Consider the following 111,035-nt stretch of genomic DNA (forward strand, 5'->3'; position numbering starts at 1 on the left):
GAGTGTACCTCAATAGAAAACGTGCACCTGTCAGTCGTATCCGCAATAACCTCCAGCTCGCGCCAAAGGCCAAAACACTTCCCGCAGTCCACGTTTCCCTTTCCAACATAACCAACAATGTCAAATAGCAACGCTCTTGGCGTTCTCAGACCTTAAGGAACGATAAGGTGCATCCGGAGCGATCCGGCAGCACAATCCGCCTTGTTCTGAAGTCGCAACGCTAGGCGGCGAGAGCGCCACCGCGTCTGCAGTTCCGGCGTTATATGGGACAGTCCCCGCCCGTGTCAACACACCAGATGTGCAAAAATGACTCTTTTTTGACACCCGGTCTTTTACGGACTGAATCCCTACACAGGCTTCCAAGTTTGGCCTTATTTCCGGTTCATCCCCATATGAAGCAATGGCCTGATGGCCCATTGCGCCTCGATTGCTTGACATAACATGTTTGTGCGTCCATCCCTTTGACGCGCAGACCGGACAGGATCGACCCAACGGTCGGGGGATAAGAGTTGAATGCAGCGCAGCGCAGCCGCCATGTCGCCCTTCTAAAGGCGACGGGCTTTGAGGATTCGCCGGCTTTGACGGTGAAATCCTCCGAGGGTGCCCTGCCGCAGGGACGCGAGCTCAACTTCGCCTGGTTGACCGGAACGGTGCTAACGGGCGTTACCTCCTTTCTACTTATGGCCGCCGCGCTTCAGGTGTCCTTTAAAGGTCAGGATACGTTTTCCACACCTTACGAAGCGCTGGCGATTCAGCGACCGGCTCATGTCTCCACGACATCCGCTGATTCGCTCGTGGCAAAGACGCGACGCGCCAAGCCCGTAACCCAGACGCATTCGGACCGCCAGGTGATCGTGGCTTCGATCCGCGAGGAAATCGACGGCGTGGCGCGTATCCGCAATCAGCCGTTCACCCGTATCGAGTCGACGCTCGCCACCGCCGCGACCGCTCTTTCGGACAATATTCCCGAATACGATCCTGTAGCCCTTCTCGCACGCAACGAACCCCTGCGCACGAACGCTGCCGCCGATCTAGTGAGCACCGATATTTACGGCGCCGACGTGGAAGGGGAAGTAACGGTCCGTACGGCCTCGCTTCCGCTCGACCTGAACCCGCCACGCGCCATTTCCGACATGAGCGCCGCCCAGTTCGTTCGCATGTCCGTCGAGGGTGCCTATACGGAGGCAGACCCGACGCTTCTCGCCTATGCGGGCTTCAATGTGGGCAGCCTGCGGGAACTGGCTACGAGTGCAGCCTCCGGGCCCATTGTCGGGTTTGCCGAAAATGTGACCTTGCTTCCCAAAACGCGGTCCAGCGAGGATGTCAGCCAGTCGAGAACAGAGCGCGTTCTCACGATTCGCGAGGACACCCCACTGACCGATGCGCTGATCCGGAACGGCTTTACGCCCCAGATGGTGGCCGCGGTGACCAGGGCGATGGGCAATGTCTATCCCGCCACGGTCCTTCCGCAAGGGTACCGCCTGCGTATTCTGCTGGGCCCCACACGGGGCAGCAACACCCTCATCCCCTATCGCGTCAGCATCTATTCGGGAACCAGCCACAGGGTGACCGTGGCGCTCACGGACCGCGGACAATACGTGCTGGCGCTCGAGCCGCCCGCCATCGCCTTTACTGAGGAAGACACCGAGGAAGTCAATCTCGCCAATCTGCCATCGATATACCGTTCGCTGTGGGAGACCGGCCGCAAACATGACCTTCCCGATGCGGTCATCGACCGGATAGCGGCCATGTATGCCTACGATCTCGACCTCACCCGCCGCATCGCGCCAGGCGATTCGATCGACATGCTGCTTTCCGGGTCCCCGGAGACGGGCGATCAGGAGTTGCTCTATGTGAGCCTAAAGCTGGGCAACACCGTGCGCGAGCTTTTCCGTTTCCGTACCGATGACGGAGTGATCGATTTCTACAATCCTGATGGTGAGACCGGCAAGCAGTTCCTCCTGCGCCGTCCGCTCGAAGGTGGGGGCACGCTGCGCTCGCGCTACGGATATCGCCGCCATCCGGTCTTCGGCGACTATCGTCTTCACACCGGGGTCGATCTTTCCGCCCGCACCGGGACGCCGATCTATGCCGGCGGCGACGGCGTCGTCGAGCGCGCACAATGGTTCTCGGGCTACGGCCGCTATGTCGAAATCCGGCACGCCAATGGCTACAACACCGCATACGGGCACATGTCTGCCATTGCCGATGGCATCACACCGGGCACCAGGGTGAGCCAGGGCCAGGTGATCGGCTATGTCGGCTCCACCGGCGTTTCGACCGGCCCGCACCTGCATTATGAAATCAAGATCAACGGCCATACGGTCGATCCGCTCGCGGTAAAGCTCCCGCGCGCCAATTCATTACCCCCGCAATACCGGACGAGCTTCGACAACACCGTCGCCCAAATCCGTGCCCTGATGGTTCATGAGGCGACCCCCAACGTGACTGTGGCCTCGAACTAACGCTACGCCTTGGGCTCGCTCCATATCGCCAATTCGTTGCCGCCAGGCTCGCGGAAGTGGAACCGCCGGCCGCCGGGAAAATCGAACTGCGGACGAACGACAATGCCGCCAGCCGCTCGCACCGCTGCCTCGGCAGCATCGAGATCGGGGGCATAGAGCACTGCAAGCGGAGCTTTGGGCTCCCCCTCCGCTTGTTCGACCCCGCCATCAAGGCCAGCATTCTCGAATGCGGCATAATCCGGCCCGTAATCGGTGAATCCCCAGCCAAAGGCAGCCGAAAAGAACGCCTTGCTGGCGACGATATCGCTGCTTGCAAGTTCGAGATAATTGATGGTCACCTGCATGATCGGCCTCCATGTTTGTTCTCTCTATGTTCTTGCATAACGGAGCTCGGTCTGCAAGAGGCATCCGAAACCCTTTGGGCTTTGGGTAAAAGCGTGTTATGGGGCGCGCCAACGGCTTTTGCGGCGGATGGTCCAGCGCGAAATGCCATTTTGTCCCCAATCAGCACCTGTGCCGGTCTCCGCATAAAAATATGCGCCCGCCGTCCGATTTTCCTGTCTGCATCTGGTGCAGCGCAAAAATAGAAAAGCGAAGACACCCATGCAGCCCCTTCCCGAAACCATTGCCGCCGCCCTTCTCGCGCGCGGCTATGCCGAACTGACTGACGTCCAATCTGCCGTGCTCGCCCCGGAAGCCGAAGGCCGTGACATGATCGTCTCGGCACAGACCGGCTCGGGTAAGACTGTTGCCTTTGGCCTCGCGATGGCGACGCGACTTCTTGAAGGCGGAGAAACGCTGCCCGAACACAGCGCGCCCCTGGCTTTGGTCGTTGCCCCGACCCGGGAGCTCGCGCTGCAGGTCGCACAGGAACTGAGTTGGCTCTACAAGCAGGCCAACGTCCGCATCGCCACCTGCGTCGGGGGCATGGACCCAGCGAAAGAGCGCCGGGCACTCTCGCGCGGCGCCCATATCGTCGTCGGCACGCCTGGCCGGCTTTGCGACCATATCAGGCGCGGCGCGCTTGACCTTTCTTCCATCTCTTATGTCGTGCTTGACGAGGCCGACGAGATGCTCGACATGGGGTTTCGCGAAGATCTCGAAGCGATCCTTGAAGCGACGCCGGAAACGCGCAACACGCTGCTCTTTTCGGCCACCATGCCAAAGCCGATCCTCGCGCTCGCCAAGCGCTATCAGCGCGACATGCTGCGCATCTCGACCGTTGAATCGGGCACGGCCCATGCCGATATCGATTATCGCGCCGTAACGATTGCGCCGGCTGACACCGAGCGCGCCGTCATCAACATCCTGCGCTTCCATGAAGCCCAGACCGCGATGCTCTTTTGCGCCACCCGCGAAAATGTCCGCCAGCTTTATGAAGCGCTGACTGCGCGCGGCTTTACCGCCGTTGCGCTTTCGGGCGAGCACACCCAGAAGGAGCGCAATCAGGCAATCTCGGCCCTGCGCGATGGCCGCGCCCGTATCTGCGTTGCGACCGATGTGGCGGCGCGCGGCATCGATATCGCCTCGCTCAGCCTTGTCGTTCACGTCGAAATCCCCCGCGATGCCGAGGTGCTCCAGCACCGCTCGGGCCGCACGGGCCGCGCCGGTAACAAGGGCACCGCGATCCTCGTCGTCCCCCATACCCGCCGCAAGCGCGTCGAAGCGATGCTGCGCGAGGCCAAGATCAAGGCGTGGTGGGAAGATGTCCCGACCGCCGAAATGATCCGCACCAAGGATCGCGAACGTGTGCTCGCAACGCTCGGCGCACCCGTTGCCGCCGCCAGCGCGCATGAAGCCCAGCTTGTTGCCGAACTCCTGAAGCAGAAATCGCCCGAGGATATCGCGCTGACCCTGCTGCGCACCCACGCCCGCGATATGCCGGCGGCTGAAGATTTCATCCCCGCCGCATGGACGCCCGCGCCGTTCAAGAAGGACAAAAAGCCCTTCAAGCACCGCGCCGAAGGGGCCCGCGATTTCAAGAAGCCGGGCAAGCCCCATTTCGCCAAATCGTTCAAGCCCAAATACAAGGGCAAGAAGGCGAGCTGACGCAAACGCTGTTTTGCATCCCGGCGGGCGCTGCTAGTCTGCCGGGATGACACCACCTGTCCCCAACGAAATCTCCACAGCGCTTGAGCGCCACCCCGAAGCGATCCGGACCCAGCTCCTCGCCATCCGGGATGGTGATCTTCGCCGTTGCGCGCGCAACCGATGGCGTTGGGCAATTGACCGAAACGCTCAAATGGGGCGAGCCGTCCTATCTCACCGAAAAGACCAAATCGGGCACGACAATAAGGCTCGGCGTCTCGAAACACGCCCCGGACAAACCGGCGATTTTCGTCAATTGCCAGACCAGCCTGATCGGCGATTTCCGCGATCATTTCCGTGACGAATTCGCCTTTGAAGGCACCCGCGGGCTGATCGTCAGCGATGCCGCCGCGATCCCCCAGGCCCCGCTCAGCCAGTGCATCAAATCGGCGCTGACCTACCACAGGCGCAAATAAAAGCCTCACCTCCGACGCTTTTTACCCGCCGCCAAGCTGCGGCCAAACGCGGCTGCCCCACTGTCGCGTGACTTTGCCGATCACGTTTTTGACTTTCGGGCAACCATACCGGGGAACGGGCGTTGGGGATGCACGGGGCATAACTTTAACCGCGCTTGCTGATCGAAAATCCATGCGCGGCGTATGGAGAAAACAAAATGCTAAAGCCCTTGCTCGCCAGCCTCACCATGGCCGCCGCCCTCCTCGCAGCACCGGTCTTCGCTCAGGATCTGACACCCAACGGAACCTGGGTCGACCAGTGGGGCACCACCTTCACCTTCGAGCTGTGTGGTGACGGCACCCAACTCTGCGGGGTGCTCAACGACATCCAGGGCGAGTCGCGCACCGAGGAAAACCTTGCCTTTGTCGACGAACAGGTCGTCGCGGCCGATCAGGTTGCCCCCAACCAATGGGAAGGCCAGATCGCTCTCAACGGCGGCACTGCCACGGCAAAGGTGGAGATGATCGACGAAAACACGCTCACCATCACCGGATGCCAGTTCATCATCTGCAACTCGATCGAGTATGTTCGCGCCTGATCGTTTGGTGAACCTGGGGACGGAACAGAGAAAGGCCGCAGCACACGCTGCGGCTTTTTTGCGTGCATGAAGCATTTCATCGATTGGCGGAATCGACCTCTCTCCCCTCTCGCTTCCCCGGCCTTGAGCCGGGGTCCAGGCTTGCTTGTTTTGTCTCACGGGCCGCACCGTGAAATCCATGACGGGCTAAAGCCGCCCTATGGATTTCACTGGCCCTCCGACGGGGCGGCGCAAACGTGCGCCGGGGTCCTCACTTCGTTCGTCCTTCCCGTACTGAGGCATCGCTGTCCTTTCCGTCCTCATTATCGAGTCATCGGGGGGCCTCTCATGCGCGCACGCCCAGGCGCCCGATGGCTTTGGGCCTCGGGGGATGCTGGCCGTCGAACAGGCATGGGGCGATGAACGCTCCGCACTCTTTTAGTCTGTATGAAGCGATCATCGCCCCAGGCATCCGGGATTTTAGGCTTATGGCGGCGTTCTCGGGCTGGGGTTTGTTGGGAGCACACCGTTTCCAATGGCTCCCGCTGCCCCTCCGGGTTTCCCCGGTGCGACGTGGGAGAGTCACACGGGCCGTTATTCTGACCCGCACCCCTCACATGTTATCCACATCCGGCCATCCGTCCGCTTTGGACCTCCGCTGGGACGACTCCCATCGGACCCGGACCGACGCGGTTTTCAGGTCCGGTCCAGGGGGTAATCCGCCCTGAACCCTTCCATCCAACCTCCCGCCACACGTTCGTTGCGCATGCGTTCGGCGCGGGGTCGTGAGGGCAGTATGGCGCGGGTGGAGGCGGCGGGGATAAGATTTGTGTGAGTGGCTGTTTCCGACCCCATTTCGGTCGTTCAACGCCAGCCGATCAACACCCGAAAGATGACGGTCCTAGTCGGAGACACCGTCCTCCATACCTGCCATGATTTCCTGCAATCGGGAAAAGCCGACGCCCGTGCCGCTCTCTCGTACGTCACCGTCGGCCGGGTTCCCGAAGACGGCTTGTTCGGTGAATGTCATGGTGGTCTTGCCACCTTTGCTCGCGAACTCAACGGTGACGAGCGAGGAGGAAATGGGCGCGCCGTTGGTTCGCATGGTATAGGCGTACACAATGCGCTGGCGGGGATGAACCTCTAGGAAATGGGCCAGCATGGCTTGCTCAGTGCCATCGGGCATGCGCCAGATCATGCTCTCATGTCCGTCGACACGGAAATCGAAGCGATCCTCGATCACCCGCCAGTCGGGATGGCAAGCGTTCCAGCGGCGCTTGAGGTCGTGTTCCGACCAGAAGCGGAAAGCATGCGCGGGGCTGCCGGGCAGTTCCCGCTCGATTACAAACGACCTGTGATCGACGGCGACACCCATCAGTGATCCTTCCCTTCAGGAATTTCGAGCATCAACTCGGCCAGACGGTCGAAAGCTGCATTAAGTTCGCGCTGTCGCTGATCGACCCAGTCGGCCAGTATGACAAGGGCTTCCCTGCGCATGCGGTAGGTACGGGTGCGGCCCGTCTTTTTGCTGACGACAATGCCTCCTTCTTCGAGCACCTTGAGATGCTTGAGGACAGCTGGCAGTTGAACTGCGGCAGGTGAGGCCAGTTCCTTCACCGATGCCGGACCCCGGCAAAGGCGTTCCACAAAGCCGCGGCGATGAGGGTCCGCCATCACTTGGAAAAGGCGGTCCAGATTGTCTTGGCCCGTCATACCAGTGGCTCCAGGAAGCGGGCCGGCATGGCCTCGCGATAAGGGAAGAACTTGAAATAGGGTTGCGCCTCGGAGAGCACGCGCCTCACGGACGGTCGCGCGAGCAGGCGTTCGAAATAACCGTGCAGTTGTGGCCGATCGTCTCCGCCCGGATGCACGATAAGGGCGAAGAACAAAGCCGGCAGTGCCGAACAATCGGCCATGGTAAAGGTTTCCCCGGTGATCCATGGCCCCGTATAAAGCTGCCCTTCTATCATGCCATAGGCCATGTCGAGCGTGGCATGCGCTTCCGCCAAGCCGTGAGGGTCTGTCGCTCCTTCCGGCCTGATACGGTCCGCGACGATCTTTTGCATGGGCACGCTGACATAGAGGTCAAAGAAGCGATCCCACAGACGCACATCCAACTGAAGGCCCGCATCGTCCGGAATGAGCGGCACGGGGCCTGGGTAATGCTGCTGCAGATATTCGATCATGATGCTGGTTTCGGGCACGACCCGGTTGCACGCACTATCGTGGAGGACTGGGATCTTGCCGACAGGCCAGCGCTCGATATGCGCCGTTGCAGAACCCGGGTTGGAGAAGTCGACGAGACTGGGCTCAAACGGCGTTTCGTTCTCGTAAAGCGCGATGAGCACCTTGTGGCAAAATGAAGCGAGGGGATGAAGGTGGAGGGTCAGACTCATGACATATCCCTAAAGTTTCTGTTGTCGGAAACTATTAGCTGGATGATGCCGCGATGGCAAGAAACTTTCCATTCGTGGAAACTTCTGGTCCCGCCGCTTGACGGCAGCTGTCGATCGGCTCGCCTCCAAGAGCCGCCTGTCCGCTTCCCACCCTCCGGGCGGCTTCTGTGAACCAAGAGCATCATATCGTGAGTATCCCATCTCAGGTCTCCCTGGCCATGATTGGCCGAAGGAGAAACGATCAAGGCGGGCAACCCTGGGGCCGATTCCGGTCAGTCCGGTTCTAGCAGAGAATTGGAGGAAGCCGACGTTCGGCATCCCACTCCAATACCGCCATACCCACAAAAAACCCGTCTCCGGGGCCTTTCTCATTTCTCACACTACGCTTGGCAGCCGCTATTCCGCCAGCGCGTCCACCACTTCGCCCTCGGCGGGTGGCGCGATGGATCCAGGCTTTAGCCGGGATAGCGAAGGAAGCGTGACGCCGCTTCGATCGAAATCCGGCATGCTCTAGGTTGGCGCTGCACGCGAGGTTGGAACCTTCAACGCACTCTCCTGTTGGGTCTTGAGTTCAACCTTGATCAGGAGAGTGCCGATGACCCTAATCGCGCGCGCAGCCATTGCTTCGCCTCTTGTGCTTTTCACCGCTGTCCCAGCCTTGGGCCAGGAGGAAACGGCCCGGACAGAGCATTACGATCTTTCAATCCAGACAGTCCTTAGCGGCGTCGAGCACCCCTGGGCCCTGGCCTTCGTTTCCGAAGACCGGTTTCTCGTGACCGAGCGCAACAGTGGCACGCTCTCGCTCGCCAGTCTCGACGGGTCGCATCTGCATCCACTCTGGCAAGCCGAAGATCTGTTCCGATACGAAGGCGAGACCGGCCGCAGCCAGGCGGGCATGTTCGACGTCAAGCTCCATCCCGGGTTCGAGGACAACGGCTGGGTCTATGTCAGCTATTCGCGCCAGACCGAGCGCGGCGCGGCTGTCGTTATCGTCCGCGGCACGCTCGAAGCCGGTGAGAACGGTGAGATGGCCCTTTCGGAAATCGAAGACATATTCGTGATGAAAGAGGACGATCAGGATTCGAGCGGCCTGCATTTTGGCGGCCGGATGGCTTTCGATCCCGCCGACGCCTCTCTCTTTCTTTCCATCGGCGAGCGCCGCAACATTGAGCGTGCCCAGGACGCAACCGATCAGGCCGGTTCGGTCTTGCGTATGACCGACCAAGGTGAGCCACATCCGGACAACGTACCGTTCGAAGTCGAAGATCCCGAGGACGGCGAGCCTGACGCCTACCTCTTCTCGATCGGCAATCGCAATATCCAGGCATTGACGGTCCACCCCACCACCAACGAGCTCTGGGCAGCCGACCACGGCCCCGAGGGCGGCGACGAAATCCAGTTGATCGAAGCAGGCAACAATTACGGTTGGCCGTTCATCACGGGAGGGGAGGATTATTCAGGCGCTCCGATCGGTGTGGGCCTTGCCATGGAAGGCATGATCTCGCCCGTTCACGTCTTTGAGGAGACGGTCGCCCCATCCGGCCTCACTTTCGTTCCCGAGGGCACAAGCTTTGCCGAATGGACCGGCGACTTGCTGGTGGGCGGGCTGGTGACCGAAGGACTCGTGCGCATCACGCTCCAAGACGGGCAGGTCGCCAATGAGGAAGTTATCGAGATCGGCCAACGCGTCCGGGACGTCCAGATCGGCCCCGATGGCGATATCTGGCTCGTGACCGACCACGCCGACGGCACCGTCCTGCGCGTAACGCCGCAGGGATAAACGAACGGCTTTTGCACTAAAAGGCCCCGTCTCCGGGGCCTTTTTCATTCTTCGCTTGCAAAGGACCTCATTCCGCCGCTGCGTCCACCACTTCGCCTTCGATCATCGGCAGGATCACCAGCCCGTCCTCTCCGGCATCCACCTTGACGCTGCCGCCATCGACGATCTCGCCAGCGAGCAGCTTCTCGGCCATTTCGTCCTGAACGGCGCGCTGGATGACGCGCTTGAGGGGCCTTGCGCCATAAACCGGATCATAGCCCTCGTTCGCCAGCCAGTCGCGGGCGGCGGGTGTGACCTCAAGGGCAATTTCGCGGGTGTCGAGCAGCCTTTGCAGGCGCCCAAGCTGGATATCGACAATCGCGCCCATCTGCCCGCGTTCGAGCCGGTGGAAGAGGAGGATTTCGTCCACGCGGTTCAGGAACTCGGGCCGGAACGCGGCCTTGACTGCATCGAGCACTTTGCCCCGCACAAGCTCTACCGGTTCGCCCTCGGGCTGGGCCGAAAGATATTCGGAGCCAAGGTTCGAGGTCATGATGATGAGCGTGTTGCGGAAATCGACAGTGTGCCCCTGCCCGTCGGTCAGCCGCCCGTCATCGAGCACCTGCAACAGCACGTTGAAGACATCCGGGTGCGCCTTTTCGATCTCATCGAACAGGATCACCTGATAGGGCCGGCGGCGCACCGCTTCGGTCAAAATGCCGCCCTCCTCATAGCCGACATAACCCGGAGGCGCGCCGATCAACCGGGCCACCGCGTGCTTTTCCATGAATTCCGACATGTCGAGCCGGACCATCGCCGTCTCGTCGTCGAAAAGGAATTGCGCGAGTGCCTTGGTCAGCTCGGTCTTGCCCACGCCCGTGGGGCCGAGGAACATGAACGAACCAATGGGGCGGTTGGGATCCTGCAATCCTGCGCGTGAGCGCCTGACGGCGCGGGACACGGCCTCGACGGCCTCTGCCTGCCCGATGACGCGCTTGCCCAACTCCTCTTCCATGCGCAACAGCTTGTCGCGCTCGCCCTCGAGCATCTTGTCGACTGGTACCCCCGTCCAGCGCGAGACGACCTGCGCGATATGGTTGGGGGTCACGACCTCCTCGACCATCTCGGTGCCGGTCGCTTCGAGTGACTCGGCATCCTTCAGTCGCTTTTCGAGGTCGGGGATGACGCCATAGGCAAGTTCGCCTGCACGTGCGAGGTCGCCCTTGCGCTGCGCCAGCTCGAGCTCGGTCCGTGCCTGGTCGAGCTGCTCCTTGAGCTTGGTTCCGCCCGCGAGCCGTTCCTTTTCAGCCAGCCAGCGCTGGGTCAGCGCATCGGATTCTTCCTCGAGCCCAGCAAGCTCGGCTTCCAGGCGGGTAAGCCTGGTCTTGGACGCGTCGTCATCTTCCTTCTTTAGGGCCTCGCGCTCGATCTTCAACTGGATGATGCGACGGTCGAGCTCATCGAGCGCCTCGGGCTTGGAGTCTACCGCCATGCGGAGCCTTGCCGCAGCCTCGTCCATCAGATCGATGGCCTTGTCGGGCAGGAACCGGTCGGTGATGTAGCGGTTGGACAAGGTCGCCGCCGAAACCAGCGCCGAGTCCGAAATCCGCACCCCATGGTGCAGCTCGTATTTTTCCTTGAGGCCGCGAAGAATCGAAATCGTATCCTCGACAGTCGGTTCATCGACAAACACCGGCTGGAAACGGCGGGCCAGCGCGGCGTCCTTTTCGACGTGCTTTTTGTATTCATCGAGCGTTGTCGCGCCCACGCAATGGAGTTCACCGCGCGCCAGGGCGGGCTTTAAAAGGTTCGAGGCATCCATCGCGCCATCGGCCTTGCCGGCGCCCACCAGGGTATGCATCTCGTCGATGAAAAGGACGATCTTGCCTTCGGCGGCCTGCACTTCGGAAAGCACCGATTTCAGCCGCTCCTCAAACTCGCCGCGATATTTGGCCCCCGCGATCAGCGCACCCATATCGAGCGCGAGCAGCGACTTGTTCTTGAGGCTCTCCGGTACGTCGCCATTGACGATCCTGAGCGCCAACCCTTCGGCAATCGCAGTCTTGCCTACGCCCGGCTCACCGATCAGCACGGGGTTGTTCTTGGTCCGGCGCGAAAGCACCTGGATGGCGCGGCGTATTTCCTCGTCGCGTCCGATCACCGGATCGAGCTTGCCTAAGCGGGCCTCTTCGGTAAGGTCGCGTGCGTATTTCTTCAGGGCATCATAGGTGTTTTCAGCCGATGCCGAATCGGCTGTCCGCCCCTTGCGGATCGCTTCGATGGCTGCATTGAGCCCATTGGGCGTTACCCCGCTCGAAGCGAGAATCTTGCCCGCATCGGTATCCTTTTCGATCGTCAGCGCAAGGAGCATTCGCTCGACGGTTACGAAGCTGTCTCCGGCCTTGTTCGCCGCCTCCTCGGCCGTCGCAAAGACTCGCGCCAACTCGCGCGAGAGATAAACCTGCCCGCTATCGCCGGAAACCGAGGGAAGTTTCTTGAGCCCGTCCTCGACCCCGGCACGTACGGCCTGCGCATTGCCGCCTGCACGCTCGATCAGCCCGGCGGCCATGCCTTCGGGATCGTCGACGAGGACCTTGAGGATGTGAATTGGCAGAAACTGCTGTTGGCCGCGCGAGAGGGCCAGTTGCTGCGCGCTCTGGAGAAAACCGCGTGCGCGCTCGGTGTATTTTTCGATATTCATCGCTTCAACTCTCCTTGTCCTGGCGCGGTTTCCCTGCCCGGTTCCGGCACAAAGGGAAAACGCCCGAAGCGTTGCATTTGACTATGGGGGACAGCCCGCTTGGCGGCACTGACCTCGATCAAGAAGAGATATAGGTACGCCGCAGCCAAGAAAAAGGGCCGGACGTTCAGGTCCGGCCCATAATCTTTCAGGTTCGGTAAAGACCCTCTTCGCCAGGGAAGGGCCTGGCTTCGCGCGGCTAGGCCGGCCGAGGGGCGCGCTCGCTGCGCTACTCGGCCGCTGCTTCCCGGCCTGCAGTAAGGAACGCGGGAAGTTCGGGCTGCGGCGCATCGGCCAGGTCGCCCTGCCCCTCACGCGGAGCCCGGCGCGGGCGGCGTGCCCGGCGCGGCTTTTCTTCGCTCTCGCCGGCGGCGTCGGCAGCCTCGGGAGCGGCGCGGGCCGCTTCGGTTTCATCCTCGTTGCCGTCAGCGGTCTCGCGATCCTCGCGGCGCGGGCGGCGCTGCCGCGGGTTACGGCGGGTTTCGCGACCGCCTTCGCCCTGCCCAGCCTCGGCTTCCACCTCTTCACCCGCCTCGGCAGGCATGGCCTGGTTCCCGGATTCGTCCTCGTCGTCCTCGTTGCCGGCATCGGCAAACTGGTCCTGGCGCGGCTGATACTGCGCCTGCGCGGCCAGAATGATACGGAAATAATGTTCGGCATGCTGGAGATAGTTCTCCGCCATCACCGAGTCGCCCGAGGCGGTCGCATCGCGCGCCAACTGGACATACTTCTCTGCGATGTGAGCCGCATTTCCACGGATTTTGACGTCCGGGCCGTTGCTCTCGTAGTTGCGCGACAAGGGATTGCCGCCGCCACCGCCACGCCGCTGGTTGTTGTTCCGGCCACGCGATCGCTGCTTGTTGTTCTGCTGGTTAGGTCTCATCTGCTCGCTTCAACACGCTTCCTGAAGGTGTGCGCTTTACTCAAAGGGGATATGGCCAATGGCGGAATGCAATCCACCACGCAATGGAAGCCACGCGGCACCCGGCCCTTCAACAAGGCCCCCTCGTCGGCCGCTCTCTGGAATCCCCAAAAAGGCTGTATGGCCCGGCCACTCCCGAAATCGCGCGACTCACGCTAAAATCCGTTCCGCATCTGCGGCAGCCTTGAGCGACTTCGATTTCCGGGTGGTGCCATCGAGGCGCATCAACGCCTCATCAGCGGATGCAACCTAACCGCATCGGCCCCATATTCCAAGAGAAATATTCGTGCCCCCCCAAAATGCCGCACGCCGAAAGTCAGGGCGCGTAACCGGCAACCATTCTATGGTGTCCCGCAAGGTCCTTTTCAACCTCGACGCCCGTTAATCCCGACGCTCGGAAAAGATTCGCAACCGCCTCACCCTGGTCAAACCCGATCTCGACAGCCACTGCTCCACCCGGCCGCAGATGGGAAAGAACTTTGGCCGTGATGATCCGGTAGGGGTCCAGCCCGCTCAGCCCTCCATCAAGCGCCAGCGCCGGGTCGAACCGCGCAACCTCGGGCGCCAACCCCTCGATTTCATCTCGGGCGATATAGGGCGGATTGGAGAGGATGAGATCGAATTTACGCCCTGCGACCGGAGCAAACCAATCGCCCTCCAGCGCCTCGAACCGCGCCCCGAGCCCCAGCGCCTCTGCATTGGCCCGTGCTTGTAAAACCGCCTCCGCGGCAAGATCGACGCCCACTCCCTTGGCGTCCTGCAAATTGGCGAGCAGCGCAAGAACGATGCAGCCTGTACCCGACCCGAGATCGAGGATTGCCGCATCCTCGTGCCCCTTGAGATGCCCGATCCCAAAATCGACGAGCATTTCGGTTTCCGGCCGCGGCACCAGTGTTGCCGGGTTAAGTCCAAAATCGAGCCCGTAGAACTCCTGCCGACCCACAATCCGCGCTACCGGCTCGCGCGCCAGGCGGCGCGCGACGAGCACTTCATATCCGGCGCGCTCGTCCGCGCCCACCGGCTCTCCCTCGGATGCGATGAGTTCCGTCGCGCCGATCCTGAGGCTATGGCAAATCAAAACCCGCGCATCGAGCCCCGCGGTCTCGATTCCCGCCGCCGCGAACGCATCCCGCACCGCCCGCCAGAGCTGGCCTCGGGTCAGCAAGAGCGTCTCTCAGCCATTGCCTTCGAGCGCCGCCAGTTGTGCTGCCTGGTTTTCCGTCACGAGGGCATCGATGATTTCGCCCAGACTCTCTCCGGCAATCACCTGCGGGAGTTTATAGAGCGTGAGGTTGATCCGATGGTCCGTCACCCGCCCTTGCGGAAAATTATAGGTCCGGATGCGTTCCGACCGGTCTCCCGATCCCACCTGGTCGCGACGGCTTTCGCTACGTTCGGCGTCGCGCTTTTGCCGCTGCTCCTCATAAAGCCGCGCACGCAGCACCTTCATGGCGTTGGCCCTGTTCTGGTGCTGGGATTTTTCCGCGCTCGTCACGACGATTCCCGTTGGAATATGCGTGATGCGCACCGCAGAGTCGGTGGTATTGACGTGCTGCCCACCCGCGCCCGAGGCGCGCATGGTATCGATCCTGATGTCTTCGTTGCGGATTTCGATGTCGATATCCTCGACCTCGGGCAGCACGGCAACCGTCGCCGCCGAAGTGTGGATGCGCCCCGACGCCTCCGTCTCCGGTACGCGCTGCACCCGGTGCACCCCGGATTCGTATTTTAGCTTTGCGAACACCCCCGCCCCTGAAATCGAGGCGATGATTTCCTTAAAGCCCCCCGCATCGCCCTCTGAGGTTTCCATCACGGAGACGCGCCACCCCTGGTTTTCGGCATAGCGCTGATACATCCGGAAGAGATCGCCAGCAAAAAGCGCCGCCTCGTCTCCACCCGTCCCCGCGCGCACTTCGAGGATGGCGCTCTTCTCGTCCGCCGCGTCCTTGGGGAGCAGCAGGATGCGGATTTCCTGCGTAAGGGCTTCGATCCGCTCTTCGAGCTCGCCGATTTCGGCTTCTGCCAGTTCTGCCATTTCGGCATCGCCCGCTTTCGCCAGTTCCTCAGCGCCGGCGAGATCCGACCGTGCGCCCTTGTAGGCCCTGATCTTTGCGACCATAGGCGAGAGTTCGGAGTACTCCTTGGAGAGCTTCACGTAGCTTTCCGGATCGGGACTGGCCGACATGGCATGCTCGATCGATTCAAAGCGCCGCTCAAGGGCGTCCAGCTTGTCATGTGGCAATCCGGCCATCTCGGGACCCAATTCAGAAAAAACTAAAGGGAAAGGCGCTGGCGCTCGGCCCATTCGGAAAGCAGCTCGCGCGGCGTATCCTCGCGCGTGCCGTTCTCGAGCAGATCCGCCATTGCCCGACGCACTGGACCCAATTCGAGGCCAAGGATCAGCTCCTTGATCGGTCCGACAGAGGACGCCCCCATCGAAAGACGGTCCATACCGATAGCGAGCAGGGCAAGCGCCTCCATTGGCCGGCCGGCCAATTCCCCACACATGGTAAGGGGCCGATTATAGGCGCCCGCCGCATCGACGATCATCTTGAGCGCCTTGAGCCGCGGGCGAGCGATCGGGTCGTAATTGCCCGCCACCCGCGGATTGGCCCGGTCGGCGGCGGTGAGGAACATTATGAGATCGTTGGAGCCGATGGAAACGAAATCGGTTTCGGGCAGCAGCCGGTCGAGTTCGAAAATCAGCGAGGGGACCTCGATCATGGCCCCCACCTCGATTTCGGAAGGCTTGGGGAAACCGAGCCGCGGGAGGCGGTCGCACTCCTTGAGGATGAAGCGCTTTACCTTCAAAAACTCGGCAGTCTCGGTGACCATCGGCACCAAAATCTTCAGCGGACCACCTTTGGCCGCCTGCAGGAGCGCGCGTACCTGCGTGCGCAGGAGGGCCGGCCTGTCGAGCGCGAGCCGTACGCTGCGCCAGCCCATTGCCGGATTTTCCTCGGCCATCGAGCGCATATAGGGCACGACCTTGTCCCCACCGATGTCGAGAAGACGGAAAACGACCGGCCGCCCCCCAGCCAACCGCATGGCTTCCGAATAGAGCTCGACCTGGTCGCTGACCCGGGGCATTTTCGAGGCGATCATGAACTGCAGCTCGGTCCGGAACAGTCCGATTCCCACGGCCCCCGTTTCTTCGAGCGTGCCCATATCCGCAAGCAGGCCGGAATTTTGCAGGAGCGTGATTTCGATTCCGTCGCGGGTGACGGCGCGCTTGTCCTTGAGCGCGGCATAATGCGCGCGCCGCTTGGCCGAAAGCCGCACCTTGTCGACATAGGTCGCCTCGATATCGGGCGAAGGTCGCAGGTGGACCGCGCCCGTATAACCATCGACGATGATGTCGTCGCCGTCCTCGCTCATCGAAACGATGTTTTCCGCCTGCCCGACGGCAACCAGCCCCACCGAGCGCGCGACGATCGCCACATGGGCGGTCGCTGCACCATCTTCGAGAACGACCGCACGCAATTTGGTTCGGTCGTATTCGAGGAGTTCAGCGGGACCCATGTTGCGCGCAACGAGAATTGCGTTTTCAGGCAAATCCTTGCCTGCAGCCGTACCGTCGCCCGTCAGGATACGCAGCAGACGGTTGGCCAGATCGTCGAGATCGTGCAGCCGATCGCGGATATAGGGATCGGTCTGGCGCAACATGCGCGCGCGCGTATCGTTCTGCACGCGCTCCACCGCTGCTTCCGCCGTCAACCCAGAATCGATGGCCTCCTCGAGCCGCCGCGCCCACCCCCGGTCGTGAGCGAACATGCGATAGCTTTCGAGAATTTCGCGGTGGTCGGATGGGATTTGCATATCGCCCGAATTGAGCATGTCGTCGATCGAGACCCGCATCGTCTTAAGCGCGGCCTCGAGCCTGACTTTTTCCGCATCCGTATCGTCGGCAACGAAGTTGGTAACTTCAACGCGCGGATCGTGCAGCACCACCTGGCCTAGCGCGATACCCTCCGAGAAGCCCACGCCGTTGAACATACGGGTGCGCCGCAGGTCGATGTCCGAGCCCGGCTTGACGAGGGAATCGAAATCCGCCGTTGAAACCATCTCGGCAAGAATCGTTGCGGTAGTCAGCAGCGCCTCGGTTTCGTCCTCGCCGTAAGCGCGCCGTTCCTGATTCTGGACGACCAGCACACCCAGCGTCTGACCGGCCCGGAGAACGGGCACGCCGAGGAACGAGAAATAGGGGTCCTCGCCCGTCTCGGGGCGATAGGCAAAACTCGGATGTTCGGGCGCATTCTGAAGCGAAAGCGGCTCGGCTTCAGCCGCGATGAGCCCGACAAGTCCCTCCCCCAGCCGCAGCGTGGTGAGGTGCACCGCCTCACGCTTCAGCCCATGGGTCGCGAAAAGCTCGAGCGCTCCGTCGTCGCGCAGTACATAGAACGAGCAGACATCGGCCCGCATGTTCTCGGCGATGAGATCGACGATCTTGTCGAGCCTGTCCTGGCTGGCCAGCGGCTCGGCCATCGTCTCTCGCAACTGGCGCAACAGAATGCGCGGACCGCCAATTGCTGTGACCATGCGTTTTCCCCGCCGGCGGCGCCGCGCCGCCTTTCTCTTAGGCTTTGTCCAAACCGTAATAGGTATGGAGGGCGCGGACTGCAAGCTCCGCATATTCCTCGTCGATCAGAACCGAGGTCTTGATTTCCGACGTTGTGATGAGCTGGATGTTGATTCCCTTCTCGGCCAACGCCTTGAACATCGAGGCGGCAACGCCCGCGTGACTGCGCATGCCGACGCCGACCACCGAAATCTTCGCCCCGCCCTTGGAGCCCGAGATCGACTCGTATTCGACGCCTGGAGCATTTTTGAGAACGCCCATCGCCTTGTCGAATTCACTGTCGGGGACGGTGAATGTGATGTCAGTGATCTGCCCGTCGTCGGAAATATTCTGGACGATCATGTCGACCACTATCCGCGCGTCGGCCAGAGGGCCGAACACCGACGCTGCAATTCCAGGCTTGTCCTTGACCTTGCGCAACGTGATCTTGGCCTCGGCCCGCGCAAGGGTTACGCCCGAAACGATCTGCTTTTCCATGATCTCATCCTCATCGCATACAAGCGTGCCCGTCAGGCCCCATTCCGAGCCCGGTGCATTGCCGGCATCGGCATCCTCGAAGGTCGAACGCACGACCAGCCGCACGCCCTGCGCCATCGCCAGTTCTACCGAGCGCGTCTGGAGAACTTTCGCGCCGAGCGAGGCCATCTCCAGCATTTCTTCAAAACTCACGCGCTCGAGCCGCCGCGCCTTGGGCGCTATGCGCGGATCGGTCGTATAGACGCCGTCGACGTCGGTATAGATGTCACATCGGTCAGCCTTGACCGCAGCTGCAATCGCCACCGCGCTCGTATCGGACCCGCCGCGCCCCAGCGTCGTGATCCGGCCCCGCTCGGAAATCCCCTGGAACCCCGTGATGACCGGCACCCAGCCGGAGGTGAGCCGTTCGTTGAGATTGGCCGGATCGATATCGGTGATGCGCGCCGAACCGTGCGCCTCGTCGGTTTTGACCGGCACCTGCCAGCCCGCATAGGAGCGCGACTGGATGCCCATTTCGTCAAGCACAATGGCCATCAGCCCCGCCGTCACCTGCTCGCCCGAAGCAACGACCGCATCATATTCGCGCGCATCATGAAGCGGGGAGGCTTCGGCGCACCAGGCGACCAGTTCGTTGGTCTTTCCGGCCATCGCGGAAACAACCACTGCCACCTCATGGCCGGCGTCCACCTCGCGTTTGACGTGCCGGGCCGCCTGTCGGATGCGCTCGACATTGGCGACCGAAGTGCCGCCAAACTTCATCACTATTCGCGCCATTCTCGGGCCCGCCCCAGTCTTTTTATAGAGGAGTTGCCGCGGTGAGTGCCACAAAGCCTTGGGGCTTGCAACACCTTGGTTGGACGCTGCGACTTTGCCGCGCTTGACTCACACGGCACAAGCCGCCACCTGTGGGGACAACAGCATCAATCGGGACCCGTCGAAATGGCAAACACCACGATCAATCCCGACGAGATCGGCAAATTCCACAAGATGGCGGAGGAATGGTGGAATCCCACCGGCAAGTTCAAGCCGCTCCACAAGTTCAACCCCGTGCGCCTCGCCTATATCCGCGAAAAGGCGATCTCCCATTTTGACCGCGACACAAATTCGCTTCGCCCCTTCGAGGGCCTGACCATCCTGGATATCGGCTGCGGCGGCGGGCTGCTCTGCGAACCGATGGCGCGCCTCGGCGCAACGGTGGTCGGCGCCGACGCGGGAGAGAAAAATATCGCCGTCGCCAGAATCCACGCCGAGCAGTCGGGCCTCGACATCGACTATCGCGCCACCACCGCCGAGGCGCTGGCTGAAGCCGGCGCGCGGTTCGATATCGTCCTCAATATGGAGGTCGTTGAGCACGTCGCGGACGTGCCGCTCTACCTCGAAAGCTGCGCCAATCTGGTCAAACCCGGCGGGTTGATGTTCCTCGCCACTATAAACCGTACCGCCCGCGCCTACGCGTTGGCTATCCTGGGCGCCGAATATGTCCTCGGCTGGCTGCCGAAGGGTACGCACCAATACGAAAAATTCCTCACCCCCGACGAGATCGTCTCGATCACCAGACGGCATGGGCTGAAGAAAATCGATGAAACCGGCGTGAGTTTCAGTCCGCTGCGCAATGAGTGGGGCAGAAGCCGGGACATGGCTGTCAATTATATGCTGCTGTTTGCAAGGGCCTGATTGAACTCGAGCTTTACGCCCGCAAATCGATCAACCCCGCACCTGTCGGCCTGAACCCGCATCGGCGATAGAACGCCTCCAGATGCGGCTCGAAATCCACATGCAGCCAATGCGCGCCGCGCTCGCGTGCCAGCTTGGTCGCCTGCCGCACCAATTGCGTGGCTATCCCCCGCCGCCGGAAAGCGGGGTCAACGCAGGTGTCGAGGATGAAGGCGTGGACGCCTCCGTCCCATGCGACATTGACGAACCCCACTAGCCGGTCGTCGGCATATGCGCAGATATGGCCCAGAGAGCGCTTGAGAACGTTCTCCATGCCGCTTGATGGCGGCGCACCCCAGGCGCAGCGCCAAAGCGCATCAAGTTCGGCATTGGTGGGAAATGGATCGGCGCGGAATGCGACCGTCAATTGTGCTCGTCCGGCAGATGTGGCATCGGCATGAAGTCGATGCCTTCCTCAATGAGCCCAGCAACCTCATCCTTGGTCGCCTCGCCGTAAATCCCGCGTGCTTCGGCTTCCTCGTAGTGTATCTTGCGTGCTTCCTCTGCGAACTTGTCCCCGACGTAATCGGCGTTCGCCGTCATCTTGCTGCGTAACTCGCGCATGGCTTCGATGAATTTGGCGTGCTCGGGATGGTTCGCGGAAAGTGATACGGTTTCCCTGGTGCTGGCAACAGCCGGCGCCATCAACGCCTTTTCGATCCGCTTGGATTCGCATACCGGGCACGTCAATATCCCGCGCGTCGCCTGATCGTCGAACGCCTCGGCGTTCCTGAACCAGGCGTCGAACCGATGTCCGGCTTCACAATTGAGCGCGTACTGGATCACGAAACGACAATCCTCATACGGTTTCGAGTGTAAAATCCCGCCCGTTGACGAGCGCGGGCACCCTTTGCCGCGCCGCGCCGATGGCGTCAAGATCGAGATCGGCAAAGACAACCTGCTCGGCATCATCGCCAGCCGCTGCGATCACCTCCCCCCATGGCGCGACGACCAGCGAATGCCCATAAGTGGCTCGCCCGTTCTGGTGCGCGCCCCCTTGCGCGGCGGCAAGGACAAAGCATCCCGTCTCGATGGCGCGCGCGCGCAGCAATACCTCCCAATGCGCCTGGCCCGTGGGTACCGTGAAGGCCGCCGGCACCGCGATCACCTGCGCGCCGCCCTGCGCCAGCACGCGATAGAGCGCGCCAAAGCGCATATCGTAGCAGATCGAAAAGCCGAGCTTGAAATCTCCGGTGTCAGCGATGACGGCGCGGCTTCCACTCGCATAGGTCGCACTTTCCCGGTAGGCATTTAGGCCCGGTATATCGGCGTCGAAAAGATGAATCTTGTCGTAGGTGGCCCTGATCGTCCCCTCCGGCGCAAAAAGCACCGAGCGGTTGGCGAATTTCCCGTTCTCGACTGCAATGGCGATTGAACCGACATGCAACCATATCCCGGCGTCCCGCGCGATGTCCGATAGCCGGGCGACATCGGCGTTACCCTCCCATGCACCGGCGCGCCCCTTCAGCGCCTCGCTGTTTTCGGCAAAGCAGAGGCTCATCTCCGGCGTCAGCACATAGCACGCGCCACCGGCCTTCGCCTCGGAAACGGCCTGTGCCAAGGCTTCGATATTGGATCGAGGATCGATGCCGCTGCACATCTGAACGAGCGCGATGCGAACCGGGTTGCTCATGGTTCAGTTCCCGATCAGCGGATCGAGCTTTCCCTGCCGGTCCAGCGCAGCCATATCGTCGTAACCGCCCACATGAGTGTCCCCTACAAATATCTGCGGTACGGTACGGCGGCCGTTGGCGCGCTGCGTCATCGCTGCACGCGCATCGGGATCGATAACCGTAATTTCCGTAAAGACGGCGCCCTTATCCGCGAGCAACGCCTTGGCCGCATGGCAATAGGGACAGGTGGGCGTCGTATAGATTTCGATCTTGGGCATTTCCTGGATTCTTCACTCCTGTGTATGGCAATTATACTGTCATATCGGCATCGAAGACAACGCGCGCAAAGGTCAGCACGTCGACACAAGCGATCCCCTTGCGCTTGAGCAATTTGGCTATCGCATTTGCCGTGGCACCGGTGGTCAGTACATCGTCGATGAGAACGACCCGCCGTCCGGCCAGCCGTCCCTCGGCACCGGGTCTTAACCGGAATGCGCCATCGACATTGCGTTCGCGCTGCCGCGCATTGAGTCCAACCTGCTGCTTGGTCGGCCGATGCCTTTCGATAACATTGGTATCGAGACCGCAGTTTACAATGCGAGCTAGCGCCCGGGCCAGTTCGCTCGACTGGTTGTAACGTCGCGAAAATTGCCGCCGGCGATGCAACGGCACAGGCACAAGAACTGCATCCTCCCTCAGGAGTTCGCGCCCCGCGCCGGCCATCGCCCGCGCGCAAAAGAGCGCCAGCTCCGGCCGGTCGCCATATTTGAGCTTGGCGACGATTCCGCGTGCGAGATCGGTATAGGCCACAGCCGAGCGGGCCCTGTCGAAATGCGGCGGGTTGGCGATTGCCTGTGGCGAAATCGCGCCGCTTCCCATGTCGGCCTCGAAAGGGATTCCGAGCACCGGGCAGAGCGGAGAAGAGATCGGGACGAGCGTGCCCCAGCACGCCGCACACAACCCGTCCGCGGTGCCCACCGCCCGGTTGCACGAAAGACAGACGGGGGGAAACAGCCCATCGAGCAAGGCATGGCCCAGCCCGAAAAGCCCCCTTCGGACATGATCGCCTATCGACGCTTTGACAAGCCGGCTTTCGTTTCCCATAAGGGCGCATCCTGACATGGCCTTGCCCTATTGGACCAGCCTCCATGACCCCGGTTCCTACCGTTTTCGACCGTTCTCTCATCGCAAAAAGGCTTGCGCGGCGCAGCCCGGACGACGATTGGGTCACCCGCCACGTTCTCGATGAACTCCACGAGCGCCTCGCCCTGATAACCCGCTCTGTCGAAAAGGCCGCGATCCTGGGACCCGACGCGTCCATCCTGCCCGATGCAAGCAGCACCGCTAATGGTCGCTTCACGTTCCAGAAATTTTCGACCCTCGCCCTCACCGTCGGCCCGTCCTTCATCGATGCCGAAAACCTCGAACTCCCTGCCAACGATTACCAATTGATCGCTTCGGTTCTCGACCTGCAGGCGGTCAACAACGTTCCCGGCCACCTCGAAGCCCTGCGCCGTCATCTCGCCCCGGACGGGCTGATGATTGCCGCCGCCCTAGGTGGACGATCGCTGACCGAATTGCGCGACGCGTGGCTCGCTGCCGATGTGGAATTGAGCGGCGGCACCGTTCCCCGCGTTGCACCAATGATCGATGTGCGCGATGCGGGAAACCTGCTCAGTCGTGCCGGATTCGGCCTGCCAGTCACCGATGTGGACAGCCACACCGTGCTCTACTCCAATCCGCTCGCTCTGATGAACGATCTGCGCAAACTTGGCGCCACTAACCCGCTCGCCGACCGCGATCCGCGTCTGACCCCGCCTAGCCACCTGATGCGCGCCGCCCAGATCTATGCGGAAAAATTCACCGCCCCCGACGGTCGCGCCCGCGCCACGCTCGAAATCCTCTGGCTCTCGGGCTGGGCCCCTCACGAAAGCCAACAAAAGGCGCTAAAGCCGGGCTCGGCAAAGATCAGCCTCAAGGACGTATTGGGCGACAAAGGATCGGGCTAAAGGAGATCGCATAACGGCGCGATGAGCGGCAGATCGGCAGGAGGCATGGGGTAATCTCGCAGCTTCTGCGGCCTGACCCATTTGAGCGCCGAATGCTCATGCGCCACTGGCGTCCCTTGCCACTTCCTGCACACATAGAGCGGCATCAGGAGGTGAAAGTTCTCATAAGTATGGCTGGCGAAAGTCAGCGGGGCGAGACACGCCTCTTTCGTTTCAACACCCAGTTCCTCGCGCAGTTCGCGGATCAGCGCCGCCTCCGGCGTTTCACCCGGATCGACCTTGCCGCCGGGAAATTCCCACAGCCCTGCAAGCTGCTTGCCGTCCGGGCGCTGCGCGATCAATACCCGCCGGTCCGCATCGACCAAAGCGCAGGCAACGACAAGCGTGATGTTCATTTGGCTTCACCCGGGATGCGGTAGACATAATCATATTGGCGCGCGTAGCCGAGGCTCTCGTAAAGCGCGATCCCGGGTACATTGTCCCTGGCCACATTGAGGGCGGCGATGCTGGCGCCGGCCTGCCGCGCCCAGGCAAGCCCCGTCCGCATCATTGCCTTGGCGTATCCCTTCTGCCGCTCGGTAACGTCGGTGATCACATTGCCCGTGATGACGATGCCATCGGCGACCGCCATCAGCGCCGAGGAAACAGGTCGGCCATCTGGCGCATAGACAACGGTCCCGGCCGCCGGCACATCGAGCACCGCGAGAATCGCGCGCAGCTTGGCGAGCTTCCCCTCGTCATAGCCGCGCAATTGCTGCTGTGCTCTCAAAAAGGATGGATCGTCCACCGACAGCGCGATGCCGTTCGGATCGGGATCCACCGTGTCCAGTTCCATCGCCATCAGGCTACTGTGGTCGACCGGGCTCCATCCTTGCCGGTCGAGTTCGGCCGCAAGGCGTGGTCCGGTAAGCAGATTGGTGCGGAAGATTGCCGGCAGCCCCCGCGCCGCGAACCATTCCCGAGCCGCGACAACGCGGGCTTCAGCATCGCCGTCGTCTGCCGGGTCCATGCACTGTATCGAATTCGCGCGCTTGGTGTAGCCGTTCGACGCCCGGCGTACCCAAGTCCCGTCCCATTCGACATCGATACCCGGCCAGGCCTTGAGACCCGCTCGCTCAATCGCCGACGCACCCAGCATCCACCGCTAGCTCCGGTAACTGCCATTGATGTCGATGTAGCCGTGGGTCAGATCGCAAGTGTAAACGGTACTCTTGCCGCCCCCCAGACCGATATCGACCGAGATTTCGATCTCCTCGCCCTTCATATAGGCGCTGGCCGCCGCCTCTGAATAGTCCGGCACGCGTTCGCCTTCACGGGCCAGAACGTTTTCCCCGAAGGCGATCATGAGCCGGTCACGGTCCGCAGGTTCCCCGGCCTTGCCCACAGCCATCACCAAGCGTCCCCAATTGGCGTCCTCTCCGGCAATCGCGGTCTTGACCAGTGGCGAATCGGCGATCGCCTTGGCAATCCGCCGAGCGCTCTCGTCGGAGACCGCGCCGGTCACATTGACCTTGACGAACTTGGTCGCGCCTTCCCCGTCCCGGACCACCTGCATGGCAAGCTCGAACAGCACCGCGCGGAGCGCATCGCCAAAAACGTCGGCGCGGGGATCCTCGAGCGAAACGATGGGCGCAATACCCGCCTTGCCGGTGGCAAAGGCAAGCAGCGTATCGGAAGTCGAAGTGTCGCTGTCCACCGTGATCGCGTTGAAGCTCGTTTGCGTGTGCCGGGCCACGAGCGCCTGCAAGACCGGAGCGGCCACCGGTGCATCGGTAAAGACAAAGCTCAGCATGGTCGCCATGTCGGGGGCGATCATCCCCGACCCCTTCGCGATCCCTGCAATCACGATTTCTACACCGTCGATCGCGACCGATTTCCCCACAAGCTTGGGAAAGGTGTCGGTGGTCATGATGGCTTTCGCCGGCCCCATCCACGGCGCGTCGGCAAGCTCTCCCGCAAGGCGCTCCAAAACGCCCTCGAATTTCGAGGCATCGAGCGGCTCGCCGATAACGCCTGTCGAGGCGAGAAAAATCTCGCTTTCCGCACACCCCACGGCCCGCGCAGCGATCTCGGCTGTCAGCTTCACCGACTCCCTGCCCTTGGTCCCGGTAAAGGCGTTCGCATTGCCTGAATTGACCACCAGGGCCCGCGCGGCACCCCCTGAAAGATTAGCCCGGCACCAGTCGACTGCCGCCGACGGGCAGAGCGAGCGGGTCAATACGCCCGCTACTGTGGTTCCGGGATCGAAAACGGCAAGCAGCACGTCGGTCCGCCCCTTGTATCGAATTCCGGCTTCAGCGGTCGCAAAGCGGACCCCTTCGACAGGGGCAATTTCGGGATATGTTTTCGGGGCAAGGGGAGAAACCGGAAGGGCCATTCAAATCTGGCTTTCGACAATCGGAGCGGGATTTTTGCGAGCAAACGCATTTACTCATGCCGTCCGGTTTGCCCTATTCACGGGGGTGGCGCAAGTGGCCGTTTGATGCAAGGGAATGTCCACTCGAACAGCATTCACGAACGGCGCAAGAACGATTGCTGCCGGAGCTGATCCGGCAGCACCAATGGATTAAGGTGGAGAGCTAAAGCCCGCCCTGTTCTTCGACCGCGGCAGCAAGCTCGGGATCGGAAACCTCGATCTCGGCATCGGCCTTGAGCTCGCCCACGATGCGCGAGAACGTATCGTAGAGCACCTGCTGGGCCACCTGCGTGCGTACGTCCTGTAGCGAAGGGGCCGATGTGACGCGCCGGTCCTCGAGCTGGATCAGATGCCAACCGAACTGGGTCTGCACCGGCTGGGAAAGTTCGCCCACCTCAAGCGCGAAAGCCGCCTGCTCGAACGGCGCGACCATCATGCCGGTCGAGAAATATCCAAGATCGCCACCCGTCGCACGCGTGCCGTCCGTTCCGTGTTCGGCTGCGGCATCGGCAAAGCTGCGTCCGCCTTCGATCTCGGCCCGGATCGCCTGCGCTTCCTCAAGCGTCGGCACGAGGATATGACGCGCCCGCACTTCGGGCTGCGCCTCGAAATCTGCGACCATCTCTTCATAGGCGGCCTGGACGGCCTCGTCGGTCACCCCAGCCTCGATCACTTCGGCAAAGAATGCGCGGCGCAGCGAACGCTCTTCGAGATAGGCGAGCCGACGTGCGAATATATCGGTCTGGTCAAGGCCCGCCTCGCGGGCAGCGTTCGCCATCACCTTCATGTCGATCATCACGGTCAAGAGGAACGCGCGGCGTTCTGCGGCCGGGATCGACTGGAGTTCGGCGGCAAGATCTTCCGCTGCAAAGACAAGATCGCCTTCCGTGATCGCCTCTCCACCCACCGTGGCAAGGACAGTATCGGGCGAGGTTGCGCCTTGCGCGAGAACTGCCGGGGCGCCGAACGCGATGCAAAGCGTGAGCGAGGCGGCAAGCCCGCGAACTGCCGCGATGGTGCGCGCGGCCCATGACAATGACATGAAAGCTATCTCCTTAAGACCGTTCCGGTCCCCCAATGGGGCTGGTTTGGCCGATTTTGCCGGCGTTGACAACCCTCACGGGCACTCTTACATGTCCCCAAACATGAATTCCCGCGCCCCTGGTGGCCGCGCCCGACGACTTGCCGCCCATCTTTCTTGCGCGCCGGGATCGCTGTTCCCAGGGACGTGAGTTCTGAACAAGTCCAAAGGACGACTAAGTCATGGCTTTTGCTGCGCTCGCGCGAAAGATTTTCGGTTCGGCCAATGACCGGCGCATTCGGAAATACCATCCCCTCGTAGAAGCAATCAACGCGCTTGAGCCGGAACTTGAAAGGCTCACGGACGACGAACTTCGCGATCGCACTGCCCAGTTCAAGGCGGAAGTCCAGAATGGCAAGAAGCTCGACGACCTGATTGTTCCCGCCTTTGCCACCGTCCGCGAGGCTTCAAAACGCGCACTCGGGATGCGACATTTCGACGTCCAGCTCATCGGCGGCATGGTCCTCAACGAACGCGCCATCACCGAAATGCGCACGGGCGAAGGCAAGACGCTCGTCGCCACCCTCGCGGCTTATCTCAACGCGCTTTCGGGCAAGGGCGTCCACGTCGTCACGGTCAACGATTACCTCGCCCGCCGCGACGCCGAATGGATGGGCAAACTCTATCGCTTCCTCGGACTCGAGGTGGGTACCATCGTCCACGGCCTTTCCGACGTCGAACGCAAGGCCGCCTACGACGCCGACATCACCTACGGCACCAACAACGAGTTCGGCTTCGACTATCTGCGCGACAACATGAAATACGCGCGCACCCAGATGGTTCAGCGCGGGCACAACTACGCCATCGTTGACGAGGTGGATTCGATCCTGATCGATGAGGCGCGCACGCCTTTGATCATTTCCGGCCCCTCCCAGGACCGCTCCGAACTCTACAAGACTATCGACAAATACATTCCGTTGCTTGCCGAAGAGGATTATACCATCGACGAGAAGCACCGCTCGGCGAGCTTTACCGACGAGGGCATCGAAAAGCTCGAGGACATTCTTACCCGCGATGGGATCATCAAGTCCGGCTCGCTCTATGACATCGACAACGTTTCGATCGTCCATCACCTCAACTCGGCCCTGCGCGCGCACAAGATCTTCACCCGCGACAAGGATTACATCGTCCGCAACGACGAGGTGGTCATCATCGACGAGTTCACCGGGCGCATGATGCCCGGTCGCCGCTATTCCGAAGGGCTGCATCAAGCGCTGGAAGCAAAGGAAAACGCAAAAATCCAGCCTGAGAACCAGACGCTGGCCTCCATCACCTTCCAGAACTATTTCCGGCTCTACGACAAGCTGGCCGGCATGACCGGCACCGCCGACACCGAAGCGGCTGAATTTGCCGACATCTACAAGCTCGACGTCGTCACCATCCCCACCAACGTCCCCATTGCTCGGGTCGACGAGAATGATGCGATCTACCGCACGATCGAGGAAAAGTTCGACGCCATAACCGACCTCGTTGTCGAATGCCGCAACCGGCGCCAGCCGGTTCTCGTGGGCACGACCTCGATCGAGCGTTCCGAAATGCTCGCCGAGCATTTGAAGAAAAAGGGCGTCAAGAACATCCAGATCCTCAATGCCCGCCACCACGAGCAGGAAGCCCAGATCATCGGCCTTGCTGGGGTGCCGGGTGCCGTCACCATCGCCACCAACATGGCCGGTCGCGGCACCGACATTCAGCTCGGCGGCAATCTCGACATGCGCATTGCCGCCGAAACCGAAGGGCTTGAAGGCGAAGCGCGAGAGAAAAAGGTCGCCGCCATCAAGGGCGAAGTCGCAAAGCTCAAGGCCGAGGCGCTGGACGCCGGCGGGCTGATGGTCGTCGGCACCGAGCGCCACGAATCCCGCCGCATCGACAACCAGCTCCGCGGCCGTTCGGGTCGCCAGGGCGACCCTGGGCATTCGAAATTCTTCGTGTCTCTCCAGGACGATCTGATGCGCCGTTTCTTCCCCGAGCGCATGGAAAAGATCCTGACATCGCTTGGTCTCAAGGACGGCGAGTCCATCCAGGACGGCCTGGTGACAAAGGCGATCGAGCGCGCGCAGACGCGCGTCGAGGCGCACAACTTCGACATCCGCAAGAACATACTGAAATACGACGACGTGATGAACGATCAGCGCAAGGTGATCTTCGAACAGCGTCTTGAGTTGATGGATGCCGAAACGGTAACCGACACCGTCACCGACATGCGCCACGATGTCGTGGATTCGGTCATCGCCAAATCCTGCCCCGACCGCTCCTATCCCGAACAGTGGGATATCGAACAGCTTGGCGCGGGCCTCAAGACATATCTCGGCATCACCCCCCCGCTGGCCGCATGGGTGGACGAGGAAGGCATGGACATCGAGGAGCTTCGCGAGCGGCTGACCCGGCTGGCCGACGAGTTCGCCGCGGCAAAGACCGCGCGTATCGGTGTTGAAACCATGCGCCAGATCGAGCGCTCCATCCTGCTGCAGTCGATCGACGGGCTGTGGCGCGAGCATCTCATTACTCTCGACCACCTGTCCAAGGTGATCGGCTGGCGCGGCCTCGCGCAGCGTGATCCCCTGAACGAGTATAAACAGGAAGCTTTCGAGCTGTTCTCCCAGCTGCTGACCAATCTGCGTGAACTGGTGACGACGCAGATGACACACTTCGAATTCCAGACGCGCCCGCCGCAGCCCCAGGCGCCCGATCCCAGCCAGCTGCAGGAAACCCATATCGACCCGGCGACGGGCGAGAACGAGGCCGCAGGAACTTCACTTGGCCAATTGACCCCCGAACAGATGGCCCGCACCCGCCGCAACGATCCCTGCCCCTGTGGGTCGGGCAAGAAATTCAAGCACTGCCACGGCGCCTACCAGTAGACCCGCCGCTCTGCCGGACCCATTAGCCCCGCCTGCGCAAGTTGGCGGGGTTTCGCATTCGTTAATGGCGATATAGTTTTAATTAAACATTCGCACCAATTCTAATCGTCGGTTCAATTTCCCGTGTGATATTCTTCCGCTTGAGCTATCGGAGGCCTGCGTGCCACCGGGCGGCATATACCAATGGACGTACATCTATTGTGTCCGAAGGAGGCACAATATGACGATTGGTCAGATTACCATTAGTGCAGCGGACTGGCTCGCTTCGCGGGTCAGTGACCGCATCGCGCTTGTTGTTGCGGGCCAGAAAACCGACCTGTCCCAGCAGGCGGGTGGTAAAGCCGTTGCGCCCGTTGAAGAAAATATCGGCGCCCAACTCGACCGCCGGGAACGGGAACGCTCTCTGCTCGCCGCCCAGGAGAGCTACAAGCGCGTCGCTCAGCGTATAAAGTCCCGGCTGACAAATCCGCTGCCTCCCGCCCAGGAGCAACCAGCCCAGCCCAAGACCGCCGCTGAACGTGCCATATTCGTTGAAAGCCTGCGCAAGAGCCCCAAGCTCGCTGCCACCGTTATCGCGGCGGAACAAAAAGCTGAAACCTCCAGCGGCACCAATGCGCGTCCCGATGCCCTGTTCGGGCTGACCGAACCAGACTTAAAAAAAGCAGGAGACCGGCAGGCCGCGTCGGTCGACGAAAAAGAAAAAGAGGCCAACGAGGACGGGACGAGGAAGCCTCGTGAGCGCGGCCTCACCGGATTGACGGACGAAGCCGCCGTGTTCCGAAGCGGAATTTGGGATGACCTTTTCTTCGATCGAGGCCGGCCCGACGATTCTTGATCCGACGCTCCTGACTTGACTCCCACCCCGGAACCCACTCGTCTCGGCCGGCGTTTGTCGCTTGCTCCGTGGGTGCCGAGGGATTGCTTTGACCTATGAACAGATTGCCCTTTTTGTCCTCCTCGCCTTGGTGCTGGGCGCGCTCTTATGGGGCCGTTGGCGCTTCGACCTCGTGGCTTTCGCCGCCCTGATCGGCGGCGTCGTTATCGGCGCGGTTCCCGCTGAAACCGCCTTTTCCGGTTTCGGGCATGATGCGACCCTGGCTGTCGCGCTGGTTCTCGTGGTCACTGCCGGAATGACGCGCTCGGGCGCCGTCGATCTCGTCACCCGGCACCTCATCGACTCGGCCCGTAGCCTGCCGGCCCATATCGCGATCCTGGGCGGTACCGGTGCAGCACTTTCCGGGTTCATGAACAATGTCGCGGCGCTCGCCTTCCTGATGCCCGTCGATGTCCAGGCGGCTCGCAAGGCGAACCGTTCGCCTTCCGCGTCCCTCATGCCCCTCGCCTATGCCACGATCCTCGGGGGCATGATCACCATGATCGGCACGCCGCCCAACATCATAATTGCCGCCTATCGGCAATCGGCCACCGGCTCGGGCTTCACGATGTTCGATTTTGCCCCGGTCGGCCTGGCCTGCGCAATCGCTGGGCTCGCCTTTGTGGCGACCGTAGGCTGGCGCCTCATCCCGCAGCGCAACGACAGGGCCGGCGCCATGGCCGATCTCGTCCAGACCTCGAGCTATACGACCGAACTGGTGGTCGCGGAAAAATCCCCCATCATCGGACGCCGTGTCCGCACCCTCGACGCTGAAGCTGAAGAACACGACTGCGTCATCAGCGGACTTGTGCGCCGCCGCAAGCGCCTTCCCGGCCGGGCTCGTTGGGAAGAGATCAAGAAAGGCGACCTGCTGGTCGTCCACGGCACCCCGGAGGCGCTCACCGCCCTTTCGGGTGCATTAGGCCTGAGCCTGCAGGGCCGCTCGGGCGAGCGCGCCGAGTTGTCGTCCGATCTCAAAATGGTGGAGGCGGTGGTTGGGTCCGACAGCCGGATCGTCGGTCGCACCGCCAACGAAACCCAGCTGCTGCGCGATCGCGGCCTTTCTCTGGTCGGCCTTTCGCGCAGCGGGACGACAATTACCGAACGCGTGCGCCGCACCTCGCTCCAGGTTGGAGATGTCCTGCTTGTCCTGGGCAATGCCGACACGATCGACGCGGCCGTGTTGAGCCTGGGCTGCCTACCTATAGGCTCGACGCTTCCGGTGGTCCGGCACGAAAAGGCTGCCCTCGCAATCGGGCTTTTCGCCGGTGCCGTGCTCGTCGGCGCTTTCGGGCTTCTGCCACTTGTCATTGCGCTCGGCGCGGTGTCGGTCCTTTACGTCCTGTTCGACATCCTGCCCGTGCGCGACGTTTACACGTCTATCGAATGGCCGGTGGTCGTCCTGCTGGGCTCCTTGATTCCCGTCGGAATGGCACTCGAAACCAGCGGCGGCACTGCACTCATCGCACAAGCGCTCGCCGATATCGGCCAGATGGTTCCGGCGTGGATGGCCTTGGCTTTTGTGCTGGTGGTGACCATGACGCTTTCCGACGTACTCAACAATGCCGCCACCGCCGTCATCGCAGCCCCTGTCGCTTTTGGCCTCGCCCAGCTTCTCGACGTCAACCCCGACTCATTCCTCATGGCGGTCGCCATCGGCGCGAGTTGCGCCTTTCTCACGCCCATCGGACATAACAACAACGCCCTGGTCATGGGGCCGGGAGGATACCGGTTTTCCGATTACTGGCGCATGGGCCTGCCACTCGAGATCATCATCGTCGCGGTCGCGGTTCCGGCCATTCTCGTTTTCTGGCCGCTTTAACCTCTCGGCTCAGGCTTCCGGCTCGGACTCGGCCACCTTGGTACCACCGCCGAAGGGCGAAAGCAGGCCGTTGAAAAACCCGTCTACCGCCGAGTTGATCGCCTTGCCGCGCGCAGCCGCTTCTGCCGCTGCGCGTTCGCGCTGTTCAGCCGCCGCGATCCTTGCCGCCTCGGCATTGGCAAGCCGGGCAATTTCCGCTGAAAGCGCCGATGCATCGGCGTCCTGCTTGGCGAGAAACGCCGAGACGATGGTCTGGTCTGCCCTCACCGCAGGGCAGGACCCAGCCATCGAGAGCGCCGCGTTGGCTGCGGTCGGCTGGTTGAAGACGTAGCGCCCATTGCACACATCCCAGCTCGGGGGATGGTTGGCGACCTCGAAATAATCGTAGCCTTCCTTCAGATTCTTCCAGAAATTGATGTGCGGGCTCGACTGGTGCTTGGCAAGGTTCTGCGGTGTCATCCGGAAGGGGAATATCTGCACCTCGAAGGCGCGGTTTCCGCCCTTGAAGCTCTCACGCGCCAGAGCATAAATCTCGGCGATCTGCTCGTCCTCCATGGCATAGCACCCGGCCGACGAGCATGCGCCATGCACCATCAGATGGCTCCCGGTGCGCCCGTAAGCGCGGTCGAACTTGTTGGGAAAGCCCAGATTGAAGGCAAGATAATAGCTCGAGTTGGGGTTCAAGGACGCCGGGGTGATCGTATAGAAGCCCTCGGGCGCCTGCCGGTCCCCTTCGCGAACCTTTGGCCCGAGCTCGCCCGACCAGGTGCAGATCTCGTAGGCTTTGAAAAGCTTATACGACCCGTCGCGTGTCTGCTTCCAGACCTCGAGCGTGTCTTCTTCCTTGAAAATCCGGACCATCATGGCCGCTTCCGGGGTGGATCCCATCGAGGCAAGCCGAGACTTCACGGCGCCTGAAAGCGGGATGAGGTGGCGTCCATCGCCTTCAATCGGCGAGCATGCGGCAAGCGCCACCAAAGTCAGAACGGCAATCAGCCAGCCTGCAAGATTGCGGATCATTTACGCCCTTAGCCCATACGGCGAGTACAAAATCGATTGTTCTCGCTTATCCCCCAAAGGGGTTAACGCCCGGTAAGACTTTCGCCCTTTGCGGATCAAAATCCATGCAATTTGCGAAAAAACCCACTCACTTTCAGGTGAGATTGTTTCCTATGGCAAGGAATTTCTCGCGCCGGTGCTCCCGGATGTCTAGCGAACCGCGCCCGTCGTCGAAATCGGCAAGGAAGGTTTTGATCGCCACACGGGCATCCGCAATCACTTTTTCCGGTTGCCTGTGGGCTCCGCCGACCGGCTCCTCGATGATCCCATCGATCACCCCGAGCGCAAGAAGGTCCTGCGCGGTAATCTTTTGCGCCGCTGCCATATCCTGCGCGCGCGCCGCATCGCGGAACAGAATCGACGCCCCTGCCTCAGGCGAAATCACCGAATAGACAGCATGCTCGAGCATCAGCACCCGGTTGGCCGTCGCAATGGCGATCGCCCCGCCCGAACCGCCTTCCCCGATGACGATCGCGAGATTGGGCACACCCAGTTCGAGGCATTTTTCCGTCGACCGCGCAATGGCCTCCGCCTGCCCGCGCTCTTCGGCCCCAATCCCCGGATAGGCACCGGCGGTATCGACGAACGAGATGACCGGCAACCCAAAACGGTCGGCCATGTCCATGAGGCGCACCGCCTTGCGGTAACCCTCGGGCCGCGCCATGCCGAAATTGTGCTTCAGCCGGCTTTCGGTATCGCTGCCTTTTTCCTGCCCGAGGATAGCAACCGGGATCCCGTCGATGCGGCCGAACCCGGCTTGAATCGCCGGATCTTCGGAAAACTTTCGGTCGCCCGCGAGCGGCGTCCACTCGGTGATAAGGGATTTGGCGTAATCGGAAAAATGCGGGCGCTGCGGATGGCGCGCGACCTGCGTTTTCTGCCAGGGAGAGAGGCGCTTGTAGACGTCGCGCAACGCCTCGTCGGCGCGCTGCTGGAGCCGGGTAACCTCATCGCCGATGGAAACGGCCTCATCGGTCTGGGCAAGCGATTTGAGTTCGGCGATCTTGCCTTCGAGTTCGGCGACAGGCTTTTCAAAGTCGAGGTATGACTGCATGGACTCCGCCCGTTTTCGGGCAACCTTCTCATTTTCGCGCTGCGCTGCCAAGACTTTGGCAGGCGCTCGGCGTGCTGGCTAGGGTCACAAAGTGGCGGGAAAGTGTCGATTAGCCGCCTCGATGTCAAGAACCCCCTTCGCTCAAGGGATGGCTCGTTTCGAGAAGCTGGCGCAAATGCTCGTCGAGCACATGGGTATAGATCTGCGTCGTCGAGATATCGGAATGCCCCAGGAGCATCTGCACCACGCGCAAATCGGCCCCGTTCTGGAGCAGATGGCTGGCAAAGGCGTGCCGCAGGACGTGCGGGGACACCATGTCCGCGGATAGTCCGACCCGCCGGGCCAGCGCCTTGAGATCCCTTGCAAAGACCTGCCGGCTCAGATGACCCTCGGCGCCCTTGGCTGGAAAGAGGTATTTGTGCTTCTCGGTTTTTGCCGCCCAGGACTTGAGCGCGTCCCGCGCCCGGTCGTTGAGCGGCACCACGCGCTCCTTGCCGCCCTTGCCGGTGATGGTGAGGAAACTCGCATCTCCCGTCAGCGCCTTGCGCTCGAGCGCGACCAGTTCAGAAACCCGCATCCCGGTAGCGTAAAGCAATTCGACCAGCACATAGAGGCGGACCGTCTTTTCCTCTCCGTCCCCCGCTTCCGCCTCGGCCAGCGACAGGAGCCGGTCCACCTGCGCAACGCTCATCACCTTGGGCAACGCCCGCCGTGCCTTGGGGGTCGCAAGGATACGGGTTGGATCGTCGGGCTTGATCGCATCAGCAACGAGAAACCTGTGGAACTGCCTCACCGCACTCAGGCGTCGCGCAACCGAACTCGCGGCCAGCCCTTCCGCTTCGAGACCCGCGATATAGCGCGAGACCTCCTCCTTGCCCGCATCGGCAACCCGCTTGCCCCTGCGTGCGAGAAATCCGAGATAATCGGCAAGGTCTCGCCCATAGGCGGCAATCGTATTGGGGGCGGCCCCACGCTCGGCGCTCATCATTTCGAGGAACGCTTCGACCAGATGGAAGTCGCGCCCGCTCACTGGGACTCCGAAAGCAGGACGCGCGCCGGCACGCGCACCGTCACCTCGCGCTCGCGCGGCTCGACCAGAACCGCGAGCGAGAACATCCCGGCGTAAACGAGCCCTATGATGATGGCGATAACGGTTAGGAGGCGGAAAAGCGTGGGCATCAGTCCATTCTACCTGCTGATATCCCGGATACCGTCGCTAAAAAGCGCGCCACCGAGAGCACCGAACATTAGCCCGAATATTGCCTCTGCTGCCCGCGCGAACCGCGCATAGACCCGGCGCGCCATCCCCGAGGAAAACAGCACCCCGTAAGCGCCGTAGACTAAGAGAGCGGTCAAAAAGCCAAGCGGCGCGAAACCGAGCACTTCCAGGCCCGAAAGCCCCGAGCCGAACATATAGCCCGCTATGGCTCCCCACATCAGCCCGGATTTGGGATTGGTGATGTTGACGAAAAATCCACGCCGCCACGCGGCGCGAGAGCTGAGCGCAACGCCGCCCGCCACGATTGCAGGCCGCCCCCCACGCCAGACCCCGTAAAGCGCCCGGGCCGAAAGATAGCAAAGATATCCGCCCCCGATCAGCTTCAAAGCCGTCAGGAGCGCTGGATAAACAGTAAGCAGCACTGCCAGCCCCATCGCAGCCGCCGTGACCCAGAGAAAAATCGCGGACGCCACGCCGAGCGTGACGTACAAAGCCGCCCGTCGCCCCTGCGCCAACGCCGCCCCGGCCACGGCGAGAAGATTCGGCCCCGGCGTAATCTGCGCGAGAACAACCGCGACAAGCGCAATGGCGTAAACCTCGATCATCTCGGTCCATCCTTTTCCGGCACCTGCGGGGCGAGTCTAGCGGCGCAGCCTCGCCCCCGCAACTACACGCCCAGGCCTCGAATGTCAGAGTGCGCGCACGCTATTATTTGCCGCCACCGCGCCCATACCGGCGGCGATGATCGGCAGCATCCAGTATCTGAGCCCGATATCGGCATACCAGTCCCCGATCGTTGCTCCCGACATCGGCACCAGAACCACCATATCCAACACGAGATTAATGACCATCCATACCAGTCCGATGACCAGTGCCGCGACGAGGTCGGGCCTGTGGCGCCGGAACATCCAGACGAGCAAAACGACGCCGCTGAGTCCTCCGACGATCACCATGATCGATTTGAACAAGGGCTGAGCGATTGCCAGTTCCCCGGTCGCTGTAAAGAACGGGATCGCGGCTGCGAACGGGATAAGCCAGCTTAGAACGCCGGCCAGCCAGAACCGCCAGTCTTTTACAATATCTGTCATTGAAACCCCCACATGAAACGAGCATCCCCGAGGACACCACCGCCAATATAATCCAAACCCGCACCGATTGCTTCACCGGCGATAAAGGCCGGCGCTTGACAATGTCCCCCTGGAACGGTTGAACCACGAACTGCCGGGGAGATTTGCCAGCACGATGGGACAGGACGCCACCAAGGCCGCCGAGGCGGAAACGACAGCCGGGCTGGTTCGCCGCCTTGCTGGGCGCCCCATTGTAATCGTAGGGATGATGGGCTCTGGCAAAACGACGGTAGGTCGCCGCCTTGCCACCCGTCTCGGCCTCGATTTCGTCGACAGCGATGCCGAGATCGAAACCGCTGCCGCCATGACCATTCCCGAGATTTTCGCGGCCCATGGCGAGGATGAGTTCCGCGCCGGCGAGGCGCGCGTCATCGCGCGGCTCCTGCGCGAGCACTCCGGCATCATCGCCACCGGGGGCGGCGCGTTCATCAACGAGGAAACGCGCGCCCTCGTTAAAGCGAACGCGGTCTCGATATGGCTCAAGGCCGATTTCGAACTCCTGTTTGCGCGGGTCTCCAAGCGCTCCAACCGCCCCCTCCTCCAAACCCCCGACCCACGCGGCACCCTCAAAAACCTGATCGACGCGCGTTATCCCACCTATGCGCTTGCCGACATCACCGTGACCTCCCGCGACGTCCCGCACGATTCCGTGGTCGACAGCATCATGTCCGCTCTCGCCGCCCACCTTGCCAACGAGTCCGAAAATGCCGACACCCGATAGCACTGCCCGCACCGTCCACGTGCCCTTGGGAGACCGCGCCTACGACATCGTCATTGCTCCTGACGCCATCGAAAAGGCCGGTGCATTCTTGAAGGCGCTTTCCCCCGGTGCACGCTTCGGCGTCATCACCGACGAACATGTAGCCAAGGCCCAGTTGCCCCGCCTTGCGGCCGGCCTCGACGGCTCCGGTCTCGACCATGAAAGCCTTGTCCTGCCAGCCGGGGAAGCCACCAAATCCTGGCCCTATCTGCAGCAGTCCGTCGATTTCCTGCTCGAAAACCGTTTCGAGCGCGGCGACGTCCTCATTGCACTTGGCGGCGGCGTCATCGGTGATCTTGCGGGCTTCGCCGCAGCCATTGCCAGGCGCGGGATGGATTTTGTCCAGATACCGACCTCCCTGCTCGCTCAGGTCGATTCCTCGGTGGGCGGCAAGACGGGCATCAATTCGGCCCACGGCAAGAACCTCATCGGCGCCTTCCACCAGCCCAAACTTGTCCTGGCCGATCTCGCCGCTCTCGATACGCTCCCTGAGCGCCAGTTCCGCGCCGGCTATGCCGAGATCGCCAAATACGGGCTGATCGATGACGCAGAGTTCTTCTTCTGGCTTGAAGCGAACCACCGCGAGATATTTGCCGGCGGCCCGGCGCGCGCGCAAGCCATCGCCCGCGCCTGTTCCGCCAAAGCCCGCGTTGTCGTCGAGGACGAAACCGAAAGAGGAAATCGCGCGCTGTTGAATCTTGGGCACACCTTTGGCCACGCGCTCGAAAAGGCCACCGGTTTCTCGGACAGGCTCCTGCACGGCGAGGGCGTTGCCATCGGTATGGTTCTGGCGCACCAGTTTTCCGCCCGCCTTGGCCTCTGCCCCTCCCAGGATGCAGGGCGCGTCGAGGCGCATTTGCAATCGGTGGGCCTGCCCACCACATTGGCAGCAATTCCCGGTGACCTGCCTGCCGCCGACACGCTCATGGACGCCATCGCCCAGGACAAGAAAGTCTCCCGCGGCACGCTCACCTTCATCCTGACCCGCGGCATCGGGCAATCCTATATCGAAAAGAACGTCGATCCCGCGGCCGTCAGGACCTTTCTTGAGGACATGTTATGATGGATACCGCCCTCTGGCTTTCCGTTCTGGCCATTCTTGGCCTTCTGGGGCTGAGCTTTTTCTTTTCCGGCTCGGAAACGGCCCTGACCGCCGCCTCGCGTGCCCGGATGCACCAGCTTGCAAAGAATGGGTCGAAACGTGCCGGGCTTGTGGAGAGGCTGACGGCCGAGCGCGAGCGCCTGATCGGCGCGATCCTTCTGGGCAACAACATCGTCAACATTCTCGCTTCGACCCTGGCCGCAAGCGTGCTGATCTCGATATTCGGGGAGGCGGGCATCGCCTATGCCACCATCGTCATGACTGCGCTAGTCGTCGTATTCTCCGAGGTTCTGCCCAAGACACTGGCGCTGATGCGCCCCGATGGGTTTGCGATGATCGTCGCACCCGTCATCCGCGTCGTCGTCATGGTCTTTGCGCCGGTCACCGGAGCGGTGCAGCTTCTGGTCAATTCCATATTGAAGCTCTTCGGGCTCGATGCAGACAAGGCGTCGGCCATATCCGGCCATGAAGAATTGCGCGGCACCGTTGATTTCCTTCATTCCGAGGGGGAGGTGGTCAAGGGTGACCGCGACATGCTCGGCGGCGTGCTCGATCTCTCCGAACTCGAGGTTTCGGACGTCATGGTCCACCGTACGCGCATGCTGACGCTGGATGCGGACATGCCGCCCGAGGAGCTTGTCGGCGCCATTCTCGACAGCCCCTTCACCCGTGTTCCGCTCTACAAGGACACGCAGGACAACATCATCGGCGTCGTCCACGCCAAGGATCTCCTGCGCGCCATCCAGAAGGCCGACGGTGACATCGCCAAGGTCAACCCGGCCCGCATCGCCTATAAACCCTGGTTCGTGCCCGACACGACCTCTGTCCAGGCTCAACTCAACGCCTTCTTGAAACGCAAGAGCCATTTCGCCCTCGTCGTGGACGAATATGGTGAAGTTCAGGGACTGGTAACGCTCGAGGACATTCTCGAGGAGATCGTGGGCGATATCGCCGACGAGCACGACATCGGAATGCAGGGCCTTACAAAACAGGCGGATGGCTCCTACATCGTCGATGGCACCCTGCCGATCCGCGATCTCAACCGCGCGCTCGACTGGAACCTTCCCGATGAGGAAGCTACGACCATCGCGGGCCTCATCATCCACGAAGCCAAGCTGATCCCCGAACAGGGCCAGCAATTCACCTTCCACAACCTGCGCTTCAAGGTTCTGCGCAAGACCCATAACAGGGTCACCCAGCTCAGGGTGTTTCCGGTGGACACGAAGGCGGGTTAGGTTTTTCCGACCTCGATCGCCAGGGCATGCAGCCCGGCATCGAACTGGGGCTTGAGCACGGCGTTGATCGCACGATGCTGCTCCACCCGGCTTAACGCGTCGAGCGCGGATGAAGAAATACGGATGCGGAAATGGGTATTGCCACCTTCCCGCCATCCCGCATGGCCACGATGGCGATCGGATTCGTCGATGACTTCGAGATGGCTCGGCGCGAATTTTTCGCGCAGCGCCGTCTCAATTTCCCCGGCTACATTCATTGGTGTCAACATCCCTTATCGTCGCTTTGTGCGGATTTGTGACGGACGAAGGCGCCCGAACAGGTATATGATACCCGGCTCGAATTTAAAGTGCCCGGCACTGGCCCCGGCAACAACGTGTATATGGATCGATGACGATAAATACCAAGTCCAGACTCTTTGATTCCATCCGTATCAAGCCCCGGCGCGGCGCCGAGGACGAAGTGCCAGCCCATCCAGGCTGCGATTGGGAGGGGTGCGATAGCGCCGGCATCTACAAGGCGCCCAAAGGCGCGCGCGCGGATGGGCAATTCCACAATTTCTGCCTGGAGCACGTCCGCCACTACAACAAGGCCTATAATTATTTTGCCGGCATGAACGATGAGGAAATCTCCGATCACGCCATAAAGACGAACGCACCGGGCAGCCGCGAGACCTGGGCGTTCGGCTCCAACCGGTTCGGCAAATCGAACCCCGAGCCGAAAAAGTTCAAGACCCGCGACTACTCGGGCCGTCAGTTCCATGACCCCAACAACCTCTTCGCGCGCCTAAAGCGCAACCAGGCCCGCACCGACGGCGTCTCCGGCCGCTCGCAGCGCGACGTGACGCTCACCGGCCAGGATCGTGTAGCGCTGGAAACCCTGGGCCTTGAAGGCCGCCGTCCCGCTCCCGAGATCAAGTCCGCCTATAAGGCGCTGGTCAAGCTCCATCACCCCGACGCCAATGGTGGCGACCGGAGCTCGGAGGACCGCCTGCGCGCCATCATCACCGCCTATAACCATCTCAAGGGCCGGGGACTGGTTTAGAAGGCTCTTCCCCCTTGCGGCGGCGCCCCGTATGGGCTTATGGCAATATCGCTGTTATAAGCGCACCCGCATTTCATTCCCGCGACGCGAACACACGCGCCTGCAACGCATTCCGGTGGCACGGCCAGTGCCGCAACGAGGCAAATTATGACTGAGTATTCCAACCTGCCCGACACCGATTACAAGGTCCGCGACCTTTTCGGCATCGACAGTGACATGGTGGTCAAGGGCTACGGCACCCGCACCGACCACGTGCCTGAGATCGACCCCGATTACCTGTTTGACCGCAATACGACCCTCGCCATTCTTGCGGGCTTCGCCTTCAACCGCCGCGTTATGGTGCAGGGCTATCACGGCACGGGTAAGTCCACCCACATCGAGCAGGTGGCCGCGCGCCTCAACTGGCCCCTCGTCCGCGTCAACCTCGACAGCCATGTCAGCCGTATCGACCTTGTCGGCAAGGACGCCATTGTCTTGAAGGACGGCAAGCAGGTCACCGAATTCCGGGACGGCATCCTCCCCTGGGCCGTCCAGAACAATGTCGCGCTGGTTTTCGACGAATACGATGCAGGCCGGCCTGACGTGATGTTCGTCATCCAGCGCGTGCTGGAGGTTTCGGGCCGGCTGACGCTGCTCGACCAGAACCGGGTCATCCGCCCGCACCCCGCTTTCCGGCTCTTTTCGACCACCAACACCATCGGGCTGGGCGATACGTCGGGCCTCTATCACGGCACCCAGCAGATCAACCAGGGCCAGATGGATCGCTGGTCGATCGTTGTGACCCTCAATTACCTCCCGCACGAAAAGGAAGTCGGCATCGTTCTGGCCAAGAACAAATCCTATGCCGCAACCGAAGAGGGCCAGAAGCTCGTTTCCAACATGGTGCGCGTGGCCGATCTCACCCGCTCCGCCTTCATCAACGGCGATCTTTCGACCGTCATGAGCCCGCGCGCCGTGATCACCTGGGCCGAGAACGCCCAGATTTTCGGCGATATCGGCTTTGCCTTCCGCCTCACCTTCCTCAACAAATGCGACGAGCTCGAACGCCCGGTGGTCGCCGAGTTCTATCAGCGCGTCTTTGGCGAGGATCTTCCGGAATCGGCAGCCAACCTGGCAATTTCCGCTTAGGCCGGTCCAAAGAGCCGGAGGAAGGGTCTCCCTCTCCAGCGTAACAATGAACGAAGTCCGCAATGGCCCAGCCACCGCGCAACAGCAAGGCGAACAAGCCCGACCCGACGATGGCGTTCAAATCCGCCGTCGGCGCGGTTGTGCGCACGGTTGCCAATAAGCCCGGACTCGAGGTGAACTTTACCGCCGACCGCCCCATCCTGACCGCCGACAAGGCCCGCCTTGCCGCGCTCCCGCGTCTGCCCACTGCCCGGGATATTGCCGTTGCGCGGGGACAGGGTGACGCGATGGCCATGCGCATGGCCAGTCACGACCCCGATATCCACCGGCGGTTGACCCCAAAGGATCCCGACGCCCGGGCCGCCTTCGATGCACTCGAACAGGCGCGCGTCGAGGCGCTGGGCTGCACGCGCATGGGCGGCATGAGCGGCAATATCGGGCATATGCTCGAAGATCGCCTGTTCCGCGCCAACTATGCCAATGTGACCGACATCGCCGATGCCCCGCTGGCCGAAGCGCTGGGGCTCCTCCTGCGCGAGCAGGTGGCCGGCATCCCTGTACCACCCTCGGGTTCCCCGATCGTCGATCTCTGGCGCGACAAGATCGAGGCGCGCACCGGTACCTCCCTCAAGGCGCTCGAAAACCTGCTCGACGATCAGGCCGCCTTTTCACGCGCCACCCGTTCGATCCTGCGCGAACTTGACCTGATTGCGGACGCCGAGGTCGACCCCTCCGAAAGCGAGCAGTCCGACAGCGCCAACGACGCCCAGAACAACCAGGCGATGAACGGGGAAGAGGACGAGCAGCAGGGCGAATCCGACGGCACGGAAACCGAAGGTACCGAGGATGCCGCCGGCGAGCACGAGGACGCCGGCGACGTCGAGGGCATGGAAGCCGATACGGCCGACAGTGAGGAAGACGCAACGACCGAGGTCGGCCAGGAGTCTCCCGCCCCGCCGCCGCGCGGCGAAGGCGAAAACCGGCTTTCCAACCAGCCCACCTATCGCATTTTCACCGACAAATTCGATGAGGTGGTCAGCGCAGCGGAACTCTGCCCGACCGAGGAGCTCGACCAGCTTCGCATGCTGCTCGACAAGCAGCTTGAAAACCTGGCCGGGGCCGTGGCGCGGCTCGCTAACAAGCTTCAGCGGCGCTTGATGGCGCAGCAGAACCGCGGCTGGGATTTCGATCTCGAAGAAGGCATTCTCGATACAGCGCGGTTGACCCGTGTGGTGACCGATCCCCTTCAGGCCCTCTCCTTCAAGGAAGAGCGCGACACCGAATTCCGCGACACCGTCGTGACGCTGCTGATCGACAATTCCGGCTCTATGCGCGGGCGACCGATCACCATCGCAGCGATCTGCGGCGACATTCTTGCCCGCACGCTCGAGCGCTGCGGGGTCAAGGTCGAAATCCTCGGCTTCACCACCCGCGCCTGGAAGGGCGGTAAATCGCGCGAAGCCTGGCTCGACGCAGGACGCCCACCCAACCCCGGACGAGTCAACGATATCCGCCATATCATCTACAAGAGTGCGGACGAACCCTGGCGCCATGCCAAGCGCAATCTGGGGCTGATGATGCGCGAGGGTCTGCTTAAGGAAAACATTGACGGCGAGGCGCTGCAATGGGCACACAAGCGCCTGCTTTCCCGCGCCGAAAATCGTCGCATCCTGATGGTCATTTCCGATGGCGCGCCGGTCGACGATTCCACCCAATCGGTCAATCCGGGTAATTATCTCGAAGCCCATCTGCGGGCAATCATCGAGGACATCGAGACCCGCTCCCCTGTGCAACTCGTTGCCATCGGCATCGGCCACGACGTCACCCGCTACTATCGCCGCGCCGTCACCATTCTCGATGCGGACGAGCTTGCCGGCGCCATGACCGACAATCTCGCCGCTCTCTTTGACGAGGAACCGCCATCGGCTGCGCGGAAGCGGCGCTAGATGCTTGTTCGCGCCGTCGCGACAACTGCATTGCTCGTTTTCACGGCATGCGCTGTCGCGGCCGAACCCATCTCCGTCACCTCAACCCCGGTCATCCGTTTCAAGGGCGCCGCCATCGACCAGCAGGTGGACAGCCTCATTTTCCATGGTGGTTTCGTCCTATCGAGCGACCATCCCGAATTCGGCGGCCTTTCGGGACTCACCTTTCTCGATGCCGAGCGCTTCGTCATGGTCACAGACGAAGGCAATTTCGTTTCTGGGCGTCTGAAGCCCGAAGGCCTCACCGAGGTTGCGATCGAAGTGATCCGCAATTCGGCCGGCGAGCCACTGCCTACCAAGTTCTCCAAGGACGCCGAAGCCGTCGACGTGATTTTCCGCAACGGCGCGCCGGCTGCCATCCGTGTCGGGTTCGAGCACCTGACGCGCGTCGCCGATTTCGACCTCGTCAACGGTCGGCCCACCGGCGCCGCCCGCCCGGTTCCTGTCCCCGATTGGCTAACCGCGCTGCGCGACAACGAGTCGATCGAATCAGTCTGCATCGCGCCGCCAGCCTCTCCTGTCGCCGGCTCGACACTCATCATCACCGAGGGCCATTCGCGGAAGCCGGGCACCTGGGCCGCCACGCTGCTCGGCCAGCGCGACCAGGGCGATCTGCACCTAGCCGCTTCGCGCGGGGTCAACCCCACCGATTGCGCCTTCCTGCCCAATGGCGACCTCCTGGTGCTCGAACGCGGCCTGTCTTTCTTGACCTTTTCCATGCAGATACGCCACATTCCCGCTGGCTCCGTCCGGCCCGACTCGGCGATGGACGGGCCTGTCATCCTTTCGGCTGCTGGCAGCGAGGTGGACAATATGGAGGGGCTGGGCATACGCACCCTCCCCGATGGCGAAGTTCGCCTGACCATCGTTTCCGACGACAATTTCAATCGCTTCCAGCGCAATCTGCTGCTCGAATTCGCATTGCCCAGACGCTAGACTCGCCGGCCAGCGATTCCATTTCCGGAGCATCACCATGAACATCGATCTCTTGCGCTCGCTCTGCGAGACCCCCGGGGCACCGGGGCGCGAACATCGCGTGCGCGCGCTCATCGAAAAGGAAATCGATGGGCTCTTCGACGAGACGCGCGTCGACGCCATGGGATCTTTGCTCTGCGTGCGCAAATCCCGGACTGACAAGCCGGACCCGTTGAAGGTCATGCTCCTGTGCCATATGGATGAGATCGCCTTCCTCGTCACCCACGTTTCGGAAAAGGGTCACATCCATATCGACCCCGTCGGCGGGTTCGATGCGCGCAACCTCTTCTCGCGCCGTGTGCTCGTGTGCACCAAAGACGGCGACTACAAGGGCGTCATGAATCCAGGTGGCCGCCCGGTCCATATTTCGGGGCCCGAAGAGCGCAAGAAAGTGCCAGAGGTCAAGGAATTTTTCGTCGATATCGGCATGGGGAAAGAAGCTCGCGACAAAGTCAAGGTCGGCGACTTCATCGTCATGGACGAACCGCTGGTCGAGATGGGCGAAAAGATCGTCTCGAAGGCGCTCGACAACCGCATTGCCTGCTGGCTGGGTATCGAGGTCATCCGCGCGCTCGACAAGTCCGGCGCAAAGCACGATTGCGAAATACACGTCGCCTTCACCGCGCAGGAGGAGGTTGGCCTGCGCGGCGCCCGCACCGCCTCTTATGCCGTCAAACCCGACATCGGATTCGGGATCGATACGACGCTCGCTTGCGACACGCCGGGCGTTCCTGAAAACGAGGCTGTGACCGTTCAGGGCAAGGGTTTTGGCCTCCACGTCAAGGATTCATCCTTTATCGCCGACCTCGATCTCGTCGAGGAAATCGAGGCGCTTGCCAACAAAAAGAAAATCCCCGTCCAGCGCACCATCCTTGCTGCCGGCGGACAGGATGGTGCCGCCGCCCAGCAGGCAGCCGCGGGTGCTCGCGCTGTGGGCATCGTGGTCGGAACGCGCTATATCCACACGGTCACCGAAATGATCGACAAAACCGACCTTCAGGCCGCCCTCGATATTCTCGTGGCGTATCTTTCGGAAAAATAGCGCCGCCCGGCGCTATATCGATCGTGCAATGGGTACGATCTCCACGGGCCGTCCGGCCAGTGCGTCCGCCACCTTTTCCGTGAGTTGGGCCAGCGAAAAGGGCTTGTTGAGGACATCGTAGATAAGCGCATCGAGTCCGTGCGCGCGCTCGCGCTGATCGGCAAAGCCGGTCATGAGCACGATCTTCAGCTCCGGAAAGGCGGAATTGACCGCGAGCGCCAACCCGATCCCGTCCATCACGGGCATCTTGATATCGGACAACAGCAGGTCGAGCGCTCCATCGACCGCGGCGACGGCTTCCAGCGCAAGCCCGCCATCCTCGGCATAGATTACCTCATGCCCCACCATTTCGAGTGCCCGCACAACGAATGCGCGGACATTGTCGTCGTCCTCGGCTACAAGAATCTTTGCCATTTTGCGTCCCTGTTTACTCTTGCTGTTCCGACCGGCCTGTATTTTCGACAAAGCTCAGGCGCACCTTTTCCACCCCCGCTGGCGGCGAGGTCAGCTGGGTGTCGATGGAGAGCACGTCACCCGGCAGTACGCTGCGCACCGACGGTGTTACGCTCCATTCGTAAATAACCACTCCCTCGCTTTCCAGAAGGCTCACCAGAATGTTGGGCACGCGGACGAGTCGGTCGGTAACGTTGGAGATCCGTGCATGGACCACGATGACGGGATTACCGTCGCGCGAGGTGCGTAGCGTGTTGACCTCGACGAAATCGAGCCCGATGACGTTCGTGCCGAGCCCGACGACCCTGTATAGCGCGTTGGTTTCGGGATAGTTGCGTACGATCTCGTTCCGCAACCCGATTGCGCCCGCAATGGCGAGGACGGCGACCAACGCCATGGAAATCCGGGCGGTGCGCCTGAAACGCGCCATCGGAAGCGTGCGAATCACTGCATTGCGACGCTTGGCGAGCTCATCCTTGCGTTGACGCACCAGTTTGCCTTCAGGCCCGCGACCTTGAGTGTGCGGGCTTGGCAGGATTTGTTCGGCTTGGGGGTCCTCCGATACGAAAGCGGCATCGAGCAAGTTCTCGTCGGATTCTGTGAAAAGCGTATCGTCGTCGGCACGGAAGCCCAGTTCGTCGTCATCGGGATCGGGGTCTTCGAACGCTTCCTTGGGCTCGGGGAAGGTCGGTGTCGCCGTCCACTCAGTCGCGCAAGTCGCGCACTGCACCTGGCGCCCCGCAGCGCTCAACGCGTCCGAGCCAACGCGATAGCTCGTATGACAGTTGGGACAGGTGATGATCACGAGGCGTCAGGCCATCCAGCACGTTCGGAAATTGAGTCCGAAGACTAGGGCGCTTGGGTTAAAACTCTTAAAACACCGCCCCGAAACAGCCACGATGCCATTATCGCTGGTAGTATCCCGCTAGCACGGGTGATTCGGAGGCATTGTGTGATCGCGTTTGAAAATGTGGGGCTGCGCTACGGGCACGGGCCCGAAATCCTCAAGGACCTCACCTTCACCATCGATCCCGGCTCATTCCACTTCCTGACCGGTCCGTCGGGGTCGGGAAAGACGTCGCTTCTGCGGCTGTTGTTGCTTTCGCTCAAACCTACGCGTGGCACGGTGTCGATGTTCGGCGAGGATGTCACCCGGCTCGATCAGGACCGCCTGCTCCAGATGCGCCGCCATATCGGCATCGTTTTTCAGGAATTCCGTCTGCTCGACCATCTGACGACCTTTGAGAACGTGGCGCTCCCTTTGCGCGTACGCGGTCAATCCGAGGTTTCGTATCGCGCCAATGTCGAGGAATTGCTCGATTGGGTCGGGCTGGGCGATCGCATGGAAGCCTATCCCTCACTGCTCTCTGGGGGAGAAAAGCAGCGCGCTGCCATTGCCAGAGCGGTCATCGCCAAGCCCGATATCCTGCTCGCCGACGAACCCACAGGCAATGTCGATCCCGGTTTGTCCGAACGGCTCCTGCACCTTTTCGAGGAGCTCAACCGCATGGGCACCACCATCATTCTCGCAACCCACGAATTGGGACTGCTCGACAAGTTCGGATATCCGCGAATGCTTTTGAACGACGGGGAAATGATCATCCATGAGTGAGGGTATAAGGCTCGGCTTTTCCCGCCCCGGCCCCATCGTTCCTGCCCAGTCTGTCGCCGGACGGACGCTGATGCTGTTGATCGGCATCATGACCTTTCTATCCTGCGTCACTTTCGGCGGGGTTCTGCTTGTGCAGAAATCGGCCGTAGGCTGGTCTGCGGATGTCGGACGGGAGGTGACGGTGCAGATCCGGCCCGTCGATGGCGAGGTGCTCGAGAGTAATATCCGGCTGGTCATATCGCTCGCCGAGGCCGTCCCGGGCGTCGCCAGCGCGCACGCCCTGAGCCTTGAAGAGAGCCAGAGCCTGCTCGAACCCTGGCTCGGAGCGGGCCTTGATCTGTCTGACCTTTCCATTCCCCGGCTCGTCATCGTCAGGCTCTCGGATCCCAACGCCGCCGACATCGCCCGGCTCGAAAGCGAAATCTCCGCCATCGCCGGGGTGAGTCTGGAAACGCACGCTGCCTGGCGCGTTCAACTCAACACCATGGCCGGCACCATTGTCGTCTCGGGGATTCTCGTGCTGGCGCTCATCCTTGTCGCCACGGCACTTGCGATCGTCTTTGCCACACGCGGCACGATGTCCACCAACCGTGAGATCGTGGACGTCCTGCACTTCATCGGCGCATCGAACCGCTTTATCGCCGGCGAATTTCAGGGCCGGTTCCTGATGATCGGACTCAGGGGCGGAGCCTTCGGCGGGCTTGCCGCCATTGGTTTTTTCATAGCCGTCGGAACGGCCATGGGTGCCGTCATGGCCGACCCGTCCTCGGCTCAGCTGGGATTCTTTTTTGGCCAGTTTGCCCTGGGATTTGACGGGCTGCTGGGTATCGCGGGCGTCGTCATGGTCATTGCCGGACTAACGGCCATAACCTCGCGGCTGACCGTCCGGCGCTTTTTATCCCAGCTGTCCTGACGATCCGCGCTTGCTCCTCGCGAGCCGGAGCGATAATCACGAAACGCTTTGTCCTGGGAGGGATCTGGTACGATGATCGTACAGGCCATTCGCTCGATCGTTTTTTATCTCGTCTTTTTCCTCCAGACGACCGTGCTTGCCATCGTCATGGGGACGATGAGCAAAATCATGCCGCGGGCCTATGGGGTCGGATGGGGCATTGCCCAGTACTGGATTCACTCTAACCTTTTTCTATTGCGCTGGGTCGCCGGTATCCGCACTGAGGTCACCGGCGCCGAGAACATCCCTCAAGGCGGGTGCATCATCGGCGCCAAACACCAGTCGGACTGGGATATCTATGCCGTGCTCCCCTATATCGGTGATCCGGCATTCATCGCCAAAAAGGAATTGCTCGACATTCCGTTCTTTGGCTGGTCGGCGCGTTGGGTCAATACGATTTCGGTCGACAGGAAAAAGGGAAAGGACGCCCTGCCCGAAATGATGCAAGAGGCCAGAGGTGCGCTTGATCGCGGCTGCCGGGTCGTCATTTTCCCCGAAGGTACCCGCCGCGCGCCGCTCGACGAGCCGTCCTATCGTTCGGGAATCGTCAAGATGTACCAGGCAATGAACGTGCCCGTGGTCCCAGTCGCTCTGACCTCTGGGCTCTATTGGGGCCGCAACAGTCCGATCCTCTGGCCCGGCACCGCTCGCGCCAAGTTCCTACCCCCCATCACGCCCGGCCTTTCGGCAGCCGAATTCCAAAGGCAGCTCATCGAGGCCATCGAAACCGAAACCGATCGCATGGTGCTCCAGGACGCTCGCAAGGGCCTGGCCCGCCCCCTCTCCCCGCGTCTGCGCGCCGCTCTGGCCGATCTGGAAGCCCGCATCGGCGACACCCTTTAGCCAAAGCCCTCTAAAGGGCCCGGCATACAAATTGTGATTTGCCATAAGGCCGACACAATATGTTGACATAGGTGCGCCAATATTCGCTAATTGGCGTCGCGCTGACTTGACGGTCGGTAAAATTTGTTCTATATTTGTTCTTTATTTTGGTAGACACTCTCCGCAAGAGCGGGGTTCTGGTCCCTGGAGGGGAGGCCATGAGTTACAACGCCAAACAGCAAGACAGTACCCATGAGCCCTTGCGGGTGCTGTGGACCGGACGTTCAGGCCGGCGTTATGTGTTGACCGCGGTCGAGATGGACGGTTTCGCCCTGCGCGAAGGTCAGCTTTATGTCCTTGCCACCGAGGGCACTATTCGCTGGGCGGGCGTTGCCGGGGACCTGATCGCCGATCACGCCAGCCGCGCACGATTCCGCGCTACGCTCGGCGAAGGGGCGGTCATAATGAACTTGCCTGCCCCGGTCGATGAACTCGCCCGCCTTACACTGGTTTGGGATCTCGAAGGCACGCACGCCCATCCCGGAAGAACCGCAGCTTGAATTTAACTGAACGAGATATACGGTTTTCGTACAATTCGTTCAGTTAAAATTATTTGAGATCGCCATTTTCCTTCAGCATCGCGCTCAACGCCAGCACCTGCCGGTCGACGATGCCGAGTTCGGCCAGATGCTCGGCGGTATTGAGAACATAATCCTCATTGGGGCCTGACGCACCGCGCGCGCCGCGGACATAGGCAAGCTGATCCTCCAGCGAAAGCCGGCCCGCATATTGCGGATGCCGGGGGTCGGCAAGAAAAACAAGCGCCGTCACGCTCCCCCCTCCGGCAAGCGCCACGGTCCGAATCGCCTCGCGATAGACCCCTGTCACCTGCTCGCGCTCGCGCAGATATTCGCGCACTTCGGGCCAGTTCTCGGGGGCAACCCTGAACGCGCGTCCGACGCAAGCCCCGCCCTTCTCAAGCCCGAAAACCAGGCCAGGACGCTCGGGCGTCCCTCGGTGGCGGTGCGAGAGGATGCACAGCCGCCGATGCGCGCCCCGCAAAAGCGCCCGTTCTGCCCGCACATAGGCAAAGCCGGGCGACCAGATCAGCGATCCATAGCCGAATATCCAAGGGATTGAGTCGTCGGGGAAACTGGACATTTCCATTCGATGCCACGTCCATTCCGCTCCCGCAAGCTCGCGTGTACTCGAACGCGACGCGGCTCGTTCCGTACACCAGCCTTTGCCTCATGACGGCCATGGCAAGGCACGATACAACAGGGCCATGAAGCGATTCGTTGTTCTCATCCTTGCCGTTCTTGCCCTTGTCGCCCTCTGGGCCGGCGGCTGGCACTATGTTGCGGCGCAAATCACCGATGAGGCCGAGCGCCTCGCCTCGGCCGACGGCGTCACCCAACCCCGCATCGCCTGCGGTAATTTCGCGGTTTCCGGCTTCCCCTTCCATTTCTCGCCCATCTGCAAGAACGCGGAAATCGCCGCGAACGACCTTACGCTTTCGGTCACCGAACTCAGTGCCACCGCGCTCTTTTACCGCCCCACGCACCTTCAGATATTCGCGACTTCTCCCGCCCGCCTCACTGATGCATTTACCGGTAGCGCGCACGAGTTGCGCTGGGATAGCCTGCGCGCCAGCTTGAGGCTCGACGGCGACAGGCTCGCACGGCTTTCGATGGTCGGGAACAGTCTCGTCCATGTCGATGCCCTCTTCGGCTCGACGATATTGGGCACCGCAGACCATGCCGAGCTTCACCTTGTCGATGCCGACGCCGGACCCGAAACCGCGGGAACAGCGCTCGATATCTTTGCCCGCGTCGAGGGCGCCGAACACGAAGGCTTCGAGATTGAGCACGGGGAGGTAAGACTTGACGCACGCATCATCGGTCTCCCCCCACTAGACCTTCTCAACCATCCGGACGCCTTACGTCTCTGGCAGATGGCGGATGGCACGTTGACGCTGCGCGGTCTCGAAGCACGCGCCGAAGGCGTGGAACTGACTGCGACGGGCGAAGCCTCGCTCGACGCCACCGGACGCCTCAACGGGGCGCTGGCGCTCGCCTCACGGGGTATCGTTGAACGGGTAGACGGTCTGTCGGATGATCCCGTCGCGGCCCTCTTCATCGGAACGCCCGATGCCGAGGGTACCTATTCCCAAACGCTTTCGGTCCGGGGCGGAACGGTGTTCGTGGGAATCCTGCCGGTCATGGGCCTCGATCCGTTTTTTTAAGCCGATTTGTCGCTATTTTCTCGCGCCGCCCATTAACGCTCCGGTAATCCCGATCCTCACAAATATTGGCGTGTTAAAGTCATGGCAATAAAGCGCGTGGCTTGCTTTCCTTGCTGTGGTGATGTGCCGGCTGCCGGCGCGGGGCCCAGTTGGAAAATAGGAACGCGGACCCGATGGTCAGATCCTCCAAGGCCAAAATTCCAAAGCCCGCCCGCGAGCTGATCCGGAGGTTCGGGCTCGATCCGATAGGACGCCTTCTGGAGGGAATAGCCTCGAGCCCCATTCCCATGGCTCTGTTCGACCCGCAGGACCGGCTCGCCTACCACTGTCCGAACTTCGCAAAACTTTACGCCGTCCCGGACGGTCCGCAGACATTTGCGAGTCTCATTCGCAATTGCCACGCGACACGCCAGGGACCGATAATCGAGGCCGACGATATCGAGGCCTGGATAGAGCGCGCCCACGCCAGACGCCGCTCGGTGCCTCACAGGCGTTTCGAGATCGATTATGTCGATGGGAGTTGGTACCAGGCCCTGGAAACCACCTTCGACGATGGCTGGGTTATCGTGATGCTGTTCGACCTCACCGCCCTCAAGGCCAAGGAGGTTGTCCTCACAACGGCATGCCAGGCCGCAGAGGCGGAAGCCCGAACCGACGATCTAACCGGCCTTTCGAGCCGCCGCGCGATCATGCACTATCTGGAAGCCGCGATCCGCCCGGCCATCCCGGGTGCTCCGCTGACAATTGCCCTCCTCGATCTCGACCATTTCAAGCAAATCAACGATACGCTCGGCCATGACATGGGCGACGAAGTGCTAAGGCTTCTGGGCCGACACCTGGCCGATGCCTCGCGCGACCCCGACCGGGCAGGTCGCGTGGGCGGCGAAGAATTCCTTCTCGTGATGCCGGGGAAAAGTACGGTGGAAGCCTGGCAGATCATGCAGCGGCTCCGGCGTGACTGGCAGCGCAAAAGCCGGCTCCTTCCCCCCGCACGTCCGGTCACCTTCTCGGTTGGCATCGCCCAGCAACTGGACGGTCAGCCGGCGCGTGCGCTTTATCGCGCGGCTGATTATGCGCTCTACCGCGCCAAATATATGGGCCGCGACCGCGTGGTCTGCGCCGATGGCCCCATACCCCATCTGCCGGGGCCGTTGACCGCCGAACCGCCCCGAACAGCGACCGCCGGCCACCCCTGATCCTACTCCCCGGGAGCAGAACCGTGTTGGCGCCCGAAATCCGGCGCCTCGGTTTCCTGGCCCGCCTCGATGATCGAACGACGGATGGCGCGGGTGCGTGTAAAAAGCGATTCCAGCGCTGGCCCGTCCCCCATGCGCACCGCGCGCTGGAGCATCGAAAGATCCTCGAGAAATCGCCCCAGCATCTCGAGCACGGCTTCGCGGTTGGTGAGGAACACGTCGCGCCACATCACCGGATCGGACGCTGCGATACGCGTGAAGTCACGAAAACCGCCCGCTGAGAATTTGATGACCTCGGATTTGGTCACCGATTCCAGATCGTCCGCGGTGCCCACGATATTGTAGGCAATCAGGTGCGGAACATGGCTAGTGATCGCGACAACCAGGTCATGATGAGTGGCGTCCATCAATTCGACATTGGACCCCAACGCCTCCCAGAACGCGATAACGCGTTCAACGGCCCCCCGGTCCTCGCCCGCCTCAGGCGTTAGCATGCACCAGCGGTTTTCGAACAGCTCGGCAAAGCCCGCCGCGGGTCCGGAATGTTCGGTACCCGCCATCGGATGCCCCGGCACGAAATGGACGCCGCGCGGCACTTTGGGCGCCAGCACCCGGTGCACATGGCCCTTAACCGAGCCGACGTCGGAAAGGATGGCTCCAACTTCCAGTGCCGGCGCGATTGTATCCATCACCGCCTCATAGGCCCCGATGGGCGTACACAGGATCACAAGATCCGCGCCCCTGACTGCCTCGGCCGCATCGAGCGTATAAATATCGCCCAGGCCGAGCGCCTCGGCCTCCGCCAGCGTTTCCTGCTTGCGCGTGGATATCGCAGTGGCCTTGGCGAGCCCCTTGGCCTTGACCCCGCGTGCGATGGAGGACCCGATCAGCCCAATCCCGACAAGCGCAATTTTTTCAAACATTCATGAAGTCCTTGAGGCACTGGGCGACCGCGCGCATCGCCGCCTCGCTGCCGATTGAAATGCGCAAGCCGTCCGGGATTCCATAGCCACCCATCTCGCGCACGATAAGCCCGGCGTCGAGCAACGCCCGATTTGCGTCCGCCGCGGTCTTTCCCGGTATATCGGGGAAAAGCACCAGGACGAAATTACCCTGGCTCGGCAGAACCCGCATCCGGTTGCCCGAAAGCGCCGCCGTCAGCCACTCGCGCCATTTGGCGTTGTGATCTCGCAGCCGATGCGTGAAGGCGAGATCGCGCGCCGCGGCCTCTGCAGCGGCTTGACCGGGGACGGAGACATTGAAGGGCGGTCTGATTCGGTTGACGGCATCGACGATATGGGACGGGCCGTAAAACCAACCTACTCGAGTTGCGGCGATCCCCACTTTCGAAAACGTCCTGACCATGACGACGTTTTCGCTGCGCTCTACCAACGAAATCCCCACCCCATAATCCTCTGCGGTGACATATTCGGCATAAGCCGAGTCGATGATCAGCAATACATGGGAGGGTAACCCTGCGTGCAGTCGATCCAGTTCCTCAGCGTTGAGATAGGTACCAGTTGGATTGTTGGGATTGGCGAGAAACACGATTTTCGTGCGCTCGGTCACAGAGGCCAAAATCGCGCTGATATCGGCACGATAGTCGGTTTCGGGAGCGACCACGGGTACACCACCCGCTGATCGGGTGATGATAGGATAGGTCATGAAACCATACTGGCTCATCACCGCCTCATCGCCCACTCCAACATAGACTTGGGTGAGAAGCTGCAAGATTTCGCCTGATCCTGCGCCCACGACGATCCGTTCGGGGTCGATCCCGTGGACTTCCCCCAGCGCTTCGCGTAACGCCCGCGAAGACCCCTCGGGATAAATCTCGAGCCTCTCTGCAACATCCCGGTACGCGGCGACGGCCTTCGGGCTTGCCCCGAGGGGCGACTCATTGGCTGACAGCTTGATTTCCGTGCCCTTGCCGAGCCCCTTGGACCGCCCGGGAACATAAGGCGCGATCTCGAGAATTCCGGGCTGCGGGATCGGCTTGTCGAGGGGCGCGCTCACGGAGGTGTCTCTTTGGCTGCTTGGGGAAAATCGCGCCGGACCATAGAGCAGTTGCATGAATGTGGGAACCGGTTTTTAGGGGGAACACCGGCCCTTAAAAGGTCCGCGCAGCCTGCGGCGCCAGCCCCGGCTCCTCCTGCGCCCGCTCGGCCCGCTTGCGCCGGGCGATGGCTGGAAACTGCTCCTTTTTGGCCTTGACGCACATGATCGAGGAAAGCGCCGGGCCGAACAGCCGTCCGCTACGCTCGAAAAGCCTGGCCGAGCGCAGCAGAGGACCCGATTTGACAGGAGGAAAAAACACGCAGTCGCGCCAGGCCTCGGGCGTAAACGAATGGGCGCGCAAAAGGGAATCCATCTGCCCGCGCGAATAGGGATGCCCGAACCCGAAGGGCGTATTGTCGATCCCCGCCCACAGCCCACGCCGCTTGGGCACGGCAATGACGAGATGCGCGTTGGGCGCGCAGACCCGCCAAAGCTCGCGCATCAACTCCTCCTCGTCCACCGCGTGCTCGAACCCATGGATCACAATGACCAGATCGACCGCCGCGTCGGTCAACGGCATTTCCAGCGGATCGCATAAAACGGTATGGGACGGCCCTTCGCGCGGCCAGGCCGATGCACCCTGCCGCGCCGGCATGAAAGCCAGAACGCGCTCGGCCCCCTTGAGCGCACCGCGCAGATAGGGCGTGGCAAACCCCAGCCCCAGGATGCGCAACCCCGTCACATCGCCCGCAAGCGCGCTCACCTGCTCACGGACGTAATGCCGCGTCAGCCGCCCTAAAGGGGATTTATAGAACCTGATCAACCCATCGACGTCGGGAGTCATCTGCCCTCCGCATTTGTCCCAATATGTGTGACCGGTGACGGAAACGTCAAACCCTTGCTCTGCCGCCGCCCCGTTTCTATGCTCGGACCAAAGAAGGAAGGAATACAATGTCCATCGAAATCGAGCTCTTTCCCGCCCTCGAAACCAATTATGGCGTGCTGATCCGCGATACCGCGACCGGCACCGTCGCCGCCATCGACGCTCCCGAAACAGGCCCGATCCTTGCGGCGCTCGATAGGCGCGGCTGGGACCTCGATATCGTTCTCATCACTCACCACCATCCGGATCATACCGATGCCATCCTGCCCCTGAAGAAAAAATTCGGCGCCACCGTCTATGGGCCGCGCGGAGAAAAGGACAAGATTGAAGGCTTGGACCATCTCGTTTCGGGCGGGGATAGCGTCAGGATCGGTGAGACGGCCTTCGCGGTAATTGACGTTCCCGGCCATACGCTCGGCCACATCGCCTACCACTCGAGGCCCGAGAAACTCCTCTTTGCTGCCGACGCGCTCTTTTCGCTCGGGGTGGGGCGTATGTTCGAAGGCAACCCGGAGATGATGTGGGAAGGGCTGCTGCGCCTGCGCGCGCTCGATCCGGAAACCAGACTCTACTGCGGCCACGAATATACCCTCTCGAACGCCGCCTTCGCCCTGTCGGTCGACCCTGATAACGCCGCCCTCAAGGCCCGCGCTCAGGAAGCACAAAACCAGATCGACAATGGCGAGCCCACCATCCCCTCGCTTCTGGCCAGCGAAATCGCCGCCAACCCCTTCCTGCGCGCCGATGATCCCGCCATCGCCAAGGCCATGAAGCTCGAAGGCGCGCCTGCTGCGGAGGTCTTCGGGGCGCTCCGAAAGGCGAAAGATAATTTCTGATCGCAACAAAGGGGTTCAATTTCCCCGGTAATACAGTATATCACCGCAATGCGTGGTCCCGTAGCTCAGCAGGATAGAGCACAAGATTCCTAATCTTGGGGTCAGAGGTTCGAATCCTCTCGGGATCACCAGTTTCCTTTATCCGGCCCGGAGCGTCCCGATGTCCGTTGCAGCCCTTGCCAAGCTCAAGCGGGCGATCGACGAGCTCCAGCTAGCGCTTACCGGCGCTGCGCGTCTTCCCCCTACCGAGCGGTTGGCGCTCAAGTCCGAGCTCGAAAACATGATCCAGAGGATCGATGAACTGAGGCAAAGGCTGTGACGACCGCGGGCGACCGTGGTCAAAACTTTGATGATTTTTGCCGCAATTGGGTGCAAACTGGGGCTGGACCGAATCTCGTGCGCGGGGGAATGGGGCGGTTTCCTTGGGGCCTGTTGCGGCAGGCCCGCTAAATGTGACCAGTCTGTGGGGTCCCGCGGTGTTTGGCATCGTGGGACGTAAGTGATGCGGATAGAGGCCTGTTTTTGTTCAGACCCTTGCTTGTGACCGTTTTCGGACTGGCCGCGGCCACCTCCTCGCCCGCCTCCGCGCAACTCTGTGACGCCCTCGCCCCCAGCCCGGTTGGGACGGTGGTGGCGGTTTCCGACGGTGACACCTTCGATCTCGATACCGGGTTGACCGTTCGCCTCGTTGGCATCCAGGCCCCCAAGCTCCCGCTTGGCCGGACCGATTTCGAGGCTTGGCCCCTTGGCGAAGAAGCGCGGGAAAGAATCGAAGAACTGGCGCTGGGCCGCGAGGTGACGCTCCATTATGGCGGGGAACCCCGTGACCGCCACGGGCGCGCGCTTGCCCATGTGGTCGTCGAACACGCTGACGGTCCGCTCTGGGTGCAGGCAGAAATGCTCAAATCCGGCCTCGCGCGGGTCTATTCGTTTCCCGATAACCGCGCCTGCCTTTCCGAGCTTTATGATGCCGAACGCGTCGGGCGTGCGGAGCGCGCCGGAATCTGGCGCGATCCGTTTTATGCGATCCGCGATGCGTCTCGTCCCGAGACCATTCTCGAGCGGCTTGGACAGTATGAGCTGGTCGAGGGCCGCGTCCTCAACGTCGAGGTCACCGGCTCGCGTGCCTGGCTCAATTTCGGGCGCTACTGGAAAGAGGACTTCACCGTCATCATTGAAGGCGGCGGCTTGCGGTTGTTCCAGCGTGAGGATTTCGACATTAAAGGGCTTGAGAACCGCCTCATCCGCGTGCGCGGATGGATCGAGTCGCATGACGGTCCGCGCATGCTTGTAACCCATCCCGAGCAGATCGAGGTGCTTGGCTGAGAATGACGGGGACAGGCATTACACGACGAGCGTTCCTCACCGGCACCGGCCTCGCGCTGGTGGCGGGCGTTGCGGGTTGCACGACGCTGATGGGCGGTAGTTCAGACATCGCCACCCGGCGCACGGGCGGGCAGGCCCCCGCTGTTCCCGCCGGCACGCATCCGGAAGATACGGTGATCGGGTTGCGCGAACACCCGCGCATCATCTCTGCCTATGGCGGAGTATATGAGCATCGCAGGACGGAAGTGATGCTGGCCCGCATGGTCTCGAACCTTCTGGCTGCGGCCGACCAGCCCAACACCCAGTTTACCATCACCATCCTCGATTCCTCGGAGGTCAACGCCTTCGCTCTTCCCGGCGGGTTCATTTACGTGACGCGCGGAATTCTTGCCTTGGCCAACGACATGAGCGAACTGGCAGCGGTTATCGCCCACGAAATCGCCCACGTGACCCTGCGTCATGCGCGTGCGCGTTCCAACCGGGTGCGCACCTCGGAAATCGTGGACCGGGTCATCACAGGCGTCCTGGGCGGCGTGATTGACGCCAACCAGACCGCAGAGCGCACGGCGCAATCTCTCGCTGCCTTCTCCCAGGCCCAGGAACTCGAAGCGGACAGGGAGGGCATCAAGATCGCGGCCCGCGCCGGCTACGATCCGCATGCCGCAGCGCGGTTCCTCACGGCCATGGGACGCTTTGCCCAGTTCGCCGCTGCAAGCGATGGCGTGGATTTCCTGTCTTCCCATCCCTCGACCCCCGACCGCATCCAGCGCGCCGCCGAAGTTGCGCGATCGTATGGCCCGCCGGGAACCGGGGTGGCTGGACGCACCGATTATCTCGAGGCGATCGAAGGCATCGATTTTGGCGATTCGACCAAGCAGGGCTCGATTGTCGGGCAGCGCTATATCAATCCTGCGCAACGCCTGACCTTCACCGCCCCGCGCGGCTATGCATTGCAGATATCGAATGCTGCCGTCGTCGCGGTCGCCGACAACGGCGCTGCGCTGCGGTTCGACGGGGCTTCGGTGCCTGCCAATACCGGCCTTGCCGATTATCTGCGCTCCGGCTGGATCGCCGGCCTCATGCCTGAGACCGTAACGACGCGCACCGTCAACGGCATCGAAACCGCCTCAGGCCGCGCACGGACCGATCAGTGGCACTTCCACGTGTCGGTGGCGCGGATTGATGACAATGTCTATCGCTTCATCTTCGCCAACAAGGACGACAGCGCGGCCTTCCGCTCCGCCGCCGAGGAAACCGTGTCCAGCCTGCGCCGCACCCAGCCTTCGGACCTCTCCTCTCTGCGCTCTGTCAAGCTTCGCCTCGTGCGCGCCGCCAGCGGAGACAACGCCGATACGCTCGCGACCCGCATGACCACCCTCAACCGCGGCCGCGAACTGTTTCTGGTTGTCAACAACCTGCTGCCCGGGGATCCGGTCGAAACGGGCGCACCGTACAAGATCGTGCGGGTGGAATAACGCGTTCCGGCCCACTTCATTGGCGCCCGAGGAGCTTGGGAGCAATAAAAAAGGCCGGTCGAGCGACCGGCCTTCGCATATTCACAAGACAATCCCGGCTTACGCCGCTTCTTCCGCTGCCTCGTCGGTGCGTGACGCACGGCGCGGGCTCTTGGAGAGATTCTTGGTGATGAGCTTGATTGCTTCGGTGACCGACAGCTTGTTGACCGCAGCGATCTCGCGGCTCATCCGATCCATCGCCTGCTCGAACAGCTGGCGCTCAGAGTAGGACTGCTCGGGCTGATCCTCGGCACGGTAGAGATCGCGCACGACCTCCGAGATCGCGATGAGATCACCCGAATTGATCTTGGCCTCGTATTCCTGGGCCCGACGGCTCCACATGGTGCGCTTAACACGGGCGCGACCGGTGACGGTCTCAAGTGCCTTGGTAATGGTCTCGGGTTCCGCAAGCTTGCGCATCCCAACCGAATTGATCTTGGCAACGGGTACCCGCAGCGTGAGCTTGTCCTGCTCGAAACCGATGACGAACAGCTCGAGGCTCAATCCAGCCACTTCCTGTTCCTCAATTGCATTGATAAGGCCAACACCATGGGCGGGATATACGATGTACTCGCCGGTCTTGAACCCCGCGCGCTGCGTGGTCTTTTTGGTTGCCATTGGCTACTCCTGTCGACGCCTTTTCATGGACGCCCTCGATTAAGGCCGACGCGTCTCATGGGATGATCGGACTGTCCGGGATGGACCGTCGCGCCAGTCGCATTGTCCTCCTGGCCGGATCGATGTACCGGCCAGTTCTTTACCCGTTGACGTTCTGTCACAAAAAAATGCCCCTAGGGCATATGGTTCGGAGCGAGGGGTTCAACAACTGGTTGTGGAAACAATACCACAGTTTTGCGACAAAATCAAAAGCTACGAATCAGCGGCTGCGCGAGTTGGCAGCGAAGGTCAATCGCCTTCGCCGGGAGCCTCGGAAAAATACTTCTCGAACTTGCCTTCGACCCCATCCATTTCGGTTGCGTCTGGCAGAGGATCACGCTTTTCGGTGAGATTGGGCCATATGGCCGCGTATTTTGTATTGACCTCAAGCCAGTGATCGAGCCCGGACTCGGTGTCGGGCTTGATGGCCTCGGCTGGGCATTCGGGCTCGCATACTCCGCAATCGATGCACTCGTCAGGATGAATGACGAGCATGTTCTCGCCTTCATAGAAGCAATCGACCGGGCACACCTCGACGCAATCGGTGTACTTGCACTTGATGCAGTTGTCGGTGACGACATAGGTCATGTGAGGTTCGTCCAAAGAGGCGGAACATAAGGTGGCGCGAGCCGGTCGGACAAGGTTGCTAAACGGTTTTGTCGGGCGTTTCAAGACCGGTTTGTGCCAGATCTCCGGCCCGGACCGGATCAGCTTTCTGTCTTTGGAAGCACGGGCGAAATATCCTCATAGAGGGTCGCGGCGACAGCCGGCGAACCGCGCCTTTCGGCCAGGCCGGCGATTTTTAGAACGCGAAGCCGCCCATGGACCAGGATGGTCAAACCATCCCCTGCACCTACGCGCGTATCGGACCCCGAGACCCTCTGGCCGTTGACCCGCACTGCTCCGCTCTCGATCAGCTTTTGCGCCAACGTCCGGCTTTTTGTCACCCGCGCGTGCCAGAGCCACTTGTCGAGCCGCTGGCGAGTAGAAGCGGCGGCGGTCACTGGCGCGATTTGAGCGCAGCAAGCGCAGCAAACGGCGAATCGGGGTCGATGGGCTTTTCGCGCCGTTCCGGCCGTGGGCGGTGCTCGCTCCGGCCTTCCTCGCGTGGCCCCTTGCCCGGCTTACTCTTGGGCTTGAAGGACTTTGTCTGCCCTTCGGGTCGCTGGCTGCCATTGCCCTGCTTGGCCTGCTGGCGGGGGCGGTTGTTTCGCTCCGGCCGTTTGCTTCCCGGAAACCAGACCTCATCGAATTCGGGCTCCGCAGGCGCTACTGTTTCCGCTTCACCGTTCGGCGCAGCGGCTTGATCCAGCACACCCTCGCCAACGGGCTGAACTGGCTCGCTGACCGGTTCGTCTGGCGCGGCACCGTTCGATTGCGACGCGGGTTCGGCAACCGTTTCCGCTGCTGGCGGCTCGGCCTTGGGGGTACGGCGCACCCGATAGCCGAGCGATCTCAGGATGGAGGCAAAATCTTCGCCCGCGCAGCCCAGCAGCGAGGTCATCTCGACCGTCACCCTGAATCCGTTGCCCTCCGCGGCGCCTTCGGGCGGCGGCGTATCGACCGGCCGGTTCGCATCGTAGGCAATGAGTGGGCGGATGATATCGGCCAGCCGCTCGAGGATATCGACGCGCACGATGCGCCCGCCGGCAACCTTGAACCCGCCAACCTCATAGAGCCGGGGATTGAATGCAGGGTCGATCGGGAACGAGGTTCGGCCCGAGAGGATGATGTGAGGCAATTCGGCAATGCCGGGCTGGCGCACGCCGCCATTCTTGAGGCCCCACAGGATCAGGGCCAATTCGCGCGGCGCGGGCTTGAGACTCAAGGGAAGATAGATGTGATAGGCGCCGAACTTGACCCCGAGCTTGCGCAGCTTGGCGCGCGTATCCTGGTCAAGGCCCTTCACTTCGTCGGCAACCTCGGCCCGCGGAATAATTCCGAGATTCTCGGCGAGCCGGAAGGCCAGGCCTCGCGCCGTGCCCTCGAGTTCAGCGGGCTCCCTGAGGGCGACGATCTGCTCGAGCTGGGTGTTGACATGGTGCCTGAGCCAGAGCGAAAGCCTCTCCTCGACCTTGTCCAGGGTCGGCCCGGAAAGGCTGTCGTCGGCAAGGATTATGACGCGCGGAGAAAACACCTCATTCCCCTCGGCGATCTCGGCCACCACCTCGCCGCGCCAGCGGATGACGCCGTCGGTCGCAAGCACGAACTCCTCGTTCGGCGCGCCCGCCAGCCTCTCGGCCCTCTTGGTAATCTCAGGCGCAATCACCGAGCCGGCGGCCGAGCGCAGGTTTTTCGAATCGGTCTCGCCCTCGATACGCGAGAGCGTGAACCTGAACCCCTCGATCGAGCCGATGGTGTGGCCCTCGATTGTCACTTCGCCATTTTCGGTAATTTGCGGTGATACCATATGCTTGTCTCTCAGATGGCGCATCAGAATCGATGTCCTGCGATCCACGAAACGCTGTATCAGCTTTTCATGCAATGCGTCGGACAACGCATCTTCTATTTTTCTGGTTTTGTCGCGCCAGTGATCAGGATCTTCCAGCCAGTGCCTGCGATTTGATATGAACGTCCAGGTCCGAATCTGGCGGATACGGTTGGACAAGGTGTCGATGTCACCTTCCGTATTCTCGCAGAAGCGAACCTGCTCGGCAATCCAGTCTGCGCCGATCTTTCCACCCAATGCCAGGTCTGAAAAGACCCTGGTTACGATTTCGCCGTGCGCCGCGGGAGAAATATCGCGGTAATCGGGGATCTGGCAGCACTCCCAGGCCATCTCCACCCGTTCGCCGCCCCGCACCAGATGCCCTGCCTCACCCCGCATCAGAAATTCGAGCGCCCGCTGGTCCGTGGCGATGGGAACCCGGGTTAGGGCCGGATGGTCGGGCACGACCTCGAGGCTGGCATGGAGCGCGGAAAGCGAAGCGAAATCGAGCACGCGATTGCGCCACTGCAGCACCTTGATCGCCTCGAAATCGTGCGCTTCCAGCCATTCGATGGTTTCCTCATCGAACGGATCGCACCCGCCTGTCACCCCGAAAGTCCCGTCCCGCATATGCCGACCGGCCCGGCCCGCGATCTGCCCGATCTCGGCGGGGGTCAGAGGGCGAAACTGACGGCCGTCATATTTGGAATCCGAAGCGAACGCGACGTGCCCGACATCGAGATTGAGCCCCATGCCGATGGCGTCGGTGGCTACGAGAAAATCCACCTCCCCGGCTTGGAATAGCTCGACCTGCGCATTGCGCGTGCGCGGCGAGAGCGCGCCCATCACCACCGCCGCGCCCCCACGCTCACGGCGCAAAAGCTCGGCAATGGCATAGACCTCGGTGGCCGAAAACGCGACCACGGCCGAACGGCGCGGCAGGCGCGAGATGCGTTTGGAACCCGCCCAGGTGAGTTTTGAAAAGCGCGGACGGAACTGGATATCAGCGTGCGGCAGGAGCTTGCGGATGACCGGCTCCATCGTCTGCGCCCCCAAAAGGAGCGTTTCCATGGTGCCGCGCGCGTGAAGAATGCGATCGGTAAAGACGTGTCCCCGGTCGAAATCGGTCGCCGTCTGGATTTCATCGATGGCGACGAAATCGGTAACAAGATCGGATGGCATCGCCTCGACCGTCGCGACCCAGTAGCGCGCCGCTCGCGGGACGATCCGCTCCTCTCCGGTCAGGAGCGCAACGCTGCCCTCGCCCACCCGCTCGACGACGCGCCCGTAAACCTCACGTGCCAGCAGCCGCAGCGGCAGCCCGATCACCCCCGAGCGATGCGCAAGCATCCGCTCGATGGCGTAGTGGGTCTTGCCGGTATTGGTGGGCCCAAGCACCGCTTTGACCGATTGGGAGGGCAATATGAACATCGGTGAAAGGGCTGGTTTACAGGTGAATCGGACGGGTGACGTCGCACACCAAAGTGGTGTGCCGAAACGGGAAACGCAATGGCCCAAATACCGCCCGCTTTAACCTTTCGAACGAAATAAGAACAAACTCAGTCCGAATCGGGCCGGAATCACGAGTCTGGCTTTGTTCACTACTGGATGTGGGGGGTGAGGAAAGGGCAACGATACAAGACGGGAGAACGAGCGGATTAGATGCCAGAAAAGAACGGCTTTTTTCGCATGCGGCCGTTTATCTTGGTTACCGCCAGGTTAATGATGGCTGAATCCGGCCGAAGGTTAACCGCTGATTGACACGATTATTTTCTGCGCCTGCCCCCCGTAAACGACCAACCGCCCGCTTTCTGAAGCACCGGGTGCCGCCGTGTTGGCAAAAAAGGTTTTGACCGTGCCGGATTGGGACATGCCATTTTGCAAATAAATATTTGCAAAATTTTCTTTGTAAACGTAATTTGAAGTTACGTCCCCACTGGCAGGCCCACCCATGCGCGAAATCAAAAGTGTTATTCCGAACCTGCAGGCGCTCAAGGCACTGGCCCATCCTGAGCGGCTCAAGATGCTGGGCATACTCCGCCTCGAAGGCCCCCAGACCGCCACTACGCTGGCGCAAAGGCTGGGCCTCAATTCCGGTGCAACGAGCTATCATCTGCGCCAGCTCGCCGCCCATGCGCTCATCGAAGCCGACGAAACGCGCGGCAACAAGCGAGACCGTTGGTGGCGCGCGCGGCACGATTCGACAGTGATCGAACCCGCCGATATGGAAGGTAAGGCACAGGATGCCGGTATGGCGATGTTGCAGGCCGTCATCGCCCAGCACGCCGCGGCTGCGCAAGGTGCTCATGACCGGTTTCACTCCCTGCCGGCCGAATGGCAGCACGCCCAGACCTTTTCGGATTTCACGATTCCCCTTTCGGCAGAGAGGGCGCAAGCGCTGATGGACGAGATCGAGGCGATTCTCTGGAAGGCCAAAGAGAACGCCCCGGCACCGGGCAGTCCCCTGCCCAAAGGCTGGCGTCCCTTCACTGTTCACCTGCACGGCTTTCCCTACGTCCCCGTCGACAAGGACAATCCTTGATGAGCGGCAAGCGCGATTTTCTGGCGCTTGCGCTGGCGCAGACCTTTTCGATCTCGGGCACACGGCTGGCCTTTGTTGCCATTCCCTGGCTTGTGCTGATGTTGACCGGCGACGCGGTGATGACCGGACTCGTGGTCTTTGCGGAAATGGCGCCCTATGTTCTCGCCAAAGCGCTGGGAGGCCCGCTGATCGACCGTATCGGGGGACGCAGGGTTTCGATTGCGGCCGATCTTGGCGCTGTCGCCGCTGTCGGTCTGATTCCGCTTCTGGCGCACTTCGGCCTGCTAGGCGTACCCGTCCTCATCCCCGTCGTCGCCCTGCTCGGCGCGCTGCGCGGACCTGCGGACGCCGCGAAATACGCGCTCGTCCCGCTGGTCGCCAGCCGCGCCGAGGTGCCGCTCGAACGCGTGACCGGCATAGCCGGAACCATCGAACGCCTTGCCTCGACACTTGGTGCGGCTATGGCCGGCTTGCTGGTCGCACTGGTCGGCCCGGCGCCGGCGTTGATTTTTAACGCACTGACCTTTGCCGCCTCGGCCGCCATCGTGGCGACCGGCATTGCTCCGACCCGCTCCGAACCCGCAACGGCAATCCGCTCAAGCTATGGCCACGAGCTAAGCGAGGGATTCGATTATCTGCGGCGCGACGCAGTGCTGGTTGGCATCGCAGGCATGATTGCGATGACCAATCTTCTCGATCAGGCCTGGGCCGCGGTTCTCGTACCGGTCTGGACTCAGGCGAATGGACATGGTGCGGAAATCCTTGGGCTGCTGTTTGCCACCATGTCGGGCTTTTCGGTCCTTGGCGCCATGCTGGCAACGCTATTGGGCGAGAAACTGCCCCGGCTGACTGTCTATGCCTGTGCGTTTTTCATCGTCGGCTTCCCGCGCTTTGCCATTTTCGCCTTCGAATTACCTCTGGCGGCGATGCTGGCAACACTGGCTGTCGCCGGATTTGCATCGGGTTTTCTCAATCCGATCATATCGGCCATCATCTTCGAACGCATTCCCGAGCCGCTCGTTGGACGGGTCTCCTCGCTGGTGACGGCGTCGGCTTGGGCACTGATGCCGTTCGGCGGCATCGTGGGCGGCGTTCTCATCGCAGGCCTTGGATTGCAGTCGGCAATGCTCATCGGCGGCGCGGCCTACTTCACCGTTGCCTTGTTACCGTTGGGCCGCAAAAGTTTTCGCGAATTCGCTCGGCGGGACGCCCCGGTCCTCGCCCGCGAAAATATTGGCAAGGATAATATCGGAAATGGAATCGGGTGAACGTTTCGTGGTGATTTCCGGCTGTTCGGGCGGAGGGAAGTCGAGTCTGCTTGCCGAATTGGCCGCGCGCGGCTGGCCGGTCGTCGAGGAACCCGGCCGCCGGATCGTGCGGGAGGAACTGCAGGGCTCCGGTGCCGCGCTTCCCTGGGTTAATGCCGAAGCCTTCGCGCACCGCGCCGTTGAAATGGCGCTCGCCGACCGGGCGGGTGTGACGGACGAAGCGGCACAATGGGTGTTTTTCGACCGGAGCCTGATCGATGCCGCAGCCGCGCTCGAGCACGTGACCGGAGGGCCGGTTCTTTCGGACATCGGTCGGACACACCGCTATCACCGCACCGTGTTCTTGACGCCACCCTGGCCCGAACTGTTCGCAACCGACAGGGAACGGCGACACGGTTTTGAGAGCGCGGTCGAGGAATACGAGCGAATAGCGCGCGCCTATCCCTCACTGGGATATGAAACGATCCTCATTCCAAAGGATAGCGTTCCGGCACGAGCCGATTTCATTCTCGATACACTTGCCCGCAATCACTGAACGCTGGTCAGAACCAGCGAAAGATCCCCGAAACTCGTCCCGATCAAAACACGGTAGGGGATGAAGAACCCACTCTCACCAAGCGGCGCGAACCAGGCCATCATGCGCTGGTTGTTTCTAAGATATGCGGTGATTTCCGAGGATTCGAAATGCCCCGCTATCGGCACATAGCGCATCGCGCAGGCAATGACCGGGCCCTGGTAGCCAGTGCGGCTGGAGGTGGCCGTATCTAACTGGGCAAAGGACAGCTGGAGGTCAAACCGCTCGATGCCGGTGAAAACCGGCATGGTCCGGTTGCATAGCGTCTCATCGAGCCCCTGCCCGCGCAGGATGAAGCTGGCGACCGGATCGTTGACTCCGCGCCGGTGCGCCGCGGTCACCTGAACGCGATCGGGGTTAGCCGGCAACGGCGGGCTAACCGCAAAATGGTCGGCTGTTCCGTTGCTATAGCGCGCTTCGACTGAGAAACGCTCCGCGCTGGTGCGCGTTTCAAGATAGAACCGGTCCGAGGCAAGGCCGCTTGCCGTCACCCTGCCGCCTGAATTGACCGCGCCCGACCCTTGCGCGACGATCTGGGCAAGGCCGGCCACATCGGCGGTCAAGTCGAGCTGGTAGATGCCGTTCTCCAAATTGAGCCGCACGTTGATGTAGGCGATATTGATGCCGTTGAGCGTGACGACATATTGCGCCAGCGCACCTGGTTGCTGCGCCTGGGCCGCAACGGAGCCGAAAACAAGCAGGAAAAGGACGGCCAGCGACCGGACGAGCGATTTCAGCACGCGTAAAGCTCACATATGTATATGGCCGCTCCCGGGCAGCGGGAAACGGCGGGCCGCAACGAATCAGAGCGTCGTTTACCGTGCCCTCCCGATTCCCGTCTGTCCAGCACGCGCAGGATCACAATACTTGACGGAACCGGCGCCTTTGTCTATTTAGCCGCCAACCTTCTAGACGAACCCGGACTGGATGACTGGGGGCTTGCCCCGGCGTCGGTCTTTGATTGACAGGATTTGCAACCATGGCTCGGCGCTGTGAACTGACCGGCAAGGGCGTTATGACCGGGAACAATGTGAGCCACGCGCTCAACCGTACCCGTCGCCGCTTTCTGCCCAACCTTTGCGATGTGACGCTGATTTCCGAAACGCTCGACCGTCAGGTCAAGCTGCGGATTTCCGCTTCTGCCCTGCGGACCGTCGAGCACCGCGGTGGCCTCGACGCCTTTCTTTTGAAGGCCAAGGACGAGGAACTTTCGACCCGCGCCCTCGGTCTCAAGAAAGAAATCCGGCAGGCGCTCGCCAGCTAGTCTTTTCTATTCCGATGTCAGATTCAGGCACCGCGTCCGGCTTCCCCGGATGCGGTGCTTGGCTTTTGGCCCCGGCCGATATAAAGGGACCTTACCCCGCGCCGGCCACCTGCCGGACATGCGGACACTTGAAAATTCCGGCGGTCATTTGCCGCTTCTGGGAAAGGATATGCGCAATGGGCGCACGTTTTGCTCTGGCCGTCATGGCCATGGCGGTTGTGGTTACCGCCTCGAACTTCCTCGTTCAGTTCCCCCTGCAAGCACAGATTGGCGCGCTCGATCTGGCCGAAATCCTCACCTGGGGTGCTTTCACCTACCCGGTGGCCTTTCTCGTCAATGATCTGACCAACCGCCATTTCGGTCCCGCAGCCACCCGCAGGGTGGTGCTGGTCGGCTTTGCCCTCGCAGTTGCGATGAGCATCTTCCTCGCCTCCCCGCGCATTGCAATTGCATCAGGCACCGCCTTCCTTGTCGCGCAAACGCTCGATACGGCGATTTTCCACCGCCTGCGCGCCGCAAGCTGGTGGAAGGCCCCGCTCGTCTCCTCGACCATCGGATCGGTGATCGACACGCTGCTGTTTTTCGGCATTGCCTTTGCTGCGAGCTTTGCCTTCCTCGATACCGGCCTTGGCTATGAGGACTCCTCGCTCGCCTTCCCCGTACCGTTCCTGTCGGTGTTCGGCTTTGAAACCCCGCTCTGGGTATCGCTGGCGGCGGGCGATCTTCTAGTCAAGATCCTGGTGGCCTTGGCGTTGCTCGCCCCCTACAGGGTCCTCCGCTCAATCATCCCGGACCGCGCGATGGCAAATCCGGCTTGATCAAACATTTGGACCGGACCGGCGCTAAAGCCAGTCCGGAACACTATCGAGGCCAATGAGATCGTCGAGCCTCTGCCGCGGACGGATGGCGTGCCAGCGGTCACCATCGACGAGCACCTCTGCAATCAGCGGGCGCGTGTTGTACGTGCTCGCCATTACAGCGCCATAGGCCCCCGCCGTCATCACCGCGAGAAGATCACCCTCGGCGACATTGGCGATTTCGCGGTTGAGCGCGAGATAATCCCCCGTCTCGCAGACCGGCCCCACGATGTCGGCCCGGATGAACTTGGCGCTCGGCTCCGTCTCTGCAACCGGCATGACATCGTGGTGGGCTTCATAGAGCGTCGGCCGGATGAGATCGTTCATTCCGGCATCGACGATGGCAAAGCTCTTGGACGCGGTTTGCTTCACATATTCGACTCGGGTCACGAGAATCCCGGCATTGCCTGCAATCAGTCGCCCGGGCTCGATAATAAGCTTGCAATCAAGCTCGGACACCCGCTTCTTGACGATCCCGGCATAGGCGGCCGGGTCCGGTGGCGGCGTGTTGTCCTGTTGATAGGGGATTCCCAGCCCGCCCCCGACATCGACGTGCTCGATATCGTGGCCGGCGTCGCGCAGGCGTCCGACAAGTTCGGCCAGAAGCGCAAACGCATTGTCGAACGGTTCGAGATCGACGATCTGGCTTCCGATGTGCATGTCGACGCCGACAACCTTCAGATGCCGGCTTTGCGCGATGCGTGCATAGACCGCCTCTGCGCGTTCGAACGGAATGCCGAATTTGTTTTCCGACTTGCCCGTCGATATCTTGGCATGGGTTCTGGCATCGACATCGGGGTTCACCCGCACCGAAACCGGCGCGACGCGCCCCATTTCGCCCGCCACCTTGTCGAGCCGTTCAAGTTCGGGCTCACTCTCAACGTTAAAGCACAGGATTCCCGCTTCCAGCCCGCGCGTCATTTCCTCACGCGTCTTGGCGACGCCGGAAAAGATGATCTTTTCCGGAGCAATCCCAGCCCGCAACGCGCGTTCGAGTTCACCGAGCGAAACGACATCCGCCCCGCCACCCTCGCTGGCGATCAGTTTGAGGATGGCCTGATTGGAGTTGGCCTTCATGGCATAGGCAAGTAGCGTATCAATTCCCCCGAAGGCTTCCCGCATGACCCGCACATGCCGCCGGAACGTCGCGGACGAATAGCAATAGAACGGCGTGCCGACCTCTTCGGCCAGCGCCGAAAGATCGACATCCTCCGCGTGGAGACTGCCATTGCGATAATGGAAATGATGGACCAAATCCCGCTCCTTACGCGCCCAGCCGCTCGCGCCAGAGTGCGACCTGCTTCAAGACGTTTTCCGGGGCCGTTCCTCCAAAACTCGTGCGGGATTTGACCGAATTTTCGACCCCCAGCACCTTGTGGACCGCGCTCGTGATCCGCTCGTCGATTGCCTTGAAATCCTCAATAGTCAACCCTTCGAGCCCGCACCCCTTGGCTTCGGCCGCTGCCACGGCACGACCGGTGATGTGATGCGCATCGCGGAACGGCACGTTGGCCGCGCGCACCAGCCAATCGGCAAGATCAGTTGCAGTCGCAAACCCCGCGCCCGCCGCTGCCGCCATCCTCTCGCGATTGACCGTCAGGTCGCCGACCATACCGGTCATGGCCGCAAGCGCCAGCGAAAGCGTATCGAGCGCGTCGAATGCCACTTCCTTGTCCTCCTGCATATCCTTTGAATAGGCGAGCGGCAGGCCCTTCATCACCATCAGGAGCGAGGTGAAAGCGCCGAAAATCCGCCCCACCTTGGCACGGATGAGTTCGGCAGCGTCAGGATTGCGCTTTTGCGGCATGATCGAGGAGCCGGTCGAGAACTTGTCGGAAAGCCGGATGAACCCGAACTGCGCCGAGGACCAGATGACAAGCTCTTCGGAAAACCGCGAGAGATGCATTGCACAGATCGAGGCGGCGCCGAGCGTTTCGAGCACGAAATCGCGGTCGGACACCGCATCGAGCGAATTGGCGGTCGGTCGTTCGAAACCGAGCTCGGCAGAAGTCATCTCCCGATCGATGGGAAAGGAGGTTCCGGCCAGCGCCGCCGAACCCAGCGGGTTTTCGTTGAGCCGCACGCGCGCGTCGGCAAACCGCCCCTTGTCGCGCGAAAGCATTTCGACATAGGCAAGAAGGTGATGGCCCAGCGTCACCGGCTGGGCGCTCTGGAGGTGCGTGAAGCCGGGCATGACGCTCCCCGCCTCTGCCTCGGCCCGATCCACCAGAACCCGCTGCAGCGTCTCGATCTGGGAGACCAGCATGTCAATGCAGTCACGGACATAGAGCCTGAAGTCGGTCGCCACCTGATCGTTGCGGGAGCGCGCGGTATGCAATCGCCCGGCAGGCTCGCCGATCAACTCCTTCAAGCGGCTCTCGACATTCATGTGAATGTCCTCGAGCGCTCGCGAAAAGGTGAACTTGCCCTGCGCGATCTCGTCGCGGACGGCCTCTAGACCCTTGATAACGGCGTCTTTATCCTCATTGGTGAGAATACCGGCGGCGGCAAGCATCCGTGCATGGGCGATCGAGCCCGCAATGTCCTGCTTGTAGAGCCGCTGGTCGAACCCTATCGAGGCGTTGATTTCTTCCATGATGGCGTCGGGACCGGACGCAAACCGTCCACCCCACATGCGATTGCTCATCGGCGCCTCTACAACTTAATATGAATCGGTAAAGATGACCCAGATGCAGACAAAATCCCGCCGCCCGTTGTTCATCGGCGCAGGGCTTTTCGCTGCGGCGACAGGTATAGCGGTGGCGATCTGGGTTAGCAATGCCGGGCCGGGCACGGCGGGCGAATGCCCGGCGCGAACCGAAGCGAGTACCGCTGTGGATGCCGCTGCGGGCGGCGAGCTCGCCGCACTCCTGCCCTCGACCAGCTGGCGCAACTTCGCCGATCTCACCTTTATCGATGCGACCGGCGCCGAGCGCACGCTGGCCGATTTTGCCGGCAAGAAATTGCTGGTCAATTTCTGGGCCACCTGGTGCGCCCCCTGCCGCGAGGAAATGCCCGATCTCGACGCCTTGCAGCTGCGCTATGGGGGGAAGCAATTCGAGGTCGTCGCCATAAGCCTTGACATGGGCAGCGATGGCCCGGTCGCGGCGCAAGCGTTCCTCGACGAGATTGGCGCGGTAAATCTCGCGCTTTATGCCGACCCCTCCTACAAGGTCTTCGAACGCCTTCGCAACGAGGCGGTCACCGTGGGGCTCCCGGCCACGCTTCTGCTCGATGAGGAAGGCTGTGAGATTTCGGTGCTGCAAGGTCCCGCCCACTGGGATACCGAGGACGGCTATCGCGTCATCGAGGCGCTGCTCGCGGTATAGAACCCTATACTATCCTGTCGACGAGCTTTTCGGCGGCCTCGATATCGTTTCGTGGCGCCTCGGGTATATCGGCGACGAGATCGAGTTCCATCTGCGCGCGCATCCTGGCCACCAGCGCCAGCATGGTCTGCGGCGATTGCGCTTCTTTTAACGCAAGCTGGTGAACCATGACAGAGGATGAATGCTTGATGAGCATGGCGACATGTCCCGCCTCAGGCGCTCTTGTTGACAACAGCGCCCGTGCCGTCCGGACGTGGCGCGTTCTCGACAGCCTCGGTCAGCATGTTGATGAGGCTCATCTCCATCTCATGCTGTTTCTTGACCATGGCGATCTGGGCCTTGTGCAGAAATAGAGCCTGCTTGGTGGCCACCGCCGCCGTCGCCATATCGCTCATTGACCCACTCCAACACAAGAACTCAAAGTTGAAGAAAGAGCCTAGGCTCCCTGTCCTAACAATTCCTTATCCTGATCGGGCAACTTTGCGCCATCTGAACACAAAGACCAGCCCCGCGCCGGCTGCTACCCCGCCGATATGCGCCCACCATGCCACTCCGTCCTCTTGCCCGAGCGCCGCATAAAAGAGCTGCACCACGATCCATAGGCTCAGAACGAGCCAGGCTGGCAGGGCGATGGGGAACATTACGATGAGCTTGTTGAGCACGAAAACGCGGACATTTGGGTAGAGCACGAGATATGCGCCCATCACCCCCGCCACCGCACCTGACGCACCGATCAGCGGCCCATAGCTGTCCGGATTGAAATAAAGATGGGCAAGCCCCGCGAGCACCCCGCAAAGCAGATAGAAAACGAGGTAGCGCAGATGCCCCAGCGCATCCTCCACATTGTCCCCGAACACCCAGAGAAACAGCATGTTCGAGAGCAGGTGGAAGAAATCGGCATGCAGGAACATGTAGGAGAGGAGGGTGATCTGATCGGGCAGCCACGGCGCCGGACCCTCGACGAGGTTCCGAACGACCACCGGGATCATGCCGTATTCCACATGGGCGCGCTCGAGGCCGGCCTGCCCGCCCAGCGACTGGATGAGGAAAACAAGGACGGTGAGAGCGAGAATGCCGTAATTGACGTATGGAAACTCGATATGTGCGATCTTGTTGCTGTCATAGAGCGGCAGAAACATCTCTTGTCCCTCTAGCCGGATTTTGCCTCACCCGTGTGGCGCCCCGGCTCCCAGAGTACGTCCTTGGTCCCGTTGGCATTGGCAACCCTTGCCAGAACGAACAAGAGGTCCGAAAGCCGGTTGAGATAGCGCAGGGCTTCAGCGTTGATATCCGGCTCGCCGCGCCGAAGGGCCACGACGATCCGTTCGGCGCGCCGTGCAACGGTTCGCGCGAGATGCAACGCTGCCGAGAGCGGCGTGCCGCCAGGAAGCACGAAACTTTTCAGCGGTTCGAGGGCCTCGTTGAACATATCGATCTGGTCTTCCAGCCACACGACCTGCTTTGCCGTCACGCGCAATGCCTTGTATTGCCGCCCTTCGTCCGGGCCAGGCGTGGCGAGGTCGGAGCCAAGATCGAAAAGATCGTTCTGAATGCGCGAAAGCGTATGGTCGACCCGCGCCATATCCCTTGAATGCAGCCGCGCCAGCCCGATTGCGGCATTGGTTTCGTCCACCGTGCCATAGGCCTCGACCCGCAGGTCGTCCTTTTGCCGCCGCGGCCCGTCCACGAGACCGGTCGTCCCGTCGTCACCGGTTTTTGTATAGATCTTGTTGAGCTTGACCATTGCCTGCGGTCCCGCCTATCGCTGCTGACCAAAGAAATAGAGCGCTGCCATCAATAACAGTACCGCTACAGCCTGCAGGATAACCCGCGCGCGCATGAGCTTCTGGCTGGTATTGCCCGAGCCGCCCTTAAACATGTTGTAAAGCCCCATGGCCAGAACGACGGCGACGGCGCCTACGGCAAGGATGAGCGCGATGTTGACGAGGGCTTCCATTTCATTTCCTCCGGACGGGGTGAGTCTGCACTATCATCTCATCGACTTCCCGCCCAGCCACTCGCCCAGCATTTCTCCCAGCCGGTCGTAAATCGCTCTGATGCGCCGCGAGGCGTAGAGCTCCCGGTGACTGGTCAGCCAGACCTCGAGCGGAGGAATCGGCAGATCGAGCGCAATCACCTCCATGCCTTCGGTTTCACGCACAATGTTTTCCTGCGCAAATCCGATCCCGCCCCCTGCCTTGAGGAGTTCCCAGAGCGCGCTTTGATTGTCGCAGCGCAGGGTGAAATGCTTGCGCTCGAGGGGGAAACCCAACTGCCGCGCCGTGGCAATGAGAATTTCGGAGCGGTCGAAACCGATGAGATCGTGCGCCGTCAGGTCCGCCGGCGTCCGGGGGCGACCGCGCTTTGCGATATAATCACGATGGGCGCAGGCGACGATCGCGCTTTCCCCGATTTTTCTGGCGATGAGATCGAGTTGGGTCGGCCGGAACATCCGAACCGCAATGTCGGCCTCGCGCATCAGCAGGTTTTCTGCCGAATCGGTCGGCACCAGTTCGAGCGCGATCATGGGAAATTCTAGCCTGAGCCGCGCCAGCATTTTGGGCAGCGTGTAATGCGAGGTCACGACGCTCGCCGTGATCCGCACGCTCCCCTCCAAGGCGCCGCCGGCTCCGGCGGCGAAAAGCTCGGCCTCGGCCAGCGCCTCGGCAGCTTTCTTCACCTGCTCATAGGCGCGCAAGCCCAACTCTGTTGGCCTGAACCCGGAAACCGCCCGCTCGAAAAGCTTCGCCCCGAGTTCCCTTTCCAACGCCTCAATATGCCGCCCGACGGTGGGTTGCGACAGGCCCAACGCCCGAGCGGCGGCGGACAGCGAACCATTCGCCGCAACGGCACCAAAGCTGCGCCACAACGTCCAATCGGCCATACTATTCATTTATGAATAAAAGCTCTGCGATCTATAGGAATTCCAATTCGAGAATGAATGATCGATGTTGAGGCGTCAACCCGTAAGGAGCAAACAATCATGGCAATGGCTACAATCACAATTCTCGGCATCAACGGCCATGCAAGCCGCGCCGTTGCAACGGCCTTTTTCAAGCGGGGCTGGCGCGTGATCGGCTTCGGCCGGTCAAACAAACACCCGATGGAAGGCGTTGAGTTTTTCAGCGGCGACGCCGGCAATGTCGAAGACATGGCGGCCGCCATCCGAGACGCCGATCTCGTTTTCAACGGTTTGAACCTGCCCTATCACCAATGGGGCAACGGCGCCGCCGAAGGGCTCATCGCGCGGGTAATCGAAGCGTGCGGCAAAACCGGCAAGACCCTGCTTTTTCCCGGCAATATTTACAATTACGCCCCCACCGACCGCGTCATAACCCCGGACCTTTGCCAAACGCCGCAAACCGAACGCGGGCGTATCCGCGTGGCTATGGAAGCCCGGCTGGCAGAAGCCGCTGCACGCGGCGATATCAGGGTCATCATCCTGCGCGCGGGCAATTTTTACGGCTCCGATATGAATGGAGGCTTTTTCGACGAGCTGATCCTGCGTGAATTGGACAAGGGCAAGGTCTGCCTCAACCCGGCGCGCAATGTCAAAAACGCCTGGGCTTATCTCCCCGACCTCGGCGAAGCTTTCGCCATCCTTGCCGAACGCCGCGCCGAATTTGGCCCTTTCGAGAATTTCCACTTCAAGGGCCATCTCAAGACCGCCGACGAGACCTTCGCTGCCGTTCAGGCGGTCGTGCCCAACAAGCTCATCCAGACTGGCTATCCCTGGCTCATGCTCAAGGCAATGGGTGTGTTCATGCCGATCATCCGCGGCCTCGTCGAGATGCGCTACATCTGGGATTATGAACTGGGTCTCAAAGACCCTCGCCTCGACGCCATCCTGGGCGAAAACTTCGGCACACCCTATGAGGAGGCAATAGCAAATGTCGTCCGGCAGGCCAGTGCGACCGAAAGGAAGGCGGCCTAAAATCCCAGCGCCGTCCGCACCCGCGCCGGCGTCCAGCCGTCAGCCCGCAAATCGCGCAGACTTGCGGATCCCTTCGATTTCGAAAGCTTTTCGCGGGCTTCGTCGCGCACCAGGTCGTGGTGGCAGTAAAGAGGTGAGGGCAGGTCCAAAAGCGCCTGCAGCAACACGTGAATATCGGTCGCCGCGTAAAGGTCCATCCCGCGCGTGACATGGGTAACCCCTTGCAGCGCGTCGTCCACCACCACCGAGAGGTGATAGCTCGTCGGCGTATCCTTGCGCACGATCACCACATCGCCCCAGCGTCCGGGTTCCGCCTTTCGCGTCGTAACTGGCGCGGCAGGATCAGGATGTGTCTCGCGGATCTCGAGCCGGCTCGATTGCGCCATTGCCGCTTCCATGTCGAGCCGCCACTGCACGGGGGCGCCCGAAGCCAATCGGACGGCCCGTTCGGCGCCCGTCAGCGCCCGGCACGTCCCGGGATAAACCGGCGCGCCCTCCGGGTCGCTCGCATCTCCGGCCGCCGCCCGGATTTCCGTTCGCGAACAAAAACAAGGATAAAGCAGTCCCATCTGGCGCAGGTACCCGGCCGCGCGCTCGTAATCGCCAAAGTGCTCGGACTGCCGCCGCACCGGCTCGGGCCACGATAGACCGAGCCAATCGAGGTCGTCATAAAGGGCGGCGACAAATTCGGGTCGGCAACGCGCGATGTCGATGTCTTCTATGCGCAAGAGCATCACGCCCCCCAGCACTCGCGCCCAATGGGCGGTAAAGAGGGCGGAATAGGCGTGACCCAAGTGTAGAAATCCGTTCGGGCTTGGCGCAAAGCGGAAAATCGGTTGAGATGGCCCGGACATGCCCCGCCCAATGCAAGATCGAAAACGCGAAGGTCTCTAGCTAGCATGACACTCTCCACCGCTCCAGCGCGGCTCGACACGCCTGAGGCGCTGGCGCTGCATCTTGAGGGCCTCGCCGCCCGCGACGAGCGTCTTGCCGTCGCCATCGCGCGCGCCGGCGAGGTGAGCTTGCGCAACTCGCCACGCGGATTCGAAGGCATGGCCCGCATCATCTGCGGCCAGCAGCTTTCCGTTGCCAGCGCCCGCGCCATCTGGGGCCGCGTCGAGGCCCTGGGCGCGACATCGCCGCGATCCTATCTTGGGTTCGATGAACCAACGCTCCGCGCCACCGGCCTTTCGCGCGGCAAATACGAAACGATCCGCGGCGTGGCATTGGCCTGTACCGAAGGCGGCCTCGATTTCGAAGTGATCGACCGGATGGAGCCGCTCGAAGCCATTGAAACCCTAATACGCCTCAAGGGTATCGGCCCCTGGACTGCTGAAATCTACCTCCTCTTTTGTGCTGGCCATCCCGATATCTTTCCTGCCGGCGACCTCGCGCTGCAAAAGGCGGTCGAGCACGCGTTTGCACTTCCCGCCCGACCCGCAATCAAGGAACTGATCGCTCTGGCCGCACCCTGGACTCCCCATCGCGGGGCCGCTGCCCTCATGTTCTGGCGCTATTTTTCCGCAATGAAGAATTCGGACGCCTGGGACGCACTTTAAACCTGCAAGAGGAACGAAATGATCGACCCCGTAAAGCTTTCCGGGCCCATGCTGCCGCCCGCCTCTGGCACAGCGCGCCAGCTCGTTGTGCTTCTCCACGGCTACGGCTCGGATGGGCGCGATCTTATCGCGCTCGGGCAATATTGGCGCGATAGCTTTCCCGACGCGGTGTTTGTTGCACCCAACGCTCACGAGGTCTGCGGCGGCAATCCCTTCGGCTATCAATGGTTCCCGCTCGATCTCGAGCGCGATATTTCGCGCCTCGTGGGTGCCGACACCGCGAGGCCGGTAATCGAGCAGTTCCTCGCCGATCTTTGGGCCCAAACAGGACTGGCACCGGAAGACACGGTTCTCATCGGTTTTTCCCAGGGCGCCATGATGGCGCTCGATACCGGACTTCGGCTCCCAAAGCCGCTCAAGGGTCTCATTGCCTTTTCCGGTATGGTCATTGCGCCTGAAAGGCTGCGCGGGGAAATCGCCTCAAAGCCACCAGTGCTGCTTATTCACGGGGATATGGACGAGGTTGTGCCCGTCATCGGTAGCGAGGCTGCACTGCCCTTGCTGCTCGATCTCGGCGTTCCGGCCCAGCTCCACATCAGCCCCAACGCCGGCCATGCCATCGCCCAGGACGGGCTTGATGCCGCGACCGCCTTCCTCAAACAGCATCTTTGAAGGCCACAAGAAAAATCTTCACAGGACTGTCACTTGGCGCATAGAATATGGGTATGGATTCGTTTGGCGCTGCTGGGCCAATCCCGGTCCAGACGAGCCGGACGCCTCTCATAGTAGTGAGTGCGCGCCAGTGGGCTTTTGATTGCCGTTTCGGGTGCGCCACCGTGCCCGGAGACAAGCGTGACAATTCACGTATCGCCGCAAGCCTGCCCTGCGCTGGTTCTCAACGCCGATTTCCGGCCGCTGAGTTATTACCCCCTGTCGCTCTGGAACTGGCAGGACGCCATCAAGGCCGTCTGCCTTGAGCGAGTGCACATCGTTTCCGAATACGACAAGGTTGTCCGAAGTCCCAGTTTCGAGATGCGGCTGCCTTCCGTCATCTCGCTCAAGGACTATGTACAGCCCGCCAAATTTCCCGCCTTCACCCGTTTCAATGTTTTTCTGCGCGACAAATTCCAATGCCAATATTGCGGCTCGCGCCATGACCTGACCTTCGATCACGTCATACCGCGCTCACGCGGTGGTCGCACCACCTGGGAAAATGTCGTCGCCGCCTGTTCGCCCTGCAACCTGCGCAAGGGCAACCGGATGCCGCGCGATATCGGCATGATTCCGGTCCAGAAGCCGTACCGCCCGACGGTTCACGACCTCCACAATAACGGCCGCGCCTTTCCGCCCAACTATCTGCACGAAAGCTGGCTCGACTATCTTTATTGGGATATCGAACTCGAACCCTAGCTTAGCGTGCGAGTTGACGCTTGAGGCTCAACCCAAGAAGCGCCACGATCGCCGCCGAGATCAGGGCGTTGTAGCCGGCAAGCGAAATGCCGAACAGCTCCCACTGCACCGCATTGCAGGCCACCACCTGTGCTCCCGAGAGATCGCCCAGCATATCGAGGCTGAGGGGCGCCGCATCGCCTGTTCCCGAGCACGAGGTGGGCCCTTGGAAAACGCCCCACTCGACGCCCGCATGATAGACCCCGAGACCCGTTCCCCAAACGAAAATCGCGCCGACCCCCACCGTCAGGGCGAGCCGGACAGGCCTCGGGAGCACCGACCAGAAAACGATAAGCACCGCCAAGGCCGGCAACCCGATGTAATAGGGCAGTCGCTGCGTAAGGCAGAGCTCGCAAGGGTAGAGCCCGCCGATATATTGCGAGCCTAGCGCCCCGAGGATCGTCGCAAGCCCAAGTACAAACCCGCCGATGGCCAGAACGCGGTCCCCGCTCGGCGCAACAGTGTGGAATAGCGACATCGAAACTCCTAGCGCAGATATCTCAGCAGAACGAACCCGCCGACCAAAAGCACCGTAAACAGCACCGTCATGAGCCCCAGCCGTTTTTCGATGAAGGCGCGGATCGGTTCGCCATAGAGATATAGCAACCCGGCGACGAGGAAAAAGCGCGCTCCCCGAGAAATGATCGAGCCGAGCACGAACACGGGAAAAGCGAGCCCGACGAACCCCGAGGCGATGGTGAAGACCTTATAGGGGATCGGCGTGAACCCCGCGACGAAGACGATCAGCAGTCCATAGGTCTCGAACCACGCCTGAAGCGTCGCGAAGGCGTCTTCATAGTGGTAAAAGGCTATGATCGGACGCGCGAGAGGCTCGAAAAGAAACGCCCCGATCAGATAGCCGAAAATACCCCCCAATACGGAAGCGACGGTGCAGATCGCGGCATTGGCCCAAGCCGCCTTGCGGTTGGCCACAACCATCGGGATGAGCATGACGTCCGGGGGTATGGGAAAAAACGAACTTTCAGCAAAGCTCACGCCCGCGAGCGCGTAGGGCGCCTGCCGACCCGATGCCAGTGCCATCACCCAGTCGTAGAGCCGGCGCAGCATCGTTATCCCAGATTCCTTCAAACACGCTAGGCCAGAATTCTGGCAAAGTGAAATTGGTGCCCTCCGCCGGAATCGAACCGGCACTCCCGAAGGAAACGGATTTTGAGTCCGTCGCGTCTACCAGTTCCGCCAGGAGGGCTACCGGGAAGGAGGCCTTACCTAACACCGCACTTCCGCCCGCTCAAGAGCCAAAATCGCAGCCCGCTGGGAAAGCCCGCGCGCGAACGCTCAGGCTCTTTCGATTTCCTGTTCGCGGCTCGCGTCATACCGCTCGCGCGCCGCGGCCACATCGTTGCCGTGTGCCCCGGCCCAGTCCCAAAGCGCATAAATCGGTTCGAGCAAGGTCTCCCCGAGCGCGGTGAGCTCATATTCGACGCGCGGCGGGACCTCGGCAAAGATCGTGCGGTTAACCAGCCCATCGCGCTCGAGATTGCGCAAGGTGAGCGTCAGCATCCGCTGGGACACGCCGTCAACTGCCCGGCGCAACTCGGAAAACCGCATCCTGGTGTTGTTCCCGAGTTGGGCGACGACCATAACGCTCCATTTGTCCCCGATGCGGTTGAGTATGTCGCTCATAGCCGTGCAGGTCGTGCTCCTCCCGGAGGACGGCGGCTCGAGGGACGTTTGGGATCCAGGTCTGGGCATTGCGGCAGTTCCGATAGTGAACGTCAGTCCCTCACGATAGCCTAACTTCCCTTTTGTGACCAGCAACCAATCACCGGTGTTCGGCGGCGAGCATGTCGAGATAGATGTCGAGATCAGCGCCGCCAAAACCGAGGGCGCGAAAGACTTCTGCCATGAAGCTCACCGCCGCCGTACCCGAAGCCGTCACCACCCCATCCGCCCGCACGGCGCGAGGTGTTTCGAGGTAGAACTTTTCTCCGGCGTATCCGGGGGCACCGAACAGCGCCTCGGCGGCATTCCCCGTGTGGGAAACCCCATCGAGCCGGCCTGTGCGCGCAAGGCCCAGGACGCCGTCGCAGATAGCAGCGACGAGCTTGCCGGCATGGGTGAAGGCCTCGACGACCGCCGCCAGGTCCGGCGCGGCCGGCGTGCGCCAGATAGTTCCACCGCAGATCACCAGACCGTCGAAATCGTCCGCATCGACCGCTTCAAACGCGCCGTCAGGCAACACGCGGACCCCACCCAGAGATGTCACCGGCTTGCCTTCAGGCGTCGCCACGAAAATATCGAAAGCGAAATGCTCACGGCCCGCGGCCATGATATGGGCACATTCCCAGTCGGCGTAGCCTTCGGTGAACACAATTGCGAGCTTGGTCATGGTGGTGGGTCCTTTACGGCGAATGACGATGCCGCACCTTGGCGCAGTCACGTGTCAATCTGTGTCAGCAGCCTCGCCGGTCACGACCGTAACCGGCGCGCCTGGGCATTGTTCTGCCATATTGAGGCTGTTATGACTTCGCCCACATTCAGATAGCACGGAATCAGGGAGATCGGCCCGGTGTCGTTTTTGACAAAGGCCCTAAGAAGCACCGCCTTTTCGGTCCTTTTTGCGTTCGGCCTTGTCATGGGCTCGATCGTTCATGCTCTCGCCGTTCCCCAATTGCTTGTCGATATGCAGACGGGCGAAGTGCTTTACGAGACCGATGCTGGCGTTCCGTGGCATCCAGCCTCACTGACCAAATTGATGACTGCGCTTCTGGCTTTTGAAGCTATCGAGCAAGGCGCGGTGCAGCTTTCGACCCCCGTGGTGACCACGGCAAACGCACTCAGGGTCGCGCCCTCCAAGATGGGCTTTCCCGTCGATACCGCCATTACCCTTGAAGACGCGCTTTACTTGCTGATCGTCAAGTCGGCCAATGACATCGCCGTCGCCATCGGCGAGACCGTCGCCGGTTCCGAAACCGAATTCGTCGCGCTCATGAATCGGCGCGCCGCCGAAATGGGACTTACCGCGACCCATTTCGTCAATCCCCACGGCCTGCACGACCCTGCCCAGGTGACGAGCGCCCGCGACATGGCGATTATCGCGCTCACGATTCGTGCGCGGTATTCGCGCTTCAATGCCATCTTCAATACCCAGACTGTCGAGCATGGCCAGTCGCGCTCCCACACCAATAATGTTCTCCTTGCGCGGTTTGCCGGCACCAATGGCATGAAGACCGGGTATGTCTGCGCCTCCGGGCTCAATATCGTTGCTACCGCCGAGCGCGGCGGGCGCCACCTGATGGCGGTGACCCTCGGCGCCAGTTCGGCGCGAGAGCGCGGCGAAATGACGGCACAATTGCTCTTTTCCGGTTTTGCCGGCGGCTATCGCGGCACGGGCCAGACCGTCGTATCTCTCCCCAATCGCGCGGGTCTCGCCCCGGTCGACATGCGGCGCAATATCTGCGGCGCCGACGCCGCACAGTATAACGAAGCCCGCGCCGAGGAATTTCCCGTCGGTCTCGAGGGCCAGTTGAGTTACCTCACCGACACCATAGAACCGCCCGTTCATCGCATGGCGGTCCTGGGCCGCCTGCGCGACGTGCCCCTGCCCCGTCCGCGCCCAGACGACTTCATTCTCGAACCGTCATTGGCTGCCATCGGTGCCCCTGGGATTCCTCCGCGCGATTTTGGGGACGGCACGCCCGGCGCTGCCGTTGTGGCCGGCGAACTCAATATTCCCCTTCCACGTCCGCGGCCGGTTTTCTGAGCCGGCCTATCCCCGGACGATTTCGAAGCGCAGGGTGTCGCCCGTCTCTCCGATATCGACTGCATGCCCATTTCGCTGGCAATAAAGGGCGATATCGATACGCGCCACCGGATCGGTCGCCAATACGACGAGTTTGGCCCCTGGCCCCAGGAGCGCCAACGCCTTCTCGGTTCTGAGAACCGGTAGGGGACATTTTTCGCCGCGAGCATCGACAATAGTCGCCTCAGTATTCTTACGCGAGTCAAGCGGCATCGGTGATGCCAGTCCCTGATGCCCAGAGCTTAACCAGTAAAATTTCTGCACCTCATCAAAGGATTTCTTGTCGCTGTTTTACGTTTGGCTTTCCCTTAAGGGAAGCGGAAGTCTTTTTTTACCCCGCGATGCTATTTCGGGCGATCATACACAGCGAGGGGGACGCGCGGTATGGCTGCAAGGGGACAGGCCACCGCCCTTGTCGAAACCGAAACGGGCTTCGACGACCGGCTACGTCATTTGGCAAATATGCCGGGGCGATACTATATGGAAAAATGGCGCACCGGGGACGAGGAGAAAGTCACCAGTTTCGCCTGCCGCATCCAGCGCATCTCCCCGCAGACCATGTCGCTCTCTGCACCGGTGGGCGGAGATGTGGGCGACTGGGTGACAGCCCATTTTGACGAATTCGGCGTGCTGCGTGGCCAGATCACGCGGGCGCTGGGCTTCGGCTTCGTCATTTCGCTTAAAATGCGGGACCATGAGCGCGCAAGGCTGGCCTCGAAGATCTTGTGGTTTGAACGCCGCCGCAACTATGAAGTATCCGAGTTGCGCCGCCATCGGCGCATCGTCCCACGCAATCCCCAATCGATCGTCATTCTGGCCGACGGCACGACGATGCCCTGCTTCGTGATCAACATGAGCATCTCGGGCGCGGCGGTGTCAGCCAATGTCGATGCCAGGGTCGGCACCCCAATGGCGCTGGGCACGGTCGTGGGGAAGGTGTTGCGTATTCTCGACCCCGGCTTTGCCCTGCAGTTTACCGAAACGCTCGACATCGACGATCTCGAATCGCGCCTGATTCGCTCGCAAACGCCGGTTTAACCGGGCCTCAGTTGGAAGACTCATCCTTGAACAGCACTTCCCGGTCCAGCGTGAACTGGGAGAGCAGGGGGATACAGGCGCCACCCATCGCGCGGGCATCCGGCCCGAGTTCTCCCGCGATGACATCGACGCGCGAAAGCCCCTGGCGGTCGAACGTTTCGAGCCGCCTGCGAACCTTTTCGACAATCTGCCGTCGGACGGGATCGGGAAACCCGCCATCGATGATGACCGCCTCGAAATCGATGATGGCGGTCGCGCTCATGACGATGAGCGCAAGGCTGTCGCACAACTCCTCCACCCAGCCTTCGAGAAGGTCGCCGATCATCTGCCACCCGCCCCTCTCGTGCCAGAGCACGTCGGGGTCGAGGCCCTTTTCCTGCATGCGTTCGGCGAGGACGAAAAGCGATGCATAATTGAGCACCTGCTCATACTCGCCGTCGTCGCGGCGGATCGGCAGCGGGGCTATCGCGCCCGCATAACCGCTTCGGCCGGGAAATAGCGAGCCGTTGAGGACAACGCCGCCGCCGATGAACGACCCGATAAAGATATAGAGAAAATCGAGATAGTTGGAAGGATTGCCCAGCAACAACTCGGCAGCGCAGGCCGCGGTCGCGTCGTTATAAACATAGACCGGCATCCGGGCCCGGCTTTCGATCTCCTGTCCGATATCGAGGGTTCGCCAGGCTTCGAGCACTTCAGCGGGCGCACCGACCTGCTTGCCCCAGTTCCAGAGTTCGAAGGGCAAGGCGATCCCGATGCCGACGATCCTGTCCCGCTGTTCGAGCGTCAGCGTGCCGGCCAACGCCGCCAGCCCGCGCTCCATGAACGCCAGGATCTCCTGGGGGTTAGGGTAAGGATAGGTGGTGCGCAGCTTGCCGCGCACGGTTCCCAGGAGATCGACCAGCATGAGATCGGCGCTCCTGCGGCCGATCTTCATCCCGAACGCCAGAGCGCCATCCGCCGCAAGGGCATAGGGCACAGAAGGTTGGCCCACCCTCCCCTTTTGCGGGGTCTGGCGCACGAGCAGCCCATCCCGCTCAAGGCTGTTGGCGATGGTCGAAATTGTCTGGGGGGAAAGGCCGGTTTGGCGTGCGATTTCGGCCTTTGGCAGCGCCCCGTTCTTGCGGACCAGCGAAAGCACCAGCCGCTCGTTGTAGAGCCGCCCGCCAGCCTGGTTCGTGCCACGTCTGAGATCGGAAAACTCGCCGGTCGGCCGTCTCGGCCGCTCCGGCCGCGTTCGGGCTATACTCACGCTATTCTCGTGCCTCCCCCTCGGCCCGCCTTGCCCGCCGTCTTGGCAGGCGCTTGTAACACTGCGGGCGATCAAGGAGCAACTGAGCGCAAAACAGCCCTGTGGTCAATAAATAAATCCACTGGATAAATTTATTGACACGCCGTTTGCGATCGTGTTTGCTTCTGATCGCTGAAGGTGCCAGCCCCGCTGCGGGCAGCCTTTTTGCAACGCAATCGAAGGGCGCGCCTCCGCTCGCCCCCGGGAGGATTACCATGAAAAAAACCCTGTTGGCGTCCGCTTGCGGCGCGCTGCTCGCCGGCCTTTTGGCCAGCCCCGCCGTTTCCCAGGATACGGTGCTCGCCTGCCTCATCACCAAGACGGACACCAATCCGTTCTTCGTAAAAATGAAGGAAGGCGCCGAAGCGAAGGCCGCTGAACTCGGCGTCCAGCTGCGCTCCTATGCCGGTCGTATCGACGGCGATCACGAAAGCCAGGTGCAGGCCATCGAATCCTGCATCGCCGATGGCGCCAGCGGCATCCTGCTCACGGCTTCCGACACCTCGAGCATCGTCTCGTCGGTTCGTCAGGCTCGTGAGGCTGGAATCCTCGTCATCGCACTCGACACCCCTCTCGATCCGATCGACGCAGCCGATGCGACCTTTGCTACCGACAACTTCCTCGCCGGTGAGCTGATCGGACAGTGGGCTCGCGCCACCCTTGGCGAGGAGGGCGAAAATGCCCGCATCGCCTTCTTGAATCTCACGCCCGCCCAGCCGACCGTTGACGTGCTGCGCAACCAAGGCTTCATGAGCGGGTTCGGTATCGATGTCGGCAATCCCGATGTCATCGGCGACGAAACCGATCCCCGGATCGTCGGGCACGACATTACCAACGGCAATGAGGAAGGCGGGCGAACCGCAATGGAGAACCTGCTCCAGCGCGATCCGACCATCAATGTCGTCCACACCATCAACGAGCCGGCCGCAGCGGGTGCTTACGAGGCGCTCCGTGCCGTGGGTCGCGAAAACGACGTGCTCATTGTCTCGGTCGACGGCGGTTGCCCTGGCGTGCTCAACGTTCGTGACGGCGTGATCGGCGCCACCTCCCAGCAATACCCGCTCCAGATGGCGGCGCTGGGCATCGAAGCCATTGCGCAGTACGCCGCGGACGGCACCCTCCCCGAGCCGACCCCGGGCAAGGACTTCTTTGATACCGGCGTCCAGCTGGTGACCGACGCTCCCGTAGGGGGCGTGCCCTCCATTGATACCGAAGAAGGCCTCGATCTCTGCTGGGGTTGATCTGAACGGTACTGCCAGAATGGCCGGGATGGCTTATGCTTCATCCCGGCCATCGTGATTGCATAAGGGAGAGCAGGCCATGAGCCAAAGCGACAAGTCCGCCCAGACCTTCGAATCCGGCCTTGAGGGAAGCCAATCCGAGGTCGCCAAATTCGACGAACCGGCGCGCTCGCCGCTCAAGTCCCTCCAGCATGCCCTGCACGTCAACCCCGCGCTTATCCCGCTTATCATCCTGGTGCTTTCGGTTGCCGGGTTCGGCATCATTCTGGGTGGGCGGTTCTTCTCGCCTTTCTCGCTGACCCTCATTCTCCAGCAGGTCTCGATCGTGGGCATTGTCGCGGTCGCCCAGACCCTGGTCATTCTCACCAAGGGTATCGATCTTTCGGTCGGCGCGATCATGGTGCTGAGCTCGGTCGTCATGGGCCAGTTCACGTTCCGCTACGGCTTGCCGCCCGAGATCGCCATTCTTTGCGGATTTGCCGTCGGCGCGCTGTGCGGCCTTGTGAACGGTGTCCTGGTCGCCATCGTCCGCCTTCCGCCCTTCATCGTGACGCTGGGCATGTGGCAGATCGTGCTCGCCTCCAATTTCCTTTACTCGCGTAACGAGACCATCCGCGCCCAGGACATCGAGTCCAACGCGCCCCTCCTGCAGTTCTTTGGCGAAAGCATCCGCGCCGGCGGCGCCGTCCTTACTTATGGCGTGATCGCAATGATCGTCCTCGCCGCGCTCTTCAGCTACATCCTCAACAACACCGCCTGGGGCCGCCACGTCTATGCCGTGGGCGATGATGCCGACGCAGCGCAGTTGGCCGGCGTGCGTGTTAAACGCACCCTCATTTCGGTCTACGTGTTGAGCGGGCTCATCTGTGCGCTCGCCGGCTGGGTTCTGATCGGGCGCATCGGCTCGGTTTCCCCGACGGCTGGCCAGTTCACCAACATCGAATCGATCACCGCGGTCGTGATCGGCGGCATTTCTCTGTTTGGCGGCCGCGGTTCGATCGTCGGTGCGCTTTTCGGCGCCCTGATCGTGGGCGTCTTCGGGCTTGGCCTGCGCCTGATGGGCACCGACCCGCAATGGACCTTCCTTTTGATCGGCGTTCTGATCATCGGCGCCGTGGCGCTCGACCAATGGATCCGGAGGATTTCGGCATGAGCGAAAACTACGTTCTCACCGCCAAGGGGCTCGTCAAGCGGTTCGGCCGCGTCGTCGCCCTCGACCACGCCGATTTCGAGCTCAAACCCGGCGAAATTCTCGCCGTCATCGGCGACAACGGCGCCGGCAAGTCAACGCTCATCAAGGCGATCTCGGGCGCCATCGCTCCTGACGACGGCGAGATTCATCTCGACGGGCAACGGGTGCAATTCTCGTCCCCGATGGCCGCACGACAGGCCGGCATCGAGACGGTTTATCAGAACCTTGCCCTTTCCCCCGCACTTTCAATCGCCGACAACATGTTCATGGGGCGCGAGATACGGGTCGCCGGGCCGCTCGGCTCGGTGTTCAAGATGCTCGACAAGCGCAAGATGGAAAGCTTTGCCCGCCAGAAGCTGTCCGAACTGGGCCTGATGACCATCCAGAACATCCGCCAACCCATCGAAACGCTTTCGGGCGGTCAGCGCCAGGGCGTCGCGGTCGCGCGCGCCGCCGCCTTCGGCTCGCGCGTCGTCATCCTCGACGAGCCGACCGCGGCGCTGGGTGTCAAGGAGTCGCGCAAGGTGCTCGACCTTATTCTGGGCCTGCGCGAGCGCGGCCTGCCGGTCGTCCTCATCAGCCACAACATGCCGCATGTCTTCGAAGTGGCCGACCGCATCCACATCCATCGGCTGGGGCGCCGTGCCGCGTTGATCAAGCCCCAGGACTATTCAATGTCCGACGCTGTCGCCATCATGACCGGTGCAATGGCCCCGCCCGAAGAAATGGCTGCCTAGACTACTGCGCCAAAACCATGACCCAATGGGTGCCATAGGCCGAGTTCGGGTTGTAAACTACCGCAAATCCGGCCCGGCGTGCCTGCCCCGAAGCCAGCACGTCGGCATCTGCCGGTGAATTGCGCCAGCCCGAAAATGTCTCGGCGAAATTCTCGTACCCGGCACTCAGCCGCATCGCGACAAGTCCCGACGGCAGCGAAGGCGGCCTGCCGGTAGATGCGTATTGGCTCGCAAGTGTTTGCGCCTGGGCATCGAGCGCAGCATCCGCGCCGAGCGCCGAAACCCCCCGCACCGCGCGATACTGGTTGATGATTGCAAGCGCGGCGGACCGATCCATCTGCGCGCCCGGGGTGTTTATCGCCTGGGTCAGTCCCGGCGCCAGCCCGCCGCCGCCGGAAGGTCCGCCCACGCATCCGGCCAGCACGGCAGCAACCACGCCCACGGCGAGCGGCAATGCCAACGAACGAAACGAGAGAGGCAGGGAAATCGGCATTACCTATCCTTGTAAGACGGGGTTTGGGGATGGCCCCTCTTGCCTGCACAAATGTGCGAAATTGCGGCGGCTTTCCTAATCGGGTGTTAACCTGCCCGTCTCGCTCTTAACCATGAAACGTTCTCGCTGCGCAAATCGTTAACAAATCGTTGCCAACTGGCACGGCCCCTGCAAGGCTACGTCCATAAAAGGGCGTAGTCCGTATCAAAATGGGACACTCGCCCAAAAACGGGACAGGACGGCGTTAACGTGAGTGCGGAATATAAAAGGGTACGGCCCATTTCGGGACAAAGGCTGCCCATCAGCCTTTCGACGCCGCGCCCGCAGGCCTTTCCCGACGCTGGACGCCCTGCCGCCGCCTTCCTCGCCCACCTTCTTTCGGGTCGCTCCAATATCGCTGTTTCTCCCGGCGAGACGGCCAGTTGTGCCTACCGCCAAACCGAGCAGAGCGACATCCGACGCGCTCCCCCCGGCATCCGGAAAAATCTCAGCGCCTGACCGGACATATTAGCCTCCCAGTTTAGGTACCCTGTCGGGCGCGAATACGCGCAAGGCTAGGTCGTATAAACTAGACTCAATGTCCTAAAATTCTGTCCTGAAGTAATAAAAATTTGACATTTCTTCTGCCCCGTGCGATATGGCGGTCGTCCCGCAGACTTACGAGGTGATCGCGATGGGCTACAAGGAATGGACCGCAATCGTTCAGCTTTTGAGCGCGGTCGGGGTGATCGTATGGCTGGCGATGGACTTTGCCGCTGCCGGCTTCGGTAACACTACCGCGGAACTGGCGACACGGCTGCTATGGGCTATCGGCGCGTTGATTGCGATCAATATTGTCGGGATGATTCTCGCGAACATCCTCGTCGCGATCGTCAGGCAACGGACGCTCGAGGATGAACCCACCGACGAACGCGACGACATGATCGATGCCCGCTCAAGCCGCATCGGCTACGCCGTCACCTCGTCCCTTGCCGCTCTCGCGCTGATCCCGCTCGCAATGGGTTTTGAGCCCTCGCTAGCCATTGCCATGCTGTTCGTGGCCCCCTTTGCGGGCGGCGTTGCACACGCTGCCGCCCAGCTTGTCTATTACCGCGTCGGGTAAAGCGATGGGGAAAGGCAAGGCAAAGATCGCCAACTCCATCCGCACCCTGCGCTTTCACGCGGGCGAAATGACCCAGGCCGAACTCGCCCAAAGGGTCGGCGTTACCCGCCAGACCATTCTCGCCATGGAGCAGGGGCGCTATTCGCCATCGCTGGAGGTCGCCTTTCGCATCGCCCGCGTATTCGGCATCTCGATAGAAGAAGCATTCCAATACGAGGGCGAAACAAGCAATTGACGGGCCTTGCCCCTATATGCGCCCCGGCAGCGGGCCGACCATCTTCTCGGGCCGGACCTCGGCATCGAACTCCTCGCCCGTCAGAAGGCCCAGATTGATCGCCTCCTCGCGCAAGGTCGTGCCGTTCTTGTGCGCCGTCTTGGCAATCTTGGCGGCATTATCGTAACCGATCTTGCGATTGAGCGCTGTCACCAGCATCAGCGAATTGTTCAAATGCTCGTTGATCTTCTTGCGGTCCGGCTCGATCCCGACCGCGCAATTGTCGTTGAACGATTTCGCCGCATCGCCCAGGAGCCGTGCTGACTGGATGAAGTTATAGGCGATGACGGGCTTGAAGACGTTCAGCTCGAAATTGCCCTGGCTGGCCGCAAATCCGATCGTCGCATCGTTTCCCATCACCTGCGCGACGACCATGGTCATCGCTTCCGATTGCGTGGGGTTGACCTTGCCCGGCATGATCGATGAGCCTGGCTCGTTTTCGGGAATGGTGATTTCCCCCAGCCCCGAGCGCGGCCCCGAAGCCAGCCAGCGCACGTCGTTGGCCACCTTCATCAACGCCGCCGCGAGTTGCTTGAGTGCCCCCGAAGCCCCGACAAACGCATCGTGCCCCGCGAGCACGGCGAACTTGTTGGGGGCGGTAACGAACTTATGGCCTGAAAGGCTCGATATCTCGTCTGCTACCGTCGTCGCGTAATCGGGGTGGGTATTGAGCCCTGTCCCAACGGCCGTGCCACCCAGCGCCAGTTCGCGGAGCTGGGGAAGTGTCGCCTCAATGGCCTTCAAGGCCAGATCGATCTGCGCAACCCAGCCCGAGATTTCCTGCCCCAGCGTCAGGGGCGTCGCGTCCTGAAGGTGCGTGCGCCCGATCTTGACCACCTCCATGACCTCTTCGGACTTGGCCGCCAGCGTATCGCGCAAGAGTTTTACCTTGGGGAACAGCAGGTCCTCTACGATTGTTACCGCCGCGATATGCATCGCAGTCGGATAGGTATCGTTGGACGACTGGCTCATGTTAACGTGGTCGTTGGGGTGCACGGGCTTTTTGCTCCCCATTTCCCCACCCGCCATTTCGATGGCGCGGTTCGAGATCACCTCGTTGACATTCATGTTCGATTGCGTGCCCGAACCCGTCTGCCAGACGACAAGTGGAAAATGATCGTCGAGCTTGCCCGAGATTACCTCGTCGGCTGCCGCGATGATGAGGTCGCGGGTCTTCTCGTCCATCAGCCCGAGTTTTGTGTTGGTGATGGCCGCGGCCTTTTTGAGAATTCCAAAGGCTCGCACGATCTCGATGGGCATCTTTTCCCCGCCGATATCGAAGTTCATTAGCGACCGCGCGGTCTGCGCACCGTAATACTTCTCGTTCGGAACCTTGATCGGGCCCATCGTATCGGTTTCGGTGCGCGTGGTCATCGCTTCCTCCGGTTAGAGTGAGGTTAGGAAAAGTTGCAGACTTTTCCGGTTCGACCTCACGACAAATCAAAAAGTCCTGGCTTGCGGCAAGAAAAAAGGCCAGTCCTTGTTCAAGGACTGGCCGTAATCGTCATGAGGGCATTTCGTCAATCGCGCTTTGGTCTAAAGCCGCGACGCGAAATCTCAATTGCCCTTGGGCTCGAGGATCTGACGGCCGCGATACATGCCGGTCTTGAGATCGACGTGATGCGGGCGGCGAAGCTCGCCGCTGTCCTTGTCCTCGACATAAGCTGCGGCCTTGAGCGCGTCGGCCGAGCGGCGGAAACCGCGCTTCATCGGCGACGTCTTCCTCTTGGGTACTGCCATTGTCCTTACTCCATCTTGTCTTCGCGTTGACCGTCGGCCAATAGAAGTCTGCCGCGCCGGTCACGCCAAATCTGTTTCCGTGTGTCGGATCGTGGCGCTCTATACAGGAGCGAAAGGGCTTTGGCTAGCCTTTCCGGTATCGAAAATTCAAAGTCTGGCCGGCCTGTCAAACACGCACGCCGCGTGAGATGAAAACTGCTGTGCCCGCGCCTGGACGATCCCCGCTACCCGCCGCAGCCCCGCTGCCGGGCTGGCAGGATTGCGCAAATGGGGATTGGGTAGAGTCACGGCCAGAAGGCTCGCCCGCTCCCAGGAAAAGTTCTCGGCACTTGTCCCGAACGCGCGCTGCGCGCCTGCCTCGATCCCGAAGGTTCCGCCCGGCCCCCATTCGGCGATATTGAGGTAGATCTCGAAAATCCGCTCCTTGGACAGCACGAAATCGATATAGATCGCCAGGGGCACCTCGATGGCCTTGCGCACCACCGAGCGGTCGTTCCACAAAAAGAGATTTTTGGCGACCTGCATGGTGACGGTGGACGCCCCCCGCGCGCCCTGGCCTGCCCGCCAGTTGGCGATCTCACTTCTCAGCGCCCCCCAATCCACGCCGTCATGGGAACAGAACTGACCGTCTTCCGACAGGATCACGGCGGTCTTGAGCCTGTCGGAAACGCTGTCGATATCGCGCCAGATGCGCGTGACGGGCTGGAAGGTCGCATAGCGCGCCAGCATCAGCGTCGAAACCGGATTGACCACCGCATAAACCGGAACAAGTACAAGCGGGATCGCAACCAGCAATCCAGCCAGCAAAAGGACGCCCCTTGCGAGCCGCCGGACAATGCCGCGCTTCCCTCTGCCGGTTGACGTCAAACCTTCACTTCCCAAGCCTGTTTTTGCGTGCTTGTAGAATGAAGTGCATTGCCTTAGCAAATCTTGCCATGACGACAGCCGACCTCGACACCCAGATCAAAGCCTGTGCCGCCGATATCGAGGCGTTTCTCGATAACCGGCTCCGATCCGATACGCTCCCTTCGCGCCTGCTCGCCGCCATGCGCCATGGCGCGCTCGATGGCGGCAAGCGCCTGCGCCCCTTTCTCGTGCGCGCCAGCGCCGCGCTCTTCGGCGTACTGCCGGAACAAAGCCTTGCGGCTGGCGGTGCGCTCGAAATGATCCATTGCTATTCGCTGGTCCACGACGATCTGCCCGACATGGACAATGACGAGTTGCGTCGTGGCAAGCCCACCGTCTGGAAGGCCTTCGATCCCGCTCTGGCGATCCTTGCTGGCGATGCGCTGCTGACCGAAGCCTTTGTGCTGTTGTCCGATCCGCAGACCCATCCCGATCCTTCCATCCGCTCCGAACTGATCGCGGCGCTTTCGCTCGGCGCAAGACAGATGGTCGAGGGACAGGTGCTCGACATCGAAGGCGAAACGACGCCCCTCGATGAGGATGGCATCTTCAAGATGCAGGCTTTAAAGACCGGCGCCCTGATCCGCACCGCCGCTGAAATGGGAGCAATTCTGGGTCACGCCGATATCGAACAGCGCGCTGAATTGCTCCGCTACGGCGTCTCCGCCGGCCTCGCCTTCCAGATCGCCGACGACATTCTCGATGTCACCGCGAGTTCTGACGCGCTTGGCAAGACCGCAGGCAAGGACGTTGCCCAGAACAAGTCGACCATCGTGGCCCTGCGCGGTCTCGAAACCGCCCACCAAATTCTCGACCATGCCGTAGCCGGTGGCCTCGATGCGCTTAAAGGTTTCGGCCCCAAGGCAGATACTCTGCGCGCTCTGATCCGTCACTTCGCCGCGCGGGAAAGCTGACATGCTCACCCTCGAACCTCATTTGCCGCCGGTTCCGGTCATCGAAACCCCGCGCGTCGTTCTGCGGGGCCACCGTCCCGAAGATTTCGACGCTTTTCATGGCATATGGTCGGACCCTGAAGTGGTTGCGATGATCACGGGCCGGCCGTCAGCCAAATCCGACAATCAGACGCGCCTGATGCGCCATATCGGCCACTGGTCCGCCTTCGGCTGGGGCTATTGGGCGGTGGAGGACAAGGCGACCGGCCTTTTTGTAGGCGATGTGGGTTTTGGCCAGTTCCGCCGCGATATGAACCCATCGATCGATGGCATACCCGAAATGGGCTGGGTGCTCTCCCCCCCTTTCCAGGGCAAGGGCTATGCCACCGAAGCTGGCCTCGCCGCATTGGAATGGATGGACAAGGCCATGCCCGGCACGAAAACCTGCGCCATTTTCCATCCCGATAACCAGGGCTCCATGCGCGTGGCTGAAAAGCTCGGTTTTTCGTTCTGGACGATGGGGACGTTCAAGGGCGAAGATACGCCGGTTTATGTGCGCGCGGCAGCAGAGGAGCGGGGAAGATAATGCGGCTCCTCTCGGTCAATGTCGGCAAGGCGCAGCCGATCGCAACCAAGTCGGGATCGACCGGCATCTTCAAGGTGCCGCAACCGGGCACTGTCCATATCGGGCCCCTCGGCCTCAAGGGTGATGCGATCGTCGATACCAAACATCACGGCGGCCCCGACCAGGCCGTCTATTTATTCGGCCAACCCGATTACGATTGGTTCGCCCAGTCCGAAAACCGTCCGATGCATCCTGGCCTGTTCGGCGAAAACCTCACGGTGAGCGAACTCGAAAGCGCCACTGTCCGGGTCGGCGACCGGTTCGACATCGAAGGGGTTCTGCTGGAAATCACCTATCCCCGCATCCCCTGCGTCACCCTTGCCGCACGCCTGGGTGATCCGACATTCGTCAAACGCTTCCACGCCGCCAAACGTCCTGGCGTTTATGCGCGTGTGCTGAAGCCAGGTTTTGTCGAGGCCGGGATGACACTCATGTGGGAAAAGGCAGCGTCCGACGCGCCCTTGGCCATCGATTTGATGTGACGTCCGGTTTTCGCCGCTCAAGTGACTTGGTATTAGCGGCCCACCAGCAGCTTGCGCATGGGAAACCCCAAGGCACCGCGCCATTCAATCGGTTCTCCGTCATCGACATACCCGCGTGCACGGTAGAAGGCGCGGGCCGTTTTCGTGCTCGTTAGTTTCGCGCTACCGTGTCCGGCCTCGATAATCGCCGCTTCCAGGCTCTTGAGCAGGCCTGAGCTCACGCCCGTAAATCGTGCTTCAGGCGCCACGTAGTTTAAGGTGATCTCGCCAGCCCTGTTGCCGGCGCCGACGCCAGCTATCGATTCGGCGCGCTCCGCAACCATCACGAAAATATCCGGATGCTCAATCAGCGTCGCAACGAATTCGGGCGTTTTGTTCGCCGACCAACCTGCGATGATATCGGGATCGCTATGATGATCTTCCATGCAAAGCTCGATAATCGAACGCCTCATCACGTCCGCGGAAGCTGCGGCATCGGCCGGATTGGCTGGTCTGAATATGATTTGCGATCTCGCAGTCATTCCGCTGCCGGTCGCGACAGCCCAGCTCCGAATCGCCGCTCGATATAGTCGGCCACCATGCGCTTGAACTGATCGGCCACATCGGCACCCTTGAGGGTCGCCACCTTCTCGCCCTCGATAAACACCGGAGCCGATGGTGCCTCGCCCGTTCCGGGCAGCGAAATGCCGATGTCGGCATGCTTGCTTTCACCTGGTCCATTGACGATGCAGCCCATTACCGCCACCGACATCGCCTCCACGCCTGGATATTTCTCGCGCCATTCGGGCATCGATGACGACAGATGATCCTGGATTTCCTTGGCCAGCGTCTGGAACGTCGTCGAGGTCGTGCGCCCGCATCCCGGGCATGCCGCCACCACTGGCACGAACTGCCTAAAGCCCATCGTCTGGAGGAGTTCCTGCGCCACCTTGACCTCGAGCGTCCTGTCTCCGCCCGGTTCCGGGGTCAGCGAAATGCGGATCGTATCGCCAATGCCCTGCTGGAGGAGAATCCCCATCGCCGCCGAGGAGGCGACGATCCCCTTGGATCCCATCCCCGCCTCGGTGAGCCCCAAGTGCAGGGCATAATTAGAGCGCGCGGCCAACTCCCGATAGACTGCAATGAGCTGCTGGACGTCGGAAACCTTGGTCGAGAGGATAATCCTGTCTCGACCCATCCCGAGCTCTTCAGCTCTTTCTGCAGAATAAATCGCCGAGCGGATGATCGCCTCACGCTGCACATGCGCTGCGCTCCAAGGTTCGGCGCGTCCCGCGTTTTCGTCCATCAGCGCCGTCAGCAATTCCTGGTCGAGCGAACCCCAATTGACCCCGATCCGCACGGGCTTGTCATGTTTGAGGGCAATTTCGATCATCTGGGAGAACTGCTTGTCGCGCTTGTCCTTGAACCCGACATTGCCCGGATTGATCCGGTATTTTGCCAGCGCTTCGGCACAGGCGGGATGATCGGATAAAAGTTTGTGCCCGATATAGTGGAAATCGCCCACGAGCGGCACATCCACGCCAAACACCATCAGCCGGTCGCGGATATGGGGCACGGCGGCGGCGGCTTCGTCGCGGTCAACCGTAACGCGCACGATCTCAGAACCGGCCCGCGCCAGCGCCATCACCTGCCGGACGGTCGCATCGATATCGGCGGTATCGGTATTGGTCATCGATTGAACGACGATGGGCGCACCGCCCCCGACCGTCACCCCGCCGACATTGACGCCAACCGTTGTTTTCCGTTCAGCCGGACCGGCCATCTGCTGTCCCGCGATATTCAATCAGAGTTGCGCCACACATACGCTTCCAACCTTCCGGGCGCAACGTCTCAACCGTGTGACGTCTCGGGAGCCGTCTAGGAAGCCGGATTTACGCCTAAAATTGGGCAAGTTTGGAACAAAAACACCCACCAGCGCTTTACCGCTGACACGATTTGACGTGCGAGGACCTACCCAATGACACTTTCTACTGTTCTTCTCATTATCCTGATCCTGCTCCTTATCGGCGCGCTTCCCACCTGGGGCTATTCCCGAGCCTGGGGATATGGGCCGACCGGCATACTTGGCGCAGTTCTCGTTGTCGTCCTGATCCTGATGCTAATGGGAATGATCTAGCACTCCCATAAAGAGACGGGCAGTCGTCCCCTGCCCGTCCCTCCCCTCTCCCAGGGACTATTCGAGCCTGATGAGCAGGTCCTTGGCGTCGATCTGGTCGCCGGGCCTGACAAGTACCTCGGCGATCACGCCGTCGGTTTCCGCGTGGATGGCGGTTTCCATTTTCATCGCTTCGATCGAGACCAGCACATCACCTGCTTCGATCTTCTGACCGGGTTGAACGGCGAGCGTCGAAATGACCCCCGGCATGGGCGCGCCGACCTGCTTTGCGTCCCCCAGCACCGCCTTTGGGCGCACGACGATTTCGCCCGCCTTGAGGCGGTCGGGAACCGAGACTGTGCGCGGCTGGCCGTTAAGGTCGAAGAATACCTTGACGCGCCCCTTCTCGTCGGTTTCCGACCGCCCGAGATATTGCACCACCATGGTTTTTCCTTTTTCGAGATCGACCATGATCTCATCGGACGGATCGAGCCCGTAGAAATAGACTGGCGTCGGCAATACCTCGGTCGGACCGTAATTGTCCTGTGCCTTCACGAATTCGGTAAAGACCTTTGGATACATTAGGTATGAGGCAAGCCGATAATCGTCGAGTTCGGTCCCTGCCGCGGCCTCGGCCTTCCTGCGTTCTTCCTCGAGATCGGCAGGCTTGAGATAGGCGCCCGGCCTCTCGGTCATCGGCACCTTGCCCTTGAGGACCTTCTTTTGCAGTGCCTGGGGGAAACCACCCGGCGGCTGGCCGAGATCCCCGGCAAAGAAACCGACGACCGAATCGGGGAACGAAATTTCCTTGTCCGGGTTCTCGACATCGGCGCGCGACAGCCCGGACGAAACCATGGCCAGCGCCATGTCGCCCACAACCTTGGAACTCGGGGTCACCTTGACGATGTCGCCGAACATGAGGTTCACGTCGGCATAGGCCTGCGCGACCTCGTGCCAGCGCGTCTCAAGCCCCATCGACCGCGCCTGCTCCTTGAGGTTCGTGAACTGGCCCCCCGGCATTTCGTGAAGATAAACTTCCGAGGCGCCTCCCTTAAGATCGGATTCGAAAGCGCGATATTGGGCACGCACGGCCTCCCAATAGAACGAGATTTCCCGGATCGCCTTGGCATCGAGCCCGGAATCGCGCTCGGTCCCCGCCAGCGCCGCAACCAGCGAGCCGAGCGTCGGCTGGCTCGTCGTGCCCGAAAACGCATCCATCGCCGCATCGACCGCGTCGACGCCGACCTCGCAGGCCGCAAGGACAGTCGCTGCCGACGCGCCGGAGGTATCGTGGGTATGGAAGTGGATGGGCAGTCCGATCTCGACCTTGAGTGTCTGGAACAGCTTTTTCGCCGCCGCCGGCTTCATGAGGCCCGCCATGTCCTTGACGCCCAATACATGCGCACCGGCGGCCTCGAGCTCTTTTGCGAGATTGACGTAATATTTGAGGTCGTACTTGGCCCTGTCGGGGTCGAGCATGTCACCGGTATAGCAGATGACGCCCTCGCAGACCTTGCCTGCCGCGTTGACCGCATCCATCGCGACCCGCATGTTCTCGACCCAGTTGAGACAATCGAACACGCGGAAGATGTCGATCCCGCCTTCCGCGGCCTGGCTGACGAAGAACTGCACGACGTTGTCGGGATAGTTGGTGTAGCCCACCCCGTTCGCCCCGCGCAAAAGCATCTGCGTCAAGATATTGGGCGCTTCCTCCCGGACCTTGCGCAACCGTTCCCAGGGATCCTCGTTGAGGAACCGCATGGCGACGTCGAACGTCGCCCCGCCCCAGCACTCGAGCGAAAAGAGTTCGGGCAGGCCGCGGCTGTAGGCCTTGGCGATCGCCGCTATGTCATAGGTCCGCATCCGCGTGGCCAGAAGGCTCTGATGTCCGTCGCGCATCGTGGTGTCGGTAAAAAGTACCCGAGTCTGCGCCTTCATCCAGTCGGCCAGCCCCTTGGGCCCCTGCCGGTCCAGGATCTGACGGCTCCCCTCGATCATCGAGAGCGGGGGATAGGCCGGGACCACCGGGGCTGCGGCGTGAGCGGGAGGCCTGGGCCGGTCGCGCACCTCTGGATGCCCGTTGACCGTCACGTCCGCGATATAGGTCAGGAGCTTGGTCGCCCGGTCCTTGCGCCTTTCGATATGGAACAGTTCGGGCGTCGTATCGATGAACCGCGTCGTATAGGTGTTGTTGCGGAACGAGGGGTGGGCGATGATGTTTTCAAGGAACGCCAGGTTGGTCGACACCCCGCGAATGCGGAATTCGCGCAGCGCACGATCCATGCGCGCAATCGCCTCCTCGGGTGTCGGCGCCCACGTGGTCACCTTTTCGAGCAGGGGATCGTAATAGCGGGTGATGACCGCCCCCGAGTAGGCCGTCCCGCCGTCTAGCCGCACACCGAACCCGGTCGCCCCGCGATAGGCCGTTATGCGGCCATAATCGGGAATGAAGTTTTCCTCGGGGTCCTCTGTGGTCACGCGGCATTGCAGGGCATGGCCATTGAGCCGGATGTTCTCCTGGGAAGGTACCCCCGATTCCGGCGTCCCGATCACCGCCCCGTCCATTATCCGGATCTGCGCCTTGACGATATCGATGCCCGTAACCTCCTCGGTCACGGTGTGCTCGACCTGGATACGCGGATTGACCTCGATAAAATAGAACTCGTCGCTATCGGCATCCATGAGGAATTCGACGGTCCCCGCGCAGCGATAGCTCGCTGCGTTGCCCAGCTTCAATGCCGCCTCGGTCAGGGCCTTGCGCGTTGCTTCCGAGAGATAAGGCGCCGGCGCGCGCTCGACCACCTTCTGGTTCCGCCGCTGCACCGAGCAGTCCCGTTCGAACAGATGGACCAGATTGCCGTGGTCGTCTCCAAGCAGTTGCACCTCGACGTGTCGCGCCCGCTCGACGAGCTTTTCGAGATACATCTCGTCCTTGCCGAACGCGGCCTTGGCCTCGCGCTTGCCTTCGGAAACTTCGTGGCGAAGTTCCTTGGCCGAATTGATCCGGCGCATGCCGCGCCCGCCGCCGCCCCAGCTCGCCTTGAGCATCAGGGGATAGCCGACCTTTTCGGCCATCTTCTCGACTTCGTTGAGATCGTCGGGCAGGGGCTCGGTGGCCGGCACCACCGGCACCCCGGCCTTGACGGCCATGTTTCGCGCCGCGACCTTGTTGCCAAGGTCGCGCATGGTCTGGGCTTTGGGCCCAATAAAGACGATCCCGGCATCGGCACAGGCTTCGGCGAATTCGGGGCTCTCGGACAACAGCCCGTAGCCGGGATGGATGGCATCGGCCCCCGAAATCCGCGCGACGCGGATATATTCCTCAATCTGGAGATAGGCTTCGACCGGCCCCTTGCCCTGTCCGATCAGATAGGCCTCGTCCGCCTTGAACCTGTGCAGCGCCAGCTTGTCCTCTTCGGCAAATACGGCGACCGTCTTGAGCCCCAGTTCATTGGCCGCACGGAACACCCGAATGGCGATTTCACTGCGGTTGGCGACAAGGATCTTCTTGATCGGCATAAAGGCGGGCCCCTTTTTCCTCGAAAGCCTCGGACGCCGCGATTGTGATCTCCGAAGGGAAACCCGCGTCCATTGGGCTTTGGTCTAAGACGTCGAACGTTCAGGCCGCGACAGACGGCAACCAGAATATTTCATCAGGGAAAACCCTGAAACCACACCCCAAGGTGCGCAGGATCACGATAGCGGTTTATCGAGATGGGCAGCCAGATGGCTGATGTCATACCCGGCATGTGCTGCCGCGGTGATGATTTCCCCCGCGTCGCGCCCGCCCGCCTGGCTAAGGGCCCAGAGCGTGGTCGAACGCGTGCCCGAGCGGCAATAGCAGAACACAGGACCCGAACGGGTCTCGAACACCTGCCGCGTTGCCGCAATCATCTGGGGGGTTACACCCTCACGTCCCATCGGGATTTCGACATAGTCGATTCCCGCAGCTTTGGCGGCAGCGGCGATCTCGGCGCCGGAGGGCTGATCGGGCGCTTCGCCGTCGGGGCGATTATTGACGATGACCGAGAAGCCGGCAGCCTTGATGGTTGCGACGTCCTCGGGCTGGATTTGCCCCGCGACGCTCACCTCGTCGTTGATCTTCCTGATCTCCAAGACCCCACACTCCCACCCCGGTTTCGGTACCGCCCTTATGCCACCGCCCTACCCGCTAGGCAACAGACGTGCTGCCCCTCTATCGGGCCTGCCGGCTCGCCCCGGTCTCGGCGTCCATTCCCGTCCAGTGGCGCCAGATCTGAGGCCGGGTGAGGATGAAATGGGTTGCGACCTCCTCCGGGCTGGCCTCGTGCTCGGTCTGCCAGGCGAGCAAACGGTTCATCTCCTCGAGCGGCATCTGCGCGCGACCGAAATAGGCCGCAATTTCGGGCGCGTTGACGAAAACCCATTCAGCCAACGCGATCACCACCGTATCGGGTGCATAACGAGAGGCCCCGAAAGGCATGCAATCGGCGATCGCCATGCATTGCGCGTTCCCCAGGTCGAAATCCCCCATGTCGAGCGCCACGAGATCGAGCCGGGAAATAAGCCCGTTGGGCTGCCAGTAATAGGTCAGCACCGGCTCGCGCTGGGCCACCTTGTCGGCAATCGTCCTGTCGAGCGTGAACCGGTCGAACGGCTCGACGGCATTGAACCGGTCGGAAAGCCCGTAAGCTGCAATCATCTTGGCAGTGAGGAGATTGCAGGCCCAATCTGCTGGACAGGAAACGATCTGCGCCCGGTGCGCGCTGTTCGGCGCGAAAACGCGCCAGTAATCGCCCAACTGGCTCGCGGCAGTCAGCCCGGGATGATTTTCGAGCACGTAACGGGGAACGAACCAGGCTTCCAGCGCCCCGCCCGAAAACGTGTCTCCGGCCGCACGCAGGGCTTGTGCCCTGAGCGCCCCATTCCAGATATCGGCATGACGCGACGCCCAGATTTCGGGGGCGACTGCGGGTTGGCGCGTAGTGGTCATCGAGGAGATGGTGGCTTCCGGATCGCCCGGAACGGTCCTTACCGAGCACCCGAAGCGCGCGGCGATGACCCGCGCGTGAATGTGGGCAAGTATGGCCGCCGAGGGCCAGCCCATTTCGGCTATCGTAAAATCGTCCGAGGCACAGGGCTTGTCGGGCACCGCTGCCCTGGGGCCCGTCGTACTGCCGAACGGGCGCGTCTCGAGCACCTGCACCTGACCCGCAGCGGCAAGCGGGAAGAAAGCAAGCGCGCACCCCACCAGAAATGGCACAATTGAGCGAGACATGGACTTCCGGGTGAACATGGATTTCAACATTCCGGCAAACTGGCAAAACCCGCACCGTTAAGCAACTGACGGAACGGACAAATCGCGCACGAAATCTGATGACTCGACGGGCGAGAATATGCAATTGTTTCGACCGCAGGGGTGTCAGCGAGTGGCCCCCGGTCCTGCCCTGGGACACGTTCAGAACGGCCGGCCATCGGCGCGATCGTGCCTTGGGGTAAAGAACATTGAGGGATATTCATGCACCAGTTCAAAAAAGCTTTGACCCTTGCGGTCGCAACCAGCGTGCTCGGCGCCGCCGTTCCTGCACTTGCACAGGACGCAAAAATCGGACTTCTGATGGACCTGACCGGGCCGATCGAGAGCCTTGCGCCCCCGATCCTTGCCGGTGCGGAACTGGCTATCGCCCACGTCAACGAGCAGGGCGGCATTCTCGGCGGCCAGACGCTCGGCACCGCAATCGGCGATTCAGCCTGTGACGCAACCACCTCGAGCGGCTCTGCCGACCGTCTCGTCAATACCGAGCAGGTCACCGCCATCGTTGGCGCCCTGTGCTCGGGCGCGACCATCGGCGGCGCCAACGCAGCAGCCATACCGGGCAATGTCGTGATGATTTCCCCGGCTTCGACCGCCGGCGCGCTCACCACGCTCGACGACAACGACCTCGTGTTCCGCACGACGCCCTCGGACGCCTTCCAGGGCGTTTCGCTCGCCGAACTGCTGATCGAAAAGGGCATCAACGAAGTCGCCGTCACCTATGTGAACAACGACTATGGCTCCGGCCTCGCCAGCGACTTCACCGGCCGTTACGAAGAGCTCGGTGGCACGGTTGCGATCAGCCTTGCCCATGAGGAAGGCCGCGCAGACTATCGCGCCGATCTCGGCTCGCTCGCTGCGTCCGGTGCGATGGACCTCCTGATCATTGCCTATGCCTCGGGTTCGGGTCAGACGATCCTTCGCCAGGCTGTCGAGAGCGGCGATTTCACGTCTTTCATCGGTGCCGACGGCATGGTGGGCGACGAGCTTTTCACCGGCATCGATACCGCTGCGGTCGAAGGTATGTTCGCTACGCGCGCCGGCACTTACGAAGGCGACGCGATTGGTGTCTTTGCCGAGCTGGCCGAGGCCGCCGGCGTCGCACCCGACGCGGTCTATGCCGCCCAGGCTTACGACGCGGCGTTCCTGCTGGCCCTCGCGATTGAAAAGAACGGCTCGGCTTCCCGCGACGGCATCTCCGCCGCTCTGCGCGACGTCGCTTCCGAACCCGGTGAAGTGATCCTTCCGGGCGAATGGTCCAAGGCTCTTGAAATTCTCGCCGCCGGCGGGGACATCAACTACGAAGGCGCCTCGGGCTCGCACGAATTCGACGAGAACGGCGACGTTGCCGGTATCATTCTCGAATACGTAGTGCGCAACGGCTCGTGGGTTGAGGTTGGCTCCGTCCAATAAGCGGAACAGCGATAAATCAAGAGGCCCGGATCTTGCGATCCGGGCCTTTTTGTTCCCGCACCTCGGGGACGCTGCTATCCTGAACTGTTGCGCAGGGTGCCCGATATATCGAATAACAGGCCAAGCGCATTTTTAACTGAACGAACTGAACGAAAATCGTTCAGTTCGTTCAGTTATACTTTTAATCGTGCCGCCGCACGAATTCTGGCAGCAGACCCTTAGGTGCAAACCGCAATGCAACGGTGATCACCAGGCCGAGGACGAACACCCGCATCTGCACTGAGCGGGACGAAATATCGGGAATGGCGCCCCATCCCATGTCGGACGAGAAGTTGGAAAGCGTCTGGAACAGTGCCTGGGCCAAGGGTTCGGACAACATCCAAACGATATAGATGAGCAGTCCCCCAAGCAATGCGCCGAAATTATTGCCAGCACCCCCAACGATCAGCATAACCCAGATGACGAAGGTATGATGGATCGGCTGGTAGCTAGAGGGATCGTATATCCCGACGAACGAGACGAGAATCGCCCCGCCGATCCCCATTAACGCGGAGCCGAACACGAAGAGTTCAAGCTGGCGCCGCGTCACGTCCTTACCCATCGATCCAGCAGCGACATGGTTGTCGCGGATAGCACGCATCATGCGGCCCCACGGGCCGTTATAGGCCCGATGGATAAGGAACAGAGCGACCACGACGACTCCCACAACGACGAGGAGAAACCCGAGGCGGGCATAGATGAAGCTCGATGCCGGGTCATACCCCCAGCTCTGAAAGGTCTGCGGATTGGGCACGGGCCAAGGAATGGGCGAAACCGTCAGCGTGCCGCGCGTCAGCCATTCGACGTTCTTGATCACCGCACGCAGGATTTCGGCGATGCCGATGGTGGCGATGGCGAGGTAATCGGTCCGCAGCCCAAGGCTCACCTTGCCGACGAAAAATCCGATACCGGCGGCAAGCAGCCCGCCGAACGCCCAGCCGAGCAGTACCGGCAGCCCCAACCCGCCGACCCAGCCGGACTGGCTGATGATATAGCTGGCGGCCGGATCCATCTGCGAGCGGAAGAGGATATAGGCGACAAACCACGCCAGGACGATCACCATCCCGCGCCACTTCCCCGTGATACCCACACGCTGGACGTTGTGTGCAAGAATGATCATGGCCGCACCGGCCACGGCGGCGAGCAGGGTCAGCCCCAACATCGCCGGCCCGTTCGAAACCCAGAATGCCTCGTTCACCGGATAGGAGATGAAGGTGACGCCAAACCCGCCAAGCATCAGCATCCCAAGGATGCCGAAATTAAACAGCCCGCCAAACCCCCATTGGATGTTGAGCCCCATCGCGATCAGCGCGAAGGCGAAGGCTTCGACCATCAGGCGCACCGTGAACGGCGACCCCATGAACAGCCCCACACCGACTATGAGAAGGAACAGCCCCGAGAAAAGGCCGACATAGCGCATCGTCATGTCGAGGCTCCCTTGAAGATACCCGTGGGCCTGACAAGCAGTACGACGACAAGGATGATGAAGGCGACGGTGAGCTTATATTCGGACTGCACCAAAGCAAGCGATCCGGGAATTTCGAACCAATCGGGAAGGGCCGCGCGGAAGGGCCTCAAAAGCACGGCCCAGTTGAAAACCGCAAGCGTTTCCGCAAAGCCGAGCAGGAAGCCGCCGGCGATCGCGCCATAAGCATGCCCAAGCCCTCCGACGATGGCCGCCGCAAAGATTGGCAGGAGAATATTGAAGGCGAGGTCGGGTTTGAGCGAAACGTCGAGCGCCAGCATGGCTCCGGCCATGCACGCAAGGGCTCCGGCGATAACCCACGTCACGCGCACGACGAGCCGCGTGTTGATCCCCGATACGCGGGCCAGGTCGGCATTGTCGGCCATCGCCCGCATCCCCTTGCCCAACCGCGAGCGGGTGAGGAAATAATGGAGCGCGATGACGGCAATGGCTGTCAGGACGACGAGCAACAACTGCGGCTCGGTGAACGAGATCGGCCGCGTTACCCCCTCGAAAGGCAGATCGATGCGGATCAGCTTCTTGGGCTCGCCATCAAAAAATGAACGCGTCGAGGATCCAAAGAACAGCCGGATCAACCCCTGGATCATCATGGTGACCCCGATCGAGGCGATCAGAAGCGTTACCGGTTTGGCGCCACGGGCGCGCAGGGGTGCATAGAACCCCTTGTCGATGCCAAGCGCCAGCACCGCCGCGATACCCATAGCCAAGGGCAGGACGACAAATCCGGTCGGCAGCGGAAAGGCGATGCCAAACCCGGCGACAATCGCGGCAAGGATAAAGGTGATGAACCCGCCGAGCGTCATCATGTCGCCATGTGCAAAATGGGCAAAGCGCAGGATGCCGAAGATCAAGGTGATGCCGACGGCCCCAAGCGCATAGATCGAACCGAGCACGACCCCGCCGATTACCACCTGGTTGAAAAAGAAAACAAGCTCGTTCATCCGGCGGTCAACCCCCAAGGAAACTTTTGGCCACGTCGGGATCGTCGAGCAATTCGCGGCCCGTACCGGTAAACCGGTTCTGCCCCGACGCGAGGACGAACCCCTTGGACGCGAAGGCAAGCGCCTGGCGCGCATTCTGCTCGACCATCAATATGCCGACGCCGGCTTTGTTGATTTTGACGACCTGCTCGAAGATTTCCATCATGTAGCGCGGGGAAAGTCCGGCCGAAGGCTCATCGAGCATGAGCAATCTCGGCTTGCTCATCAGCGCCCGGCCCATCGCCACCATCTGGCGCTGACCGCCCGAAAGCTCACCTGCGTTCTGGCGCCGCTTGGCCTTCAGATCGGGAAACATCTCATAGACCATCTCGAGGCTGTCGCTGAGATCGTCGCGCCGCGTGAACGCGCCCATCTCGAAATTCTCGTGCACGGTCATCGATGTAAAGACGTTATGCTCCTGGGGAACGAAGGAAAGGCCCAGCGGGACCAGCCGGTCCGCTTCCCAATTGGTGATCTCCTGCCCGTCGAAGGAGACGGTTCCTTCGCTCACCTTCAAAAGCCCAAATATGGCCTTGAGTGTCGTGGATTTTCCCGCCCCGTTCGGTCCAACGATCACCCCGATGTCGGAGGCATCGATGGCAATGTCGACACCGTTGAGAATGGGCGCCCCACCATAACCGGCCTGAACGTTCCTGAGCTCGACGAGACTCATTGGACGGCCTCCACCGGTGCGCCGAAATAGGCCTCGACGATCTGCGGATTGCGGCGCAACTCCTCCATCGTACCCTTGGCGATGACTTCGCCCTGCGCCATCACGATCACCGGGTCGCACAGCCGCGCGATAAGATCCATGTCGTGCTCGATAACAAAGAAGGTATAGCCGAGCTCGCGGTTCATGCGCTCGATATTGGCCGCCAGATCGTTGAGAAGCGTCTTGTTGACGCCTGCTGCCACCTCGTCGAGCAGCACCACCTTGGCATCCACCATCATGGTGCGGCCGAGCTCGAGGAGCTTTTTCTGCCCCCCGGAGAGGTTGCCGGCAAACTCGTTCTTGACGTGGCCGAGATTGAGAAAATCGATAACCTCCAGGGCCTTCTGCCGAAGCTCGGACTCGCGCCGCGCCGCAAGTCCGGGCCTGAACCAGAGATTGGAGAGATATTCTCCCGGCTGATCGCCGGGCACCATCATAAGGTTTTCGAGCGCCGTCAGCTGCGAGAATTCATGGGCAATCTGGAACGTCCTCAACATGCCCAGCCTGAATAGCTGGTGCGGCTTGAGCCCGGTAATGTCCCGTCCGTCAAAGACAATCCGGCCGTCCGAGGGGACGATATTACCCGCCACCATGTTGAAGAGCGTCGTCTTGCCCGCCCCGTTCGGCCCGATAAGCCCGGTGATCGATCCCCGCGCGACCTCCAGCGAGCAGCCGTTGACCGCCAAAAGCCCGCCAAAACGCTTTGAGACGTTGCGGACCTCGATAATAGCATCAGATATCAATGCCGACCTTGCCCTTGTGATGGTTTGTGCACTTTCGGGACGTGCTGCCCAAATTGGCGGCATCTGCACACAAGCTGGCCGCCCGGTCAACTCTTACCGCTGGTCACAGCGCCGCGAGGACGGCCTTGGCCGTGGATATGTTGCACGCAAGCGGTATGTCGTAGAGCATCGCCAGCCGGGTCAGGGCCTTGACGTCGACATCGTGCGGCAGCGCCGTAAGGGGATCGATGAAGAAAAAGAGAGCATCGAGCCGTCCTTCGGCAATCATCGCCCCGAGTTGGGCATCCCCGCCCAGTGGCCCGCTCTTGAGGCGCGTGATGGAGAGCCCTGCGCCTTCGGCGACACGCCCCCCGGTCGTGCCGGTTCCGTAAAGCTCGAACCGGACGAGCCGTTCGCGGTTTTCCCGCGCGAAGGCGACCATGTCGTCCTTCTTGTCGTCGTGGGCCACCAGCCCGATCCGCTTAGCTGCCATCGATGACCCTTGCACCAGCCAGTCACAAGGTTCAATCACAATGCGGCGCGGGAGCCAAGCTCAACCGTTTGGATCGATGTTGAAAAACTGTTGGTGAAGCGGAAGGTGCGCCGCCCCTGCCATTGCTGCCCGCGGCCCGAGCCGCCCCTGCCGGATCAAGGGCACCCGTCCCAGCGGGGACGGCAACCCTGCGAGCACCGGTTCCACGCGAGCGATGAGCGCGGCAATGAGATCGCCTGGCAAGAATCCGTCCACCACCACCGCGCCAGGGTCGAACGCGCATTGGGTGTTGACGATCAGATGCGCAAAAACATGCGCGGCTTCGTCAAGCCAGGCCCCGACCGCGCGAGGATAGGAATGCCAGTCCCATTCCGGTCCAAGATCGCCCCACGAGGACGCCATGTGGACATTGAGCGCGCGCCGGAGGCCGACACCGGAAACCACCGTATCGGCGCGGACGCTCAACCCGTCTGGACCCGGAACCACCATGCCGCCCAGCATCGTTCCGCTGGCGCCGGGCGCCGCAAACCCGCCATGGGCCGAAACGATCCCGCCCATGAGCAAGGTGCCAAGAAAGAAATAGGCGAACTCGCCGCCTGTCCGCTGGCCGGCCCTGGCTTCGGCACCCGAAGCCGCAGAACCGAAACCGGCCGGCCACACGGGCATGTCGATCCGCTGGGAAAGCTCGGCGCCGAAATCGCGCTCCGCCCAGTCCCTAACGACCTCCAATGGCGCGTCCAGTGCCGCCAGGTAGCGGTCGAACGCACCAGGAAGTGCAAGGCCCAGCCCCGCGAGCCGTCGCCGAGCTGCTTTCGGCAATACTGCCGTCAGCCGATCCACGGCCAGCACGATGCGCTCGAGCGTATCATCGAAGCCGGGATGGTCGTGGCTGAAGCTGTCTTCCGCCAGCACCTTGCCAGAAAGATCGCTCAAGCACAGCATCGTCCGGCGCCAGCATAAGGCCACGCCAACGCCGAAAGCCCCGTCGGGTTTGAGGAACAGGGGTGTCGCCGGCTGCCCCCGCCGCCCCCGCAGCACGCCCCCTCGCTCGATCAGCCCTTGCGAATCGAGGGAACGGAGAATCACCGAGATGGTCTGCGCCGCAAGCCCGGTGCGCCGCGCGAGCTCTGCGTTGAACAAACCGGGATCCCGGTCGAGCACCGAAAGCAGGACGCGCTCGTTGTAGCGTCGCAAATCGGATTGCGAACCGCCACGATCGGTAAAACTTCTGCTTGGAGGAGATATGTCGTTCATGCCACCACACCCCGAAGGCGCGATCATGCCCGACAAATTTGAAGAGTCAAATAGGTAATGGTATTTATATATTAAAAAAACCGCTACCGGCCGACCGGCAGCGGTTTGGGTGGCTGTAAACCGGTCCCTTCGGCGGCCTCGCTACGAGAGGACCCCGATGACCGCCTCGATGCGCTTCTTCATCGTCGCCGCGTCGAACGGCTTGATGATGTAATTGTTCACGCCGCATTCTATGGCCTCCTTGACCTGCTCCTTATCGGAACGGCCAGTGGCCATGATGAACGGCATCCCCTGCGTGCGCGGATGTTTGCGCACCACCTTCAGAAGTGTCAGCCCGTCGACATCGTCCATGTTCCAATCGGAAATGATGAGATCGACATTGGTCTTTTCGAGCTTGGTCAATGCATCGCGACCAGACTTGGCCTCGATGATGTCTTTGAACCCGAGTTGGGTCAGGATGTATTTACAGATTCCGCGCATGGACTGCTGGTCATCGACGATCAGAACACTGACTGCACTGGCCTTCGGCATTGGGCCCTCGATCTCTTCACGTCTCGCGC

119 protein-coding genes and 2 tRNA genes are annotated in these 111,035 nt (G+C 61.6%); 52 read left to right on the top strand and 69 right to left on the bottom strand.

Translation table 11 applies throughout. The features are described 5' to 3' along the window. Positions 1–509 precede the first annotated feature (509 nt). Complete coding sequence (locus tag I2G20_RS15290) at positions 510–2,465, top strand: M23 family metallopeptidase (protein WP_196260607.1); 1,956 nt, start codon at positions 510–512, stop codon at positions 2,463–2,465. Between the two features lie 2 nt (positions 2,466–2,467). Here I2G20_RS15290 and I2G20_RS15295 read toward each other — a convergent pair whose 3' ends face one another. Then, positions 2,468–2,809: a VOC family protein gene (locus I2G20_RS15295; RefSeq protein WP_196260608.1), complete on the bottom strand. Its 342-nt coding sequence runs from the start codon at positions 2,807–2,809 to the stop codon at positions 2,468–2,470. A 259-nt stretch (positions 2,810–3,068) separates the two neighbouring features. Here I2G20_RS15295 and I2G20_RS15300 point away from each other — a divergent pair, with 259 nt between their 5' ends. The 3 genes from I2G20_RS15300 to I2G20_RS15310 all read left to right on the top strand — a co-directional run bounded on the left by I2G20_RS15300 (position 3,069) and on the right by I2G20_RS15310 (position 5,547). Continuing rightward, entirely contained in the window at positions 3,069–4,514 is a 1,446-nt protein-coding gene (locus tag I2G20_RS15300; protein WP_196260609.1) for a DEAD/DEAH box helicase, read from the top strand. 131 nt (positions 4,515–4,645) lie between these two features. Then, complete coding sequence (locus I2G20_RS15305; RefSeq protein ID WP_246473121.1) at positions 4,646–4,969, top strand: DUF1801 domain-containing protein; 324 nt, start codon at positions 4,646–4,648, stop codon at positions 4,967–4,969. 197 nt (positions 4,970–5,166) lie between these two features. After that, positions 5,167–5,547 carry a hypothetical protein gene (locus tag I2G20_RS15310; protein ID WP_196260610.1) on the top strand — a complete coding sequence of 127 codons (381 nt, stop codon included), beginning with the start codon at positions 5,167–5,169 and terminating at the stop codon, positions 5,545–5,547. 880 nt (positions 5,548–6,427) lie between these two features. Here the strand turns inward: I2G20_RS15310 and I2G20_RS15315 are convergent. The 3 genes from I2G20_RS15315 to I2G20_RS15325 are packed head-to-tail and all read right to left on the bottom strand — an operon-like array spanning position 6,428 to position 7,922. Beyond that, the gene (locus I2G20_RS15315) at positions 6,428–6,901 is read right to left on the bottom strand and encodes an SRPBCC domain-containing protein (protein ID WP_196260611.1); all 474 of its coding nucleotides are present in this window, start codon (positions 6,899–6,901) and stop codon (positions 6,428–6,430) included. Beyond that, positions 6,901–7,239 carry an ArsR/SmtB family transcription factor gene (locus tag I2G20_RS15320; RefSeq protein WP_196260612.1) on the bottom strand — a complete coding sequence of 113 codons (339 nt, stop codon included), beginning with the start codon at positions 7,237–7,239 and terminating at the stop codon, positions 6,901–6,903. The genes I2G20_RS15315 and I2G20_RS15320 overlap by 1 nt, the downstream gene beginning before the upstream one ends. Beyond that, entirely contained in the window at positions 7,236–7,922 is a 687-nt protein-coding gene (locus I2G20_RS15325; RefSeq protein WP_196260613.1) for a glutathione S-transferase family protein, read from the bottom strand. Before I2G20_RS15325 ends, I2G20_RS15320 begins: the two co-directional genes overlap by 4 nt. A 595-nt stretch (positions 7,923–8,517) precedes the next feature. Between I2G20_RS15325 and I2G20_RS15330 the strand changes: the two genes are divergently transcribed. After that, the gene (locus I2G20_RS15330) at positions 8,518–9,702 is read left to right on the top strand and encodes a PQQ-dependent sugar dehydrogenase (RefSeq protein WP_196260614.1); all 1,185 of its coding nucleotides are present in this window, start codon (positions 8,518–8,520) and stop codon (positions 9,700–9,702) included. 67 nt (positions 9,703–9,769) lie between these two features. Here the strand turns inward: I2G20_RS15330 and clpB are convergent, their stop codons facing one another. The 6 genes from clpB to I2G20_RS15360 all read right to left on the bottom strand — a co-directional run bounded on the left by clpB (position 9,770) and on the right by I2G20_RS15360 (position 19,173). Further along, the gene (gene clpB / locus I2G20_RS15335; protein ID WP_196260615.1) at positions 9,770–12,382 is read right to left on the bottom strand and encodes an ATP-dependent chaperone ClpB; all 2,613 of its coding nucleotides are present in this window, start codon (positions 12,380–12,382) and stop codon (positions 9,770–9,772) included. A 268-nt stretch (positions 12,383–12,650) separates the two neighbouring features. Beyond that, the gene (locus I2G20_RS15340; RefSeq protein ID WP_196260616.1) at positions 12,651–13,304 is read right to left on the bottom strand and encodes a DUF4167 domain-containing protein; all 654 of its coding nucleotides are present in this window, start codon (positions 13,302–13,304) and stop codon (positions 12,651–12,653) included. 355 nt (positions 13,305–13,659) lie between these two features. Continuing rightward, positions 13,660–14,508, bottom strand: coding sequence for a peptide chain release factor N(5)-glutamine methyltransferase (gene prmC / locus I2G20_RS15345; protein ID WP_196260617.1), 849 nt, complete (start codon positions 14,506–14,508; stop codon positions 13,660–13,662). Between the two features lie 9 nt (positions 14,509–14,517). Next, complete coding sequence (gene prfA / locus I2G20_RS15350) at positions 14,518–15,594, bottom strand: peptide chain release factor 1 (protein ID WP_196260618.1); 1,077 nt, start codon at positions 15,592–15,594, stop codon at positions 14,518–14,520. Between the two features lie 23 nt (positions 15,595–15,617). Beyond that, positions 15,618–17,882 (bottom strand): phosphoenolpyruvate--protein phosphotransferase, encoded by a 2,265-nt coding sequence (ptsP, locus tag I2G20_RS15355; protein ID WP_196260619.1) that lies wholly within the window; start codon positions 17,880–17,882, stop codon positions 15,618–15,620. Between the two features lie 37 nt (positions 17,883–17,919). Further along, a complete protein-coding gene (locus tag I2G20_RS15360; protein ID WP_196260620.1) occupies positions 17,920–19,173 on the bottom strand; it encodes an aspartate kinase in 1,254 nt (417 codons plus the stop codon). 165 nt (positions 19,174–19,338) lie between these two features. Here I2G20_RS15360 and ubiG point away from each other — a divergent pair, with 165 nt between their 5' ends. Continuing rightward, complete coding sequence (gene ubiG / locus I2G20_RS15365) at positions 19,339–20,073, top strand: bifunctional 2-polyprenyl-6-hydroxyphenol methylase/3-demethylubiquinol 3-O-methyltransferase UbiG (protein ID WP_196260621.1); 735 nt, start codon at positions 19,339–19,341, stop codon at positions 20,071–20,073. 13 nt (positions 20,074–20,086) lie between these two features. Here the strand turns inward: ubiG and I2G20_RS15370 are convergent, their stop codons facing one another. From I2G20_RS15370 to I2G20_RS15390, 5 genes are read right to left on the bottom strand one after another with little or no spacing between them, the layout of a single operon-like run. Then, positions 20,087–20,479 carry a GNAT family N-acetyltransferase gene (locus tag I2G20_RS15370; RefSeq protein WP_196260622.1) on the bottom strand — a complete coding sequence of 131 codons (393 nt, stop codon included), beginning with the start codon at positions 20,477–20,479 and terminating at the stop codon, positions 20,087–20,089. Then, positions 20,476–20,898, bottom strand: coding sequence for a DUF1178 family protein (locus tag I2G20_RS15375; protein WP_196260623.1), 423 nt, complete (start codon positions 20,896–20,898; stop codon positions 20,476–20,478). Before I2G20_RS15375 ends, I2G20_RS15370 begins: the two co-directional genes overlap by 4 nt. A 13-nt stretch (positions 20,899–20,911) precedes the next feature. Further along, complete coding sequence (locus tag I2G20_RS15380) at positions 20,912–21,745, bottom strand: carbon-nitrogen hydrolase family protein (protein WP_196260624.1); 834 nt, start codon at positions 21,743–21,745, stop codon at positions 20,912–20,914. 3 nt (positions 21,746–21,748) lie between these two features. Beyond that, on the bottom strand, positions 21,749–22,003 hold the full coding sequence (gene grxC, locus I2G20_RS15385; RefSeq protein WP_196260625.1) for a glutaredoxin 3: 255 nt from the start codon (positions 22,001–22,003) through the stop codon (positions 21,749–21,751). A gap of 31 nt (positions 22,004–22,034) precedes the next feature. Then, the gene (locus I2G20_RS15390) at positions 22,035–22,829 is read right to left on the bottom strand and encodes a ComF family protein (protein WP_196260626.1); all 795 of its coding nucleotides are present in this window, start codon (positions 22,827–22,829) and stop codon (positions 22,035–22,037) included. 44 nt (positions 22,830–22,873) lie between these two features. Between I2G20_RS15390 and I2G20_RS15395 the strand changes: the two genes are divergently transcribed. After that, positions 22,874–23,734 carry a malonyl-ACP O-methyltransferase BioC gene (locus tag I2G20_RS15395; RefSeq protein WP_196260627.1) on the top strand — a complete coding sequence of 287 codons (861 nt, stop codon included), beginning with the start codon at positions 22,874–22,876 and terminating at the stop codon, positions 23,732–23,734. Here I2G20_RS15395 and I2G20_RS15400 read toward each other — a convergent pair. The 4 genes from I2G20_RS15400 to I2G20_RS15415 all read right to left on the bottom strand — a co-directional run bounded on the left by I2G20_RS15400 (position 23,731) and on the right by I2G20_RS15415 (position 27,192). Next, positions 23,731–24,129: a (deoxy)nucleoside triphosphate pyrophosphohydrolase gene (locus I2G20_RS15400; protein ID WP_196260628.1), complete on the bottom strand. Its 399-nt coding sequence runs from the start codon at positions 24,127–24,129 to the stop codon at positions 23,731–23,733. The two genes, I2G20_RS15395 and I2G20_RS15400, sit on opposite strands and share 4 nt — an antisense overlap. Next, complete coding sequence (locus I2G20_RS15405) at positions 24,126–24,872, bottom strand: GNAT family N-acetyltransferase (protein WP_196260629.1); 747 nt, start codon at positions 24,870–24,872, stop codon at positions 24,126–24,128. The genes I2G20_RS15400 and I2G20_RS15405 overlap by 4 nt, the downstream gene beginning before the upstream one ends. Positions 24,873–24,878: 6 nt before the next feature. Next, positions 24,879–26,111, bottom strand: coding sequence for a bifunctional glutamate N-acetyltransferase/amino-acid acetyltransferase ArgJ (argJ, locus tag I2G20_RS15410; RefSeq protein WP_196260630.1), 1,233 nt, complete (start codon positions 26,109–26,111; stop codon positions 24,879–24,881). Positions 26,112–26,313: 202 nt separating this feature from the next. After that, a complete protein-coding gene (locus I2G20_RS15415; RefSeq protein ID WP_196260631.1) occupies positions 26,314–27,192 on the bottom strand; it encodes a peptidylprolyl isomerase in 879 nt (292 codons plus the stop codon). Positions 27,193–27,413: 221 nt separating this feature from the next. Here I2G20_RS15415 and secA point away from each other — a divergent pair, with 221 nt between their 5' ends. The 3 genes from secA to I2G20_RS15430 all read left to right on the top strand — a co-directional run bounded on the left by secA (position 27,414) and on the right by I2G20_RS15430 (position 32,785). Then, positions 27,414–30,089 carry a preprotein translocase subunit SecA gene (gene secA / locus I2G20_RS15420; protein WP_196260632.1) on the top strand — a complete coding sequence of 892 codons (2,676 nt, stop codon included), beginning with the start codon at positions 27,414–27,416 and terminating at the stop codon, positions 30,087–30,089. 220 nt (positions 30,090–30,309) lie between these two features. Further along, positions 30,310–30,924, top strand: a complete 615-nt coding sequence (locus I2G20_RS15425; RefSeq protein ID WP_196260633.1) for a hypothetical protein — start codon at positions 30,310–30,312, stop codon at positions 30,922–30,924. An 88-nt stretch (positions 30,925–31,012) separates the two neighbouring features. Then, positions 31,013–32,785: an SLC13 family permease gene (locus I2G20_RS15430; RefSeq protein WP_196260634.1), complete on the top strand. Its 1,773-nt coding sequence runs from the start codon at positions 31,013–31,015 to the stop codon at positions 32,783–32,785. 9 nt (positions 32,786–32,794) lie between these two features. Here the strand turns inward: I2G20_RS15430 and I2G20_RS15435 are convergent, their stop codons facing one another. The 6 genes from I2G20_RS15435 to I2G20_RS15460 all read right to left on the bottom strand — a co-directional run bounded on the left by I2G20_RS15435 (position 32,795) and on the right by I2G20_RS15460 (position 37,205). After that, positions 32,795–33,805, bottom strand: coding sequence for a L,D-transpeptidase family protein (locus I2G20_RS15435; protein WP_196260635.1), 1,011 nt, complete (start codon positions 33,803–33,805; stop codon positions 32,795–32,797). Positions 33,806–33,938: 133 nt separating this feature from the next. Beyond that, positions 33,939–34,898 (bottom strand): acetyl-CoA carboxylase carboxyltransferase subunit alpha, encoded by a 960-nt coding sequence (locus I2G20_RS15440; RefSeq protein WP_196260636.1) that lies wholly within the window; start codon positions 34,896–34,898, stop codon positions 33,939–33,941. 124 nt (positions 34,899–35,022) lie between these two features. After that, the gene (locus I2G20_RS15445; protein ID WP_343070353.1) at positions 35,023–35,928 is read right to left on the bottom strand and encodes a site-specific tyrosine recombinase XerD; all 906 of its coding nucleotides are present in this window, start codon (positions 35,926–35,928) and stop codon (positions 35,023–35,025) included. Next, a complete protein-coding gene (locus tag I2G20_RS15450; RefSeq protein WP_196260637.1) occupies positions 35,925–36,077 on the bottom strand; it encodes a histidine kinase in 153 nt (50 codons plus the stop codon). Before I2G20_RS15450 ends, I2G20_RS15445 begins: the two co-directional genes overlap by 4 nt. Positions 36,078–36,086: 9 nt before the next feature. Continuing rightward, positions 36,087–36,722, bottom strand: a complete 636-nt coding sequence (locus I2G20_RS15455) for a LysE family translocator (RefSeq protein ID WP_196260638.1) — start codon at positions 36,720–36,722, stop codon at positions 36,087–36,089. Positions 36,723–36,806: 84 nt separating this feature from the next. Then, entirely contained in the window at positions 36,807–37,205 is a 399-nt protein-coding gene (locus I2G20_RS15460) for a hypothetical protein (RefSeq protein WP_196260639.1), read from the bottom strand. A gap of 154 nt (positions 37,206–37,359) precedes the next feature. On the opposite strand from I2G20_RS15460, the gene I2G20_RS15465 reads away from it, so the two are divergent. The 3 genes from I2G20_RS15465 to I2G20_RS15475 are packed head-to-tail and all read left to right on the top strand — an operon-like array spanning position 37,360 to position 40,341. Further along, entirely contained in the window at positions 37,360–37,965 is a 606-nt protein-coding gene (locus tag I2G20_RS15465; protein WP_196260640.1) for a shikimate kinase, read from the top strand. Beyond that, entirely contained in the window at positions 37,949–39,067 is a 1,119-nt protein-coding gene (gene aroB, locus I2G20_RS15470; RefSeq protein ID WP_196260641.1) for a 3-dehydroquinate synthase, read from the top strand. The genes I2G20_RS15465 and aroB overlap by 17 nt, the downstream gene beginning before the upstream one ends. Next, the gene (locus I2G20_RS15475) at positions 39,064–40,341 is read left to right on the top strand and encodes an HlyC/CorC family transporter (RefSeq protein WP_196260642.1); all 1,278 of its coding nucleotides are present in this window, start codon (positions 39,064–39,066) and stop codon (positions 40,339–40,341) included. Before aroB ends, I2G20_RS15475 begins: the two co-directional genes overlap by 4 nt. On the opposite strand, the gene I2G20_RS15480 is transcribed toward I2G20_RS15475, so the two are convergent. After that, complete coding sequence (locus I2G20_RS15480; protein WP_196260643.1) at positions 40,338–40,598, bottom strand: BolA family protein; 261 nt, start codon at positions 40,596–40,598, stop codon at positions 40,338–40,340. The genes I2G20_RS15475 and I2G20_RS15480 overlap by 4 nt on opposite strands. Positions 40,599–40,729: 131 nt before the next feature. On the opposite strand from I2G20_RS15480, the gene I2G20_RS15485 reads away from it, so the two are divergent. From I2G20_RS15485 to I2G20_RS15505, 5 genes are all read left to right on the top strand, one after another. Continuing rightward, entirely contained in the window at positions 40,730–41,383 is a 654-nt protein-coding gene (locus I2G20_RS15485; RefSeq protein ID WP_196260644.1) for a J domain-containing protein, read from the top strand. Positions 41,384–41,530: 147 nt separating this feature from the next. Then, entirely contained in the window at positions 41,531–42,511 is a 981-nt protein-coding gene (cobS, locus tag I2G20_RS15490; protein ID WP_196260645.1) for a cobaltochelatase subunit CobS, read from the top strand. 62 nt (positions 42,512–42,573) lie between these two features. Then, entirely contained in the window at positions 42,574–44,457 is a 1,884-nt protein-coding gene (gene cobT / locus I2G20_RS15495) for a cobaltochelatase subunit CobT (protein ID WP_196260646.1), read from the top strand. Continuing rightward, a complete protein-coding gene (locus I2G20_RS15500; RefSeq protein ID WP_196260647.1) occupies positions 44,458–45,432 on the top strand; it encodes an esterase-like activity of phytase family protein in 975 nt (324 codons plus the stop codon). A gap of 37 nt (positions 45,433–45,469) precedes the next feature. Beyond that, positions 45,470–46,513, top strand: a complete 1,044-nt coding sequence (locus I2G20_RS15505; RefSeq protein WP_196260648.1) for a M42 family metallopeptidase — start codon at positions 45,470–45,472, stop codon at positions 46,511–46,513. A 12-nt stretch (positions 46,514–46,525) separates the two neighbouring features. Here I2G20_RS15505 and I2G20_RS15510 read toward each other — a convergent pair whose 3' ends face one another. Together I2G20_RS15510 and I2G20_RS15515 are read right to left on the bottom strand one after the other, a co-directional pair. Further along, entirely contained in the window at positions 46,526–46,927 is a 402-nt protein-coding gene (locus I2G20_RS15510) for a response regulator (RefSeq protein WP_196260649.1), read from the bottom strand. A gap of 13 nt (positions 46,928–46,940) precedes the next feature. Further along, entirely contained in the window at positions 46,941–47,771 is an 831-nt protein-coding gene (locus tag I2G20_RS15515) for an MJ0042-type zinc finger domain-containing protein (RefSeq protein WP_196260650.1), read from the bottom strand. Between the two features lie 147 nt (positions 47,772–47,918). On the opposite strand from I2G20_RS15515, the gene ftsE reads away from it, so the two are divergent. The 4 genes from ftsE to I2G20_RS15535 all read left to right on the top strand — a co-directional run bounded on the left by ftsE (position 47,919) and on the right by I2G20_RS15535 (position 50,912). Beyond that, the gene (gene ftsE / locus I2G20_RS15520; RefSeq protein WP_196260651.1) at positions 47,919–48,578 is read left to right on the top strand and encodes a cell division ATP-binding protein FtsE; all 660 of its coding nucleotides are present in this window, start codon (positions 47,919–47,921) and stop codon (positions 48,576–48,578) included. Next, positions 48,571–49,491 (top strand): cell division protein FtsX, encoded by a 921-nt coding sequence (locus I2G20_RS15525; RefSeq protein ID WP_196260652.1) that lies wholly within the window; start codon positions 48,571–48,573, stop codon positions 49,489–49,491. Before ftsE ends, I2G20_RS15525 begins: the two co-directional genes overlap by 8 nt. A gap of 72 nt (positions 49,492–49,563) precedes the next feature. Next, positions 49,564–50,373 carry a lysophospholipid acyltransferase family protein gene (locus I2G20_RS15530; RefSeq protein ID WP_196260653.1) on the top strand — a complete coding sequence of 270 codons (810 nt, stop codon included), beginning with the start codon at positions 49,564–49,566 and terminating at the stop codon, positions 50,371–50,373. 197 nt (positions 50,374–50,570) lie between these two features. Further along, on the top strand, positions 50,571–50,912 hold the full coding sequence (locus I2G20_RS15535) for a hypothetical protein (protein WP_196260654.1): 342 nt from the start codon (positions 50,571–50,573) through the stop codon (positions 50,910–50,912). 49 nt (positions 50,913–50,961) lie between these two features. Here the strand turns inward: I2G20_RS15535 and I2G20_RS15540 are convergent, their stop codons facing one another. Further along, positions 50,962–51,519: a gamma-glutamylcyclotransferase gene (locus I2G20_RS15540; RefSeq protein WP_196260655.1), complete on the bottom strand. Its 558-nt coding sequence runs from the start codon at positions 51,517–51,519 to the stop codon at positions 50,962–50,964. Between the two features lie 118 nt (positions 51,520–51,637). On the opposite strand from I2G20_RS15540, the gene I2G20_RS15545 reads away from it, so the two are divergent. Together I2G20_RS15545 and I2G20_RS15550 are read left to right on the top strand one after the other, a co-directional pair. Next, positions 51,638–52,597 carry a DUF2125 domain-containing protein gene (locus I2G20_RS15545; protein WP_196260656.1) on the top strand — a complete coding sequence of 320 codons (960 nt, stop codon included), beginning with the start codon at positions 51,638–51,640 and terminating at the stop codon, positions 52,595–52,597. 173 nt (positions 52,598–52,770) lie between these two features. Continuing rightward, entirely contained in the window at positions 52,771–53,793 is a 1,023-nt protein-coding gene (locus I2G20_RS15550; protein WP_196260657.1) for a sensor domain-containing diguanylate cyclase, read from the top strand. A 2-nt stretch (positions 53,794–53,795) separates the two neighbouring features. On the opposite strand, the gene I2G20_RS15555 is transcribed toward I2G20_RS15550, so the two are convergent. From I2G20_RS15555 to I2G20_RS15565, 3 genes are all read right to left on the bottom strand, one after another. After that, positions 53,796–54,716 carry a prephenate/arogenate dehydrogenase family protein gene (locus I2G20_RS15555; protein ID WP_196260658.1) on the bottom strand — a complete coding sequence of 307 codons (921 nt, stop codon included), beginning with the start codon at positions 54,714–54,716 and terminating at the stop codon, positions 53,796–53,798. Then, the gene (locus tag I2G20_RS15560) at positions 54,709–55,809 is read right to left on the bottom strand and encodes a pyridoxal phosphate-dependent aminotransferase (RefSeq protein WP_343070354.1); all 1,101 of its coding nucleotides are present in this window, start codon (positions 55,807–55,809) and stop codon (positions 54,709–54,711) included. The genes I2G20_RS15555 and I2G20_RS15560 overlap by 8 nt, the downstream gene beginning before the upstream one ends. 94 nt (positions 55,810–55,903) lie before the next feature. Continuing rightward, complete coding sequence (locus I2G20_RS15565) at positions 55,904–56,635, bottom strand: class I SAM-dependent methyltransferase (RefSeq protein WP_196260660.1); 732 nt, start codon at positions 56,633–56,635, stop codon at positions 55,904–55,906. Positions 56,636–56,742: 107 nt separating this feature from the next. Here I2G20_RS15565 and gloB point away from each other — a divergent pair, with 107 nt between their 5' ends. The 5 genes from gloB to I2G20_RS15590 all read left to right on the top strand — a co-directional run bounded on the left by gloB (position 56,743) and on the right by I2G20_RS15590 (position 60,311). Then, positions 56,743–57,510, top strand: coding sequence for a hydroxyacylglutathione hydrolase (gene gloB, locus I2G20_RS15570; RefSeq protein WP_196260661.1), 768 nt, complete (start codon positions 56,743–56,745; stop codon positions 57,508–57,510). A gap of 54 nt (positions 57,511–57,564) precedes the next feature. Continuing rightward, positions 57,565–57,641 (top strand) — tRNA-Arg (locus tag I2G20_RS15575). Between the two features lie 29 nt (positions 57,642–57,670). Further along, positions 57,671–57,829, top strand: a complete 159-nt coding sequence (locus I2G20_RS15580; protein WP_196260662.1) for a hypothetical protein — start codon at positions 57,671–57,673, stop codon at positions 57,827–57,829. A gap of 203 nt (positions 57,830–58,032) precedes the next feature. Beyond that, positions 58,033–58,836: a thermonuclease family protein gene (locus I2G20_RS15585; protein WP_246473122.1), complete on the top strand. Its 804-nt coding sequence runs from the start codon at positions 58,033–58,035 to the stop codon at positions 58,834–58,836. A 2-nt stretch (positions 58,837–58,838) separates the two neighbouring features. After that, positions 58,839–60,311 carry a M48 family metalloprotease gene (locus tag I2G20_RS15590; protein WP_196260663.1) on the top strand — a complete coding sequence of 491 codons (1,473 nt, stop codon included), beginning with the start codon at positions 58,839–58,841 and terminating at the stop codon, positions 60,309–60,311. A 99-nt stretch (positions 60,312–60,410) separates the two neighbouring features. Here I2G20_RS15590 and I2G20_RS15595 read toward each other — a convergent pair whose 3' ends face one another. The 4 genes from I2G20_RS15595 to I2G20_RS15610 form a co-directional block, all read right to left on the bottom strand. Next, positions 60,411–60,968, bottom strand: coding sequence for a CarD family transcriptional regulator (locus I2G20_RS15595; RefSeq protein ID WP_196260664.1), 558 nt, complete (start codon positions 60,966–60,968; stop codon positions 60,411–60,413). A 288-nt stretch (positions 60,969–61,256) separates the two neighbouring features. Further along, the gene (fdxA, locus tag I2G20_RS15600) at positions 61,257–61,595 is read right to left on the bottom strand and encodes a ferredoxin FdxA (RefSeq protein ID WP_196260665.1); all 339 of its coding nucleotides are present in this window, start codon (positions 61,593–61,595) and stop codon (positions 61,257–61,259) included. A 119-nt stretch (positions 61,596–61,714) separates the two neighbouring features. Continuing rightward, positions 61,715–62,011, bottom strand: a complete 297-nt coding sequence (locus I2G20_RS15605) for a S4 domain-containing protein (protein WP_196260666.1) — start codon at positions 62,009–62,011, stop codon at positions 61,715–61,717. Further along, complete coding sequence (locus tag I2G20_RS15610; protein WP_196260667.1) at positions 62,008–64,866, bottom strand: helicase-related protein; 2,859 nt, start codon at positions 64,864–64,866, stop codon at positions 62,008–62,010. Before I2G20_RS15610 ends, I2G20_RS15605 begins: the two co-directional genes overlap by 4 nt. A gap of 520 nt (positions 64,867–65,386) precedes the next feature. Here I2G20_RS15610 and I2G20_RS15615 point away from each other — a divergent pair. From I2G20_RS15615 to I2G20_RS15625, 3 genes are read left to right on the top strand one after another with little or no spacing between them, the layout of a single operon-like run. Continuing rightward, positions 65,387–65,977 (top strand): ArsR/SmtB family transcription factor, encoded by a 591-nt coding sequence (locus tag I2G20_RS15615; RefSeq protein WP_196260668.1) that lies wholly within the window; start codon positions 65,387–65,389, stop codon positions 65,975–65,977. Continuing rightward, on the top strand, positions 65,977–67,245 hold the full coding sequence (locus tag I2G20_RS15620; protein WP_196260669.1) for an MFS transporter: 1,269 nt from the start codon (positions 65,977–65,979) through the stop codon (positions 67,243–67,245). Before I2G20_RS15615 ends, I2G20_RS15620 begins: the two co-directional genes overlap by 1 nt. After that, positions 67,232–67,780: an AAA family ATPase gene (locus I2G20_RS15625; protein ID WP_196260670.1), complete on the top strand. Its 549-nt coding sequence runs from the start codon at positions 67,232–67,234 to the stop codon at positions 67,778–67,780. The genes I2G20_RS15620 and I2G20_RS15625 overlap by 14 nt, the downstream gene beginning before the upstream one ends. Here I2G20_RS15625 and I2G20_RS15630 read toward each other — a convergent pair. Then, the gene (locus tag I2G20_RS15630; RefSeq protein WP_196260671.1) at positions 67,774–68,559 is read right to left on the bottom strand and encodes a DUF3108 domain-containing protein; all 786 of its coding nucleotides are present in this window, start codon (positions 68,557–68,559) and stop codon (positions 67,774–67,776) included. The genes I2G20_RS15625 and I2G20_RS15630 overlap by 7 nt on opposite strands. 239 nt (positions 68,560–68,798) lie before the next feature. Between I2G20_RS15630 and rpmB the strand changes: the two genes are divergently transcribed. Together rpmB and I2G20_RS15640 are read left to right on the top strand one after the other, a co-directional pair. Further along, entirely contained in the window at positions 68,799–69,083 is a 285-nt protein-coding gene (gene rpmB, locus I2G20_RS15635; protein WP_196260672.1) for a 50S ribosomal protein L28, read from the top strand. Between the two features lie 176 nt (positions 69,084–69,259). Further along, on the top strand, positions 69,260–69,901 hold the full coding sequence (locus tag I2G20_RS15640) for a queuosine precursor transporter (protein WP_196260673.1): 642 nt from the start codon (positions 69,260–69,262) through the stop codon (positions 69,899–69,901). A 24-nt stretch (positions 69,902–69,925) separates the two neighbouring features. On the opposite strand, the gene lysA is transcribed toward I2G20_RS15640, so the two are convergent. Next, the gene (gene lysA / locus I2G20_RS15645; protein ID WP_196260674.1) at positions 69,926–71,194 is read right to left on the bottom strand and encodes a diaminopimelate decarboxylase; all 1,269 of its coding nucleotides are present in this window, start codon (positions 71,192–71,194) and stop codon (positions 69,926–69,928) included. Between the two features lie 10 nt (positions 71,195–71,204). Then, positions 71,205–72,587 (bottom strand): argininosuccinate lyase, encoded by a 1,383-nt coding sequence (argH, locus tag I2G20_RS15650; protein ID WP_196260675.1) that lies wholly within the window; start codon positions 72,585–72,587, stop codon positions 71,205–71,207. Positions 72,588–72,630: 43 nt separating this feature from the next. Between argH and I2G20_RS15655 the strand changes: the two genes are divergently transcribed. Continuing rightward, complete coding sequence (locus I2G20_RS15655) at positions 72,631–73,269, top strand: TlpA family protein disulfide reductase (RefSeq protein ID WP_246473123.1); 639 nt, start codon at positions 72,631–72,633, stop codon at positions 73,267–73,269. A 4-nt stretch (positions 73,270–73,273) separates the two neighbouring features. Here I2G20_RS15655 and I2G20_RS15660 read toward each other — a convergent pair whose 3' ends face one another. From I2G20_RS15660 to I2G20_RS15685, 6 genes are all read right to left on the bottom strand, one after another. Next, on the bottom strand, positions 73,274–73,465 hold the full coding sequence (locus I2G20_RS15660; RefSeq protein ID WP_196260677.1) for a hypothetical protein: 192 nt from the start codon (positions 73,463–73,465) through the stop codon (positions 73,274–73,276). Between the two features lie 16 nt (positions 73,466–73,481). Further along, entirely contained in the window at positions 73,482–73,664 is a 183-nt protein-coding gene (locus I2G20_RS15665; protein WP_196260678.1) for a hypothetical protein, read from the bottom strand. 66 nt (positions 73,665–73,730) lie between these two features. Continuing rightward, on the bottom strand, positions 73,731–74,408 hold the full coding sequence (locus tag I2G20_RS15670; RefSeq protein WP_196260679.1) for a rhomboid family intramembrane serine protease: 678 nt from the start codon (positions 74,406–74,408) through the stop codon (positions 73,731–73,733). A gap of 11 nt (positions 74,409–74,419) precedes the next feature. Beyond that, positions 74,420–75,013, bottom strand: a complete 594-nt coding sequence (locus I2G20_RS15675; RefSeq protein WP_196260680.1) for a cob(I)yrinic acid a,c-diamide adenosyltransferase — start codon at positions 75,011–75,013, stop codon at positions 74,420–74,422. 15 nt (positions 75,014–75,028) lie between these two features. Then, entirely contained in the window at positions 75,029–75,226 is a 198-nt protein-coding gene (locus I2G20_RS15680) for a twin transmembrane helix small protein (RefSeq protein WP_196260681.1), read from the bottom strand. A gap of 33 nt (positions 75,227–75,259) precedes the next feature. Next, entirely contained in the window at positions 75,260–76,162 is a 903-nt protein-coding gene (locus tag I2G20_RS15685) for a LysR family transcriptional regulator (protein WP_196260682.1), read from the bottom strand. A gap of 90 nt (positions 76,163–76,252) precedes the next feature. Between I2G20_RS15685 and I2G20_RS15690 the strand changes: the two genes are divergently transcribed. Next, positions 76,253–77,203, top strand: coding sequence for an NAD-dependent epimerase/dehydratase family protein (locus tag I2G20_RS15690; RefSeq protein WP_196260683.1), 951 nt, complete (start codon positions 76,253–76,255; stop codon positions 77,201–77,203). Here I2G20_RS15690 and gluQRS read toward each other — a convergent pair. Then, the gene (gene gluQRS, locus I2G20_RS15695; protein WP_196260684.1) at positions 77,200–78,057 is read right to left on the bottom strand and encodes a tRNA glutamyl-Q(34) synthetase GluQRS; all 858 of its coding nucleotides are present in this window, start codon (positions 78,055–78,057) and stop codon (positions 77,200–77,202) included. The two genes, I2G20_RS15690 and gluQRS, sit on opposite strands and share 4 nt — an antisense overlap. A gap of 45 nt (positions 78,058–78,102) precedes the next feature. Between gluQRS and I2G20_RS15700 the strand changes: the two genes are divergently transcribed. From I2G20_RS15700 to I2G20_RS15710, 3 genes are all read left to right on the top strand, one after another. After that, on the top strand, positions 78,103–78,762 hold the full coding sequence (locus I2G20_RS15700; protein WP_196260685.1) for a DNA-3-methyladenine glycosylase family protein: 660 nt from the start codon (positions 78,103–78,105) through the stop codon (positions 78,760–78,762). An 18-nt stretch (positions 78,763–78,780) separates the two neighbouring features. Beyond that, complete coding sequence (locus I2G20_RS15705; protein WP_196260686.1) at positions 78,781–79,434, top strand: alpha/beta hydrolase; 654 nt, start codon at positions 78,781–78,783, stop codon at positions 79,432–79,434. 180 nt (positions 79,435–79,614) lie between these two features. Continuing rightward, positions 79,615–80,172: an HNH endonuclease gene (locus I2G20_RS15710; RefSeq protein WP_196260687.1), complete on the top strand. Its 558-nt coding sequence runs from the start codon at positions 79,615–79,617 to the stop codon at positions 80,170–80,172. 1 nt (position 80,173) lies between these two features. On the opposite strand, the gene I2G20_RS15715 is transcribed toward I2G20_RS15710, so the two are convergent. The 5 genes from I2G20_RS15715 to I2G20_RS15735 form a co-directional block, all read right to left on the bottom strand. Next, on the bottom strand, positions 80,174–80,689 hold the full coding sequence (locus tag I2G20_RS15715; protein WP_196260688.1) for a disulfide bond formation protein B: 516 nt from the start codon (positions 80,687–80,689) through the stop codon (positions 80,174–80,176). An 8-nt stretch (positions 80,690–80,697) separates the two neighbouring features. After that, positions 80,698–81,279 (bottom strand): YqaA family protein, encoded by a 582-nt coding sequence (locus I2G20_RS15720; protein WP_196260689.1) that lies wholly within the window; start codon positions 81,277–81,279, stop codon positions 80,698–80,700. A 54-nt stretch (positions 81,280–81,333) separates the two neighbouring features. Continuing rightward, a tRNA-Leu gene (locus I2G20_RS15725) sits at positions 81,334–81,418 on the bottom strand. 89 nt (positions 81,419–81,507) lie between these two features. Further along, positions 81,508–81,855, bottom strand: a complete 348-nt coding sequence (locus I2G20_RS15730; protein WP_246473124.1) for a winged helix-turn-helix transcriptional regulator — start codon at positions 81,853–81,855, stop codon at positions 81,508–81,510. 139 nt (positions 81,856–81,994) lie between these two features. Next, positions 81,995–82,561 (bottom strand): DJ-1/PfpI family protein, encoded by a 567-nt coding sequence (locus tag I2G20_RS15735; RefSeq protein ID WP_196260691.1) that lies wholly within the window; start codon positions 82,559–82,561, stop codon positions 81,995–81,997. A 180-nt stretch (positions 82,562–82,741) separates the two neighbouring features. On the opposite strand from I2G20_RS15735, the gene I2G20_RS15740 reads away from it, so the two are divergent. Continuing rightward, positions 82,742–83,935 carry a serine hydrolase gene (locus I2G20_RS15740; RefSeq protein WP_196260692.1) on the top strand — a complete coding sequence of 398 codons (1,194 nt, stop codon included), beginning with the start codon at positions 82,742–82,744 and terminating at the stop codon, positions 83,933–83,935. A 6-nt stretch (positions 83,936–83,941) separates the two neighbouring features. Here the strand turns inward: I2G20_RS15740 and I2G20_RS15745 are convergent, their stop codons facing one another. Further along, positions 83,942–84,187 (bottom strand): sulfurtransferase TusA family protein, encoded by a 246-nt coding sequence (locus I2G20_RS15745; RefSeq protein ID WP_196260693.1) that lies wholly within the window; start codon positions 84,185–84,187, stop codon positions 83,942–83,944. 171 nt (positions 84,188–84,358) lie between these two features. Between I2G20_RS15745 and I2G20_RS15750 the strand changes: the two genes are divergently transcribed. Then, a complete protein-coding gene (locus I2G20_RS15750) occupies positions 84,359–85,012 on the top strand; it encodes a PilZ domain-containing protein (protein WP_196260694.1) in 654 nt (217 codons plus the stop codon). A 7-nt stretch (positions 85,013–85,019) separates the two neighbouring features. Here the strand turns inward: I2G20_RS15750 and I2G20_RS15755 are convergent, their stop codons facing one another. Next, on the bottom strand, positions 85,020–86,264 hold the full coding sequence (locus I2G20_RS15755; protein ID WP_343070355.1) for an ROK family transcriptional regulator: 1,245 nt from the start codon (positions 86,262–86,264) through the stop codon (positions 85,020–85,022). A gap of 254 nt (positions 86,265–86,518) precedes the next feature. Here I2G20_RS15755 and I2G20_RS15760 point away from each other — a divergent pair, with 254 nt between their 5' ends. The 3 genes from I2G20_RS15760 to I2G20_RS15770 all read left to right on the top strand — a co-directional run bounded on the left by I2G20_RS15760 (position 86,519) and on the right by I2G20_RS15770 (position 89,473). Next, the gene (locus tag I2G20_RS15760; protein WP_196260695.1) at positions 86,519–87,544 is read left to right on the top strand and encodes a sugar ABC transporter substrate-binding protein; all 1,026 of its coding nucleotides are present in this window, start codon (positions 86,519–86,521) and stop codon (positions 87,542–87,544) included. A 79-nt stretch (positions 87,545–87,623) separates the two neighbouring features. Next, positions 87,624–88,697, top strand: a complete 1,074-nt coding sequence (locus I2G20_RS15765; protein ID WP_196260696.1) for an ABC transporter permease — start codon at positions 87,624–87,626, stop codon at positions 88,695–88,697. Beyond that, on the top strand, positions 88,694–89,473 hold the full coding sequence (locus I2G20_RS15770; protein ID WP_196260697.1) for an ATP-binding cassette domain-containing protein: 780 nt from the start codon (positions 88,694–88,696) through the stop codon (positions 89,471–89,473). Before I2G20_RS15765 ends, I2G20_RS15770 begins: the two co-directional genes overlap by 4 nt. A 1-nt stretch (position 89,474) precedes the next feature. Here I2G20_RS15770 and I2G20_RS15775 read toward each other — a convergent pair whose 3' ends face one another. Then, positions 89,475–89,966, bottom strand: a complete 492-nt coding sequence (locus I2G20_RS15775; RefSeq protein WP_196260698.1) for a CAP domain-containing protein — start codon at positions 89,964–89,966, stop codon at positions 89,475–89,477. Between the two features lie 249 nt (positions 89,967–90,215). Between I2G20_RS15775 and I2G20_RS17160 the strand changes: the two genes are divergently transcribed. The 3 genes from I2G20_RS17160 (at position 90,216) to I2G20_RS15785 (ending at position 91,303) form a co-directional block, all read left to right on the top strand. Continuing rightward, entirely contained in the window at positions 90,216–90,464 is a 249-nt protein-coding gene (locus I2G20_RS17160; RefSeq protein ID WP_207747655.1) for a hypothetical protein, read from the top strand. A 139-nt stretch (positions 90,465–90,603) separates the two neighbouring features. After that, positions 90,604–91,068, top strand: a complete 465-nt coding sequence (locus I2G20_RS15780) for a hypothetical protein (RefSeq protein ID WP_196260699.1) — start codon at positions 90,604–90,606, stop codon at positions 91,066–91,068. Positions 91,069–91,072: 4 nt separating this feature from the next. Next, positions 91,073–91,303 (top strand): helix-turn-helix transcriptional regulator, encoded by a 231-nt coding sequence (locus I2G20_RS15785; protein ID WP_196260700.1) that lies wholly within the window; start codon positions 91,073–91,075, stop codon positions 91,301–91,303. Positions 91,304–91,315: 12 nt separating this feature from the next. On the opposite strand, the gene fumC is transcribed toward I2G20_RS15785, so the two are convergent. The 3 genes from fumC to I2G20_RS15800 all read right to left on the bottom strand — a co-directional run bounded on the left by fumC (position 91,316) and on the right by I2G20_RS15800 (position 93,949). Then, positions 91,316–92,716, bottom strand: a complete 1,401-nt coding sequence (fumC, locus tag I2G20_RS15790) for a class II fumarate hydratase (RefSeq protein WP_196260701.1) — start codon at positions 92,714–92,716, stop codon at positions 91,316–91,318. Positions 92,717–92,899: 183 nt separating this feature from the next. Continuing rightward, positions 92,900–93,082 (bottom strand): 50S ribosomal protein L32, encoded by a 183-nt coding sequence (gene rpmF / locus I2G20_RS15795; RefSeq protein WP_196260702.1) that lies wholly within the window; start codon positions 93,080–93,082, stop codon positions 92,900–92,902. Between the two features lie 147 nt (positions 93,083–93,229). Then, on the bottom strand, positions 93,230–93,949 hold the full coding sequence (locus tag I2G20_RS15800; RefSeq protein ID WP_207747656.1) for a biosynthetic peptidoglycan transglycosylase: 720 nt from the start codon (positions 93,947–93,949) through the stop codon (positions 93,230–93,232). 68 nt (positions 93,950–94,017) lie between these two features. Here I2G20_RS15800 and I2G20_RS15805 point away from each other — a divergent pair, with 68 nt between their 5' ends. The 3 genes from I2G20_RS15805 to I2G20_RS15815 are packed head-to-tail and all read left to right on the top strand — an operon-like array spanning position 94,018 to position 95,988. Further along, positions 94,018–94,902: a polyprenyl synthetase family protein gene (locus I2G20_RS15805; RefSeq protein WP_246473125.1), complete on the top strand. Its 885-nt coding sequence runs from the start codon at positions 94,018–94,020 to the stop codon at positions 94,900–94,902. 1 nt (position 94,903) lies between these two features. Then, on the top strand, positions 94,904–95,467 hold the full coding sequence (locus I2G20_RS15810) for a GNAT family N-acetyltransferase (RefSeq protein WP_196260704.1): 564 nt from the start codon (positions 94,904–94,906) through the stop codon (positions 95,465–95,467). After that, on the top strand, positions 95,467–95,988 hold the full coding sequence (locus I2G20_RS15815; RefSeq protein WP_196260705.1) for an MOSC domain-containing protein: 522 nt from the start codon (positions 95,467–95,469) through the stop codon (positions 95,986–95,988). The genes I2G20_RS15810 and I2G20_RS15815 overlap by 1 nt, the downstream gene beginning before the upstream one ends. Positions 95,989–96,020: 32 nt before the next feature. Here the strand turns inward: I2G20_RS15815 and I2G20_RS15820 are convergent, their stop codons facing one another. Both I2G20_RS15820 and ispG read right to left on the bottom strand, forming a co-directional pair. Further along, positions 96,021–96,413, bottom strand: coding sequence for a GNAT family N-acetyltransferase (locus I2G20_RS15820; protein ID WP_246473126.1), 393 nt, complete (start codon positions 96,411–96,413; stop codon positions 96,021–96,023). 92 nt (positions 96,414–96,505) lie between these two features. Continuing rightward, complete coding sequence (gene ispG, locus I2G20_RS15825; RefSeq protein WP_196260778.1) at positions 96,506–97,750, bottom strand: flavodoxin-dependent (E)-4-hydroxy-3-methylbut-2-enyl-diphosphate synthase; 1,245 nt, start codon at positions 97,748–97,750, stop codon at positions 96,506–96,508. A 195-nt stretch (positions 97,751–97,945) separates the two neighbouring features. On the opposite strand from ispG, the gene I2G20_RS15830 reads away from it, so the two are divergent. Further along, entirely contained in the window at positions 97,946–98,104 is a 159-nt protein-coding gene (locus I2G20_RS15830) for a DUF3309 family protein (protein WP_196260706.1), read from the top strand. A 57-nt stretch (positions 98,105–98,161) separates the two neighbouring features. On the opposite strand, the gene pyc is transcribed toward I2G20_RS15830, so the two are convergent. The 3 genes from pyc to I2G20_RS15845 form a co-directional block, all read right to left on the bottom strand. Further along, the gene (gene pyc, locus I2G20_RS15835) at positions 98,162–101,602 is read right to left on the bottom strand and encodes a pyruvate carboxylase (RefSeq protein ID WP_196260707.1); all 3,441 of its coding nucleotides are present in this window, start codon (positions 101,600–101,602) and stop codon (positions 98,162–98,164) included. Between the two features lie 174 nt (positions 101,603–101,776). Further along, a complete protein-coding gene (locus tag I2G20_RS15840) occupies positions 101,777–102,199 on the bottom strand; it encodes a protein tyrosine phosphatase family protein (protein WP_196260708.1) in 423 nt (140 codons plus the stop codon). A gap of 79 nt (positions 102,200–102,278) precedes the next feature. Continuing rightward, entirely contained in the window at positions 102,279–103,340 is a 1,062-nt protein-coding gene (locus I2G20_RS15845; protein ID WP_196260709.1) for a glycine betaine ABC transporter substrate-binding protein, read from the bottom strand. Between the two features lie 240 nt (positions 103,341–103,580). Here I2G20_RS15845 and I2G20_RS15850 point away from each other — a divergent pair, with 240 nt between their 5' ends. Continuing rightward, on the top strand, positions 103,581–104,789 hold the full coding sequence (locus tag I2G20_RS15850) for an ABC transporter substrate-binding protein (protein ID WP_196260710.1): 1,209 nt from the start codon (positions 103,581–103,583) through the stop codon (positions 104,787–104,789). A gap of 181 nt (positions 104,790–104,970) precedes the next feature. On the opposite strand, the gene I2G20_RS15855 is transcribed toward I2G20_RS15850, so the two are convergent. From I2G20_RS15855 to I2G20_RS15885, 7 genes are all read right to left on the bottom strand, one after another. Beyond that, on the bottom strand, positions 104,971–106,254 hold the full coding sequence (locus I2G20_RS15855) for a branched-chain amino acid ABC transporter permease (protein WP_196260711.1): 1,284 nt from the start codon (positions 106,252–106,254) through the stop codon (positions 104,971–104,973). Then, complete coding sequence (locus I2G20_RS15860) at positions 106,251–107,255, bottom strand: branched-chain amino acid ABC transporter permease (RefSeq protein ID WP_196260712.1); 1,005 nt, start codon at positions 107,253–107,255, stop codon at positions 106,251–106,253. The genes I2G20_RS15855 and I2G20_RS15860 overlap by 4 nt, the downstream gene beginning before the upstream one ends. 7 nt (positions 107,256–107,262) lie before the next feature. After that, complete coding sequence (locus I2G20_RS15865) at positions 107,263–107,967, bottom strand: ABC transporter ATP-binding protein (protein ID WP_196260713.1); 705 nt, start codon at positions 107,965–107,967, stop codon at positions 107,263–107,265. Beyond that, on the bottom strand, positions 107,964–108,749 hold the full coding sequence (locus I2G20_RS15870) for an ABC transporter ATP-binding protein (protein WP_246473127.1): 786 nt from the start codon (positions 108,747–108,749) through the stop codon (positions 107,964–107,966). The genes I2G20_RS15865 and I2G20_RS15870 overlap by 4 nt, the downstream gene beginning before the upstream one ends. Positions 108,750–108,852: 103 nt before the next feature. Beyond that, positions 108,853–109,221 carry a methylglyoxal synthase gene (locus tag I2G20_RS15875; protein ID WP_196260715.1) on the bottom strand — a complete coding sequence of 123 codons (369 nt, stop codon included), beginning with the start codon at positions 109,219–109,221 and terminating at the stop codon, positions 108,853–108,855. 60 nt (positions 109,222–109,281) lie between these two features. Continuing rightward, the gene (locus I2G20_RS15880) at positions 109,282–110,475 is read right to left on the bottom strand and encodes an ROK family transcriptional regulator (protein ID WP_196260716.1); all 1,194 of its coding nucleotides are present in this window, start codon (positions 110,473–110,475) and stop codon (positions 109,282–109,284) included. A 141-nt stretch (positions 110,476–110,616) separates the two neighbouring features. Further along, positions 110,617–111,006, bottom strand: a complete 390-nt coding sequence (locus I2G20_RS15885; RefSeq protein WP_196260717.1) for a response regulator — start codon at positions 111,004–111,006, stop codon at positions 110,617–110,619. Positions 111,007–111,035: the final 29 nt, after the last annotated feature.

This window comes from Pelagibacterium limicola (assembly GCF_015694405.1).
Classification (GTDB): domain Bacteria; phylum Pseudomonadota; class Alphaproteobacteria; order Rhizobiales; family Devosiaceae; genus Pelagibacterium; species Pelagibacterium limicola.

Coding starts and splice junctions, on each gene's coding strand:
- I2G20_RS15295 (WP_196260608.1), bottom strand. CDS start 2,809: ATGCAGGTGACCATCAATTATCTCGAACTTGCAAGCAGCGATATCGTC.
- I2G20_RS15300 (WP_196260609.1), top strand. CDS start 3,069: ATGCAGCCCCTTCCCGAAACCATTGCCGCCGCCCTTCTCGCGCGCGGC.
- I2G20_RS15305 (WP_246473121.1), top strand. CDS start 4,646: ATGGTGATCTTCGCCGTTGCGCGCGCAACCGATGGCGTTGGGCAATTG.
- I2G20_RS15310 (WP_196260610.1), top strand. CDS start 5,167: ATGCTAAAGCCCTTGCTCGCCAGCCTCACCATGGCCGCCGCCCTCCTC.
- I2G20_RS15315 (WP_196260611.1), bottom strand. CDS start 6,901: ATGGGTGTCGCCGTCGATCACAGGTCGTTTGTAATCGAGCGGGAACTG.
- I2G20_RS15320 (WP_196260612.1), bottom strand. CDS start 7,239: ATGACGGGCCAAGACAATCTGGACCGCCTTTTCCAAGTGATGGCGGAC.
- I2G20_RS15325 (WP_196260613.1), bottom strand. CDS start 7,922: ATGAGTCTGACCCTCCACCTTCATCCCCTCGCTTCATTTTGCCACAAG.
- I2G20_RS15330 (WP_196260614.1), top strand. CDS start 8,518: ATGACCCTAATCGCGCGCGCAGCCATTGCTTCGCCTCTTGTGCTTTTC.
- clpB (WP_196260615.1), bottom strand. CDS start 12,382: ATGAATATCGAAAAATACACCGAGCGCGCACGCGGTTTTCTCCAGAGC.
- I2G20_RS15340 (WP_196260616.1), bottom strand. CDS start 13,304: ATGAGACCTAACCAGCAGAACAACAAGCAGCGATCGCGTGGCCGGAAC.
- prfA (WP_196260618.1), bottom strand. CDS start 15,594: ATGGCCGGATTGCCACATGACAAGCTGGACGCCCTTGAGCGGCGCTTT.
- ptsP (WP_196260619.1), bottom strand. CDS start 17,882: ATGGTCACAGCAATTGGCGGTCCGCGCATTCTGTTGCGCCAGTTGCGA.
- I2G20_RS15360 (WP_196260620.1), bottom strand. CDS start 19,173: ATGGCGCGAATAGTGATGAAGTTTGGCGGCACTTCGGTCGCCAATGTC.
- ubiG (WP_196260621.1), top strand. CDS start 19,339: ATGGCAAACACCACGATCAATCCCGACGAGATCGGCAAATTCCACAAG.
- I2G20_RS15380 (WP_196260624.1), bottom strand. CDS start 21,745: ATGAGCAACCCGGTTCGCATCGCGCTCGTTCAGATGTGCAGCGGCATC.
- grxC (WP_196260625.1), bottom strand. CDS start 22,003: ATGCCCAAGATCGAAATCTATACGACGCCCACCTGTCCCTATTGCCAT.
- I2G20_RS15390 (WP_196260626.1), bottom strand. CDS start 22,829: ATGGGAAACGAAAGCCGGCTTGTCAAAGCGTCGATAGGCGATCATGTC.
- I2G20_RS15395 (WP_196260627.1), top strand. CDS start 22,874: ATGACCCCGGTTCCTACCGTTTTCGACCGTTCTCTCATCGCAAAAAGG.
- I2G20_RS15400 (WP_196260628.1), bottom strand. CDS start 24,129: ATGAACATCACGCTTGTCGTTGCCTGCGCTTTGGTCGATGCGGACCGG.
- I2G20_RS15405 (WP_196260629.1), bottom strand. CDS start 24,872: ATGCTGGGTGCGTCGGCGATTGAGCGAGCGGGTCTCAAGGCCTGGCCG.
- argJ (WP_196260630.1), bottom strand. CDS start 26,111: ATGGCCCTTCCGGTTTCTCCCCTTGCCCCGAAAACATATCCCGAAATT.
- I2G20_RS15415 (WP_196260631.1), bottom strand. CDS start 27,192: ATGTCATTGTCATGGGCCGCGCGCACCATCGCGGCAGTTCGCGGGCTT.
- secA (WP_196260632.1), top strand. CDS start 27,414: ATGGCTTTTGCTGCGCTCGCGCGAAAGATTTTCGGTTCGGCCAATGAC.
- I2G20_RS15425 (WP_196260633.1), top strand. CDS start 30,310: ATGACGATTGGTCAGATTACCATTAGTGCAGCGGACTGGCTCGCTTCG.
- I2G20_RS15435 (WP_196260635.1), bottom strand. CDS start 33,805: ATGATCCGCAATCTTGCAGGCTGGCTGATTGCCGTTCTGACTTTGGTG.
- I2G20_RS15440 (WP_196260636.1), bottom strand. CDS start 34,898: ATGCAGTCATACCTCGACTTTGAAAAGCCTGTCGCCGAACTCGAAGGC.
- I2G20_RS15450 (WP_196260637.1), bottom strand. CDS start 36,077: ATGCCCACGCTTTTCCGCCTCCTAACCGTTATCGCCATCATCATAGGG.
- I2G20_RS15455 (WP_196260638.1), bottom strand. CDS start 36,722: ATGATCGAGGTTTACGCCATTGCGCTTGTCGCGGTTGTTCTCGCGCAG.
- I2G20_RS15460 (WP_196260639.1), bottom strand. CDS start 37,205: ATGACAGATATTGTAAAAGACTGGCGGTTCTGGCTGGCCGGCGTTCTA.
- I2G20_RS15465 (WP_196260640.1), top strand. CDS start 37,360: ATGGGACAGGACGCCACCAAGGCCGCCGAGGCGGAAACGACAGCCGGG.
- aroB (WP_196260641.1), top strand. CDS start 37,949: ATGCCGACACCCGATAGCACTGCCCGCACCGTCCACGTGCCCTTGGGA.
- I2G20_RS15475 (WP_196260642.1), top strand. CDS start 39,064: ATGATGGATACCGCCCTCTGGCTTTCCGTTCTGGCCATTCTTGGCCTT.
- I2G20_RS15480 (WP_196260643.1), bottom strand. CDS start 40,598: ATGAATGTAGCCGGGGAAATTGAGACGGCGCTGCGCGAAAAATTCGCG.
- I2G20_RS15485 (WP_196260644.1), top strand. CDS start 40,730: ATGACGATAAATACCAAGTCCAGACTCTTTGATTCCATCCGTATCAAG.
- cobS (WP_196260645.1), top strand. CDS start 41,531: ATGACTGAGTATTCCAACCTGCCCGACACCGATTACAAGGTCCGCGAC.
- cobT (WP_196260646.1), top strand. CDS start 42,574: ATGGCCCAGCCACCGCGCAACAGCAAGGCGAACAAGCCCGACCCGACG.
- I2G20_RS15500 (WP_196260647.1), top strand. CDS start 44,458: ATGCTTGTTCGCGCCGTCGCGACAACTGCATTGCTCGTTTTCACGGCA.
- I2G20_RS15505 (WP_196260648.1), top strand. CDS start 45,470: ATGAACATCGATCTCTTGCGCTCGCTCTGCGAGACCCCCGGGGCACCG.
- I2G20_RS15510 (WP_196260649.1), bottom strand. CDS start 46,927: ATGGCAAAGATTCTTGTAGCCGAGGACGACGACAATGTCCGCGCATTC.
- I2G20_RS15525 (WP_196260652.1), top strand. CDS start 48,571: ATGAGTGAGGGTATAAGGCTCGGCTTTTCCCGCCCCGGCCCCATCGTT.
- I2G20_RS15530 (WP_196260653.1), top strand. CDS start 49,564: ATGATCGTACAGGCCATTCGCTCGATCGTTTTTTATCTCGTCTTTTTC.
- I2G20_RS15535 (WP_196260654.1), top strand. CDS start 50,571: ATGAGTTACAACGCCAAACAGCAAGACAGTACCCATGAGCCCTTGCGG.
- I2G20_RS15540 (WP_196260655.1), bottom strand. CDS start 51,519: ATGGAAATGTCCAGTTTCCCCGACGACTCAATCCCTTGGATATTCGGC.
- I2G20_RS15545 (WP_196260656.1), top strand. CDS start 51,638: ATGAAGCGATTCGTTGTTCTCATCCTTGCCGTTCTTGCCCTTGTCGCC.
- I2G20_RS15550 (WP_196260657.1), top strand. CDS start 52,771: ATGGTCAGATCCTCCAAGGCCAAAATTCCAAAGCCCGCCCGCGAGCTG.
- I2G20_RS15555 (WP_196260658.1), bottom strand. CDS start 54,716: ATGTTTGAAAAAATTGCGCTTGTCGGGATTGGGCTGATCGGGTCCTCC.
- I2G20_RS15565 (WP_196260660.1), bottom strand. CDS start 56,635: ATGACTCCCGACGTCGATGGGTTGATCAGGTTCTATAAATCCCCTTTA.
- gloB (WP_196260661.1), top strand. CDS start 56,743: ATGTCCATCGAAATCGAGCTCTTTCCCGCCCTCGAAACCAATTATGGC.
- I2G20_RS15580 (WP_196260662.1), top strand. CDS start 57,671: ATGTCCGTTGCAGCCCTTGCCAAGCTCAAGCGGGCGATCGACGAGCTC.
- I2G20_RS15590 (WP_196260663.1), top strand. CDS start 58,839: ATGACGGGGACAGGCATTACACGACGAGCGTTCCTCACCGGCACCGGC.
- I2G20_RS15595 (WP_196260664.1), bottom strand. CDS start 60,968: ATGGCAACCAAAAAGACCACGCAGCGCGCGGGGTTCAAGACCGGCGAG.
- fdxA (WP_196260665.1), bottom strand. CDS start 61,595: ATGACCTATGTCGTCACCGACAACTGCATCAAGTGCAAGTACACCGAT.
- I2G20_RS15610 (WP_196260667.1), bottom strand. CDS start 64,866: ATGTTCATATTGCCCTCCCAATCGGTCAAAGCGGTGCTTGGGCCCACC.
- I2G20_RS15615 (WP_196260668.1), top strand. CDS start 65,387: ATGCGCGAAATCAAAAGTGTTATTCCGAACCTGCAGGCGCTCAAGGCA.
- I2G20_RS15620 (WP_196260669.1), top strand. CDS start 65,977: ATGAGCGGCAAGCGCGATTTTCTGGCGCTTGCGCTGGCGCAGACCTTT.
- I2G20_RS15625 (WP_196260670.1), top strand. CDS start 67,232: ATGGAATCGGGTGAACGTTTCGTGGTGATTTCCGGCTGTTCGGGCGGA.
- rpmB (WP_196260672.1), top strand. CDS start 68,799: ATGGCTCGGCGCTGTGAACTGACCGGCAAGGGCGTTATGACCGGGAAC.
- I2G20_RS15640 (WP_196260673.1), top strand. CDS start 69,260: ATGGGCGCACGTTTTGCTCTGGCCGTCATGGCCATGGCGGTTGTGGTT.
- argH (WP_196260675.1), bottom strand. CDS start 72,587: ATGAGCAATCGCATGTGGGGTGGACGGTTTGCGTCCGGTCCCGACGCC.
- I2G20_RS15655 (WP_246473123.1), top strand. CDS start 72,631: ATGCAGACAAAATCCCGCCGCCCGTTGTTCATCGGCGCAGGGCTTTTC.
- I2G20_RS15660 (WP_196260677.1), bottom strand. CDS start 73,465: ATGCTCATCAAGCATTCATCCTCTGTCATGGTTCACCAGCTTGCGTTA.
- I2G20_RS15665 (WP_196260678.1), bottom strand. CDS start 73,664: ATGAGCGATATGGCGACGGCGGCGGTGGCCACCAAGCAGGCTCTATTT.
- I2G20_RS15670 (WP_196260679.1), bottom strand. CDS start 74,408: ATGTTTCTGCCGCTCTATGACAGCAACAAGATCGCACATATCGAGTTT.
- I2G20_RS15675 (WP_196260680.1), bottom strand. CDS start 75,013: ATGGTCAAGCTCAACAAGATCTATACAAAAACCGGTGACGACGGGACG.
- I2G20_RS15680 (WP_196260681.1), bottom strand. CDS start 75,226: ATGGAAGCCCTCGTCAACATCGCGCTCATCCTTGCCGTAGGCGCCGTC.
- I2G20_RS15685 (WP_196260682.1), bottom strand. CDS start 76,162: ATGAATAGTATGGCCGATTGGACGTTGTGGCGCAGCTTTGGTGCCGTT.
- I2G20_RS15690 (WP_196260683.1), top strand. CDS start 76,253: ATGGCAATGGCTACAATCACAATTCTCGGCATCAACGGCCATGCAAGC.
- gluQRS (WP_196260684.1), bottom strand. CDS start 78,057: ATGTCCGGGCCATCTCAACCGATTTTCCGCTTTGCGCCAAGCCCGAAC.
- I2G20_RS15700 (WP_196260685.1), top strand. CDS start 78,103: ATGACACTCTCCACCGCTCCAGCGCGGCTCGACACGCCTGAGGCGCTG.
- I2G20_RS15705 (WP_196260686.1), top strand. CDS start 78,781: ATGATCGACCCCGTAAAGCTTTCCGGGCCCATGCTGCCGCCCGCCTCT.
- I2G20_RS15715 (WP_196260688.1), bottom strand. CDS start 80,689: ATGTCGCTATTCCACACTGTTGCGCCGAGCGGGGACCGCGTTCTGGCC.
- I2G20_RS15720 (WP_196260689.1), bottom strand. CDS start 81,279: ATGCTGCGCCGGCTCTACGACTGGGTGATGGCACTGGCATCGGGTCGG.
- I2G20_RS15730 (WP_246473124.1), bottom strand. CDS start 81,855: ATGAGCGACATACTCAACCGCATCGGGGACAAATGGAGCGTTATGGTC.
- I2G20_RS15735 (WP_196260691.1), bottom strand. CDS start 82,561: ATGACCAAGCTCGCAATTGTGTTCACCGAAGGCTACGCCGACTGGGAA.
- I2G20_RS15745 (WP_196260693.1), bottom strand. CDS start 84,187: ATGCCGCTTGACTCGCGTAAGAATACTGAGGCGACTATTGTCGATGCT.
- I2G20_RS15750 (WP_196260694.1), top strand. CDS start 84,359: ATGGCTGCAAGGGGACAGGCCACCGCCCTTGTCGAAACCGAAACGGGC.
- I2G20_RS15760 (WP_196260695.1), top strand. CDS start 86,519: ATGAAAAAAACCCTGTTGGCGTCCGCTTGCGGCGCGCTGCTCGCCGGC.
- I2G20_RS15765 (WP_196260696.1), top strand. CDS start 87,624: ATGAGCCAAAGCGACAAGTCCGCCCAGACCTTCGAATCCGGCCTTGAG.
- I2G20_RS15770 (WP_196260697.1), top strand. CDS start 88,694: ATGAGCGAAAACTACGTTCTCACCGCCAAGGGGCTCGTCAAGCGGTTC.
- I2G20_RS15775 (WP_196260698.1), bottom strand. CDS start 89,966: ATGCCGATTTCCCTGCCTCTCTCGTTTCGTTCGTTGGCATTGCCGCTC.
- I2G20_RS15780 (WP_196260699.1), top strand. CDS start 90,604: ATGGCGGTCGTCCCGCAGACTTACGAGGTGATCGCGATGGGCTACAAG.
- I2G20_RS15785 (WP_196260700.1), top strand. CDS start 91,073: ATGGGGAAAGGCAAGGCAAAGATCGCCAACTCCATCCGCACCCTGCGC.
- fumC (WP_196260701.1), bottom strand. CDS start 92,716: ATGACCACGCGCACCGAAACCGATACGATGGGCCCGATCAAGGTTCCG.
- rpmF (WP_196260702.1), bottom strand. CDS start 93,082: ATGGCAGTACCCAAGAGGAAGACGTCGCCGATGAAGCGCGGTTTCCGC.
- I2G20_RS15805 (WP_246473125.1), top strand. CDS start 94,018: ATGACGACAGCCGACCTCGACACCCAGATCAAAGCCTGTGCCGCCGAT.
- I2G20_RS15810 (WP_196260704.1), top strand. CDS start 94,904: ATGCTCACCCTCGAACCTCATTTGCCGCCGGTTCCGGTCATCGAAACC.
- I2G20_RS15815 (WP_196260705.1), top strand. CDS start 95,467: ATGCGGCTCCTCTCGGTCAATGTCGGCAAGGCGCAGCCGATCGCAACC.
- I2G20_RS15820 (WP_246473126.1), bottom strand. CDS start 96,413: ATGGAAGATCATCATAGCGATCCCGATATCATCGCAGGTTGGTCGGCG.
- ispG (WP_196260778.1), bottom strand. CDS start 97,750: ATGGCCGGTCCGGCTGAACGGAAAACAACGGTTGGCGTCAATGTCGGC.
- I2G20_RS15830 (WP_196260706.1), top strand. CDS start 97,946: ATGACACTTTCTACTGTTCTTCTCATTATCCTGATCCTGCTCCTTATC.
- pyc (WP_196260707.1), bottom strand. CDS start 101,602: ATGCCGATCAAGAAGATCCTTGTCGCCAACCGCAGTGAAATCGCCATT.
- I2G20_RS15845 (WP_196260709.1), bottom strand. CDS start 103,340: ATGTCTCGCTCAATTGTGCCATTTCTGGTGGGGTGCGCGCTTGCTTTC.
- I2G20_RS15850 (WP_196260710.1), top strand. CDS start 103,581: ATGCACCAGTTCAAAAAAGCTTTGACCCTTGCGGTCGCAACCAGCGTG.
- I2G20_RS15855 (WP_196260711.1), bottom strand. CDS start 106,254: ATGACGATGCGCTATGTCGGCCTTTTCTCGGGGCTGTTCCTTCTCATA.
- I2G20_RS15860 (WP_196260712.1), bottom strand. CDS start 107,255: ATGAACGAGCTTGTTTTCTTTTTCAACCAGGTGGTAATCGGCGGGGTC.
- I2G20_RS15865 (WP_196260713.1), bottom strand. CDS start 107,967: ATGAGTCTCGTCGAGCTCAGGAACGTTCAGGCCGGTTATGGTGGGGCG.
- I2G20_RS15875 (WP_196260715.1), bottom strand. CDS start 109,221: ATGGCAGCTAAGCGGATCGGGCTGGTGGCCCACGACGACAAGAAGGAC.
- I2G20_RS15880 (WP_196260716.1), bottom strand. CDS start 110,475: ATGAACGACATATCTCCTCCAAGCAGAAGTTTTACCGATCGTGGCGGT.
- I2G20_RS15885 (WP_196260717.1), bottom strand. CDS start 111,006: ATGCCGAAGGCCAGTGCAGTCAGTGTTCTGATCGTCGATGACCAGCAG.